Annotated in this window: 114 protein-coding genes, 1 tRNA gene and 1 riboswitch (1 of these 116 cut by a window edge); of the genes, 56 read left to right on the plus strand and 59 right to left on the minus strand. The window is 70.5% G+C overall.

Going from position 1 to position 110,945, the window contains the following annotated elements:
- Window positions 1-616, minus strand: partial view of an AAA family ATPase gene (locus ACIA5G_RS05675; protein WP_395921016.1) — the start only. 773 nt of this gene lie to the left of the window's left edge; the window shows 616 of its 1,389 coding nt (coding positions 1-616); the start codon lies at window positions 614-616; the stop codon falls past the left edge of the window.
- Between the two features lie 50 nt (window positions 617-666).
- On the opposite strand from ACIA5G_RS05675, the gene ACIA5G_RS05680 reads away from it, so the two are divergent.
- A complete protein-coding gene (locus ACIA5G_RS05680) occupies window positions 667-978 on the plus strand; it encodes an antibiotic biosynthesis monooxygenase family protein (RefSeq protein ID WP_395921017.1) in 312 nt (103 codons plus the stop codon).
- Window positions 971-1,783, plus strand: coding sequence for an SIR2 family NAD-dependent protein deacylase (locus ACIA5G_RS05685; RefSeq protein WP_395921018.1), 813 nt, complete (start codon window positions 971-973; stop codon window positions 1,781-1,783). The genes ACIA5G_RS05680 and ACIA5G_RS05685 overlap by 8 nt, the downstream gene beginning before the upstream one ends.
- A gap of 7 nt (window positions 1,784-1,790) precedes the next feature.
- Here ACIA5G_RS05685 and ACIA5G_RS05690 read toward each other — a convergent pair whose 3' ends face one another.
- Complete coding sequence (locus ACIA5G_RS05690) at window positions 1,791-2,750, minus strand: endonuclease/exonuclease/phosphatase family protein (protein ID WP_395921019.1); 960 nt, start codon at window positions 2,748-2,750, stop codon at window positions 1,791-1,793.
- A gap of 162 nt (window positions 2,751-2,912) precedes the next feature.
- Between ACIA5G_RS05690 and ACIA5G_RS05695 the strand changes: the two genes are divergently transcribed.
- Window positions 2,913-3,893: an ATP-binding cassette domain-containing protein gene (locus ACIA5G_RS05695; protein ID WP_395921020.1), complete on the plus strand. Its 981-nt coding sequence runs from the start codon at window positions 2,913-2,915 to the stop codon at window positions 3,891-3,893.
- Window positions 3,890-4,696: an ABC transporter permease gene (locus ACIA5G_RS05700; RefSeq protein WP_395921021.1), complete on the plus strand. Its 807-nt coding sequence runs from the start codon at window positions 3,890-3,892 to the stop codon at window positions 4,694-4,696. Before ACIA5G_RS05695 ends, ACIA5G_RS05700 begins: the two co-directional genes overlap by 4 nt.
- A 73-nt stretch (window positions 4,697-4,769) precedes the next feature.
- Here the strand turns inward: ACIA5G_RS05700 and ACIA5G_RS05705 are convergent, their stop codons facing one another.
- Window positions 4,770-7,946 carry a BTAD domain-containing putative transcriptional regulator gene (locus ACIA5G_RS05705; protein ID WP_395921022.1) on the minus strand — a complete coding sequence of 1,059 codons (3,177 nt, stop codon included), beginning with the start codon at window positions 7,944-7,946 and terminating at the stop codon, window positions 4,770-4,772.
- Window positions 7,947-8,111: 165 nt separating this feature from the next.
- Between ACIA5G_RS05705 and ACIA5G_RS05710 the strand changes: the two genes are divergently transcribed.
- Both ACIA5G_RS05710 and pcp read left to right on the plus strand, forming a co-directional pair.
- On the plus strand, window positions 8,112-9,551 hold the full coding sequence (locus ACIA5G_RS05710; RefSeq protein ID WP_395921023.1) for a M1 family metallopeptidase: 1,440 nt from the start codon (window positions 8,112-8,114) through the stop codon (window positions 9,549-9,551).
- 70 nt (window positions 9,552-9,621) lie between these two features.
- The gene (pcp, locus tag ACIA5G_RS05715) at window positions 9,622-10,263 is read left to right on the plus strand and encodes a pyroglutamyl-peptidase I (protein WP_395921024.1); all 642 of its coding nucleotides are present in this window, start codon (window positions 9,622-9,624) and stop codon (window positions 10,261-10,263) included.
- Here the strand turns inward: pcp and ACIA5G_RS05720 are convergent.
- Entirely contained in the window at window positions 10,260-10,916 is a 657-nt protein-coding gene (locus ACIA5G_RS05720) for a hypothetical protein (RefSeq protein WP_395921025.1), read from the minus strand. The two genes, pcp and ACIA5G_RS05720, sit on opposite strands and share 4 nt — an antisense overlap.
- A 163-nt stretch (window positions 10,917-11,079) precedes the next feature.
- Between ACIA5G_RS05720 and ACIA5G_RS05725 the strand changes: the two genes are divergently transcribed.
- Genes ACIA5G_RS05725 through ACIA5G_RS05735 form a run of 3 tightly spaced genes read left to right on the plus strand, consistent with a single transcriptional unit; the run spans window position 11,080 to window position 12,998 of the window.
- A complete protein-coding gene (locus ACIA5G_RS05725; RefSeq protein WP_395921026.1) occupies window positions 11,080-11,463 on the plus strand; it encodes a hypothetical protein in 384 nt (127 codons plus the stop codon).
- Between the two features lie 4 nt (window positions 11,464-11,467).
- Complete coding sequence (locus ACIA5G_RS05730; RefSeq protein ID WP_395921027.1) at window positions 11,468-12,529, plus strand: hypothetical protein; 1,062 nt, start codon at window positions 11,468-11,470, stop codon at window positions 12,527-12,529.
- Window positions 12,522-12,998: a YbaB/EbfC family nucleoid-associated protein gene (locus ACIA5G_RS05735; RefSeq protein WP_395921028.1), complete on the plus strand. Its 477-nt coding sequence runs from the start codon at window positions 12,522-12,524 to the stop codon at window positions 12,996-12,998. The genes ACIA5G_RS05730 and ACIA5G_RS05735 overlap by 8 nt, the downstream gene beginning before the upstream one ends.
- 4 nt (window positions 12,999-13,002) lie before the next feature.
- Here the strand turns inward: ACIA5G_RS05735 and ACIA5G_RS05740 are convergent, their stop codons facing one another.
- From ACIA5G_RS05740 to ACIA5G_RS05750, 3 genes are all read right to left on the minus strand, one after another.
- The gene (locus ACIA5G_RS05740; RefSeq protein WP_395921029.1) at window positions 13,003-14,757 is read right to left on the minus strand and encodes an Hsp70 family protein; all 1,755 of its coding nucleotides are present in this window, start codon (window positions 14,755-14,757) and stop codon (window positions 13,003-13,005) included.
- A 59-nt stretch (window positions 14,758-14,816) separates the two neighbouring features.
- Window positions 14,817-14,945, minus strand: a complete 129-nt coding sequence (locus ACIA5G_RS05745; RefSeq protein ID WP_395921030.1) for a hypothetical protein — start codon at window positions 14,943-14,945, stop codon at window positions 14,817-14,819.
- 284 nt (window positions 14,946-15,229) lie between these two features.
- Window positions 15,230-17,788 carry an ATP-dependent Clp protease ATP-binding subunit gene (locus ACIA5G_RS05750; RefSeq protein ID WP_395921031.1) on the minus strand — a complete coding sequence of 853 codons (2,559 nt, stop codon included), beginning with the start codon at window positions 17,786-17,788 and terminating at the stop codon, window positions 15,230-15,232.
- 353 nt (window positions 17,789-18,141) lie between these two features.
- On the opposite strand from ACIA5G_RS05750, the gene ACIA5G_RS05755 reads away from it, so the two are divergent.
- Window positions 18,142-18,882: a (2Fe-2S)-binding protein gene (locus ACIA5G_RS05755; protein ID WP_395921032.1), complete on the plus strand. Its 741-nt coding sequence runs from the start codon at window positions 18,142-18,144 to the stop codon at window positions 18,880-18,882.
- 32 nt (window positions 18,883-18,914) lie between these two features.
- On the opposite strand, the gene ACIA5G_RS05760 is transcribed toward ACIA5G_RS05755, so the two are convergent.
- Window positions 18,915-19,472, minus strand: coding sequence for a TIGR03086 family metal-binding protein (locus ACIA5G_RS05760; protein ID WP_395921033.1), 558 nt, complete (start codon window positions 19,470-19,472; stop codon window positions 18,915-18,917).
- Window positions 19,473-19,506: 34 nt separating this feature from the next.
- Here ACIA5G_RS05760 and ACIA5G_RS05765 point away from each other — a divergent pair, with 34 nt between their 5' ends.
- Window positions 19,507-20,367: a DUF6597 domain-containing transcriptional factor gene (locus ACIA5G_RS05765; protein WP_395921897.1), complete on the plus strand. Its 861-nt coding sequence runs from the start codon at window positions 19,507-19,509 to the stop codon at window positions 20,365-20,367.
- 138 nt (window positions 20,368-20,505) lie between these two features.
- Here ACIA5G_RS05765 and ACIA5G_RS05770 read toward each other — a convergent pair whose 3' ends face one another.
- Both ACIA5G_RS05770 and lysS read right to left on the minus strand, forming a co-directional pair.
- Complete coding sequence (locus ACIA5G_RS05770) at window positions 20,506-20,856, minus strand: Lsr2 family protein (protein ID WP_395921034.1); 351 nt, start codon at window positions 20,854-20,856, stop codon at window positions 20,506-20,508.
- A 147-nt stretch (window positions 20,857-21,003) separates the two neighbouring features.
- Entirely contained in the window at window positions 21,004-22,515 is a 1,512-nt protein-coding gene (lysS, locus tag ACIA5G_RS05775; protein WP_395921035.1) for a lysine--tRNA ligase, read from the minus strand.
- 77 nt (window positions 22,516-22,592) lie between these two features.
- On the opposite strand from lysS, the gene ACIA5G_RS05780 reads away from it, so the two are divergent.
- The 3 genes from ACIA5G_RS05780 (at window position 22,593) to ACIA5G_RS05790 (ending at window position 24,231) form a co-directional block, all read left to right on the plus strand.
- Window positions 22,593-23,354, plus strand: a complete 762-nt coding sequence (locus tag ACIA5G_RS05780; protein ID WP_395921036.1) for a class I SAM-dependent methyltransferase — start codon at window positions 22,593-22,595, stop codon at window positions 23,352-23,354.
- A gap of 34 nt (window positions 23,355-23,388) precedes the next feature.
- Window positions 23,389-23,449: riboswitch (guanidine-III (ykkC-III) riboswitch) on the plus strand.
- A gap of 29 nt (window positions 23,450-23,478) precedes the next feature.
- On the plus strand, window positions 23,479-23,793 hold the full coding sequence (locus ACIA5G_RS05785; protein ID WP_395921037.1) for a DMT family transporter: 315 nt from the start codon (window positions 23,479-23,481) through the stop codon (window positions 23,791-23,793).
- A 33-nt stretch (window positions 23,794-23,826) separates the two neighbouring features.
- Window positions 23,827-24,231 (plus strand): DUF6640 family protein, encoded by a 405-nt coding sequence (locus tag ACIA5G_RS05790; protein ID WP_395921038.1) that lies wholly within the window; start codon window positions 23,827-23,829, stop codon window positions 24,229-24,231.
- Here ACIA5G_RS05790 and ACIA5G_RS05795 read toward each other — a convergent pair.
- The 7 genes from ACIA5G_RS05795 to ACIA5G_RS05825 all read right to left on the minus strand — a co-directional run bounded on the left by ACIA5G_RS05795 (window position 24,228) and on the right by ACIA5G_RS05825 (window position 31,723).
- Window positions 24,228-25,004 (minus strand): type III pantothenate kinase, encoded by a 777-nt coding sequence (locus ACIA5G_RS05795; RefSeq protein WP_395921039.1) that lies wholly within the window; start codon window positions 25,002-25,004, stop codon window positions 24,228-24,230. The two genes, ACIA5G_RS05790 and ACIA5G_RS05795, sit on opposite strands and share 4 nt — an antisense overlap.
- A 5-nt stretch (window positions 25,005-25,009) precedes the next feature.
- Entirely contained in the window at window positions 25,010-25,507 is a 498-nt protein-coding gene (gene panD / locus ACIA5G_RS05800) for an aspartate 1-decarboxylase (protein WP_395921040.1), read from the minus strand.
- 9 nt (window positions 25,508-25,516) lie between these two features.
- On the minus strand, window positions 25,517-26,428 hold the full coding sequence (panC, locus tag ACIA5G_RS05805) for a pantoate--beta-alanine ligase (protein WP_395921041.1): 912 nt from the start codon (window positions 26,426-26,428) through the stop codon (window positions 25,517-25,519).
- Window positions 26,425-27,384 (minus strand): Rossmann-like and DUF2520 domain-containing protein, encoded by a 960-nt coding sequence (locus ACIA5G_RS05810; protein ID WP_395921898.1) that lies wholly within the window; start codon window positions 27,382-27,384, stop codon window positions 26,425-26,427. Before ACIA5G_RS05810 ends, panC begins: the two co-directional genes overlap by 4 nt.
- An 89-nt stretch (window positions 27,385-27,473) precedes the next feature.
- Window positions 27,474-28,577 carry a PrsW family intramembrane metalloprotease gene (locus ACIA5G_RS05815; protein ID WP_395921899.1) on the minus strand — a complete coding sequence of 368 codons (1,104 nt, stop codon included), beginning with the start codon at window positions 28,575-28,577 and terminating at the stop codon, window positions 27,474-27,476.
- Window positions 28,578-28,883: 306 nt separating this feature from the next.
- Window positions 28,884-31,193 carry a DUF6779 domain-containing protein gene (locus ACIA5G_RS05820; RefSeq protein ID WP_395921042.1) on the minus strand — a complete coding sequence of 770 codons (2,310 nt, stop codon included), beginning with the start codon at window positions 31,191-31,193 and terminating at the stop codon, window positions 28,884-28,886.
- A gap of 68 nt (window positions 31,194-31,261) precedes the next feature.
- Window positions 31,262-31,723, minus strand: coding sequence for a DUF3180 domain-containing protein (locus tag ACIA5G_RS05825; RefSeq protein ID WP_395921043.1), 462 nt, complete (start codon window positions 31,721-31,723; stop codon window positions 31,262-31,264).
- Between the two features lie 61 nt (window positions 31,724-31,784).
- Here ACIA5G_RS05825 and ACIA5G_RS05830 point away from each other — a divergent pair, with 61 nt between their 5' ends.
- Entirely contained in the window at window positions 31,785-32,720 is a 936-nt protein-coding gene (locus tag ACIA5G_RS05830; RefSeq protein ID WP_395921901.1) for a MerR family transcriptional regulator, read from the plus strand.
- 51 nt (window positions 32,721-32,771) lie between these two features.
- On the opposite strand, the gene folK is transcribed toward ACIA5G_RS05830, so the two are convergent.
- The 13 genes from folK to dacB form a co-directional block, all read right to left on the minus strand.
- Entirely contained in the window at window positions 32,772-33,263 is a 492-nt protein-coding gene (folK, locus tag ACIA5G_RS05835; RefSeq protein ID WP_395921044.1) for a 2-amino-4-hydroxy-6-hydroxymethyldihydropteridine diphosphokinase, read from the minus strand.
- Window positions 33,260-33,619 (minus strand): dihydroneopterin aldolase, encoded by a 360-nt coding sequence (gene folB / locus ACIA5G_RS05840; RefSeq protein ID WP_395921045.1) that lies wholly within the window; start codon window positions 33,617-33,619, stop codon window positions 33,260-33,262. The genes folK and folB overlap by 4 nt, the downstream gene beginning before the upstream one ends.
- Window positions 33,612-34,418, minus strand: a complete 807-nt coding sequence (gene folP / locus ACIA5G_RS05845) for a dihydropteroate synthase (protein ID WP_395921903.1) — start codon at window positions 34,416-34,418, stop codon at window positions 33,612-33,614. The genes folB and folP overlap by 8 nt, the downstream gene beginning before the upstream one ends.
- Before the next feature lie 35 nt (window positions 34,419-34,453).
- Window positions 34,454-35,074, minus strand: a complete 621-nt coding sequence (folE, locus tag ACIA5G_RS05850) for a GTP cyclohydrolase I FolE (protein ID WP_395921046.1) — start codon at window positions 35,072-35,074, stop codon at window positions 34,454-34,456.
- A complete protein-coding gene (gene ftsH, locus ACIA5G_RS05855; RefSeq protein WP_395921047.1) occupies window positions 35,043-37,445 on the minus strand; it encodes an ATP-dependent zinc metalloprotease FtsH in 2,403 nt (800 codons plus the stop codon). The genes folE and ftsH overlap by 32 nt, the downstream gene beginning before the upstream one ends.
- A gap of 202 nt (window positions 37,446-37,647) precedes the next feature.
- On the minus strand, window positions 37,648-38,463 hold the full coding sequence (locus tag ACIA5G_RS05860) for an ESX secretion-associated protein EspG (RefSeq protein ID WP_395921048.1): 816 nt from the start codon (window positions 38,461-38,463) through the stop codon (window positions 37,648-37,650).
- 393 nt (window positions 38,464-38,856) lie between these two features.
- Entirely contained in the window at window positions 38,857-39,642 is a 786-nt protein-coding gene (locus ACIA5G_RS05865) for an ESX secretion-associated protein EspG (protein ID WP_395921049.1), read from the minus strand.
- A 66-nt stretch (window positions 39,643-39,708) separates the two neighbouring features.
- Complete coding sequence (locus tag ACIA5G_RS05870) at window positions 39,709-41,109, minus strand: hypothetical protein (RefSeq protein ID WP_395921050.1); 1,401 nt, start codon at window positions 41,107-41,109, stop codon at window positions 39,709-39,711.
- A gap of 22 nt (window positions 41,110-41,131) precedes the next feature.
- Window positions 41,132-41,497: a hypothetical protein gene (locus tag ACIA5G_RS05875; protein ID WP_395921051.1), complete on the minus strand. Its 366-nt coding sequence runs from the start codon at window positions 41,495-41,497 to the stop codon at window positions 41,132-41,134.
- 157 nt (window positions 41,498-41,654) lie between these two features.
- A complete protein-coding gene (gene hpt / locus ACIA5G_RS05880) occupies window positions 41,655-42,206 on the minus strand; it encodes a hypoxanthine phosphoribosyltransferase (protein WP_286001318.1) in 552 nt (183 codons plus the stop codon).
- Window positions 42,207-42,209: 3 nt separating this feature from the next.
- A complete protein-coding gene (tilS, locus tag ACIA5G_RS05885) occupies window positions 42,210-43,169 on the minus strand; it encodes a tRNA lysidine(34) synthetase TilS (protein ID WP_395921052.1) in 960 nt (319 codons plus the stop codon).
- On the minus strand, window positions 43,166-44,176 hold the full coding sequence (locus tag ACIA5G_RS05890; RefSeq protein WP_395921905.1) for a zinc-dependent metalloprotease: 1,011 nt from the start codon (window positions 44,174-44,176) through the stop codon (window positions 43,166-43,168). Before ACIA5G_RS05890 ends, tilS begins: the two co-directional genes overlap by 4 nt.
- Window positions 44,177-44,278: 102 nt before the next feature.
- Window positions 44,279-46,603 carry a D-alanyl-D-alanine carboxypeptidase/D-alanyl-D-alanine-endopeptidase gene (gene dacB / locus ACIA5G_RS05895; protein WP_395921053.1) on the minus strand — a complete coding sequence of 775 codons (2,325 nt, stop codon included), beginning with the start codon at window positions 46,601-46,603 and terminating at the stop codon, window positions 44,279-44,281.
- A gap of 178 nt (window positions 46,604-46,781) precedes the next feature.
- Between dacB and ACIA5G_RS05900 the strand changes: the two genes are divergently transcribed.
- Window positions 46,782-47,300, plus strand: a complete 519-nt coding sequence (locus tag ACIA5G_RS05900; protein WP_395921907.1) for an inorganic diphosphatase — start codon at window positions 46,782-46,784, stop codon at window positions 47,298-47,300.
- A 56-nt stretch (window positions 47,301-47,356) separates the two neighbouring features.
- On the opposite strand, the gene ACIA5G_RS05905 is transcribed toward ACIA5G_RS05900, so the two are convergent.
- From ACIA5G_RS05905 to ACIA5G_RS05930, 6 genes are all read right to left on the minus strand, one after another.
- Window positions 47,357-49,012, minus strand: a complete 1,656-nt coding sequence (locus ACIA5G_RS05905) for an MDR family MFS transporter (protein ID WP_395921054.1) — start codon at window positions 49,010-49,012, stop codon at window positions 47,357-47,359.
- 179 nt (window positions 49,013-49,191) lie between these two features.
- On the minus strand, window positions 49,192-50,460 hold the full coding sequence (gene glyA, locus ACIA5G_RS05910) for a serine hydroxymethyltransferase (protein WP_395921055.1): 1,269 nt from the start codon (window positions 50,458-50,460) through the stop codon (window positions 49,192-49,194).
- A 132-nt stretch (window positions 50,461-50,592) separates the two neighbouring features.
- Window positions 50,593-51,015: a 50S ribosomal protein L11 gene (gene rplK / locus ACIA5G_RS05915; RefSeq protein WP_395921056.1), complete on the minus strand. Its 423-nt coding sequence runs from the start codon at window positions 51,013-51,015 to the stop codon at window positions 50,593-50,595.
- A gap of 39 nt (window positions 51,016-51,054) precedes the next feature.
- Window positions 51,055-51,579, minus strand: coding sequence for a gamma carbonic anhydrase family protein (locus ACIA5G_RS05920; protein ID WP_395921057.1), 525 nt, complete (start codon window positions 51,577-51,579; stop codon window positions 51,055-51,057).
- A gap of 28 nt (window positions 51,580-51,607) precedes the next feature.
- A complete protein-coding gene (locus ACIA5G_RS05925) occupies window positions 51,608-52,831 on the minus strand; it encodes a M14 family metallopeptidase (RefSeq protein ID WP_395921058.1) in 1,224 nt (407 codons plus the stop codon).
- Window positions 52,832-52,921: 90 nt separating this feature from the next.
- Window positions 52,922-53,509: a TetR/AcrR family transcriptional regulator gene (locus ACIA5G_RS05930; protein ID WP_395921059.1), complete on the minus strand. Its 588-nt coding sequence runs from the start codon at window positions 53,507-53,509 to the stop codon at window positions 52,922-52,924.
- 122 nt (window positions 53,510-53,631) lie between these two features.
- Between ACIA5G_RS05930 and ACIA5G_RS05935 the strand changes: the two genes are divergently transcribed.
- The 3 genes from ACIA5G_RS05935 to ACIA5G_RS05945 all read left to right on the plus strand — a co-directional run bounded on the left by ACIA5G_RS05935 (window position 53,632) and on the right by ACIA5G_RS05945 (window position 57,502).
- Complete coding sequence (locus tag ACIA5G_RS05935; protein ID WP_395921060.1) at window positions 53,632-54,087, plus strand: GreA/GreB family elongation factor; 456 nt, start codon at window positions 53,632-53,634, stop codon at window positions 54,085-54,087.
- A 383-nt stretch (window positions 54,088-54,470) separates the two neighbouring features.
- Entirely contained in the window at window positions 54,471-54,680 is a 210-nt protein-coding gene (locus tag ACIA5G_RS05940) for a hypothetical protein (RefSeq protein ID WP_395921061.1), read from the plus strand.
- A 1,442-nt stretch (window positions 54,681-56,122) separates the two neighbouring features.
- A complete protein-coding gene (locus tag ACIA5G_RS05945) occupies window positions 56,123-57,502 on the plus strand; it encodes a hypothetical protein (RefSeq protein ID WP_395921062.1) in 1,380 nt (459 codons plus the stop codon).
- Between the two features lie 10 nt (window positions 57,503-57,512).
- On the opposite strand, the gene ACIA5G_RS05950 is transcribed toward ACIA5G_RS05945, so the two are convergent.
- Window positions 57,513-58,514 (minus strand): hypothetical protein, encoded by a 1,002-nt coding sequence (locus ACIA5G_RS05950; RefSeq protein WP_395921063.1) that lies wholly within the window; start codon window positions 58,512-58,514, stop codon window positions 57,513-57,515.
- An 88-nt stretch (window positions 58,515-58,602) separates the two neighbouring features.
- On the opposite strand from ACIA5G_RS05950, the gene ACIA5G_RS05955 reads away from it, so the two are divergent.
- Together ACIA5G_RS05955 and ACIA5G_RS05960 are read left to right on the plus strand one after the other, a co-directional pair.
- Entirely contained in the window at window positions 58,603-59,235 is a 633-nt protein-coding gene (locus tag ACIA5G_RS05955; protein WP_395921064.1) for a GNAT family N-acetyltransferase, read from the plus strand.
- 92 nt (window positions 59,236-59,327) lie between these two features.
- The gene (locus ACIA5G_RS05960) at window positions 59,328-60,218 is read left to right on the plus strand and encodes a phosphotransferase family protein (RefSeq protein WP_395921065.1); all 891 of its coding nucleotides are present in this window, start codon (window positions 59,328-59,330) and stop codon (window positions 60,216-60,218) included.
- Here ACIA5G_RS05960 and ACIA5G_RS05965 read toward each other — a convergent pair.
- Window positions 60,178-61,593: an XRE family transcriptional regulator gene (locus ACIA5G_RS05965; RefSeq protein ID WP_395921066.1), complete on the minus strand. Its 1,416-nt coding sequence runs from the start codon at window positions 61,591-61,593 to the stop codon at window positions 60,178-60,180. The genes ACIA5G_RS05960 and ACIA5G_RS05965 overlap by 41 nt on opposite strands.
- A 138-nt stretch (window positions 61,594-61,731) precedes the next feature.
- Between ACIA5G_RS05965 and ACIA5G_RS05970 the strand changes: the two genes are divergently transcribed.
- Window positions 61,732-61,932: a hypothetical protein gene (locus tag ACIA5G_RS05970; RefSeq protein ID WP_395921067.1), complete on the plus strand. Its 201-nt coding sequence runs from the start codon at window positions 61,732-61,734 to the stop codon at window positions 61,930-61,932.
- Here ACIA5G_RS05970 and ACIA5G_RS05975 read toward each other — a convergent pair.
- A complete protein-coding gene (locus ACIA5G_RS05975; protein ID WP_395921068.1) occupies window positions 61,929-62,276 on the minus strand; it encodes a GntR family transcriptional regulator in 348 nt (115 codons plus the stop codon). The genes ACIA5G_RS05970 and ACIA5G_RS05975 overlap by 4 nt on opposite strands.
- Window positions 62,277-62,392: 116 nt before the next feature.
- On the opposite strand from ACIA5G_RS05975, the gene ACIA5G_RS05980 reads away from it, so the two are divergent.
- From ACIA5G_RS05980 to ACIA5G_RS06125, 30 genes are all read left to right on the plus strand, one after another.
- Window positions 62,393-62,647: a hypothetical protein gene (locus tag ACIA5G_RS05980; protein WP_395921069.1), complete on the plus strand. Its 255-nt coding sequence runs from the start codon at window positions 62,393-62,395 to the stop codon at window positions 62,645-62,647.
- Between the two features lies 1 nt (window position 62,648).
- Entirely contained in the window at window positions 62,649-62,885 is a 237-nt protein-coding gene (locus ACIA5G_RS05985; RefSeq protein ID WP_395921070.1) for a hypothetical protein, read from the plus strand.
- Window positions 62,886-63,003: 118 nt separating this feature from the next.
- Window positions 63,004-63,705, plus strand: a complete 702-nt coding sequence (locus tag ACIA5G_RS05990) for a hypothetical protein (RefSeq protein ID WP_395921071.1) — start codon at window positions 63,004-63,006, stop codon at window positions 63,703-63,705.
- A 37-nt stretch (window positions 63,706-63,742) separates the two neighbouring features.
- Window positions 63,743-64,279, plus strand: coding sequence for an NUDIX domain-containing protein (locus ACIA5G_RS05995; RefSeq protein ID WP_395921072.1), 537 nt, complete (start codon window positions 63,743-63,745; stop codon window positions 64,277-64,279).
- Entirely contained in the window at window positions 64,276-64,665 is a 390-nt protein-coding gene (locus tag ACIA5G_RS06000; protein ID WP_395921073.1) for an SsgA family sporulation/cell division regulator, read from the plus strand. The genes ACIA5G_RS05995 and ACIA5G_RS06000 overlap by 4 nt, the downstream gene beginning before the upstream one ends.
- A 51-nt stretch (window positions 64,666-64,716) precedes the next feature.
- Entirely contained in the window at window positions 64,717-65,334 is a 618-nt protein-coding gene (locus ACIA5G_RS06005) for a hypothetical protein (protein WP_395921074.1), read from the plus strand.
- Between the two features lie 4 nt (window positions 65,335-65,338).
- On the plus strand, window positions 65,339-66,301 hold the full coding sequence (locus tag ACIA5G_RS06010; protein WP_395921075.1) for a hypothetical protein: 963 nt from the start codon (window positions 65,339-65,341) through the stop codon (window positions 66,299-66,301).
- The gene (locus ACIA5G_RS06015; RefSeq protein WP_395921076.1) at window positions 66,298-66,534 is read left to right on the plus strand and encodes a hypothetical protein; all 237 of its coding nucleotides are present in this window, start codon (window positions 66,298-66,300) and stop codon (window positions 66,532-66,534) included. The genes ACIA5G_RS06010 and ACIA5G_RS06015 overlap by 4 nt, the downstream gene beginning before the upstream one ends.
- A gap of 121 nt (window positions 66,535-66,655) precedes the next feature.
- Window positions 66,656-66,889: a hypothetical protein gene (locus ACIA5G_RS06020; RefSeq protein ID WP_395921077.1), complete on the plus strand. Its 234-nt coding sequence runs from the start codon at window positions 66,656-66,658 to the stop codon at window positions 66,887-66,889.
- Complete coding sequence (locus ACIA5G_RS06025) at window positions 66,886-67,263, plus strand: hypothetical protein (protein ID WP_395921078.1); 378 nt, start codon at window positions 66,886-66,888, stop codon at window positions 67,261-67,263. Before ACIA5G_RS06020 ends, ACIA5G_RS06025 begins: the two co-directional genes overlap by 4 nt.
- Window positions 67,256-67,603, plus strand: coding sequence for a hypothetical protein (locus tag ACIA5G_RS06030; RefSeq protein WP_395921079.1), 348 nt, complete (start codon window positions 67,256-67,258; stop codon window positions 67,601-67,603). Before ACIA5G_RS06025 ends, ACIA5G_RS06030 begins: the two co-directional genes overlap by 8 nt.
- 2 nt (window positions 67,604-67,605) lie before the next feature.
- Window positions 67,606-67,914: a conjugal transfer protein TraH gene (locus ACIA5G_RS06035; protein WP_395921080.1), complete on the plus strand. Its 309-nt coding sequence runs from the start codon at window positions 67,606-67,608 to the stop codon at window positions 67,912-67,914.
- Window positions 67,911-69,083 carry a conjugal transfer protein TraI gene (locus ACIA5G_RS06040; protein ID WP_395921081.1) on the plus strand — a complete coding sequence of 391 codons (1,173 nt, stop codon included), beginning with the start codon at window positions 67,911-67,913 and terminating at the stop codon, window positions 69,081-69,083. The genes ACIA5G_RS06035 and ACIA5G_RS06040 overlap by 4 nt, the downstream gene beginning before the upstream one ends.
- A 98-nt stretch (window positions 69,084-69,181) precedes the next feature.
- Entirely contained in the window at window positions 69,182-71,437 is a 2,256-nt protein-coding gene (locus ACIA5G_RS06045) for a cell division protein FtsK (RefSeq protein ID WP_395921082.1), read from the plus strand.
- 243 nt (window positions 71,438-71,680) lie between these two features.
- Window positions 71,681-71,854 (plus strand): hypothetical protein, encoded by a 174-nt coding sequence (locus ACIA5G_RS06050; RefSeq protein WP_395921083.1) that lies wholly within the window; start codon window positions 71,681-71,683, stop codon window positions 71,852-71,854.
- Window positions 71,855-71,945: 91 nt separating this feature from the next.
- On the plus strand, window positions 71,946-72,320 hold the full coding sequence (locus tag ACIA5G_RS06055; protein WP_395921084.1) for a hypothetical protein: 375 nt from the start codon (window positions 71,946-71,948) through the stop codon (window positions 72,318-72,320).
- Window positions 72,317-72,442, plus strand: a complete 126-nt coding sequence (locus ACIA5G_RS06060; protein WP_395921085.1) for a hypothetical protein — start codon at window positions 72,317-72,319, stop codon at window positions 72,440-72,442. The genes ACIA5G_RS06055 and ACIA5G_RS06060 overlap by 4 nt, the downstream gene beginning before the upstream one ends.
- A complete protein-coding gene (locus ACIA5G_RS06065; protein ID WP_395921086.1) occupies window positions 72,442-73,098 on the plus strand; it encodes an HNH endonuclease family protein in 657 nt (218 codons plus the stop codon). Before ACIA5G_RS06060 ends, ACIA5G_RS06065 begins: the two co-directional genes overlap by 1 nt.
- A gap of 31 nt (window positions 73,099-73,129) precedes the next feature.
- On the plus strand, window positions 73,130-73,627 hold the full coding sequence (locus tag ACIA5G_RS06070) for an ATPase (protein WP_395921087.1): 498 nt from the start codon (window positions 73,130-73,132) through the stop codon (window positions 73,625-73,627).
- 36 nt (window positions 73,628-73,663) lie between these two features.
- A complete protein-coding gene (locus ACIA5G_RS06075; protein ID WP_395921088.1) occupies window positions 73,664-74,065 on the plus strand; it encodes a hypothetical protein in 402 nt (133 codons plus the stop codon).
- Window positions 74,066-74,087: 22 nt separating this feature from the next.
- On the plus strand, window positions 74,088-74,381 hold the full coding sequence (locus tag ACIA5G_RS06080) for a hypothetical protein (RefSeq protein ID WP_395921089.1): 294 nt from the start codon (window positions 74,088-74,090) through the stop codon (window positions 74,379-74,381).
- Window positions 74,378-75,316, plus strand: coding sequence for a bifunctional DNA primase/polymerase (locus tag ACIA5G_RS06085; RefSeq protein WP_395921090.1), 939 nt, complete (start codon window positions 74,378-74,380; stop codon window positions 75,314-75,316). Before ACIA5G_RS06080 ends, ACIA5G_RS06085 begins: the two co-directional genes overlap by 4 nt.
- A gap of 27 nt (window positions 75,317-75,343) precedes the next feature.
- Window positions 75,344-76,105 (plus strand): hypothetical protein, encoded by a 762-nt coding sequence (locus ACIA5G_RS06090; protein WP_395921091.1) that lies wholly within the window; start codon window positions 75,344-75,346, stop codon window positions 76,103-76,105.
- On the plus strand, window positions 76,102-76,635 hold the full coding sequence (locus ACIA5G_RS06095; protein WP_395921092.1) for an AAA family ATPase: 534 nt from the start codon (window positions 76,102-76,104) through the stop codon (window positions 76,633-76,635). The genes ACIA5G_RS06090 and ACIA5G_RS06095 overlap by 4 nt, the downstream gene beginning before the upstream one ends.
- Window positions 76,635-76,934 carry a hypothetical protein gene (locus ACIA5G_RS06100; RefSeq protein ID WP_395921093.1) on the plus strand — a complete coding sequence of 100 codons (300 nt, stop codon included), beginning with the start codon at window positions 76,635-76,637 and terminating at the stop codon, window positions 76,932-76,934. Before ACIA5G_RS06095 ends, ACIA5G_RS06100 begins: the two co-directional genes overlap by 1 nt.
- Window positions 76,935-77,024: 90 nt before the next feature.
- Window positions 77,025-77,393, plus strand: coding sequence for a hypothetical protein (locus tag ACIA5G_RS06105; protein ID WP_395921094.1), 369 nt, complete (start codon window positions 77,025-77,027; stop codon window positions 77,391-77,393).
- Complete coding sequence (locus ACIA5G_RS06110) at window positions 77,390-78,982, plus strand: DNA cytosine methyltransferase (protein WP_395921095.1); 1,593 nt, start codon at window positions 77,390-77,392, stop codon at window positions 78,980-78,982. Before ACIA5G_RS06105 ends, ACIA5G_RS06110 begins: the two co-directional genes overlap by 4 nt.
- A 37-nt stretch (window positions 78,983-79,019) precedes the next feature.
- On the plus strand, window positions 79,020-80,609 hold the full coding sequence (locus tag ACIA5G_RS06115; protein WP_395921096.1) for a hypothetical protein: 1,590 nt from the start codon (window positions 79,020-79,022) through the stop codon (window positions 80,607-80,609).
- A gap of 392 nt (window positions 80,610-81,001) precedes the next feature.
- On the plus strand, window positions 81,002-81,268 hold the full coding sequence (locus ACIA5G_RS06120) for a helix-turn-helix domain-containing protein (protein WP_395921097.1): 267 nt from the start codon (window positions 81,002-81,004) through the stop codon (window positions 81,266-81,268).
- Entirely contained in the window at window positions 81,252-82,460 is a 1,209-nt protein-coding gene (locus ACIA5G_RS06125; RefSeq protein WP_395921098.1) for a tyrosine-type recombinase/integrase, read from the plus strand. The genes ACIA5G_RS06120 and ACIA5G_RS06125 overlap by 17 nt, the downstream gene beginning before the upstream one ends.
- A 71-nt stretch (window positions 82,461-82,531) precedes the next feature.
- On the opposite strand, the gene ACIA5G_RS06130 is transcribed toward ACIA5G_RS06125, so the two are convergent.
- Window positions 82,532-82,605 (minus strand) — tRNA-Thr (locus ACIA5G_RS06130).
- Window positions 82,606-82,738: 133 nt separating this feature from the next.
- Here ACIA5G_RS06130 and ACIA5G_RS06135 point away from each other — a divergent pair.
- Window positions 82,739-84,403, plus strand: coding sequence for a hypothetical protein (locus tag ACIA5G_RS06135; protein WP_395921099.1), 1,665 nt, complete (start codon window positions 82,739-82,741; stop codon window positions 84,401-84,403).
- Between the two features lie 70 nt (window positions 84,404-84,473).
- Here the strand turns inward: ACIA5G_RS06135 and ACIA5G_RS06140 are convergent, their stop codons facing one another.
- The 8 genes from ACIA5G_RS06140 to topA all read right to left on the minus strand — a co-directional run bounded on the left by ACIA5G_RS06140 (window position 84,474) and on the right by topA (window position 94,892).
- The gene (locus ACIA5G_RS06140; RefSeq protein ID WP_395921100.1) at window positions 84,474-85,679 is read right to left on the minus strand and encodes a DNA polymerase III subunit delta'; all 1,206 of its coding nucleotides are present in this window, start codon (window positions 85,677-85,679) and stop codon (window positions 84,474-84,476) included.
- Window positions 85,676-87,799, minus strand: a complete 2,124-nt coding sequence (locus ACIA5G_RS06145; RefSeq protein WP_395921101.1) for a bifunctional MFS transporter/dTMP kinase — start codon at window positions 87,797-87,799, stop codon at window positions 85,676-85,678. Before ACIA5G_RS06145 ends, ACIA5G_RS06140 begins: the two co-directional genes overlap by 4 nt.
- Window positions 87,800-87,947: 148 nt before the next feature.
- Window positions 87,948-88,574, minus strand: coding sequence for a hypothetical protein (locus ACIA5G_RS06150; RefSeq protein WP_395921102.1), 627 nt, complete (start codon window positions 88,572-88,574; stop codon window positions 87,948-87,950).
- A gap of 644 nt (window positions 88,575-89,218) precedes the next feature.
- Window positions 89,219-90,160: a hypothetical protein gene (locus ACIA5G_RS06155; RefSeq protein WP_395921103.1), complete on the minus strand. Its 942-nt coding sequence runs from the start codon at window positions 90,158-90,160 to the stop codon at window positions 89,219-89,221.
- Window positions 90,153-90,371 (minus strand): hypothetical protein, encoded by a 219-nt coding sequence (locus ACIA5G_RS06160; protein WP_395921104.1) that lies wholly within the window; start codon window positions 90,369-90,371, stop codon window positions 90,153-90,155. Before ACIA5G_RS06160 ends, ACIA5G_RS06155 begins: the two co-directional genes overlap by 8 nt.
- Entirely contained in the window at window positions 90,364-91,167 is an 804-nt protein-coding gene (locus tag ACIA5G_RS06165; protein ID WP_395921105.1) for an ESX secretion-associated protein EspG, read from the minus strand. The genes ACIA5G_RS06160 and ACIA5G_RS06165 overlap by 8 nt, the downstream gene beginning before the upstream one ends.
- 86 nt (window positions 91,168-91,253) lie before the next feature.
- Complete coding sequence (locus tag ACIA5G_RS06170) at window positions 91,254-91,838, minus strand: hypothetical protein (RefSeq protein WP_395921106.1); 585 nt, start codon at window positions 91,836-91,838, stop codon at window positions 91,254-91,256.
- Between the two features lie 159 nt (window positions 91,839-91,997).
- Complete coding sequence (topA, locus tag ACIA5G_RS06175) at window positions 91,998-94,892, minus strand: type I DNA topoisomerase (RefSeq protein ID WP_395921909.1); 2,895 nt, start codon at window positions 94,890-94,892, stop codon at window positions 91,998-92,000.
- A 304-nt stretch (window positions 94,893-95,196) separates the two neighbouring features.
- Between topA and ACIA5G_RS06180 the strand changes: the two genes are divergently transcribed.
- Window positions 95,197-96,003 (plus strand): serine protease, encoded by an 807-nt coding sequence (locus ACIA5G_RS06180; protein ID WP_395921107.1) that lies wholly within the window; start codon window positions 95,197-95,199, stop codon window positions 96,001-96,003.
- Window positions 96,004-96,021: 18 nt separating this feature from the next.
- Here ACIA5G_RS06180 and ACIA5G_RS06185 read toward each other — a convergent pair whose 3' ends face one another.
- The 3 genes from ACIA5G_RS06185 to ACIA5G_RS06195 form a co-directional block, all read right to left on the minus strand.
- Window positions 96,022-96,672 carry a hypothetical protein gene (locus tag ACIA5G_RS06185; protein ID WP_395921108.1) on the minus strand — a complete coding sequence of 217 codons (651 nt, stop codon included), beginning with the start codon at window positions 96,670-96,672 and terminating at the stop codon, window positions 96,022-96,024.
- 52 nt (window positions 96,673-96,724) lie between these two features.
- Complete coding sequence (locus tag ACIA5G_RS06190) at window positions 96,725-97,315, minus strand: hypothetical protein (protein WP_395921109.1); 591 nt, start codon at window positions 97,313-97,315, stop codon at window positions 96,725-96,727.
- Between the two features lie 151 nt (window positions 97,316-97,466).
- A complete protein-coding gene (locus ACIA5G_RS06195) occupies window positions 97,467-99,761 on the minus strand; it encodes a sodium-translocating pyrophosphatase (RefSeq protein ID WP_395921110.1) in 2,295 nt (764 codons plus the stop codon).
- A 349-nt stretch (window positions 99,762-100,110) separates the two neighbouring features.
- Between ACIA5G_RS06195 and ACIA5G_RS06200 the strand changes: the two genes are divergently transcribed.
- Window positions 100,111-102,537: a DEAD/DEAH box helicase gene (locus tag ACIA5G_RS06200; RefSeq protein WP_395921910.1), complete on the plus strand. Its 2,427-nt coding sequence runs from the start codon at window positions 100,111-100,113 to the stop codon at window positions 102,535-102,537.
- A 100-nt stretch (window positions 102,538-102,637) separates the two neighbouring features.
- On the opposite strand, the gene ACIA5G_RS06205 is transcribed toward ACIA5G_RS06200, so the two are convergent.
- From ACIA5G_RS06205 to ssd, 8 genes are all read right to left on the minus strand, one after another.
- Window positions 102,638-103,255, minus strand: coding sequence for a bifunctional DNA primase/polymerase (locus tag ACIA5G_RS06205; protein WP_395921111.1), 618 nt, complete (start codon window positions 103,253-103,255; stop codon window positions 102,638-102,640).
- A gap of 662 nt (window positions 103,256-103,917) precedes the next feature.
- Window positions 103,918-104,343 carry an Rv3654c family TadE-like protein gene (locus tag ACIA5G_RS06210; RefSeq protein ID WP_395921112.1) on the minus strand — a complete coding sequence of 142 codons (426 nt, stop codon included), beginning with the start codon at window positions 104,341-104,343 and terminating at the stop codon, window positions 103,918-103,920.
- Window positions 104,285-104,620 carry a TadE family type IV pilus minor pilin gene (locus tag ACIA5G_RS06215; protein WP_395921911.1) on the minus strand — a complete coding sequence of 112 codons (336 nt, stop codon included), beginning with the start codon at window positions 104,618-104,620 and terminating at the stop codon, window positions 104,285-104,287. Before ACIA5G_RS06215 ends, ACIA5G_RS06210 begins: the two co-directional genes overlap by 59 nt.
- Window positions 104,621-104,640: 20 nt before the next feature.
- Window positions 104,641-104,817 carry a DUF4244 domain-containing protein gene (locus tag ACIA5G_RS06220; RefSeq protein WP_395921113.1) on the minus strand — a complete coding sequence of 59 codons (177 nt, stop codon included), beginning with the start codon at window positions 104,815-104,817 and terminating at the stop codon, window positions 104,641-104,643.
- 28 nt (window positions 104,818-104,845) lie between these two features.
- On the minus strand, window positions 104,846-105,571 hold the full coding sequence (locus ACIA5G_RS06225; RefSeq protein ID WP_395921114.1) for a type II secretion system F family protein: 726 nt from the start codon (window positions 105,569-105,571) through the stop codon (window positions 104,846-104,848).
- Window positions 105,568-106,326 carry a type II secretion system F family protein gene (locus ACIA5G_RS06230; protein ID WP_395921912.1) on the minus strand — a complete coding sequence of 253 codons (759 nt, stop codon included), beginning with the start codon at window positions 106,324-106,326 and terminating at the stop codon, window positions 105,568-105,570. The genes ACIA5G_RS06225 and ACIA5G_RS06230 overlap by 4 nt, the downstream gene beginning before the upstream one ends.
- 58 nt (window positions 106,327-106,384) lie before the next feature.
- Window positions 106,385-107,536, minus strand: coding sequence for a TadA family conjugal transfer-associated ATPase (locus ACIA5G_RS06235; protein WP_395921115.1), 1,152 nt, complete (start codon window positions 107,534-107,536; stop codon window positions 106,385-106,387).
- Between the two features lie 489 nt (window positions 107,537-108,025).
- Window positions 108,026-109,096, minus strand: a complete 1,071-nt coding sequence (gene ssd, locus ACIA5G_RS06240) for a septum site-determining protein Ssd (RefSeq protein ID WP_395921116.1) — start codon at window positions 109,094-109,096, stop codon at window positions 108,026-108,028.
- A gap of 564 nt (window positions 109,097-109,660) precedes the next feature.
- Between ssd and ACIA5G_RS06245 the strand changes: the two genes are divergently transcribed.
- Complete coding sequence (locus ACIA5G_RS06245; RefSeq protein ID WP_395921117.1) at window positions 109,661-110,491, plus strand: HAD family hydrolase; 831 nt, start codon at window positions 109,661-109,663, stop codon at window positions 110,489-110,491.
- Window positions 110,492-110,945 lie beyond the last annotated feature (454 nt).

Below are 110,945 nucleotides of genomic sequence, written 5' to 3' on the forward strand. Positions count from 1 at the left end.
GGAACGTGAGCAGCTCGTTGCCGCGGTGCTCGCTGGTCCCGAAGGCCAGCACCTGCCCGCGGAGGAGGTCGTGCTCGGCCATCAGGCGCTCGACGCGGTCGCGCACCTGGGTGGCGGTCACCCGCGACGTCGAGAGGACCTCCAGCCGGCACTGCTCGAGCCCCCACTGCGGCGTCGCGCCGCGGATGGCGACCAGCACCGGCTCGCCACCCGGCGCGCTCGTGCCGACCAGCCCCAGCTGGACGGCTTCGGTCGCGTCGTCCGGGCCGATCGCCGTGGTCGTGTAGTCGACCGAGCCGAGCTCGTACATCCCCTGCGTGCGCGCGATGGCGAGCATCCCGATCAGGTCCTCGTGCGTGCGCTGACCGCCGGCGATGCCGAACCAGTCCACGGCCTTGCCGTGTTCGGCGAGGTAGGCCTCGACCCCGCGCTGGATGTTCGCGTGCTCCCACATCGGCCAGTTGCGGGTGACGACCACGACCTCCGGCAGCGGCGCCCCGAGGTGCCCGGTCACCTTCTCGATGAGTTCACTGCCCCGGCCGGAACCGACTTCGTCAGCGGCTGCGTGAACGATCCGGGCGAGGTCGGCCGCGAGGTCGCGCTCTGTGCTCCCCATACTCACCACAGTGGCACGGATCACACCCGGCAGCCAACTACGCTGGGGTCATGAGTGTCGTGAAGATCAACGCGATCGAGGTCCCCGAAGGCGCCGGCCCCGAGCTGGAGAAGCGATTCGCGGCGCGGCTGCACGCCGTCGACCAGCAGCCGGGTTTCCTCGGGTTCGAGCTGCTGCGCCCGGTCTCCGGCGAGACGCGCTACTTCGTGTACACGAAGTGGGAAACCGAAGAGGCGTACCAGGCCTGGGCGACGGGCGGCCCGGCCGCGGCGGCGCACTCCGGCGAGCGGGCCAAGCCCGTGTCGACCGGGGCGAACCTCCTGGAGTTCGAGGTCGTCCTCGGCTCGCAGCCGGGTGAGTGAGCTCACCAGGGCCGCGGAGCTCCTGGCCGGCGCCAGCGCACTCCTGATCTGCGCCGGCGCCGGCATGGGTGTCGACTCGGGGCTGCCGGACTTCCGCGGCGGTGAAGGGTTCTGGCGCGCGTACCCGCCGTACGCCCGGCTCGGGCTGCAGTTCGAGGAGCTCGCCGACCCGCGCCACTTCGCCGACGACCCCGAGCTGGCGTGGGGTTTTTACGGCCACCGGCTCGACCTGTACCGGAAAACGGTGCCGCACGAGGGTTTCCGGATCCTGCTCTCCCTCGGTGCCCGCCTGCCCGGCGGCACCGGCGTGTTCACGTCCAATGTGGACGGTCAGTTCCAGGAGGCAGGCTTCGGGCTGGTCTCCGAGGTGCACGGCTCGATCCACCACCTGCAGTGCCTCGCCGGCTGCACCCGCAAAATCTGGCCGGCTTCCGGAGTCGACGTTCTGCTCGACCCCGAAACGATGCGCGCGGTGCCACCGCTGCCGTCGTGCCCCCGCTGCGGCGGCCTGGCCCGCCCCAACATCCTGATGTTCGGCGACGACGCGTGGGTCCCGGACCGCGGCCAGGCCCAGCTCCACGAGCTGACGGCCTGGCGACGCACGGCACGCGACCTCGTGGTGGTGGAACTGGGCGCGGGCCAGGCGATCCCGACGGTCCGGCGGTACGCGGAACTGGCCAGCGCGGCCACCGGCGCGCTGATCCGGATCAACCCGCGGGAGCCGGAGATCCGCCACAACCGAGGTGTGTCGATCGCGGCCGGCGCTCTGGAGACGCTCACTGCGCTGTCGTCGGCCGTGCGCTGAAACGGCGTCACGGCAGGCGGACTTCGGCGAACACCGCCCGGTGATCACTGCCCGCGACGTCGAACACCCGGTAGTCCAGCACCGCCGCCCGGCTGTCCACGACCACGTGGTCGATCGTCACCACCGGCGTCGAGGACGGCCACGTGGGCGCCAGCCCCGAGCCACGCTCCTCCGCCGCGTCGTTGTAACCGCGGGCCAGGACCGTCCTGAACGCCGCGTGGTCCAGCGTCGCGTTGAAGTCGCCGGCCAGGATGCGCAGGCCGTGCTCGCCCGCCGGGCGGGAGAGGTCCTTCATCTCGCGCTCCCACTGCGGGGTGTCGACGTCCGGGGAGATCGGGTGGACGGCGACGATCTCGGCCACCACGCCGTCGCCGAGGTCGGCCTCGGCGCCCGGCTGCTTGGCCGCCGAATCACCGGTCAGGTTGACCTCCTTGAGCGGGAAGCGCGACACGATCCCCGAGCCGAACGCGCCGGGCGCCGGGTGCAGGACCCGGTACGGCAGCGTCTCGAACAGCCCGGCCGCGGTCAGCCCGTCGACCACCCGCGGGGTCATCTCGACCAGGTTCAGCACGTCGATCCGCTGCGACCGCACCAGGTCGACCACGGCCTTCGGGTCCGCCTGGCCGTAGAGCAGGTTGGACGCGAGCACGCGCAGCGTCTTGCCGCCCACTTCGCGCTGCTCGCTCGCCGACACCCGCGGCACCACGAGGACGGCCAGCACGATCGCCAGCACCAGCGCGATCCCGCCGACCCACCAGCGCCGCAACGCCAGCGCCAGGCCGCCGAGCACCAGACCGGCGGCCGCCACGTACGGCGTCAGCGCCAGCGCCACGAGGGTGTGCCAGTCACCGTCGAAGCCGACCACACGCAGCGCCGCCAGGGCCGCCAACGGCACGAGCGGCACCACCAGCAGGGCTGTGACCAGCGGATTCTTCCGCCGGGACCGCGTCTCTTCCGCAACGACCATGGTGCCGAGTATGCCCAGACCGGCGCCGGACGGGGTGGCCGCCGACAGCACCTCCACAAGATCTCCACCAGTGGCTGCCAGCCGCTGCCAGCGCGCTGTGCGCGGCCTGTCAGGTCCGGAGCCCACAGTGGTCCCCAAGCGCGACAGTGAAGGAGGACGCCCATGTCGCACGCGATCCAGGCTGAAGGCCTGGTAAAGCACTTCGGAGACACCAAGGCGCTGGACGGGGTGGACCTCGAGGTCCCGTTCGGCCAGGTCGTCGGGGTACTCGGACCGAACGGCGCGGGTAAGACCACCGCCGTCCGGATCCTGGCCACCCTGATGAAACCGGACGCCGGGAGAGCCACCGTCGGCGGTTTCGACGTGGTCACCGACCCGGTCCGGGTCCGCAGCCTGATCGGCCTCACCGGCCAGTACGCGTCGGTCGACGAGGACCTCAACGGCATCGAGAACCTGATGCTCATCGGCCGGCTCTACGGCCTGCCCCGCGCCCAGGCCCGGTCGCGGGCCACCGAGCTGATCGACCGGTTCGAGCTGACGGCCGCGGCCAAACGCCCGATCCGGACGTACTCGGGCGGCATGCGGCGCCGGATCGACCTGGCCGCCAGCCTCGTCGGCGGCCCCGAGGTCCTCTACCTCGACGAGCCGACCACCGGGCTCGACCCGCACGCCCGCAACGAGGTCTGGGAGGTCGTCCGCGGCCTCGTCGCCGAGGGCGCGACGGTGCTGCTGACCACGCAGTACCTCGAAGAGGCCGACCAACTGGCCGACAAGATCACCGTGTTCGACCACGGCCGGGTCGTCGCCGACGGCCGGGCCGACGAGCTCAAGCGCCGGGTCGGCGGGCAGACGCTGCAGGTGCGGCCGACGCAGCTGTCCGACATGGACGCCGTCACCCGGATCCTCGGTGACCTCACCGGCGTCCGGCCCAGCCGGGACAACGCCACCGGCCTGCTCACCGCGCCGGTCAACGACCCGGTGCTGCTGTCCACCCTGGTCCGCAAGCTCGACGAGGCCGGGATCACCGCGGACGAGCTGGCGCTGCGGCTGCCCAGCCTCGACGAGGTGTTCCTCGCCCTGACCGGGCACGCCGCCGAAGAGTCCAAGAAGGACACCCGCGACCTCGAAGGGAGCCTGGCATGACAACGCTGGCCCTCGACCGCCCGGCCCCGCCGCGGCACATCAGCCCCGCCAAGGGTTTCCAGCACGCGCTTTCGCTGGCCTGGCGCGGCATCCTGAAGATCCGCAAGAACCCGGAGCAGCTGGCCGACGTCACGCTGATGCCGATCATCTTCCTGGTCATGTTCGTCTACCTGTTCGGCGGCGCGCTGTCCGGGTCGACCGACGCGTACCTGCAGATGGTCGTGCCGGGCATCATCGTGATGAACATCCTGCAGGCCTGCCTCACGGTCGGCACGAACCTCAACACCGACATCACCAAGGGGGTGTTCGACCGGTTCCGCAGCATGCCGATCGCCCGGTCGGCACCGCTGATCGGCGCGGTGCTCGCGGACATCGTGCGGTACGTGGTCTGCCTGGTCGTGCTGATGGTCGTCGCGACGATCATGGGCTACCGGATCGCGACCAGCCCCGGCGAGTTCGCCGTGGCGATCCTGCTGGCGCTGGCGTTCGGCCTGTGCTTCTGCTGGGGTTCGGTGTTCGTCGGCATGCTGATGAAGTCGCCGGGTTCGGCGCAGGCGCTGATGTTCGTCTTCATCATGCCGCTGACGTTCGGCAGCAACGTCTTCGTCAGCACGGCCACGATGCCGGGCTGGCTGCGGGCGTGGGCCGACATCAGCCCGGTCAGCCTGATGGCGAACGCGCTGCGCGGCCTGATGAACGGCGGCGCCGTCGCCGGTCCGCTGGCCGGGGCGCTGGCCTGGATGGCCGGTGCGGTGATCGTGTTCTTCCCGCTGGCCACCTGGGCCTACCGCCGGCGGGTCTGAGGGCGCGCGTGCACGGGGGTGACCGCGCCACGAGGCCGTGAGTGGTGGTCAGGGTTCCGGCCCTGACCACCACTCACGGCTTTTCCGCGTCCAGCTCGGCCAGCAGCCAAGCAAGCGTGTCCTTTTTGGACATCGCGCGGGCCAGTTCGTACCGCTCTTCGTAGTCCGGCAGCGCCTCGCTCAGTTCGGCGCGGAGGTCGCGGAGCTCGGGGCTGCCGAGGTCGAGCCGGCCGCGGACGACCGCGGACGCGGCGAGCACCCGGACCGCCACCTCGGGCCTGCCCTGCGCCGCGCGGATCAGCGCCAGCAGCTCGACCGCGCCGGCCAGGTCCGGCATGTCGCCGCGGCGGTAGGTCAACCGGATCGCCGTGGTGGCGAAGGGTTCCGCCTCGTCGGGACGGCCGGCGGCGAGGCTCAGCCGCGCCTCGGCCGCGCCCACCCACTCCTCGCCCATCCCGCCGGGGAGCGCCGCTTCCCGCGCCAGTGCCCGGACACGATCCAGCTGCACCCGCGCGGCGGCCAGGTCGCCCGTGCGCACCAGCAGCTCCAGCCGGCCGAACACCAGGAAGATCCGCTGCTGCGGGTTCGTGATGCTCGCGCCGTAGCGCTCGGCGGCCTCCTGGTCGCGCCAGGCACCCTCGATGTCCCCGGCGCGGGCCCGCTCCACGGCCAGCCGCCACCAGTGCTGCACGGAGTCCTCGTGCGACCGCAGCTCCATCGACATCGCCAGGCCCTGCTGGTAGGTCTCGATGGCCTTCGCGCTCTCGCCCGCCTGCGAAAACGCGTACGCCTTGAAGCTCAGCGTCATCGCGATGCCCCAGCGGTCGCCGACCTCCAGGAATCCGGCGTGCGCCAGGTCGCGCGCCCGGTCCGCGCCTTCGACGTCCCCCTCGTCGTCGAGCAGGAAGCTCTCCACCCAGTGCCCGCCGGCGCGGGTCCACGCGTCCGCGCTCGCCTCCGCCCGCCGCACCTCGCGGAGCGCGACGTCGCGGGCGCCGCCGAGGAACGCGAGCATCGGCAGGGCCACCGAGAGCCCGGCGTAGCGGTCCATCGCGCCGGTGCGGACACACGCGTCGACCACCGGCAGGATGTCCGAGTCCTCCATGCGCATCGGGACCATGTCCATCAGGTACAGGATCGCCTGGTAGGCCGCGGCGACCACGGGAGGCAGCCGGTCGCCGAACGCGAGCGTCTCGTGGAGCAGCCCGCCGACCCGGCCGCCCTGGCCGAGGATGGTGAGGTACCAGAACATCCCGTCGAGCAGGCCGATCGCGTTGTCCACATCGGACATTTCGAGGGCGCCGCGCAGCGCCGTGATCATGTTGGCGCTCTCGGCTTCGAACCGGTCGATCGCCGGCAGCTGCTCGCGGGTGCGCAACACCGGCTCCAGCCGGGCCGCCAGCTCGGCGTAGTACGCCGCCATCGCGCGGCGCGTCGAGTCGAGCTCGCCCGACTCCGCCAGGCGTTCGGTCGCGTAGGCCCGCAGCGTCTCCAGCATCCGGTAGCGCGGCTCGCCGGCCGCGGTGTCCACGACGTCCACGATGGACTTTTCGACCAGGCTGCCGAGCACGTACGGCACGTCGGCGGCGGGCAGCAGTTCGTCCGCGCAGACGGCTTCGACCGCTTCCGGTTCGGCTCCGCCGGTGAACACCGAGAGCCGCCGGGCGAGCACCAGCTCGGCCTCGCTCAGCAGGTCCCAGCTCCACTCGACGACCGCGCGCAGCGTCCGTTGCCGCGGCAACGCCGTGCGGCTGCCCGAAGTCAGCAGCCGGAACCGGTCGCCGAGCCGGCCGGCGATCTGGGCCACGGTCATCGACCGCAGGCGTGCCGCGGCCAGCTCCAGGGCCAGCGGCATCCCGTCGAGCCGGCGGCAGATCTCCCCCACGGCGTCCACAGTGGACTCGTCAAGCACGAAGTCGGGCCGGACCGCGGCCGCCCGGTCCAGGAACAGCCGGGTCGAGTCGAGCTCGGCGGCCTCCGCGGGGGCGGCGCGTTCCGCGGGCACCGGCAGCGGGCCGAGCGGGCAGAGCGCCTCACCGGTGATCGCCAGCGGCTCACGGCTCGTCGCCAGGATCCGCAGCCGCGGCGCCCGGTGCAGCAGCTCGTCGGCCAGCCGCGCGGCGGCGTCGACCACGTGCTCGCAGTTGTCCAGCACCAGCAGCGCTTCCGCGCCACCGAGCACCTCGAGGGCCTGCTCCAGAGGGTCCACCGGCCAGCGGCGGACCTCGGTGTCGGTGCTGCGGATGTCACGGACCTCCAGCGCGCCCAGCAGCGCGCCGGGGACGTCTTCGGGGTCGCGGATGCCGGCCAGCGCGGCGAACCAGACGCGGCCCTGCTGGTGCGCCGGGTGCCGCGACGCCGCTTCGGTGGACAGCCGGGTCTTGCCCGCGCCGCCCGGCCCGGTCAGTGTGACCAGCCGGGCCCCGCCGAGCAGCTCGGCCAGCAGCTTCAGCTCGTCGTCGCGGCCGACGAACGTGGTCAGCCGGGTCGGCAGCCGGTCGGCCACCGGGGACGGCGGCGCGAACTCGCCGCGCAGTGCGGCGACGTGGATCTCCTGCAGCTCGGCCGACGGGTCGACCCCGAGCTGGTCGGCCAGCGTGCGGCGGAGCCCGGCGTAGACGGCCAGCGCCTCCGACTGCCGCCCGGCCGCGCAGAGCGCGCGGATCCGCAGCCCGGCGAGCCGCTCGCGCAGCGGATCCGCGTCACCCGCCTCGGCCAGGTCGGCCAGGACCGCCGCGTGCTCACCCAGCCGGATCAGCGCGTCGAACCGGTCTTCGGCCGCCTCGGCCCGCAGGTCGGTGAGCCGGCGGGCGGGCGCCTGGGCGAACGGCGCGTCGAGGACGTCGGCGAGCGCGGCGCCCTGCCACAGCGAGAGGGCCTCGGAGAGCAGCTCGGCCGCGTGGGCGTCCCGGCCCGCGGCCAGCTCACGGCGACCGTCGGCGGCGAGCCGTTCGAACCGCTCGGCGTCGACGTCGGCGGGTGCCAGCGCGAGCCGGTAACCGCCCGGCCCGGATTCGACCGCCACCGGCAGCGCCTTGCGCAGCCGCGAGACCAGCGACTGCAGGGCGTTCGCGGCGTCGGCCGGCGGCCCGGCGCCCCAGAGCCCGTCGACGAGCGTTTCGGCCGGGACCGCGCGCCCGGCGTCCAGCGCGAGCCTGGCCAGGAGCATGCGGAGGCGGGCGCCGCCGATGTCGATCGGGGTGCCGTCGTCCTCCGCCGCACGCAGCGGGCCCAGCAGCGCAACGCGCATGCGCACCAGCTTTCCAGACTGTCTCTGAGAGCCGGGGCGGAACCGCCTCGCCGGGCCGACGGAAGTGGTGATTATCCGGACAAATACGACGTCACCCGGTGAATCATGCGGCGCTGGGGATACGTTGCGGGCGAGATCCACCACCGGATCGGACAGGGAGCGTTCATGAGGGGACAGAAACCGGTCGTCCTGGCGGCCGCCGTCGTCACCAGCCTCTGCCTCGGCGCCGGCGTGGCCGCGGCCGGCAACGACGGCTGGAGCGCGCCGAAGCCCGGCAGCGACGGGGCCGGCGACAGCTACTACCCGCAGGACGGCAACGGCGGTTACGACGTCGCCGACTACAACCTGAAGGTCGGCTACGACCCCGCGTCACACCAGCTGACCGGCGCGCAGGACATCACCGCACGCGCGACGCAGGCGCTCAGCTCGTTCAACCTGGACCTGCACGGCCTGACCGTCGACTCGGTGCAGGTCGACGGCCGCGGCGCGAAGTTCAGCCGCACCGGGGACCACGAGCTCGTGATCACGCCGTCGCGGCCGCTGCGGCGCGGCGAGCGCTTCGAGGCCAAGATCGCCTACCACGGTGTGCCCGCGGCCATCCAGGACCCGGCGCTGGGCGCCAACGGCTGGCAGTTCGCCCAGGCGGGCGGCGCGTTCGCCGCCGGTGAGCCGAAGTCGGCCACCACCTGGTACCCGGTCAACGACACCCCGCGTGACAAGGCCACGTTCCACCTCGCGATCACCGTGCCCGACGAGTGGGGCGTGATCGCCAACGGCCGCGAGAAGCCGTCCCACAAAGCGCCGGGCGGTGGCACCACGCACGTCTGGGCCGAGGAAACGCCGATCGTGCCCTACATGACGACGGTCGCGATCGACAAGTGGACCTTCGACCGCCAGAAGCGGGCCGACGGGACGCCGATCGTCAGCGCGTTCGCCCCCGGCGTGCCCGACTCGACGAAGCAGGCCGAGGCGCGGCTGCCGGAGGTCCTCGACTTCCTCGAGTCGAAGTTCGGCAAGTACCCGATCGACGCGGCGGGCGGCATCTTCCTCAACGAGGAGATCGGCTTCTCGCTCGAGACGATGAGCCGGCCGATCTACTCCGCGGGCTGGGCCGGCAACCTGCCGACGATCGTCCACGAGAACGCCCACCAGTGGTACGGCGACTCGGTGGCGGTCGACCACTGGCGCGACGTCTGCCTCAACGAGTGCTTCGCGTCCTACGCGACGTGGCTCTGGGACGAGGCGAAGGAAGGCGTCGACCTGAACAAGCAGTACGCGGACGACGTCAAGAAGGCGTCGACGGCGTTCTGGAACGGCAAGCTCTACGACATGGGCGCCGGCCGGGAGTTCACGTCCGTGTACTCGAAGGGCCCGATGATGCTGCACGCGCTGCGCAGCTACGTCGGGCAGGCCGCGTTCGACCGGGTGCTGAAGACCTGGCCGTCGCTGCACCGCGACGGCAACGCGAGCATGCAGGACTTCCAGCACTACACCGAGCTCGTCGCGCACAAGAACCTCAAGGGCTTCTTCGACGCGTGGGTGTACGGCGCCGGCAAGCCCGCCGACCAGTACCTGTTCCCGGGCGGTCTCAAGCCCGCCGCCTGAGTGGTCGCTCAAGTGCCGTCAAGGCCACCTGACGCCCGTAAGGTGGCCTTGACGGCATTCGGAGGTGGGGATGGCCAAGGTGCTGATGACGGGGTTCGCGCCGTTCGGCGGGGAGTCCGTGAATCCGTCGTGGCAGGCGGTTTCGCTGCTCGGCGCGCGGCGCGAAGACGTTGCCGCGGTCGAGCTGCCGTGCGAGTTTTCGGCGTCCCTGCCCGCTTTGCGGCGCGCGGTTGAAGAGCACGGGCCTTCGCTCGTCGTGTGTGTCGGGCAGGCGGGCGGCCGCCTGGACGTGACGCCCGAGCGTGTCGCGATCAACCTGGTCGACGCCCGCATCCCGGACAACGCGGGCGCGCAGCCGGTCGACGTCCCGGTGGTGGACGGCGGCCCGGCCGCGTACTTCACGACGTTGCCGGTGAAGGCGTGCGTGGCGGCGATCCGCGCGGCGGGCGTCCCGGCGTCCGTGTCCCACACCGCCGGAACATACGTGTGCAACCAGGTCTTCTACGGCCTGATGCACCTGCTGGCCACCGAGTTCCCGGACGTGCGCGGTGGTTTTGTGCACGTCCCGTTCAGCCCCGAGCAGGTCGCGGCGGCCGGCAAGGCAGCGCCTTCGCTGGGTGTCGACCGCATCGCCGACGCGCTGGAAGTCCTGGTGGACACGGCTTTGAAGACCACCGAGGACCTCGCCGTCAGCGCGGGCGCGGAGCACTAACCGCCGCGGCCGGTGAGCTCCACGAAGGCCGCCGGACCCGGGACGTTGTGGTGGACCGTCAGGTCCGCGACGCGGTCGCCGCTCCAGGTCGGCGTGAAGCTCACGACCAGCGTGCACCGGCGGCCCGGGACCACGTCGAGGCCGACACACGCGCTCGCGTCCACCACGAAGTCCGTGCTGTCCAGCTCGGTTCCGCCGACCCGCAGCGCACTCGCGCCGACACTGCGGACCGCCACCGTGCAGGTCGTCGTCGTGTGCACCGGTGTGGTGCCGCAGTCGACCGACGCCGGGACGAGCACCTCGGGGGTTTCGGCCGGGCCCCCCGGGAACGTCGACGGGCCGCCGCGCACGAGGTCGAGCACCGTCACGCCGGTCACCGTCAGCACCAGCGCGCCTGCGGCCAGCACCACGATCGCGATCGCCTTGACCCCGCGGGCCATGCCGTCCTTGGCGGTCAGCCCACCGGCCGCCAGCACCGTGGTCACCAGCGTCGAAATCAGCGTCGCGGTCGGGCCGGCGCCGATCGCGGCCGGGACGAGCGTGCCGAGCAGGGACGCGGCGACCGTGACGCCGAATCCCGTCCAGGAGAAGCGTTTCGCCTCGCGCAGCTGGCGGCGCACGGTCCGTGCGCGGGGCTTCGTGGTGGTGCTCATGCAGGTAAGAGCGCCGGCCCGGCCGGACAGGTACGACATTCCCCCGTTCGGCGGTACGGCAGCGCTCTCGTGATCTGGGGCACACCGCTCCTCAATTCACCCTGTCGGGCGATCGAACGGTGTTTACATGTCGGGAACGCGCAGCCCGACCAAGAGGTGAGTGATGATCGGATTCGAGACCGACCTGCAGGACCTGCGGGACTCGGCCGGAGCCCTCCAGGACGCCGCCGGCGCCGCGGAAACGGCGTCGAACGGCCTGCGTGGCACCGATGTCCCGGTCTCCGCCGACGGCGGCAGCGGGATCTTCGGCGGGCTCGGCAGCATGTTCCCGGTGGACAACGCGTTCGGCCGCTCGCTCGGCATGCCGGCCGTCGCGACGGCCTACAACGACCACCTGGCGAAGATCCAGAAGCTGGTCGCGCAGCTGCACGAGACGACCGCCGACACCAGTCACGCCCTGATGCGGGTCGCGGAGCTGTACGAAAAGGCCGACGCGGACTCGAAGCAGCACGTCAACCGCGCGGCCGCCGGCCTGGAAGGGAACTGACGACGTGGACGGCTACTTCGACTCCGGGCTCGACGCCCAGCCGATGTCGGGCGACGGCGACGACCGCCGCGGCGAGCTGCTCGAAGGCGTGTCCGCGGATCTGGTCGACGGCGCGAACGACGCGCTCGACGCCCTCCAGATCCTCAAGTACACCGACTGGGTGTTCGGCCTGGGCAGCGACGAAGACGGCTTCAAGAAGATGCAGGACGAGATCGCGGGCGTCTACCGCGAATTCTCCGACGCCGACATCGACCACGAGTCGACCGAGGGCCTGCAGAGCCTGATCATGAAGCACGACGCCGTCTGGAAGCAGCTGCAGCGCGAGTCGAAGCCGAAGCTGGACGACGCCCGGCAGTTCCTCGGCGTCTGGCGCGGTTCCGCGGCGAACGCCGTCAAGGCCTACCTGAACCAGCTGGCGGACGCCTTCACCGAGGTGGAAACCAAGATCACCGTGCTGGAGAGCGACCTGGTCGCCGCGCGTGAAGCCATCGCGTCGGCGCGGCAGGACCTGAGCAACCTCGGCACCACGTTCCTGGAGACCGCGAAGAAGTACCAGGAAGACCAGTCCCGCAAGCGTGAAGCGGCCATGTCGAAGGTGCTGGCGGCGACGTTCGCCGGCGCGGTCGCCGGGCTGCTCACCGTGGCCAGCGCCGGGGTCGCCGCCCCCGCGGGCGCCGCGATCTTCACCGCGGCCAACGGCGCGATGGTCGCCGGGAACGCCGCCGGCGGCGCGATCAGCGCGGTGGTGGCGAACCAGGCTGAGATCACCGGCGACAACGCTTTCGACCTGTACCAGAGCTTCCTCGACAGCGCGGGCAAGATCCGCGACGGCGCCGGCGAAGCCGCCACGACGCTGGCGAACCGCATCAACGACGAAGCCGTCGACCTGCCGAAGATCCCCGACTCGCCGGACGTCAGCCCCGGCTCGAGCTTCGACCCGGACAACTTCGAGACCGACCACACCTCCCGCGAAACCGAGAAGAACGTCCGCGACGCGAACGTGGACATCGGCCGCGACGGCGAGGTGTCGAGCGGCGCGACGCACCTGGGGACACTGAATGGCTGACCGCCCGGCAAAACCCGACCGCGAGGGCCTGCTGTCCGAGCTGTCCGCCCTGTCGGCGTCGGCGACGTCCGACGACGGCGCCGTCTCGCTGTCGGTCAACACCGACGGCGTGCTGACCCGGCTGCGGCTCACCGACGCCGTCTCGGGGATGTCGCCGGCTCAGATCGCCGACGCCGTGCTGCAGACCTACGTCAAAGCGCAGCGCGAGTCGGCGAAACGAACCGGAGAGCTGCTGGCGCCGTTGGGCAGTGGCGGTTACCTGATGGACCGGCTGCGCTGGCGGATGCAGTACTCGCCGGCCCCTGCTCCTTCGCCTTCCCCTTCGCCACCGCCGCCGCCGCGTCACGAGCGGGGCGGCGACGTGCTGAAGGACCGGTCGGAGGACGCGCCGGCCGCGGCGCCGCCGGCCGGGCCGGAGCCGGACGACGACTGGTACGGCAAGGGCCCGAAGTTCGACCCGGCCTGGTGAGCCGTCAGGCGGGTTTGAGCTCGCCGGTGAAGAACGTGACGAGGTCTTCGGTGCGGCGGTCGCGGTCTCGGAAGTCGACCGAAACGTAGAGCCCGGCCGCGGCGCGGTCGTCCGGTCCGAAGAGGACGATCCCGGCGAGGCTGCCGACCCCGGCGACGTACCGGCCGTGCAGCCCGCCGCCGTCCCAAGTTCCGCGCTGGACGGTGCCGTCACCCATCTGCAGCTTCGCGCCCGCCTCGATCGCGTCGACGGTCACGCCCTGGTAATAGGTGACGGCGCTGCTCTTGCCGAAACTGCCGTCGAACGCGCAGGTGACCGCCGACTGCGCGTTGACCAGCTTGGCCACCGACCCGGCGGCCTGGCACTTGGCGCGGTCCGGCACGGTGCCGGCCAGCGAGCGCAGGCAGGCGGTGAACCCGGCCTGGTCGGCCGGCGCCGTCGTCGTGCAGTCCACTGTGGATTGAGCCGAGGATTTGTCGCTGGTCGCGAGGACGATCACCGTCACGGCGATCGCGATGACCACGAGGACCGCGAGCGCGATCAGCAGCGGCTTGGTCTTCTTCTTGCTCGGCGGCGGTGGCGGTGGCTGCTGCGGCCGCGGCGCGTACGGCGGCGGCCGGACGGCCTGCTGCTGCCAGGGTTGCGGCCGCGGCGGCGTCACGGGCGGGCGCACCGGCGCGAAGGCGGGCACGGTGAGATCACTCGTGTCCAGCGGCACATGGTGCAGCCCGAACGCGACGGCCGTCTCGGGCTGGTCCTGCGTCGTCGGCGCCACCCCGAGCTGGCGGCCGAGCAACGAGGCCAGCAGCGGCATCCGGCTCGGCCCGCCGACGAGGTAGATGCCACCCAGCTGCCCGGGATTCAGCCCGGCCCGGCGGATCGTCGCGCCGAGCAGCTCGGCGCTGCGCAGCAGGTTGGGCCGCACGAGCGCTTCCAGCTCGTCACGGCTGACGAGGACGTCACCGAACGGCTCGGGCATCGGCACGTGGGTTTGCGTGTGGCGCGAGAGGCTTTCCTTGGCGTCACGGACGTCCTGCAGCAGCGCACGGCGGTTGCGCCGGTCGACAGTGGACTGCGGCCGCAGAAGACGTTGCCACTGCGCCGGATCGGCGTGCGACACCGAGCGGCCGATGTGGACGAGCAGCGCCTGGTCGATGTCGAGACTGCCGAGATCGGGCAGGCCGTCCTCGGCGAGCACGGCGAAGCCCTGCTGACTGATGCCGACAACAGCGCAGTCGAAGGTGCCCGCACCGAGGTCGTAAACCCCGATGGGACCGGCATTCCGGTTGCCCAGACTGGCGTAGTGCGCGGCCGCGGCGACCGGCTCGGGAACCAGCCGCACGTCGGCAAGCCCGGCCTTCGCGGCGGCCGTGCGAAGCACCTCCTGCCGGCTGGCGCCCCAACCGGCGGGGTGCGAGATCCGCGTCTGCACGGGCGGCCGGCCCAGCTGCCGTCCGGCCTCTTCGTTCATCCTGCGCAGAACGGCGGCGAAGGCATCGGTGATGGTGACGGCGGTGTCGCCGAGCTGCAGGGTGCCTTCGTCGATGCGCCGCTTGGGATTGGGTTCGAACCGCCCCGGATCCAGCCGCGCCCGCCGCTCGGCATCCTGCCCGACCACGAGCAGGCCGTCATCGTTGACGTAGACGGCGGAGGACATGGTGACGGAGCCGTCAACCTCGATGGCGCGGGGTCCCCGGCCGAAGGCGGAGAGGACGCCGACGGTGCTGGAAGTCCCGAAGTCGATCGACAGCACGTCCACGCGGTTTCCCCTCCCAAGGCCCGCGGGCATCGTCTCATGGGGCCCGGGTGGCACCTTGGTCAGGCGCAGACGTCACTGTCGTCCCGCTGCGCAGCCGAAACGGTGACATCGTGATCATCAAAGTCGGCAACAACCCGCATCCGGCCGCCGAGGGCCGTGATGTAGCGCCGAAGGGTGTCGAGCTCCATCTGCCCCGGGTCACCCTGCTCGAGCTGGCTTCCTCCCGGAGCTGAGCCAGCCGAAAGCCCAGCACGTACGCCTGAGTGGCTTCACGCGCGGCAGTCCGGGCGGCATCAACGTCCCGGCCGCTTTCCCGATCGACGGCCGCCTTGTCCGCCTTCACTTCCTTCCACGATCGGCTCATCCCTCAGCCCTCCTCTCCGGCGGCGGGCATCGTCTCATGCGCCCGGACACGAAGAAGGGCGGCTCCCCACTCAGGGGGAACCGCCCTTCCTACGTGCTACTCAGCCGATCACTCGCCTTCGGCTTCGCCGCCGTTCTCCTCGTGACCGGCGCCGATGCTGACCGGCGGGGCGTCCGGGACCGACGACGGCTTGCGCTCACCGCGGAAGGTGAACTTGGCCTGGTCGTCCTTGTCCTCGGGGTTGCCGCTCCAGCCTTCGACGTCGACCAGGATGATCTGGCCGGGCTCGACCTCGCCGAAGAGGATCTTCTCCGACAGCTGGTCCTCGATCTCGCGCTGGATCGTGCGGCGCAGCGGCCGGGCGCCCAGGACGGGGTCGAAGCCGCGCTTCGCGAGGAGGGCCTTGGCCTTCTCGGTCAGCTCCAGCTCCATGTCCTTGGCCTTGAGCTGCTTCTCCACGCGGCCGATCATCAGATCGACCATCATGATGATCTGTTCCTTGGTCAGCTGGTGGAACACGATGATGTCATCGATCCGGTTCAGGAACTCCGGGCGGAAATGCTTCTTCATTTCCTCGTTGACCTTTTGCTTCATCTTCTCGTACTTCGTGCCGGAGTCGTTGCCACCGGAGAAGCCGAGCGAGACGGACTTCGAGATGTCCGACGTGCCCAGGTTGGACGTGAAGATGAGCACCGTGTTCTTGAAGTCGACCGTGCGGCCCTGACCGTCGGTCAGGCGGCCGTCCTCCAGCACCTGCAGGAGCGTGTTGTAGATCTCCTGGTGCGCCTTCTCGATCTCGTCGAACAGGACCACCGAGAACGGCTTGCGCCGCACCTTCTCGGTCAGCTGGCCGCCCTCTTCGTAACCGACGTAGCCCGGAGGGGCACCGAAGAGCCGCGAAGCGGTGTAGCGGTCGTGGAACTCACCCATGTCGATCTGGATGAGCGCGTCGTCCTCGCCGAACAGGAACGAGGCCAGCGCCTTGGAGAGCTCGGTCTTACCGACACCGGACGGGCCGGCGAAGATGAACGAGCCCGACGGGCGCTTCGGGTCCTTCAGACCGGCACGCGTACGGCGGATCGCCTGCGAGACGGCCTTGACCGCGTCCTCCTGGCCGATGATGCGCTTGTGGAGCTCGTCCTCCATGCGCAGCAGCCGGGTGGTCTCCTCCTCGGTCAGCTTGAACACCGGGATGCCGGTCCAGTTGGCCAGCACCTCCGCGATCTGCTCGTCGTCGACCTCGGCGACGACGTCGAGGTCGCCGTCCTTCCACTGCTTCTCCCGCTCACCCTTCTGGCCGAGGAGGGTCTTCTCCTCGTCACGCAGGCGGGCGGCCCGCTCGAAGTCCTGCGCGTCGATCGCGGACTCCTTGTCGCGGCGGACGTTCGCGATCTTCTCGTCGAACTCGCGCAGGTCCGGCGGCGCGGTCATCCGGCGGATGCGCATCCGGGCGCCGGCCTCGTCGATCAGGTCGATCGCCTTGTCCGGGAGGAACCGGTCGTTGATGTACCGGTCCGCCAGGGTCGCGGCGGCGACCAGCGCCGAGTCGGTGATCGAGACGCGGTGGTGCGCCTCGTACCGGTCGCGCAGGCCCTTGAGGATCTCGATCGTGTGCTCCAGCGACGGCTCGCCGACCTGGATCGGCTGGAACCGGCGCTCGAGGGCGGCGTCCTTCTCGATGTACTTGCGGTACTCCTCGAGCGTGGTCGCGCCGATCGTCTGCAGCTCACCGCGGGCGAGCATCGGCTTCAGGATCGAAGCCGCGTCGATCGCACCCTCGGCGGCACCCGCCCCGACCAGCGTGTGCAGCTCGTCGATGAACAGGATGATGTCGCCGCGGGTCTTGATCTCCTTGAGCACCTTCTTCAGGCGCTCCTCGAAGTCACCGCGGTAGCGGGAGCCGGCGACCAGGGAGCCCAGGTCCAGCGTGTAGAGCTGCTTGTCCTTGAGCGTCTCGGGCACCTCGCCCTTGACGATGCTCTGGGCCAGGCCCTCGACGACGGCGGTCTTGCCGACGCCGGGCTCGCCGATGAGCACCGGGTTGTTCTTGGTCCGGCGGGACAGGACCTGCATGACCCGCTCGATCTCCTTGCCGCGCCCGATGACCGGGTCGAGCTTGCCCTCGCGGGCGAGCACGGTCATGTTGCGGCCGAACTGGTCGAGCACCAGCGACGACGACGGGGTGCCTTCACCACGGCCGCCGGAACCGGTTTCGGTGGACTCCTTGCCCTGGTAGCCCGAGAGCAGCTGCAGCACCTGCTGGCGGACCCGGTTGAGGTCCGCTCCCAGCTTGACCAGGACCTGCGCGGCGACGCCTTCGCCCTCGCGGATCAGGCCGAGCAGGATGTGCTCGGTGCCGATGTAGTTGTGGCCGAGCTGCAGCGCTTCGCGCAGCGACAGCTCCAGCACCTTCTTCGCCCGCGGCGTGAACGGGATGTGCCCGCTCGGCGCCTGCTGGCCCTGGCCGATGATCTCTTCGACCTGCTGGCGCACGCCCTCCAGGGCGATGCCCAGCGACTCCAGCGCCTTGGCGGCGACACCCTCACCCTCGTGGATCAGACCCAGGAGGATGTGCTCGGTGCCGATGTAGTTGTGGTTGAGCATCCTGGCTTCTTCTTGAGCCAGAACGACCACCCGCCTCGCGCGGTCGGTGAACCTCTCAAACATGTGCACTCCCTCGACTGCTGCGCCGGCGGCCCGTTATCCATCGTGCTTTCACCGCGATGGATTCAGCACCGTGAGACCACTCTAGTAGCCAACTGGTAGCGCTGGCGTACCACTACGGCTGTTCGCGGTCTTTACCGCACCCGGACGTGGGGTCTTCCGGGTACTCCCATCATCAGGTTTCCCTGCACCTTTACGTCAAGCCCAACGTGCGGGCGGCCACCCGGATTCCGCCATCCGCGCGGTGTCCGCTCACCGCGAACAGTCCGCAACCTGGGAGTGCCGGGAGTCACCACCACCCGATCGGCGCAGTCTGGGGCTCGCTGTTAGGTTAGGCACGCCTAAGGAGGACGCTGTTGACCCGAACCATCACGCCCACCCTCCAGCGGCTCGACCTGCGCCGGGACGTCCCTGCGGGCGGAATCCGCTGCTCGGAGGCGCTCGGCGGGCCCGACTTCCTCGAGGAGTGGCGCACCCGCCTGGCGGGCTGGCTGCTGCGCGAGTTCGGCGCGGCGCCGCCCCGGACCGCCGACGCCTACCTGGTCGCCTGGTACCTGCACGTACCGGCTTACGCGGGCGCGATGCTGCTGCACCACGAGCGGCGGGTGCCCTCGCTGCGGCCTGCGGAGCTGGCCTTCCGCCTCGGCGCCGGCCGGCCGTACCCGGAGGACCTGGCGGTGCTCGGCGACGAGTTCTGGTGCCTCCCGACCGACCCGGGCTCGGCCGCCCCGGGCGCAACGGTGGTCCACGACGAGCGGGCGCTGGCCGCGGTCCTGCGAGCCCGCTACACGGCGCACGCAGCCCGGTTCGTCGAGGCATACGCACCGATCAGCCGATTCGGCCGCCGGACACTCTGGGCCACGGCGACGGACGCGCTGGACAGCGCCCTGTGGGGAGCGGACCGGGCGGGCGGCACCCCCGAGGGCGTCGCCGACGCGACCCTGGTGCTCGACCAGCGCTATCCGCCACTGACGTCGGCGTCGACGGTGCGCCTGGCCGACCACGGGTGGACGCGGCGCCGCGAGAGCTGCTGCTTCTCGTACCTGCTCCCGGCGGAGTCCGAGTGCGACGGGTGCCCCCGCACCTGCTCGCGCTGACTCGCCCGGCACCGTCGCCGGCCCCGCACCCGTCAAGCCCTCCAGGCCGGATCACGCCCCGAAGCACCCAGCGCCCGCTCCAGCGGCGACGCATCCCGAGGCACAACCACCGCCGGCCCGTAAACCCCCATCGACCGCGCCTGCTCGCCCATCGCCACCGCGGACTCGAAAACCGCCGTCGCCGCCTCGGGCGCGCAATGGAGCTCCTCACCCTGAGCCCGGCCGAGGTCCCAGCCGTGCAGGACGAACTCGCCCAGCACCATCGCGCCGACCACCGCCGACGGGAGCTGCGTCGTCCCCAGCGCCGTCGTTCCCGTCCAGGCCGAAGGTGTCTCGAAGACGTCCACGAGCGTCTCCGTCTGCTTCTCCAGCGCCGCACGCCAGCCGTCGGTGACGAGAACAGCGTCCGTGGCCGGCGGCGGGTCCTCACGCCGGCCGGCCGCGATGAGCCACGGGCCCCAGTACAAGAGGTGGTTGAGCAAGCCGCGGACGTCGAAGCCGGCGCACGGTGTCGGGGCGGTCAGGTCGGGCACGCCGTGGGCGATGCGGAGGAATTCGGCCGCGGCGGGGCGCATGAGCTCGGCAGTCATGTCCGTGATCCAAACTCCCGGCCGGCGGGCCGTCTTGAAGGAACACGACAGCTACCGTGGCCCGGTGGCGCACCGGATTCCGCGCGGCATCGTGGCCGAGGCCACCGCGCGCACGATGTTCACGTTGACCAGGCACCCGCCCGCGGCCGAGCTGGCGGGCTTCGTCGACTACCACTGGATCCTGCGCTGGGACCTGCGCGGCAAACCGGCCCACGAGCAGCGGGTGCTGCCGAACCTCGCGGTGCACGTGACGTTCTTCCCCGGCGCTTCCGGCGTCCACGGCCCCGCCCGCGACGTCTTTTCCCATCACCTCGAAGGCCGCGTGCAGGGCCTCGGTGTGCGTTTCCGGCCCGGTTGCTTCCGCGCGTTCCTCGGCGGCCCGGTGCGTGACATCGCCGACCGGGCTGTCCCGCTCACGGACGTTTTCGGGCCGGCGGCGATCGAAGCCGTTGAATCGGTGCGCTCGGCGGACAGCGACGCGCAAATGGTCCGTGCCGTCGACAACTTGCTGATCGCAAATCCCCGGACGCTCACGCCGAGTGCCCGGCAGGCCTCGGCGGCGGTCGAATCAATCGCGCGAGATCCTGGAATTACCCGGGTGGCGCAACTGTGCGCGGATACTGGACTAACCACCCGATCGCTGCAGCGGCTGTTCGCCGAACACGTCGGCTGCCCGCCCAAGTGGGCGATCCGGATATACCGGCTCAACGACGCTGCGCAGCGGATCACCACGGACGGAGACGTGGATTACGCCGGACTGGCGGTTCGACTGGGCTATAGCGACCAGTCGCACTTCATCCGCGATTTCCGCACGGTGACCGGGCAGTCGCCGGGCGAGTACGCCCGAACGGCGCGTGCGGACACCGAACGGACACCGGACAGCGATCGGACATGAAGAAAGCCGCCGGGCGAATTCGCCCGGCGGCCCTCAGCTGGAAACCCCGCGTCGAGGAGTTTGCCCGGCCACGGTCCGTCACCGGTAACTGCTGGTCAGAGACCTGCGAATACCGCGCCGGACCGGCCTGAACAATCCTCAGTTCTTCTTGTGGTAGGCCTCGACGACCTCGGAGGGGATGCGGCCCCGGTCCGAAACCGCGTAACCGTTCTTGCGTGCCCACGCCCGAATGGCCTGGTTCTGCTCGCGGTCCACGGCGGCCGGCCGGGACGGCGTCTTACCCGCGACCGGGCGCACCGAAGCGCGCTTGCGGCCACCCGCACGACGGGCGTGCTCGACATACTGGGCCAGGGCGTCCCGCAGCTCCTCCGCGTTATCGGAGGAGAGGTCGATCTGGTAGCTGACTCCGTCCAAACCGAACTCGACGGTCTCTTCCGCCTCACTGCCGTCCAGGTCGTCTACCAGCGAGACGAGCACCTTCTGTGCCATCTGTTTCCTCCTGCGGGGCTTACTCAATGATCTGGTTACGGGGCGAGCCCCGGGACAGAAGTCTTTGTCTAGAACATTAGTACCCGCTTCGGGAGGACAGCGCAAATCTCATTGCGGTTAACAAGCACGCCGACTCACACGGCCGGGTTATTCGGGACGCACGAGCGGGAAGAGGATCGTCTCCCGGATACCGAGGCCGGTGAGCGCCATCAGCAGCCGGTCGACTCCCATTCCGACACCACCGCTGGGCGGCATTCCGTACTCCAGGGCCCGCAGGAAATCCTCGTCGAGCCGCATGGCTTCGCTATCGCCCTGCGCGGCCAGCCGAGACTGTTCGGTGAGCCGTTCCCGTTCGACGACCGGATCGACCAGCTCGGAGTATCCGGTGGCGAGTTCGAATCCGCGCACGTAGAGGTCCCACTTCTCGGCCACGCCGGCACGCGAGCGGTGCTGCCTCGTCAATGGCGACGTCTCCAGCGGAAAATCACGGACAAACGTCGGGGCGTGCAGGTGATCTCCGACGAGGTGTTCCCACAGTTCCTCGACGAGCTTCCCGTGGGTCAGCTTCGGATCCACTTCCAGGCCCCTGGCCTGCGCGAATCCGTGCAGTTTGGCGGCGGGCGTCTCCGGCGTCACCTCTTCACCGAGGGAATCGGACAACGACTCGTACATTCCGAGTGTGGTCCATTCGCCGGACAGGTCGTACTCCGAACCGTCGGGCAGCGTGACGACCTGCGTGTCCAGCACCGCCTGCGCGGCTTCCTGGATCAGCTCCCTGGTCATCACCGCATTCGTGTCGTACGTGGCGTAGGCCTCGTAGTACTCGAGCATCGCGAACTCCGGCGAGTGCGACGAGTCGCTGCCCTCGTTCCGGAAGTTGCGGTTGATCTCGAAGACCTTCTCGATCCCGCCGACGACGCAGCGCTTGAGGTAGAGCTCCGGTGCGATCCGCAGGAACAGCTCCATGTCGAACGCATTCGAATGCGTGACGAACGGGCGCGCCGCGGCGCCGCCGTGCAGCGTCTGCAGCATCGGCGTCTCGACCTCGGTGAACCCGCGGCGGTGGAACGACTCCCGCAGCGACCGGACCACGCCGGCGCGCGTGCGCACGACGTCCCGCGCGCGCGGGCGCAGGATGAGGTCGACGTAGCGCTGCCGGATCCGCGTCTCCTCGGCGAGCTCCTTGTGCGCCACCGGCAGCGGGCGCAGCGCCTTCGACGTGAGCCGCCAGCCGTCGGCCATCACGGAAAGCTCGCCGCGCTTGGAGGTGATGACCTCACCCTGCACGAAGACGTGGTCGCCGAGGTCGACGTCGGCCTTCCACGCCGCCAGCGCGTCTTCGCCGACCTTCGCCAGGCTGATCATCGCCTGCAGCTCCGTGCCGTCACCCTCACGAAGGCTGGCGAAGCACAGTTTGCCCGTATTGCGCAGGAACATGACCCGGCCCGTGACACCGACCGTCTCGCCGGTCGCGGTGTCCGCGGGCAGCCCGGAATGCGTCGCGCGCACCTCGGCGAGCGAGTGTGTGCGCGGCACCTCGACCGGGTAGGGATCGATGCCCTCGGCGAGGATCCGGTCGCGCTTCTCCCGGCGCACCCGCATCTGCTCGGGCAGTTCGTCTTCGGCGGGGTCGCTGGTGGAAGCGGGGTTTTCGGTCATGGCCCATAGGGTACGAACTCCGTCGCGCGCTACGCCAACCGGATTACCTTTCCTTTCCGTCCATTAACCTCGGCGGGGTGAGCGATCCCACTCCCGACCTTCGGGCCCGGCGGGCTTCTTCGTTCGGCAGCCGGGCCGCCGCGTACGCCGAGCACCGGCCCGATTACCCGCGGGAGGCCCTCGAGTGGGGCCTTTCCGGCGCGACCGGAACACCGCACCGGGTGCTCGACCTCGGCGCCGGAACCGGCAAGCTCAGCCTCGGCCTCGCGGGGCTCGGGCTCGACGTCACCGCGGTCGAACCCGACGCGGAAATGCGCGCTGAGCTCGAGCGGCGCGTCCCGTCGGCGACGTCGCTGGCGGGCCGGGCGGAACGGATCCCGTTGCCCGGCGCCCGGGTCGACGCGGTTTTCGTCGGCCAGGCGTTCCATTGGTTCGACGTGCCCGCGGCGATGACGGAGATCGCCCGCGTGCTGCGCCCGGGCGGCGTGCTGGTGCCGATGTGGAACTACGAAGACGATTCGGTGCCGTGGGTGGCGGAGTTCACCGAACTGGGCCGCGACGGCGCCCGCAAGCCGGCGGGCAACCACGATTTGCGCCAGGTGGAGCACCCGGGCTTCGAGCCGTTCGAAAGCGACCGGTTTCGCCATGTGCAACGCCGCACGGCGGAGAGCCTCCTCGAAACGATAGCGACGTATTCCCTCGTGATCGTGTCCGCGCCCGAGGAGTCTTCCGCGTTGCTGACGCGGCTCCGCGAGTTCCTCGCGTCGAATCCGGCGACGGCGAACGGCGAGTTCGACCTGCCATTGATCACGTGGGCACTGCGCGCGCGACGGCGTTGACATTTTTTGTCATGGCGGCGTGCTAGCTTCGGAAGTGGTATCCCCGGATGCTCCGGACGAGCGCGCCGTACCCGGTCAGGACAAGACGGCGCAGTGACTGACCACCACTGCGAAAGGCTCGCTCATGTCCTGGCTCGTGCTCGTCCTGTCCGGAATCCTCGAAACCGCCTGGGCGGCCGCCCTCGGCGCGTCGAAGGGCCTCTCCCGTGTCGTCCCCTCGCTGACCTTCGTGGTCACCTTGGTGCTGAGCATGAGCGGGCTGGCGTACGCGCTGCGAGACATCCCGCTCGGCACCGGTTACGCGATCTGGGTCGGCATCGGCACCATCGGCACGGCGGTGTACGGGATGATCGCCCTCGGCGACCCGGCGACGGCCGGCCGGATCACGTGCCTGACCCTGATCGTCGCGGGTGTCGTCGGGCTGAAACTCCTGCATTGACCTCCAGCAAACTGGAGGTTCGATACTGGGGTGATGCGTACGAAATCCTTGGGGCGAGCGATGATCTCGCTGGTGTCGTTGGTGACGGCGGCGGGCCCGTACCGCGCCGACTGGAACGAGACCCACGTCAAGAACCCGGCCTGGCCGCCGCACGCGAAGTTCCACAACGGCCAGACGATGAGCCTGGGGCTGGCGCTGGGGGTCACCAGCCTGTGGCAGCTCTGGCGGGCCCCGTCGGCGCGGGAGAGCCTCGACGCGGGAGCCGCGTTGGCGTCGCTCTACTGGCTGACGCAGGTTTCGGCGCTGGCTTACCCGGGGTCCAAGGCGGTGGATCCGCCGGGGACGGCGAAGTTCCCGCAGGCGGTGGTGGCGTTGCCGGCGCTGGCCCTGACGGCGGCGGGTTACATGCTCGAACGGCGCCGCCTGGCGCGCGGCTAGGGCCGGTTGTTGCGCTCGTAGACCAGCCGCAGCCCGAGCAGCGTCAGGTCCGGCACGTGGTCGGTGATGGTCTCCGACTCGCTGATCACCAGCGGCGCCAACCCGCCGGTGGCCAGCACCGCCACCGGTTCCGTCCCGCCCGGGGCCAGCTCGCGGACGATCCGCTTCACGAGCCCGTCCACCTGACCCGCGAACCCGTACAGGATCCCCGACTGCAGGCACTCCACGGTGTTCTTGCCGATCACCGACCGCGGCGGCACGAGTTCCACCTTCCGCAGCGCCGCCGCGCGCAATGCCAGCGCGTCCACGGAAATCTCGATGCCCGGGGCGAACGCCCCGCCGAGGAACTCGCCCCGGGCCGAGATCGCGTCCACGTTCGTCGACGTGCCGAAGTCGACCACCACGCACGCCGTGCTGTGGAGGTGGTGCGCGGCCAGCGTGTTCACCAGGCGGTCCGCGCCCACCTCCTTCGGGTTGTCCACGAGCAGCGGCACGCCCGTGCGCACCCCCGGCTCGACGACGATCTTCGGCAGCCGCGCGTAATAGCGGCCGAGCATCACCCGCAGCTCGCGCAGCACCGCCGGCACCGTCGACAGCGCGCTGATGCCCGTCACCGCGTCCGCGTGCGGGCCGAGCAGGCCGCGCACCGTCAGTGCCAGCTCGTCGGCCGTCATCCGGGCGTCCGTCCTCATGCGCCAGTCGCCCACGAGTTCCGGCCCGGAATACAGGCCCAGCACGATGTTCGTGTTGCCGACGTCGACCGTGAGCAGCAAGCGGGTCAGCTTTCCGCGTGCAGCAGCGCGTCGAGGCGGCGGGCGTCCGCCGTCTCCGCGACCGGGAACACCGCTGTCTCCTCCTCGGGCGGCAGGGTCACCGTGCCGGACAGCAGCCCCGACCCCTCGGGCGCGTAACCCGGGTCGGCGTGCCGGTGGACGATCCGGTTGTCCGCGTCGACGAACACCACGCGCGGCTCGTACGTCGCGGCCTCGGCGTTGTCCATCTGGCCGTACGAAATGAGGATGACCAGGTCACCCGGGTGCACCAGGTGCGCCGCGGCGCCGTTGATGCCGAGCACCCCGCTGCCGCGTTCGCCCTTGATGACGTAGGTCTCCAGCCGGGCGCCGTTGGTGACGTCCACAATGGACACCTGTTCGCCGGGCAGCAGGTCCGCGGCCTCCATCAGGTCCTCGTCGACGGTCACCGAGCCGACGTAGTGCAGGTCGGCCTGGGTGACGGTGACGCGGTGGATCTTCGACTTGAGCATGGTGCGGTACATGGTGGACTCCTATTCCCCTGCGTCCCGCTCCGGGAGCGCCGGGTGATCTACCGAAGCACCGAGCAACACCGGAACGTTGTCGATCAGCCGGGTACTCCCCACCCGGGCCGCGATCAACAGTCGTGCTTCACCATCGACGGGCGCGGGCCCGAGGTCGGTTCCCCTCAACTCCAGGTAATCCACCTCGACCGCGGGCCGCGCGGCGAGGGTCTTCCACGCGGTCTCGAGGACCGCGTCCGCGCCGTCCCGCCCGACGAACGCCCCCGCGGTGAGGGCGGCCGACAGGACGACGGCGTCTTCGCGCTGCTCAGGCGTCAGGTAGACATTGCGCGACGACAACGCCAGACCGTCCCGCTCGCGCACGGTCGGCACACCGATCACGTGGGTGTCGATGTTCAGGTCGCGCACCATCCGCTTGATCAGCACCAGCTGCTGGTAGTCCTTTTCGCCGAACAGCGCGTAGTCCGGACGGAGCAGGTTGAACAGCTTCGCCACAACGGTCAGCACGCCGGCGAAGTGGCCGGGCCGGACGGCGCCCTCGAGCTCGTCGCCGAGCGGGCCGGGGTGCACGGTGACCACGGCGCCTTCGGCGTAGAGCGCGTCGGCGGCCGGGGTGAACGCGATTTCGACGCCGTCCTCACCCAGCACGGCGAGGTCGGCTTCCAGGGGACGGGGGTAGGCCTCGAAGTCCTCACCCTCGCCGAACTGCAGCGGGTTGACGAAGATCGAGGTGGCCACGACGTTGTTCGGCAGCCGCTTCGCGCGGCGGATCAGCTCGCGGTGCCCGGCGTGCAGCGCGCCCATGGTCGGCACGAGCGCCAGCTTGCGGCCGACGCCGTGCAGGGCCCGGCTGACCTGGCTCATCTGCTCCGGCGCCGTGAACGTGTTCAGGGTGCCGCGACTGAATTTCGGAGTGGTCACTGGTCTGGGTGCCCTTCGGCGGGATCGTCGAGGAAGTCGTTGAGTTCTTTGGCGGCCGCGGTGTCCAGCAGCCCGGCAGCCGAGGAACGCGCCACCGTGCGCCTGGCCAGCGCGCGGTAGGCCGGCGCCACGTCCGGCGCCCGGTCCGCGAGCACCTCCAGGTGCTTGCGGACGGTGCCGACGTCGCCACGCGCGACCGGGCCGGTGAGCGCGCGGTCGCCGTGTCGGAGCACATTATCCAACGCCGCCGACAGCAGCGGCGCCACCAGGCGTTCGGACTGCCCGATTCCCGCTTCCCGCAAGACTTCCGCGCAATCGGCGACCAGGGTCATCAGGTGGTTCGCGCCGTGGGTCAACGCAGCGTGGTAGAGCGCTCGCGCGGAGTCGGGGATGCGCACCGGCTCGGCGCCCATCTCGACGGCCAGCGCTTCGCCGACGTTCCAGGCCGCTTCGTCGTCCGCCGTCGCCGTGACGCCGATGCTGCACGTCGCCAGCCGCTCGAGGTCCTCTTCGCGGCCGGTGAACGTCATCACCGGGTGCAGCGCCAGCGGGAGCGCCCCGGCCTCGGCCGCGGGCGCCAGGACGTTGATGCCCTGCGCGCCGGACGTGTGCACGACGATCTGCCCGGGCCGCAGCGACTCCGTCGCGACCAGACCGCGGACCATCCCGGCCAGCGCGTCGTCGGGGAGGGCGAGCAGCACCAGGTCCGCCCGGCGGACGGTCTCGTCGGGCGGCAGCAGGGGCACATCGGGCAGCAGGCGTTCGGCCCTGGCCAGCGAAGACGCGGACAAGCCGGACGCCGCGACCACCGTGTGTCCCGCCCGGGCCAGCGCGGCACCGAGCACACTGCCCACCCGGCCGGCGGACACCACACCGACCGCGAGGCGAGCAGGCCTCATCATGGCGTGCGCCTGTGGACGCTCATGGTTGGCAGACTCCCTCTGCTCTCGTTCCAGTCCCGCTCCGGGTACCGGACGACGGCGCGAGACTAACTCGATTAAGCGCGAAGCGTTGAGCCCGGGTGACAAGCTTCACCCGGACCGGGTCACCCGCGAGCGGCCTCGTCGGCGAGGCGCGTCGCCTCCGCCCGGGCGGACTTCAACGTGCGCAGCAGCTCCTGCTGGCGCTGCCGGTCGGTGTCGGTGGTGAGCTGGTGCCGGTCCAGGAACGCAAGCTCCGTGACGCTCGCCTGGTACACGGCGACGGCCTTCGCGGCCTGCTTACCGGACTGCCGCTTCGCCTGGCGCCGCCACGCGCGGCGGCCGGGCAGGCTGGCCAGCAGGTCGACCTCCGACGGCGCGATCCACCGCGCCGCGGCCATGTGCGGCAGGGCGGTGGCGATGATCCGCTGCTCCCGCCGTCGTTGCAGGACCACCAGGTAGACCACACCGAGGAACAGCGGCAGCATGATCAGGAAGTACACGGTCAGGAACTTCGACCCGCCGAGCAGCGCGGCGCTGTTCCACAGCGCGTGCAGGCAGACGGCGGCCAGGTAGCCGGCCAGCGGCGCCAGGACCTTCATGGCCTTCGTGGTCGTGCGCGCGGCGATGCCGATCCCGATGCCGGTGAGCACCGCGAACAGCGGGTGTGTGAACGGTGCGAGCACCCCCCGCAGGAAGAACGCCGTGATGACACCTTGGCTGTGCCCGTCACCGAAGCCGTAGTCGTTGAAGGCACGTCCGAAGTAGTAGATGTTCTCGGTGAACGCGAAGCCGGCGGCGCTGAACCCGGCGTAGACGACGCCGTCCACGACACCGTCGAACTCGTTGGACCGGCGCCACAGGATGAGCACCACGAACAGCGCCTTCGCGGCCTCCTCGAAAACCGGCGCGGACACCAGCGCGGCGAGTGTGTTGCCGTTGCCGGTGCCCAGCAGCTCGTCACCGACGGCTTCGGCGGTGGTGTTGATGAGCAGCGCGGTGACGGTGGCGATGCAGGCGCCCCAGGCGAACGCGAGCAGCAGGAACTTCGCCGGTTCGGGCTCCCAGCGGTCGACCCACAGGAAGCCGGCGACCACCGCGGCGACCGGCACCAGCGCGGCCAGCACCCCGATCGCGACGGCGAGCGGGCCGACCCGCGCCGTGACGAGCCCGAACAGGAACAGGCCGCACAAGGCCACCACGATCAGCCCGAGCACCGGCAGCAGCACGGTGATCCGGCGAGGCCGCCGTCCGCGATCCAGTCCCGTCGCGGGCGAGAGGGTTCCGCTCACAGCCGGTCACCCTACGCAGACCGGACACGAACCGGAACGCCACCTGGCACACAGCGCCCCAAGGTGGCCTTGGTTGCGTCACACGCACCGAAGGCCACCTTGGTTGCGTCAGACGCACCGAAGGCCGCCTTGGTTGCTCCATCCATGCCCCCGCCGCCACCCTCAACGGAGGCGCCTCGCGCCGCAGTGCTGATTTAACGCACCGAAGGCCGCCTTGGGGCGCTTGGTCCTGGACCGGCGATCTCAGTCCTCGGCGCGGCGCCTGCGCCGCGGCGTCGAGCCCGTGCCGCCGTTCGCGGCCAGCAGCTCGCTGACCGAGCGGCCCGCGGTGTGCGAGCCACTGCCGGGGGCGGGCTCGGCGGAGCGGTGGCCGTTGCGGGCGCCGTGGCCGTTGGTGGCGCCGTTGTGCCCGTTGGCGCCGTGACCGTTGCCGTTGTGGCCGTTCGGCTCGAGGTCCGCCGGGTCGACCGGGGCCATGTTGCGGCGCGACATCGACGCCCGTTCGGCGACCATGCCTTCCCACGCCGGCGGTTCGCCGTCCGGACGACGGCGGCGGCCGCCACCCGACGGCTCCGGCGCGGGCGGCGGCACGGCGGGCATCTGCTGCGACTCGTCCGGCTTGCGGCGGCGCCCGCCGGACCGGCCCTGGAAGTTGCGCACCGACTCCGGCAGCGTCGGGTTCACCGTCGGCGGCTCCGGCTGGGCGGCCGCGGCCGGGGCGCGGTGCGAACCGCTGTGCGCACCACCACCGTGCCGGGACGGCTGCTGCTCGTCGAGGATCGGCGACATGTCGGCCCGCGAGAACTGCTCCAGCCGCGACGGACGGCGGCCGTCGGCGGCCGGGACCGGCGTGGTCGGCGGCACCACCGGGGGCAGGTTGGTGCGCGACGGCTGCGACGGGCCGTTGCTCGGCACCGGCGTTGTCGGCGGGACGACCGGGAGGTCGCTGCGCGAAGCCGTGGCGTCCCGCGGCATCGGCGGCTTGGCCGGCTTCGGCTCGGGCGGCTTCGGCCGGTTCGGCCGCTGCCGCTCGGCGAAGTCGTCGCGGTTCTGGAAGGCCGCGCTCAGGTCGGTCACCGGACGCAGGTCGGACCGGGACATCTCGGACGGCCGCGCGGGCGGCACGCCCGGACGGCCCGGCGCCGGCCGCGGCGGCTCGGGAGCCTTGCGCGGCTCGGGGCGCACGCCGTTCGGCTGACCGCCGACGCGGGGCAGGTCCGGCCGGGACATCTCGACGCGCGGGATGTCGGGGCGCGACATCTCCACGCGCGGGATGTCCGAACGCGACTGCTCGACCCGGGGAATGTCCGAACGCGACTGCTCGACCCGCGGGATGTCCGTACGCGACCGTTCGTTCCGCGGAATTTCGGCGCGTGACATGTCCACCCGCGGAATATCCGGACGCGACATCTCCACCCGCGGGATGTCGGGCCGCGACATCTCCACGCGGGGAATGTCCGGCCGCGACATCTCGACGCGCGGGATGTCGGGGCGCGACATCTCGGCGGGCCGCATCGCCGGCCGCGACAGCTCCGCCCGGCGGGCGGGCGGCGGCTCGGGACGGCGGATCTCCGTCTTCGGCTCCGGGCGGCGGATCTCGGTCTTGGGCTCGGCGGGGCGCGGCACCTGACGCGTCGGCTCGGCGGCAGCGGCGTCGGGACGGCGCTCCGGCTGCTTCGCGACTTCTTCCGGCTTCGGCAGGCGCATCGGCTGCGACTCGGCCTGGCGACGGGCCGCCTCGGCCCGCAGCTCGGCGGCCTTCAGCTCACGCTGCGCGGCGTTCAGGGCCGGGTCGACCTCCGGCACCGGCGGACGGCGTTCGCTCAGCGGCTTCGGCCGGGCGATCTGCTGGGTGCTCTGCGCGTTGACGTTCGCGGGAGCCTTCGGGGCCGGCTTGCCGCCGAAACCCTTGCCCTTGCCGAGGCCCTTGCCGTTCGCGGGCTTGCCGTTCGACGCCTTCCGGCGGCGCTCGTCGAGCACGCGGTCGATCAGCTCGGTCGGCCGCTCGCCTGATTCGGCGGGCTTCTTCCCGGCCATCAGCTGAGCCGGCCGCTTCTTCGGCGCACCGTCGGGGATCATGCGGTTGTCGTCGGAGACCTTGCGCATGCGGGTCGCCTGCGCGGTCAGCGCGACGCGTTCGAGCAGCACCTCACCGCCGAACAGCGACTGGAGGCTGTCGCGCAGCGCGGACACCTCGGCGCGCAGCGCCTCCAGCTCCTCGCGGCCGCGGGAGTCGGCCACCGTGCGGTTCTCCGCCTCCACCTCCAGCTCGTATTCACGCCGGGCCGCGATCTCGCGTTCCAGCTCCAGCTCGTACACAGCCTGCGCCTCGGAAACCGCGTCCTCGCTCTGTGCCGCGTGCTTGCGGTACTTCACGGCGAGGAAAGCGCCGATCAGGGCAGCCCAGAGGGCGGCGACGATACCGAGCCGGAGATACCGGAGATCGTCGCTGAGCACCAGTGCGAGGGTGGCTCCGATGGCGAGGACGAATCCGACGACGAGCCACGGCCTGCCCAGTAGGCGGCCGCGCGAGTCGTCACCCACGCCGGTCATGACTGACACCGTACCTGCTCGTAATCCGAACGAGACCTAGTCGGCCCGCGAGCGGTGGGATTCGAGCGCTAACCGGTCGTCCCGCGGGTGCGCTCACGCTCTTGGTCGCGCGGCGTCCGGCAGCAGTGTTCGAGCCACAAACCCGCTGCTACCAGGGCCGCAGCCGAAACGACGCCGACCACCGCGGCCCGGGTGTCGAGCACTGCCGCGACGAGTTCGTCACGTCGGGGAAAAAGGTAGGCGAGCGCGGCCAGCCAGGCGCCGCCCATGAACGCTCCGGCGAGTGACGAAGCCTTGGCGAGCGCCACCGATCGGGCGATCCCGATAGCGGCAACCACCCGCCCGTTCTTGATCCGCGACCGGATGGAGAAGGCCAGCACGGCCTCGATCACGGCCAGCACGGCGAAGGTGACGCCGGCGAGCAGGGGCAGCTGCGGCAGCGAGCCGTAGGCCACCTGGAAGAGCAGGTACCCGAGGACCAGGCCGAGCAGCCCGGCCACCACCAGGTCGCGAGGCCGGGTGAAGTGCATGTCCCAACCGTACCGTGCAAAGGTTGACTCTCCACCTACGGGAGAGTTCATCATGCGTCTTGTGGGCACCACCGCGACCTTCACCATCGGCGAGCTGGCCCGGCGGACCGGCCTGCCGGTCAAGACCATCCGCTTCTATTCGGACGAGGGCCTGCTGCCCCCGACCGAGCGGACGGACGCGGGCTACCGGCTCTACGACGCGGCGGCGATGGCCCGCCTGGAACTGGTCCGCACGCTGCGGGAGCTGGGTCTGGGCCTCGCCGACGTCTCCGCCGCCTTGACGCAGTCGGCAACGGTCGGCGAGCTGGCGACCCGGCACGTCGAGGCGCTGGACGAGCAGATCCGGCGGCTGCGGCTGCGCCGGGCGGTGCTGCGCGCGGTGGCCAAACGTGATTCCGAGCTGGAGGAAGTGAAGCTGATGAACCGTCTCGCGTCGATGTCCGACGAGGAGCGCAAGCGGCTGGTCGACGAGTTCTGGGACGAGATGGTCGAGGGGCTCGAGATCGATCCGCAGTTCTACGAGCGGATGCGCGCCGGCAAGCCGGAACTGCCGGACGACCCGTCGCCCGAGCAGCTGGAGGCGTGGATCGAGTTCGCCGAGCTCGTCCAGGACCCGGACTTCCGGGCCCTGATCCGCGGCATGAGCGAAACGCAGGCGGCGCAGCTCAAGGCCGGCGACTTCCACCCGCCGGCGGAGGCCTGGCAGCAGAACTGGCCGAGCTGGGTCGCCCGCGCGGAAGCGGCCCTGGAAGTCGGTGATTCGCCCACGTCGGAGGCGGGGCAAGCGCTTGCGGCCGAGGTCGCGGCGGCGACGGCCCGGCCGGACCAGGACCCGTCGTCGGCGGAGTTCCGCACCGAGATGGCGGACCGCTTCGCCACCAGCGGCGACCCGCGGGCCGAGCGCTACTGGCAGCTGCTGGCGATCATCAACGGCTGGCCACCGGTGCCGACGGCGCAGCCCGCGGTGCGGTTCATGATCGAAGCGCTGCGCGGCTGACCGCTCCCGCGCCGCAGCTCGGCGATCCGTGGGCCGTCAGGGGTTGACGGCTCAGCCGAGTGCGAGATCCGTCCGGCGGACGGTCGCGACCTCGTCCGCCGGCCGGGCGGCGAGCAAGGCGGCGATCGGGCCGTGGCCCGGCAGCACCGCGGCCGGCTCGATCTCGGCCCACGGCACCAGCACGCTCGCGCGGTCCGGGGTTCCCGGGTGCGGGAGGAGCAGCTCCGGGTCGTCGGACGTCACGCCGTCGACCGTGACCACGTCGACGTCCAGGGTCCGCGGGCCCCAGCGCAGCTCGCGGACTCGGCCGGCCGCCTGCTCGGCGGCCTGCCCGGTGCGCAGCCACGCCCAGTGGTCGCGGGCCGGGTCGTCGACAACGCAGATCGCGTTCAGGAAATCCGGCTGGTCCTCGACGCCCCACGCCTTCGTCTCGTACACGCTCGACACCGCGACCAGCGCCGGCCGCACCGCGTCGAGCGCCAGCTTCAGGAAGCCGAGGCGGTCACCGAGGTTGGAGCCCAGCGAGAGAACCGCGCGGCTCATCGGTCACGCCGGACGGTGACCGCGACGTCGTCGAACGTCAGCGGGATCGGGGCCGACGGCTTGTGCACCGTCACCTCCACCGCGCCGAGCCGCTCGTCCCGCAGCACCTCGTCGGCGATCTTGCCCGCGACACTCTCGATGAGGTCGTACGGCTCACCCGCGACGATCCCCGCCGCCAGCTCGGCCAGCTCGCCGTAGTGCAGGGTCTTCGTCAGGTCGTCCGACGCGGCGGCCGGACCGAGGTCGAGCCACACCGTGATGTCGACGACGAACTCCTGGCCGTCCCGCTTCTCGTGCTCGAACACACCGTGGCGACCGAAAACCCGCAGGCCGGTCAACGTGAGCCGGTCAGACATCCGGCGAACCCTTCCACCACGCGGCGGCCACCGCGACCGCGTCCAGCGACGCCCCGACCTCGTGCACCCGCACCCCCCACGCGCCCGCGGCCGCGGCCAGCGCGGAGATCGCCGCGGTGGCGTCCTCACGACCGTCCGGGGGCCGCGGCGTGCCGTCCTTTTCGGACAGCAGACGCCCGAGGAACCGCTTGCGCGACGCCCCGACGAGCACCGGGAAACCGAGGGAAAGCAGCGAGTCCAGCCCGCGCAGCAACGCCCAGTCGTGCTCCGCGTTCTTCGCAAAACCGAGCCCGGGGTCCAGCACGATGGCGCTCTCGGCCACCCCGGCCGCGAGCGCGTCGTCCACCCGGGACAGGAGTTCCGACCGGACGTCGGCCACCACGTCTTCGTACTTCGCGAGGGCCTGCATGTCACTGCTGTGCCCGCGCCAGTGCATCAGCACCCACGGCACACCGGAGCCGGCCGCGACCCGGGCCATGTCCGGATCGGCCAGCCCGCCCGAGACGTCGTTGATGACCTGGGCCCCGGCGTCGAGCGCGGCCGACGCGACGGCCGCACGCGTGGTGTCGACCGACAGCGCAACGCCTTCGCCGGCGAGCGTCCGGATCACCGGCAGGATGCGCGCCAGCTCCGTCTCGGCGTCCACCCGGGACGCACCCGGCCGCGTCGACTCACCACCGACGTCGATCAGGTCGGCGCCGCGCGCCCACATCGCGCGGGCGTGCTCCAGCGCCTGGTCGAGCCCGAGGTACCGGCCACCGTCCGAAAAGGAATCCGGCGTCACGTTCAGCACGCCCATCACGACGCACCGCCCGGGAGCCGGCAGCCCTGCACTCACCGGCGCGCCCTGATCAGGTCGAGCGCCTCCGCCCGGGACGACGCGGAGTTCTTCAGCTGCCCCCGCACGGCGGAGGTGGTCGTGCGCGCACCCGGCTTCCGGATGCCGCGCATGGCCATGCAGAGGTGCTCGGCCTCGATCACGACGATCACCCCGCGCGGTTCGAGCTTCCGCACGATGGCGTCGGCCACCTGCGAGGTGAGCCGCTCCTGCACCTGGGGACGCTTGGCGTAGAGGTCGACCAGGCGGGCGAGCTTGGAGAGCCCGGTGACCTTCCCGGCGGCGTTCGGGATGTACCCGACGTGCGCGACGCCGTGGAAGGGGACGAGGTGGTGTTCACACTGGCTGAACATCGGGATGTCCGTGACCAGCACCAGCTCTTCGTGCGACTCGTCGAACGTGCGGTCCAGCACCGAGTCCGGCTCGGTGTAGAGCCCGGCGAACATCTCGTGGTAGGCGCGGGCCACCCGGGCGGGGGTCTCCTTGAGACCGTCCCGCTCCGGGTCTTCGCCGCAGGCCAGGAGAAGCTCGCGGATCGCCTTCTCCGCCCGGTCCTGGTCGAAGACCGGGCGGTCGCCGGCGTCGCTACTTGGGCTTCTCTGGTCCGTCCACGTCACGACGTTCCCCCTCGCTCTGCTGGTTGCCGGCTTGGTCGGCGAACCAGCCGTGCTCGCGAGGGCGTTCGTCACCACCGGGCCGCCACGACTGGCCCGGCTGACCGCCCGGCGAGGTCGCGGGCGTCCAGCCCGGAGGGGCACCGTAGTTCGGCGGGCCGCTCTGGCCCGACGGACCACCCGGCTGCTGGCCGCTGTAGTTCTGCGGCCAGTGCGCCGAGCCGTTGGGGCCACCGTTCTGGCCGCCGCCGTAAGGACGGCCGCCGTTCGGGTAGGCGCCCGGCTGCGGCGGGGCGTACGGGTTGGCGTTCGGGTCCGCCGGCGCCGGGTACGGCGGTCCGCCGGGCAGGTCGCCCGCACCCTGGGCGGTGCCGACCGGGGTCGGCTCCGGCTTCAGGACCGGCTTCTCCTTCTCCGGCGGGGGCCACGGCTCGCCGCGCTCCATCGCCAGCTCGCCCGGGGTCTTGATCGGCGGCTTGTCCGACGGCGTCCGCTCACCGAACTCGTTGAACACGGTGATGTGCGGGCGCTTCTCGACCGTCGCGAAGATCCGCTCCAGGTCCTTGCGGGTCAGCGTCTCCTTCTCGAGGAGCTCGATGACCAGCTCGTCGAGCACGTCGCGGTAGGTGTTGAGCACGTGCCACGCCTCGGTGTGCGCCGTCTCGATGAGCTTGCGCACCTCCTCGTCGATCTCGTGCGCCACCTCGAGCGAATAGTCCGCCTGCCGGCCGGCCGAGCGGCCGAGGAACGGGTCACCCTGCTCCTGGCCGTACTTGACCGCGCCGAGCCGGGCGCTCATGCCGTACTCGGTGACCATCGCGCGGGCGATCTTCGTCGCCTGCTCGATGTCCGAGGACGCGCCGGTGGTGGGCTCGTGGAAGACGAGCTCCTCCGCCGTGCGGCCACCCATCGCGAAGACCAGCCGCCCGATCATCTCGGAGCGGGTCATCAGGTCCTTGTCGTCCTCGGGGACGAGCAGGGCGTGCCCGCCCGTCCGGCCGCGCGGCAGGATCGTCAGCTTGTAGACCGGTTCGATGTCCGGCATCGCCCACGCGGCGAGCGCGTGCCCGCCCTCGTGGTAGGCCGTGATCTTCTTCTCCTTCTCGGAGATGATCCGGCTCTTGCGGGCGGGGCCGCCGACCACGCGGTCGACCGACTCCTCCAGCTCGACGTCGCTGATCACGTGCCCGTTCTTGCGGGCGGTGAGCAGCGCGGCCTCGTTCAGCACGTTCGCCAGGTCGGCGCCGGACATGCCGACGGTCCGCTTGGCCAGGCTGGTGAGGTCGGTGCCCTGGGCGATCGGCTTGCCCTTGGCGTGCACCTCGAGGATCGCCTTGCGCCCACGCAGGTCCGGCGCGGACACCGGGATCTGCCGGTCGAAGCGGCCCGGGCGCAGCAGCGCCGGGTCCAGGATGTCGGGCCGGTTAGTCGCCGCGATCAGGATGATGCCGCCGCGGGCGTCGAAGCCGTCCATCTCGACGAGCAGCTGGTTCAGCGTCTGCTCGCGCTCGTCGTGCCCGCCGCCGAGGCCGGCGCCGCGCTGGCGGCCGACCGCGTCGATCTCGTCGACGAAGATGATGCACGGCGCGTTCTGCTTGGCCTGTTCGAACAGGTCACGGACACGCGAGGCGCCGACACCGACGAACATCTCGACGAAGTCCGAGCCGGAGATCGTGTAGAACGGCACGCCCGCCTCACCGGCGACGGCTCGTGCGAGCAGCGTCTTACCGGTACCGGGCGGCCCGTAGAGCAGGACGCCCTTCGGGATCTTCGCGCCGAGCGCCTGATATCGCGCCGGGTTCTGCAGGAAGTCCTTGATCTCGTACAGCTCTTCGACGGCCTCGTCGGCACCCGCGACGTCCCCGAAGGTCGTCTTGGGCATGTCCTTGTTCAGCTGCTTGGCCTTGGACTTGCCGAAGTTGAGGACGCGGTTGCCGCCGCCCTGCGCGTTGTTCATCATCCACATCAGCAGGCCCAGCACGAGGGCGAGCGGGATGGCGAAGATGAGGATCTGCGTCAGCACGCCCTGCTGGGTGACCTTGGTGGTGAACTTGACCCCGGCGTCACCGCTCTTCGCGGCCAGCAGCTTGTCGTAGATCTCAAGCGACGCGTTGGCCGGGTACTGCGCGATGATCTGGGTGGTCTGCTGCCCGTCGACGTCGATCGGCTTCGAGAGGAGCAGCTTGACCTGCTGTTCCTTGTCCTCGAGGCTCGCTTCCTTGACGTTGTTCGTGGTGATCTGGGAGTTCGCCACCGAGATGGGTGCCTGGGTGTACCCACGATCACTGTCGAAGATCGTGTTGTACGCGAACAACGCCAGCAACCCCGCGACGATCCACAGCAGTGGGTTCCTGAGCACGCTCTTCCGGTTCATACGACTCGGCCCTGGTGGCCTCGACCCTCCCTGGTTGGGCGGCTCCTGTGATACCCGCCATCACGATCTTGACAACCCGTGGTGCCTGGACACCCGTCCCATCAGGGTACCGTCCGCTGCCGCGTTCATCCCCTGTGAGCCTCTCGCAGGTCAACGGGCGATACCGCGTCCGGGTTCCCGTTCGGCCTACACCCTCGTCACGCTATCGCGTGCCGTCCGACACACTGCTCACCATCTCGCCCAGCCTGGTCCGCAGTGTCTTCGGGTCCGCGGGCGCCACGGTGACCCACTCGCGACCGTCCGTACCAGCGCGGGAGAGGCTCAGGTAGCGCCCGGTGGCGGTGTCGAACCAGGCCAGGACCCTGGACCGTTGTTTGGCCCCGACCTGCGAACGGCTGTTCGCTGCCAGCTGACCGCCCCGCATCCGCGGCTGCCCGGCGATGCGGCCGTAAGCCTCGCGCGGGTCGACCGTGGCCCGTTCGCTCAGCGGCGTCCGGCGCGCCCGGCCTTTTTCTTCACCCGGGTTCGCCGGGAGGGACACGGGCACCCGGATCGGCGCGGTGCGCAGCGCGTCGTCCAGCGGGAGTGTGACCGACGCCTCGCTGCCGCGCGGGCCGGCGGGCAGCACCCCGACGACGGCGGAGACCAGGCCGTCCGGCGGGACGTCCCGCAGCCAGATGCCGTCGGCGTCCTGAACTGCGAAAACACCCTTGGTGTTGTCGGCCGCCGCGAGCACACCGATCGTCGGCGCCTCGAACTGCGGGATGTGCAGCGCGTCGATCGTCAGCGGCGCGAAGGCCAGCAGGTGCAGGGCGTCTTCGATCGGCGGCGCGAGCCGGCCGCGCGGGTCCCGGATGCCACGGGCCTTCAGCTCGGCGTCGGTGCGGTGGCGCAGCGAAACGCGCTCATCCTCGGTCGCGCCGTGCGACCGGACCAGCAGCGGGTACGGCAGCTCCCCGACCTGCGCCGACTCCCAGAGGAAGTCGAACACCAGTGGCGAGAAGAACTCTTGCATCACTACTCTCCCGGATCGGATTCTTGCTCAGCGTAGCCCGCACCACCGACAAAACGGGACGGTTCCCGGTCGCCGGTTCGGCACGTTCGAAGAAGCCGGAGCCCGATCTTGGCAGAGGTGGCGGGGGTGCGGGCGGGCGCGGGTCCGGAGCGCGGACGGGTGATGCCGTGAGGGGCACCTTCATGGACATAACGGCCGTGAAGGTGCCCCTCACGGCAGTCGCCCGGCTCGGGAAGCCGCGCCGGAGTTCGCTGCCGGCGAGACGGCCCGGCTTGCGCCGAGGGCGACTTTGTCGCACGTGATGCGAGGAAAGCGCCCTTCAGCTCGCGCCGACCGGTAACCGCGGCAGAAGCCGGGCGGGCCGCCGCCCGGCTCGGGAAGCCGCGGCGAAAGCGCTCAGACCGTGCTGGTCGTAGCCGCTCCCGCGAGCATCTCGCCAAGACGATGCCGCAATGTGGCCGCGTCCGCCGGGGCGATCGTGATCCAGTCGCGGCCGTCGCGGCCCTGGGTGGCCTGGGTGAAGTAGCGGCCCGACTCGGTGTCGAACCAGCTCAGCACCGGGGTGCGGGTGCGGGCGCCCATGCGGGAGCGGGCGTTCGCCGCGATCTGGCCGCCGCGCAGGCGGGGCTGGGCGTGCAGGCGGGCCAGTGCCTTGCGGTCGTCGTCCGCGCCGGCGCGCTCTTCGCCGTTGCTGCGGCGCTGCAGGAAGTCGACGCCGTGGGCGCCGACGAGCTGCTCCAGGGGCACCGTGATCGACTTCTCGCTGCCGCGCGGGGCGCCCGGCAACAGCGAGACGATCGCGCTCGCGAGGCCGTCCGCCGGGCACGGCTGCAGGTGCAGGCCGCGGGTGTCCTGCACGGCCAGCAGGCCCAGGCCGCCGAGCACGCCGGCCACCGCGAGCAGCGGCTCGGCGTCCGGGGCGATCAGCTGGACCGCGTCCAGGCTCAGCTCGGGGGTGGCCAGCACCCCGAAGTAGTCCTCGACGTGCGGTTCCGGGCGGCCGCGGCCGTCGGCGAGCCCGCGGGCGGCGAGCCCCTCCAACGTGCGCTGACGCAGCAGGGACCGCTCGTCGACGGTCTCGCCGTGCGACCGGACGCGCAGCGGGTACGGCAGCTCGCCCAGCCCGGCGGACTCCCACAGGAAATCCACCTCGACCGGGGTGAGCAGCTCGGCGTTCGGCACAGGGCCACCCCCCAGAAAGGACCCGGAAAAAGAGCCGGGCGCGCACCCTGCGCGCCCGGCTGTGGATCAGCGGTTTTCGTCGTCCTCGGACCACGCGCCGATGACCGGCGGCGGGGTCGCCTGGTTCGCGCCGAACGCCTCGTCCGGGTCCGCCTCGATGAGGAACGACGCGTGCGTGTGCTCCTCGTCCTGCTCGCCCTGGGCGCCGTGCGGGGCCATTCCGCCGCCCATGCCGGCCGGGTTCATCGGCGGCGGCGTCTGCCCGCCGATGGTGCCCGCCGACGAAACGAGACCCTGCTGCGGCGCCTGCGCCGAAGCAGCGCTCTGGCCCTGGCCTTCGGCCGACGCCAGGCTCGTCTCGTTCTCGGCCTTCGAGCCGGACCGGTTGCCCTTGCCCAGCGCGCGGGACGCCAGCGCGCCGAGACCGCCGGCGGCGCCGCCGATGCCGAGGCCCATGCCGATCTTGCTGAGCGGGTTGCTGCCGCCGCCCTGCCCGCCGCCCGGGGCGACGTGGCCCGCGCCGGTGGTGGTGCCCGCACCCGCGCCCGGGGCCGAGCCGCCGGGTGCGTCGCTGCCGAGCGTGGCCGCCGCGTCCTGGCCGAAGCCCGCGGCGCCGTGGCCCGAGTTCGCGCCGAAGCCGGCGTGCTGCGCGTCGAACGCGCCGCCGTGCCCGCCGAAGCCCGTGCCGCTGGAGGCGAAGACCGCGTTGCCCGGGCCGGACAGGCCCTGGACCGGGCCGGTGTTGCCGACGCTGCTGATGCCGTTGAACGAGATCGAGTTGTGCGATCCCGTCGGCTTCATGCCCAGCGACTCCGGGCCGAAGCTCGGGGTCGAGTTGTCGACCTCGGCCATCGACTTGGTGTAGGCGTTGAAGAACGCGACCTGCTGCGCCTTGACGTCGTTGGCCGCGTCCGCCTGCGCCTTCTGGTCGGCGATCAGCGCCGCCGGGCCACCGGCCAGCGCGGCCGCCATCGACTGCTTGGGGTCGTAGTCACGGGGGGCCGGCATCTTCTTGACCTCGGCGGCCGCCGCGGCCTGCCGGGCGAGCCGGTCGGACATCGTGTGCGCGGCTTCGGAGGCTTGCGAACCGGAGTTGGCGATCGCCACCAGCGCGCCCTGGGCGCCCGCGGCACCCCGGCCGACCCAGGCGTTGCCCAGCTCGGAGATCGCGTTGTACAGGTGGTCCGACGCCTGCTTCAGCTCGGTGCCGTGGTGCGACCAGGCCTGCCCGGTCGCCTCGGCCGTGCCGGGGTCGTTGTTGTTGACCGCGCCGTCGTACAGCTGCTGGCTCGCCTGCGCGTTCCAGTTCGGCGGGTTGGCGATCGCCCGGTCGCTGCCCATGTCGAAGCCGCCGGCGCTGCCGCGGGCGTTGTCGACGATGTTCTGCGACGCCGAGTTGTCGCCGAGCGGGACCAGCGAGCCCGGGTCAGTGGTGGTCGACGGCTGGTCGCTGTGGTTCGGAGCCATGATTTCGAGTCCCCCTCTGGGCTCAGGCGTTGCGGAACGGGTCGGCCGCGGCCTGGTCGATCTCGTGGTACCGGGACATCGCCGTGACGATGCCCTCCTCGGCGGCGGAGTACTGGTCGAGCAAGTTCTGCAGGGCGGCGGCGTAGGAGTCGCCCCCGCCGTCCGCGCGCTGGACGAACTTGGCCGCCATCGCGTTGCCGACCGGGTTGTCCCCGAGCTTCGGCGGCTGGGCGAGCGTGCCCGAGCCGCTGAGCAGGGCTTCCACGGCGTCCTTGCCGGTGCGGATCTTGTTCAGCACGGTCTGCGCGGCGTCAGGGTCGATCCCGACCTGACCCGCGGCGGCTGCGGCCTTGAAGGCGTTCGCGTCGGCAGCGCTGCTGTTCCCCATCTGAGCTCTCTCCCGTTCCCCCGACCCGGTCACCGCGGGCACGAATGGTCTTCGCATAGGTTAACGCACGTGATCAGAGCCTATGACGCAATCCGCGAAGCCGGGGTTCCGCGGATCCGGTAGTTGCGGTGAACGGTCGGTGAAATCCGCCGGTGCACTACGCGGTGTAGACCTTCGGGTCCAGTGTGCCGATGTAGGGCAGGTCCCGGTAGCGCTCGGCGTAGTCGAGGCCGTAACCGACGACGAACTCGTTGGGGATGTCGAAGCCGATGTACTTCACCGGGACGTCCACCTTCACCGCCTCCGGCTTGCGGAGCAGCGAAACGACCTCGAGCGACGCGGGGTTGCGGCTGGCGAGGTTCTTCAGCAGCCACGAAAGCGTCAGGCCGGAGTCGACGATGTCCTCGACGATCAGCACGTCCCGGCCGGCGATGTCGCGGTCGAGGTCCTTGAGGATCCGCACGACGCCGGACGACGACGTCGACGAGCCGTAGGAGGAGACGGCCATGAATTCCAGCTGCGTCGGCAGCGGCAGCGCACGGGCGAAGTCGGTCATGAACATGACCGCGCCCTTCAGGACACCCACCAGCAGGAGTTCACCCTGCCCGTTGGCCGGATAGTCGGCGGCGATCTGCGCCGACAGCTCCGTGATCTTGTCCTGGATCTGCTGCTCGGTGACGAGCACGGAGGCGATTTCGCCCTCGTACACGGGTCATTCCCCTCGGGTGGTGGGTTGGGAGATGACGCAGAGCCTGCCATGCGCCCGCCGCGCCTCCAAGTTGCCCGGCAACCAGACACCGCCCTGACCACGCCACCGGGCGACGAGGCCGTCGACCGCCCGCAGGTGCGCGTCGGTGAGCTCGCGCACACCCGATTGCAGCAGCCACCTGCGGATAACCCGCCGGCGGATCGTCGCGGGCTCGGCCGTGAGGACGCCGACATCCAGCCCTTCGGAGCCGCCCGCCCGGGTGAAGATCATGTCCGCCATTGTGTCCAGTGCCTCATTGTCCTCACGCAGTTGCGCGGCCGTGCGGGCCAGTGCGGCGGCGACCCCGCCGTTGAGGACGTCTTCCAGCAGCGGCAGGACCTCGGTGCGCAACCGGACGCGGGTGAAACGCGTTTCGGCGTTGTGCGGGTCCTCCCACGGTTCGACGCCGAGTTCCGCGCAGGCGGCCCGGGTGGTCGCGCGCGGCACCGCCAGCAGCGGACGGCCCCACGGCGGGTCGTGCGGGCGCATCCCGGCGAGGCTGCGCGGGCCGGACCCGCGGCCCAGCCCGAGCAGGACGGTTTCGGCCTGGTCGTCGAGGGTGTGGCCGAGCAGCACCAGGTCGTGCCCGGTCAAAGCGCCGTAGCGGGCCTTGCGGGCGGCGGCTTCCGGGCCGCCGGATCCGGTGACGTCGACCCGGCGCACCTCGGCTTCGTCGACCCCGAGGGACATCGCGGCGGCGGCCGCGTCACGCGCGATCTTCGCCGAGCCGTCCTGCAGGCCGTGGTCGACGACCAGCGCGCGGACGCGGTGGCCGCGATGGTGCCCGACATAAACGGTCGCCTCGGCCAGCGCGAGGGAGTCCGCGCCGCCGGAGACCGCGACGCACAGCTCGGCCGGCACTTCGACGGTGTCCAGGAAGCCACGGACGGCCCGGCGGACGGCCGCGACCGCCGGCCCGGTCATCCGTGCAGGCGCCGGACCCACGCGGCCGGGTCGGTGATCTCGGCGCGCGACGGCAGGGTGTTCGGCGACCGCCAGACGGCGTTGAAGCCGTCCATGCCGACGGCGTCCACAACGTGCTTTGTGAACTTCGCGCCTTCTTCGTACTGACGGATCTTCGCGTCGACGCCGAGCAACGCGCGCAGCAGCCGGTCGAAGACGCCGCCGCCCTTGCGCCGGGCGGTGAACCGCGAGCGGATCGTGTCGACACTCGGCACGACCTGCGGGCCGACGGCGTCCATCACGTAGTCGGCGTGCCCTTCCAGCAGCGTCGAGAGCGCGAGCAGGCGGTCGAACACCGCGCGTTCCTTCGGCGACTGGAGCAGCTCGGCGAGGTTCAGCTTCGGGCCTTGCTTGATCGCTTCGGGCAGCCGGCCGACCAGGTCGGACAGGCTGTCGCTGTTCCCGCCCGCGAGCCCGGAGACGAGCCGCTCGACCTCGTCGGCGAAGTAGTCGCGCAGCCAGGTGACCGCGGTGAACTGGAGCCGGTGGGTGCACTCGTGCAGGCAGACCCAGAGCCGGAAGTCGTGCCCCGGGACGTCCATCGCGCGTTCCGCCGCGACGACGTTCGGCGCGACCAGCAGCAGCTGGCCGGCCCGCTCGGGGCCGCCGAAGGGGTCGTACTGGCCGAGCACGCGGCTGGCGAGGAAGGCCAGCACCAGCCCGGTCTGCACGCCGGCGCCACCGGCCAGGATCGGCCCGAACGGCCCGCCCTGCTGCGGCAGCGCACGCCCGGTCAGCGCGTCCAGCCCGGCCGCGGCCGAGCGGACCCAGCCGGGCCGGTCGACGACTTCACCGGGCAGCAGGGGCAGGTCGAGCCCCAGGTTCGTCAGCTGCCGCACGTGGCCTTCGGCCTCCATGGTCAGCTCGCGCAGATCGGTGACGGCCGCCTCGGCCTCTTCGCGCGGGACCTGCGGGCCGCCGCGCACGAGCAGCGCGCCGGTCTGCGCGGCGAGCGACCAGTCGACCATGGGCCGGGTCTCGGTTTCCTGACTCACCCTTCCGACGCTACCTGCATCACAGGGGTTTCCGGCCACGACTTCCGCACGCTTCGCACACGAGGAGGTACGAGATCAGGCGCACCCGCATTTTCGGAGGCTGGTCGCGAGGGCGTCGACGGCGTCCCGGCCCGGCTCGGTGTCCGAGTCGTTGGACATGAACGCGAACACCAGCACCCGGCCGTCCTGGTCGAGGACCAGGCCGGCGAGGGTGTTGACGCCGGTGAGCGTGCCCGTCTTCGCGCGCACCCAGCCGCGGCCGTCCTTCGACGCCGGCGTGTCGAACCGCTTGTCGGCGAGGGTGCCGGAGCCGCCCGCGACCGGCAGGCCGGCCAGCACCGCCCGCAGCTTCGCGGTGTTCGGGTCCTTGCCCTCCGGCGCCGCCGCGGCGGCCAGGAGCTGGGTCAGCAGCTTCGCCGGGATCCGGTTCAGCCCGGAGATGCCGCTGCCGTCGGACAGCTGGACACCCGAGACGTCGAACCCGTGGTCCTTCAGCACCTTGATGGTCGCCGTGGCGCCACCGGCGTAGCTCGCCTCGGCGCCGTTCGCGAGCGCCACCTGCCGGGCGACCGCCTCGGCCAGGACGTCGTCGGACAGCTCCATCAGGTCGGACACCAGCTCGGTCAGCGGCGCCGACTTGACCTCGCCCAGCACCTTGGCGCCCTGGGGCGCGGTCGCCTGGCCGGCGGCCGAGGCGCCCAGCTTGGACGCGATCGACGACGCGAGCGCGCTGCCCGCGTTCGCCGTGCGCTGCGAGTTGTTGTCCTTGGGGCTGATCCGGCCGCCGTCGGCCATCACGGGCGCCATCTGCGTCGCGAACGTCGACGGCGCGTCACCCGCTTCCCAGCCGGGCGCGGTGGTCGGGCCCTTGAACAGGCTCAGGTCGACCTGCACCTTCTTGACCCCCGGCGCGGCCTTCTTGACCTGCGCGACGAGGTCGTCGACGTGCGCGGCGCCCGGGTACAGCGGCGACTCGGTGCCCAGCGGCAGATTGGTGATCGTCGTGTCGCCCCCGCCGACGAGGATCACCGTGCCCGGGTCCGCACCCTGCACGATCTTGGTCGACAGCCGCAGGTTGTGGTCCAGCGAAAGCAGCGCGGCGGCCGAGGTCAGCACCTTCGTCGTCGACGCCGGTGTGACCGGTGTCGACGAGCCGCGGTCCCACAGCACGGTGCCGCTCACCGGGTCGACCACGCTGCCGGTGAGCTGCCCCAGCGCGCCGTTCGCGGCCGCGGCGGCCAGCGCGGACTTGATGCCGTTTGCGGTCGGCGCCTGCCCGGCCGTTTGCGGCCCCTGCAGCTGACGGCTGGCGGCGACCGGTTCCGGGCTGTCGCCCTTCGGCGCGTTCGGCGCCCACGGCAGGCCCAGCCGGTTCGACACCTTCGGCATCGCGGCGGCGACCCCGCCGCCGGCCAGGACCAGCAGGACGACCACGACGAGCGCGATGATCTTGCCCTTGCGCCGCTTCTTCGGCGGCTCGGCGGCGGCCGGCTCGGGCGCGGGCGGCGGCTCTTGCCGCGGCGGCTCGGCGGGCGGCTCGTTCCGGGGCTGCGGCTGCTGCTGGAAGGCGCCGGGGAACTGGGTGGGCCGCTCGATCCCGACGGTCGCCTCGGCGTCGAACCGCTGCCCGTCCGGCTCGATCCGCTGCGGCCGCGCGAGCGAGCCCGCCGATGCCGACGGCACGATCCCGCGCGGCGGTTCCGGCGGCAGGCCGGGACGGCGTTCGCCCGGGTTCTCGCGCACGTCGATGCGCTGGGCCCACGGCGCGTCGGCGCGTTGCGGCTGAGGCTCCTCCAGCCGCTGCGGGGGTTCGTCACGGCGCTTCAGCTGTTCTTCGCGGCGCTGCTGCTCCTCGCGCCACACCTGCAGCTCTTCACGCCACTGCTGCGGCTCCTCGCGGCGTTCCTGCTGATCACCGGGCCAGACGTTGCGCTCGACCGGCACCACCGGCGCCGGCTTCTCCACCTCGATGAACTGGGTGCTCTCGCCGACCGGCTCCGGCTTCGGCTCGGGCTTCTCCACCTGGATGTACTGGGTGCCCGCTTCGGCGGGCTCCTCCGCCGGCGGTTCCTCCACCGGCGGTTCCTCCACCGGCGGTTCCTCCACCGGCGGCTTCGGCCGGCGGCTGCCGAGCCGGTCGGCGAGGTCCTGCTTCGCCGGGGTCGGCGGGGGCGGTGGCTCCTCGGCGGGCGCGTTGAGACCCGGGACGGGCTCGGGCGCGACGTTCGGCGCGAACCACGATCCCTTCGGCGCCTCACTGCTTGTGACCTTGGGCACGCTCGCCTGGTCCGGGTCGCCCTTCGGCGGGTCCGGCAGGGACATCGGAGTGGTCTTCCGCGCGCCCGACGACGAGCGGTCTTCGTCCGACGAAGGCCACATCGGCTGGTCGTTATCCGGCACCCACCACTCCTTCTCACCTGCCCCGGAAGGGGCCAAGCTCACATGCCGGGAGGCCGACATCGATGCGGCCCCGCAGCAGGCCGTAGTCCACACTAGGAGACGTCAAGACCGTCACCAAGGTTGCCGCCCGCGTCGCGCGGGCACGCCGAGATCTACAAAAGAAGCAGTGAGGGACGCCGTGGAGTTCGACGTCACGATCGAAATCCCCAAAGGGGAGCGCAACAAGTACGAGGTCGACCACAAGACCGGTCGCATCAAGCTGGACCGGACCCTGTTCACGGCCACGCAGTACCCGGCCGACTACGGCTTCATCGACGACACCCTCGGCCAGGACGGCGACCCCCTGGACGTGATGGTGCTCGTGCAGGAGCCCACTTTCCCGGGTTGCCTGATCCGCTGCCGCGCGATCGGCATGTTCCGGATGACCGACGAGAAGGGCCCGGACGACAAGGTCATCGCCGTTCCGTCGAACGACCCGCGCCTCGAGCACCTGCGCGACATCCACCACATGAACGAGTTCCACCGCCTGGAGATCCAGCACTTCTTCGAGGTCTACAAGGACCTGGAGCCCGGCAAGAGCGTCGAAGGCTCGTCCTGGGTCGGCCGCACCGAGGCCGAGGCCGAGATCGCCCGGTCGTACGAGCGGGAGACCGACCGCCTGGCCAAGGAGAAGGCCAACGGCGGCTCGGCGCACTGACGTCACGCGAAAGAGGCCCCTCGGACTTCCGAGGGGCCTCTTCGTCGTTCAGCGGGTCAGTGCGCCAGGGCCAGCGCCGGGGCGCCGTCCGCCTCGGCCTCCGCGCGCTGCTCCATCGCGGACTTGTCCGACAGCGGCTTCTCCTTGAGGAACCACACCAGCGCGAAGCCGACGGTCAGCACGATCCCGCCGACCAGGAACACCGTGCTCATCGACTCGGCGAAGCCCTGCAGGATCGGCCGGGCCAGCGTCGGGTCGAGGGTGGACAGGAACGACGTGTCGTTGACGTCCAGGCCGCTCTTCATCTGCTGCGCGAACTCCGGGTGCTGCGCCAGCGCCGACACGTAGGCCGGCGTGGTCATCGCCGAGCGGAGGGCGTTCGCGATCCGGTCGCCGACCGTGCCGAACAGGATCGACAGGAACACCGCGGTGCCCGCCGTGCCGCCGATCTGCCGGAAGAACGTCGCCGCCGAGGTGGCGACGCCGATATCCTGCGGGCGGACGTCGTTGGTCGCGGCCAGCACCAGCGTCTGCATCGAGGCGCCGAGGCCGAGGCCGATCACGAAGGCGATCACCATGACCAGGCTCAGCGACGTGTCGACGGTGATCGTCGACAGCGCGAACAGCGCCGCCGCCATCAGGCCGATCCCGGCCACCGCGAACATCTTGTAGCGCCCGGTCTTCGAGATCAGGCGGCCGCTGGTCAGGCTGGCGATCATGATGCCGAGCGTCAGCGGGAGCATCTGCAGGCCGGCCTGGGTCGGCGTCGCGCCCTTGACGATCTGCAGGTACAGCGGCAGCGACATCATCGCGCCGAACATCCCGGCGCCCTGCACGACGGTGACCAGCGTGGCCATCCGGAACACGGGCCGCTTGAACAGGCGCAGCGGCAGCAGGGCGGCGTCGCCCATGCGGCGTTCGATCCACACGAAGGCGGTCACGCCCAGCGCGCCGACGACGTACATCGCGATCGAAGCGGCCGAACCCCAGCCCCACTCACGGCCCTGCTCGGCGACGATCAGCAGCGGCACCAGGCCGGTGGCCAGCGCCACGGCACCCCAGTAGTCGACCTTCTGGTTCACGCGGGTGTGCGGGAGGTTGAGGACCTTGGTGACGACGACCAGCGCGGCCAGCGCGATCGGGACGTTGACCAGGAAGACCCAGCGCCAGCCGGTGATGCCGGCGAAGGAGTCGATGCCGGCGAAGAAGCCGCCGACAACCGGGCCCGCGACGCTCGAGATGCCGAACACCGCCATGAAGTAACCCTGGTACTTGCTGCGCTCACGCGGCGCGGTGATGTCGGTGATGATCGCCAGCGCGAGGGACATCAGGCCACCCGCGCCGAGGCCCTGGAACGCGCGGAACGCGGCCAGCTCGTACATCGACGTCGCCATGCCGCTGGCCAGCGAGCCGACCAGGAACAGCGAGATCGCCGTCAGGTACATGGGCTTGCGGCCGTAGAGGTCGGACAGCTTGCCGTACAGCGGCGTCGAAAGGGTGGCGGTGATCAGGTACGCCGTGGTGGCCCAGGCCTGCAGCGACAGGCCGTGGAGCTCGTCGGCGATGGTGCGCATCGACGACGAGACGATGGTCTGGTCGAGCGCGGCGAGGAACATGCCGAGCATCAGCCCGGACAGGATGGTCAGGATCTGGCGGTGGGACAGTTTGCCGTTCGTAGCGGCCGCTCCTTCCGCCGTGGTGGTGTCGCTCATGGTGGTCTCCCTCGGAAAGCCTTCGTCGTAGTTGCTTGTACCTCTCAACTACTTGTCTTGGTCAAGTATTCCGCGGAAGCTTGTATGATGCAATCAACTTTTCTGTGAGCCGCGTCTCCGCGCCCGGACGCGCCGAAGGCCACCTCCGAGCTGCGGAAGTGGCCTTCGGCGGACGAGGGTCAGGCGGAGTAACCCGGGATCGGGAACGGCGCCAGGAACTCGCGGATCTCCGCGGCGATCGTGTCCAGAGCGGACTCTTCGGCCGCCGCGGCCGCCGTCACCGTGCGGTCGATCCACTCCGCCACCTGCACCTGGTGCTCCGGCCGGAGGCCGCGGGTGGTGATCGCGGACGTGCCCAGCCGGATGCCGGACGGGTCGAACGGCTTGCGCGGGTCGAACGGCACCGTGTTGTAGTTCAGCTCGATGCCCGCGCGGTCCAGCGCCTGCGCGGCCGGCTTGCCCGCGACCGCCTTGTTCGTCAGGTCGATCAGCAGCAGGTGGTTGTCCGTGCCGCCGGAGACGAGGTCGTAACCGCGCGCGAGCAACGCGTCGGCCAGCGCGCGGGCGTTCGCGACGATCTGGTGCGCGTAGTCGCTGAAGTCCGGACGTTGCGCTTCACCCAGCGCGACCGCGATGGCCGCCGTCGTGTGGTTGTGCGGACCGCCCTGCAGACCCGGGAACACCGCCTTGTCGACGGCCTTCGCGTGGTCGGCGTCGGACAGGATCATCGCGCCGCGCGGGCCACGCAGGGTCTTGTGCGTGGTCGTCGTGATCACCTGCGCGTGCCCCACCGGCGACGGGTGCGCGCCGCCCGCGACCAGGCCGGCGATGTGCGCGATGTCGGCGACGAGCACCGCGTCCACCTCGCGGGCGATCTCGGCGAACGCCGGGAAGTCGATCGTGCGCGGGATGGCCGTGCCACCGGCGAAGATCAGCTTCGGCCGGTGCTGGCGGGCGAGGTCGCGCACCTGGTCGAGGTCGACCCGGCCGGTTTCCTTCGCGACGCCGTAGCGCACCGGGTTGAACCACTTGCCGGTCGCGGAGACGCTCCAGCCGTGCGTGAGGTGGCCCCCGTCCGGCAGCGCCATGCCGAGCACGGTGTCACCCGGCTGCGCAAAAGCCAGGTACACGGCCAGGTTCGCCGGGGACCCCGAGTACGGCTGGACGTTCGCGTGGTCCGCGCCGAACACGGCCTTCGCCCGCTCGATGGCGAGCAGCTCGACCTGGTCGATGAACTGCTGGCCCTCGTAGTAGCGCTTGCCCGCGTAGCCCTCGGAATACTTGTTGGTGAGCACGGTGCCGGTCGCTTCGAGCACGGCCTGCGAGACGTAGTTCTCCGACGCGATCAGGCGGATCTTGTCGTGCTGGCGCTTGGCTTCGTCCTCGACGAGCCCGGCGATCGCGGGGTCGGCGGCGGCGAGTGCGTTCAGTTTCGGCTGGTGTGTCATGGCGTACTCCGGCTCTGGAGTGGCCTTCACCCAGGCGCGCGGTGCCGGCCTCGTCGTCGCTTCCCGGTGGTGCTCCACCTCGATGGCGCCAGTCGCTGCTGCGGGTAAGAGCCTAGTCCGTGCTCGCGCACCTCAGTCCACGACCGCGACGCCCATGGACCGGGCGGTGCCCGCGATCGTGCGCATCGCCATCTCGACGTCGGAGGTGTTGAGGTCCGGCAGCTTCCGTTCGGCGATCTCCCGCAGCTGCTGCGTCGTGATCTTGCCCGCCACCTCGTGCCCCGGCCGCGAGGAACCCTTGTCCCCCAGTGCCTTCTTGATGAGGAACGACGTCGGCGGTGTCTTGAACCGCAGCGCGAAGGAGCGGTCCTCGAACACCGAGACGACCACCGGCACGACGTCGCCGCGCTGGGCCGCGGTCGCCGCGTCGTAGGCCTTCTTGATCTCGACGAGGTTGACCCCGGTCTGCCCCAGCATCTTGCCGAGGTCGACAACCGGGGCGTTGCCCGCGCTGAGTTCGAGGGTGACCTGGTGGGTGAGTTTCTTCGGAGCCATGCCCCGAAGCTAGGGTCTCCAGCTACTGGAGAGTCAACTTCAATCCAGGGCCTCGACGCCGGCCTTGTGCCGCTTCGCCAGGTCTTGGTACACGGGCGCGTTGTGCTCCACCCACAGCCGCGCGGAGTCGGTGAGCGGCACGAACTTCTTGGCCGGGCTGCCCATCGCGACGACCTCGGACGGCACCTCGGTGCCCGGCGTCACGGTCGCCCCGGCCGCGACCAGCGTCCGCTCGCCGATCTTCGCGTCGTCCAGGACCGTGGAGCCGTTCCCGATCAGGGCCTGCTCGCCGACCGTGCAGTCGTGCACCAGGCACTGGTGGCCGACGGTGGCGTTCTTGCCGATCTCGCACACCTTGCCCACGTTGACGTGCACGACCGAGTTGTCCTGGACGTTGGCGCCCTCCCGGACGATGATCTTGCCGAAGTCGGCGCGCAGCACGGCGCCGTACCAGATCGAGGCGTCCTTCTCGACGACGACGTCGCCGATGAGGGTGGCGGTGGGCGCGATCCAGGCGTCCGGGTGGACCTGCGGGCTGAGCCCTTCGAACGAGAACAGAGGCATGCCCGCACCCTAGACCGCGCCCGGTGCCTCAGCCGGTGATCGCCGCGTTGATCAGGATGTCGACGGCTTTGTCGTTGCGCGTCGTCTGCGGAACGATCTGGGTGTCGCGCGGGTAGAAGCCCGGGTTGCTGCCCTTCGGGTACATCTCGAAGGTGAAGCTCCAGATCTTGTGCGTCGCCCACATCCAGTCGTTGACACTGCCGTCGGTGATGTAGAGGTCGCTGGACTGCTGCGGGGTGTAGCCGTTGGTCGCCGCCATCTGCCGGCCGAGCGTCTGGAACTTCTGCGCCTCGGCCGCGGTCAGCCCCGGCGCGGTGTCGGCGTAGGTGTAGCCGAACGGCCAGAGCACCAGCTCGGAGTAGGTGTGGAAGTCGATGTGCGTCTTGATCTGCTGGACACCGCCGATCTTGCGCGAAGTGACCCAGTCGGCGACGGCCTTCGCCTCGGGCGCGGAGAACGGCGCTGTGCCGCGGTAGGTCTCACTGGACGTCGAGCCCGACGAACCACCGCAGCAACCCCACTGGTAACCCCAGTTCCGGTTGGTGTCGGTGCCGCTGCCCTGCCGGTTCTTGCGCCAGCTGTGGAACGTGCCGCCGGAGATGTCGTACTCCGAGCCGTCCGGGTTGACGCTCGGGACCACCCAGATCTCGGTGCTGTCGACCAGCCGCTTGATGGCGCTGTCGGTGGCGTAACCGCTGGTCAGCCGCTGCACGATGCGCAGGCACATCTCGGTGGTGAGGTGCTCGCGCGCGTGCTGGTTGCAGGTGAAGAGCACCTCGGGCTCGTTCTCGTCGGTGGCGGCGTTGTCGGAGATCTTGAGCAGCGACAGCGCGCGGCCCTGGTACGAGTTGCCCGCGCTGCCCAGCTTCGTCAGCGACGGGTAGTTCGCGACGGCCTTCTGCAGCTCGGTCTGCGTCTCCGCGTAGGTGTGGTAGCCGGTGTAGCCGGCCGGGAAGTCCTCGACGGTCTCGGCGCCCTGCGGCCGGTCGACCTTGCCGAGCGCCTTGACGTCGAAGCCGAGCGCACGCAGCTGCGCCGCTTCGGCCGGGCCGGCGATGACCGTCGTCGTCCCGCCCGTGCTGTCGAGGATGTCGGCGCCGGTCCGGGCGACTTCGGTGCGCTGCTGGGCCGAGCCGGTCCCGGCCACCTCGTAGACCTGGGGACCGTCCGGCTGGGCCGCGCCGGCCTGGCCGCCGGTCGTGAGCACCAAGAGGGCGGCCAGGGCCGCGGCCGTGCACGTTCGAGTGCGCATCACGTCTCCTGCTCTCGAGAGGATCCTTCGACCCTGGCCGGAGCCGGACATAACCCGCAATCCGTACGGGTACGGATCTAATGGGCGTTTCTAGCCGTAGTTCGCGAAGCAGAGCGCCTCGATGTCGGCACGCAGCGTCGTGAACGACCGTGGCCGCACCCGCTGCTGGACCACCGTGCCGAGCAGGTACGACAGCAGCGCCCGGGCCCGCGCCCGCGGGTCGTCGACGTCCAGCGGGGCGAGGAGCTCGGCGAGCAGCTCGGTGAGCGACGTCAGCATCACGTCGATGGCCTGCGGGTGCTGCGCCCGGCCGGCCGCGATCCAGTACTCGAACCAGAGGAACGCGGCGTTCGGGTTCGCGGCGAAGACGCGCAGGTACTCCTCGAGGACGGCGAAGAGCCGCTCGCGGGGTTCCGCGTGCTTCGCGGCGACCTCGCGCAGCCCCGCGGCGAAGGCGGTGATGTGCGCGGCCATCGCGCGGTCGATGAGGACGTCGATGTCGGCGAAGTAGTAGTGGATCGCGCTCTTGGTGAGCGGTCCGGCGTCGGCGATGGCCCGGACGGTGCAGCCCGCGAGCCCGTCGCGCGCGAGCACGACGCGGGCGGCTTCGACGATCTGTTCCTGCTTGGCCAGCTGGTTGGGAGAGAGCCGCTCGCTGCGACCCGGGACTGCGCTCACGGTGATTCTCGTTACCTTCTTCCTGGACGGCAGCCCCGAATCCTAGGGCAGACGTCCTGCGGGCGGCCTCCGGGTGAAAAACCGGATTGGCCACCCCGGTCCTTGCAGCGGACAATGCGCGCATGGTGATCTCAGGGGACAAGGGGCTCAGCCCGGCTGCGCGCAGCCAGCTGGAGAAGGAAATCGCGAACCTGCGCGCTCAACGCGAAGCTCTCGCGCCGCAACCCGGCGAGCAGGAGCGCACAGGCGACGCAGCGGACCAGGCGGACGTGATCGACCGCGCGGAGTCGGCGGCGCGACTGGACCGCCAGATCGCCGACCTGGCCGCAAAGATGGAGCACGGCGGCTACGGCAACGCCCAGCTCCCCGACGGCACAACGGTGACCCTCCGCTTCTCGGACGGCGACGAAGAGACGTTCCAGGTGGTGACGGTCCCCGGCGAAGACGCGGACGCGATCACTTCGGACAGCCCCCTGGGCCTGGCCCTGGTAGGCCGCAAGGCGGGCGACGAGATCACCTACCGAACCCCCCGAGGCGACGCCAAGGCCACGGTCCTGAAGGTAACGCCCCCGAAGTAAGCCCCCCAGCCCCAGCGAAGGCCGCCTCCACAAGAGGCGGCCTTCGCCGCGTTTTTGACCCATAAGGGTGGTTCCCCAAAACAAAATTCGGCAGCCAACACGGGAACGCAACCACGACGGGGGGCCGGGGGCGGAGCCCTCCGGACGGGGTGCGGGGCGGAGCCCCGCAAGATACGCGAAGCCAAAAACGGCCCCTGCCCTCGAGGGGCAGGGGCCAACCATTGGCTGAGCCGCCTAGGGGAATCGAACCCCTGACCTATTCATTACGAGCGGAATTCGTCGTCTGTTCGTGCAGGTCAGAGTTTGTTTTCGCGCTCGTCAAGGGGTGCGCGCACGTGCACGAACGTCCACAGACGTCCGGTGCCGTTGTCACGCAGTTAGTCATGCATCCGGCTCGCCGGTCACTCGGCAAACTGGGCGCTCCACAGGCACCGGAGAACGGCCGGCTGATCGACCTCCGAGCCGACTACGCGACCTCGCGCGAGCTGCTGACCGAAACCGGCGTGCGCGAGGCCCGCCCGCACGACGCTCGTCACACCGCGGCGACCCTGCTGCTGGCCCTTGGTGTGGACCCCGCGTCGTGGTGGAACTGATGGGCTGGTCGACCGAGGCGATGCGTCACCGCCACCAGCATATGACCGACATTATCCGGCAGGAGGTGACCGAACAGATCAAGACGTAGTTCTGGAAGGGGGCCGCGTGAGACCCGTTGAGACCCTCCCGCGGGGGCTCATGTCGGCGATCTGACGTCAGCGCAGCGTGACGCCAGATCGCCGACCTGGGGCCGGAGCTGAACGTGCTGGCCCCGGCTCATTCAGTGACCCCTGCGATGACTCCTTCCGTCGGAGGTCTCGCCGCTCCTACGCTTAGAGGCCGGTTGACGGTCCGACGTGTCGCAGCCGCTCGCATCCCGGTCCGCTGTCGTGTCGCAGGCGTTCGCGTCCCGGTCCGCCCTCGGCGGCGCAGCCGGGTGACGGCGCGAAGCCGCCCCGAGCTCCGAGCATCCACCACCAGGCTGCAGGGCGGGTTCCGACAGGGCGGGGCCGACGTGAAAGGAATCGGGGGTGACATCGATGCTGAGGCTGAACAGCCCAGCTCCCAGCACACCGATCACACCCGCCGTGGCCAGCCAGCGAGCCGTTCCGTCCGACTTACCGCCCGGCTGACCAGCGACCGGCGTCACTTCGTGCCGCTCGTCGATACGCCGAACGGAGCAATCGGAATAATCTGAGTACGTGGGGTTACCACGCAAGTACTGTGCGCTATTTTCCGCCACCCTATCGGAGCATCGGGTGTACGCCGCCTGCCGTCCGTCGTCCGACCGGTGCACGTCACCGTCGTGAGCTGGAACGTGACCACGATCAGGGCTTAGTGTCATCTTTGGTCCTTCCGCACATCGAGTAGGACCCGCCGCCGGACGGCATTGATCGATTGGCATCCGGCAGCGGGGAGATGACAAGCGAAGGACCGGGGCCGCGGGCCGTCGGGCGATGGCTCGCGGAGCGGGTTACTCGACGGATGCGAGCTGGAACTCGCAGCCGACCGAGTTGCCGGTGATAGGACGGCCCTCCGCGTGCGGAGGGCCGTCCGTCGGCATCTCGCCTGTTATCTCACGGAGAACAGTACTTGCCGAAAACTCCACTTGAGCAGGGTTTCCGCTGGCCAAAGCGATGAGGAGCCGCGAACCCACGGCAAGCGGTCCGCGGACTTCAGCCCGGGAGAACTCCGTCCGGGATCACCACATCGGCGCCGTCCTGTCCCCCTCGCTTCGTCAACAGCCTTCGGACGGCCCAAGCCCGCGAATCCGGGGGTTTCCACGCCTCTAACGGGTGAACCAACCAACACCGGCTAGGCCATTCAGCCCAGTCTTGTAACAAGCAACGCCCACCCTCCGTCGTACGTCGGGGACCGTTGGGCGAAAGCACCCCTTTGGGTCGGGTGTCGTACTGCCGCGAGGGCCTAGACGACGCGTAGTGATCGCTCAGACACGCTGAGCTTAACTGCTCTTCGGGAACAGTGAGGGATGGAAAACTTGATGCGGTCGATTTCCCGGGCGAGATTCGATGCACTTGCAGCACATACGCGACGGGCTGCGGTATTCGCCATGGCTCAAGAGATTGCCTGGTTCGATGCCGACGACGGCCGCGTTATAGCTACAATAATTGCTGACACCGACGGGGAGTTCTCTGGCGCGATCCTGGCACGCGACCTGCTGGAGCGATTTCGATGGATCGACCACACGTCTTATTATGACACGCCTGAAGAGGCAATTGCGGAGCTGCACCAGAAGCTACTGGAGATCGTTCCCAACATCGATGAACTTCGCATACAGGGAGATGAGACAGGCAAGCCCGCTGACTTCTTCACGCCTATCTCTTCAACGGAAAAGCTTCATCCAAGCTTTCGCACTCTAACTTCAGAGAAGGCATACACAGCGGCGCGACGAATGATTGATTCAATGATGCGCTGGCACGAAGACGTCGACGGCAACTTTGTTCAACAGTTCCAGACGGACGGTTTTGATGCTCGCCTGTGGGAGCTGTATCTCTTTGCAGTCCTAGCCGAGGCAAACTTGGACGTAATGCACCCCAAGCCAGCTCCAGACTTCCTAGCGCAGAGCCTTGGAGGCGAGTTCGCGATGGAAGCAACCACTATAGGACTAAGCGGCGGAAAGAACGCTGAGGCGACCACGCCACAGGCACCGAGGAACGAAGAAGAGTACTTGCAGTACATGCACCACTACCTGCCTATAAAATACGCTGGACCATTGACCAAGAAGCTTGGCAAGGGCTATTGGAAACGCGCGTCCGCCATCGACAAGCCCCTCGTGTTCGCAATCCAAGACTTTCATGCTCCCATGTCAATGACCTACAGTGGTCACGCACTTCCTGTTTACCTCTATGGGTATACGCATGAGGCAATTACGAAAGACGGAAAACTGAAGATTGTTCCAACCAAGATCACGGAGCATAAATGGGGTAAAAAGATAGTCCCTTCGGGGTTTTTTTCCTTGCCAGACGCCAAACATGTCAGCGCGGTCATATTTAACAGCAGTGGTACCATATCCAAATTCAATCGAATGGGCGTTGCCGCAGGGTTCGGTTCAGACGACGTGGTACTAGTTCACCGTGGGCAGCGTTGGAATCAAGACTCCAACGCGTCCACCCCGACATCTTTCCTGGCCGTCGTAACCGAAGGATATCCGGAGACGTGGATCGAAGGAATGGACGTGTTCCATAACCCAAACGCACTGCATCCGCTTGCCCCGGAGCTTCTACCCGGAGCTGCGCATCATAGACTCATGGCCGATGGTAATATCGAAACAATCGGCCCCGACTGGAAGCCGATACGGTCCACTACCTCAAATGTAACGTTCAGCGGGCCGCAACAAGAAGAGTCGCTACCGAACGCGTGATCGAAGAAACTCAGCTGCACTTCGTGAACCCGGTGGCTTGGTAGCCGCCGCCCCCGCCCGCGGCGAGTTCCAGCTGGAAGATCCCCAGCGACGTCGGCCCTGCGGTCGGCGGGTCGATCGAGAGCGCGCATGCGTCCACTCGGAGCCACTTGCCGCCCGGGCCGTACTCGGTGGCCGCACCGGGTAGCGGCAAGATCGCGGCGTTCTCGTACGCGACGCCGTTGGGCACCTTCCGCGACAGCACGTCCACGGCGTGCTCGCAGGTGTCGACCCCGTTCGCGACGGCGAAGTCCCGTCCGGCCGGCGAGGTGAGGATCGTGCACGCGATCTCGGGGCGGCGCTCCGCGACGGCCTTGATCATCGCTTGGACGAACGAGCCCGCGGAGTGCGGCATGATCCGGCTGAACGCTTCCTGGTGCGCCTGGTCCAGCTCGGCTTGATGGCGGTCGGCGAGTTCGGCGGCCGCCAGCTGCTGCCCGACGATCCCCGCCGCCAGCACCGCCACGCCGGCCACCCCGGCCACGATCGCGTGCCAGCGCCGAACCGGACGCCCGCGCCATCCGGGCAGACCCGGACGTGACGTGATCCGAGGAATCGGCGTGGTCTGCTCCGCCGGACCTGCGGCTGGCACGCGCATGAGGGGCTGACCGGGCCGAAGAGCGGGCAAGCGGTCCTGAGCGGCCCCGCGGGCCGGACGGCCGCGGTACAGCGTCCACGCCCACCATGCGGCCACGGCGAGCAGCGCCACGCCGACGACCAGGCACCAGCCCCACCAGGGCACCGACAGCAGCCACCACACGTCTGCCGCCGCCAAGCCGACGGCCAGCGTGCCTGGCCGTCGCACGCCGATCAGCGCGGACAGCAGCACAACGCCGAGCGCGAGCAGCCACGGCCACGCGCTGTCCAGTAGTTGCCACAGCAGCAGCGCGAGCGCGCCGGCAGCGATGACGGCCGGCCATTCCAGCCGTGTGTCGGCGGCTTGCGCGGCGGCGCGCCTCTCTTTGATCACCATCGCGTGTCCCCCGTGCTGAAGATCGTTCCTCCACCCATGGGGCCAGGATGCCTGGTGAGCTGCGACAACGCGAACTAGTGTCGAACACATGAGCGAGCATCGGGTGTCGCCTGGGGTGTCTCCGGCGCTGGTCGAGCGGGACGACTTGCCGGTCCGGTCCGCGCGGGACCACGTCTGGTGCCTGGATCGCAAACACCGGCGCGTGCTCGCGGGCGTCAACTGCGGCACCCATCGCACGTTGGGGTTGTTCACGGAGACCTGCAACCGTTGCTGGATCCGCCGACGCCCGCGGCATACCTGGCTCGTGATCGATCACCGCGTCCCGATGCCGGTCGATCAGGCCGACCAGCCGGACGATCGCCGGGACGGGATTGTGGTGGTCGCTCGTCGGCCGGTCGAACGGGCCGGGGTTGGCCGACTGGAGATCCGGTTGCGCGGTGAGATCGTCGCTGCCGCGGACCTTCAGCTGTGCGGAATTGACCACCGTGGCGTTGTCCGTCACGTCCAGGTCGAGCCTGCGCACCGCCAGCGTGGGTTCGGCACCCTGTTGCTCGACGCCGCACTTGCCCGCGGTCCCGGCTACCACTGGTCAACGACCGGGATCGGGCGGACTGAGGAAGCGCGGGACTTCTGGGCCTACCAGGACCCCGCTGAACCGCTGCACCTGGAGCAGCCGCACTACTGCACGCACATGCGACAAGCCAACGGCGAATTGGGGTAACCCTCGGCCGAGTGGCGGCGACTCAACCGAACGACTACCGCAGGCCCGTCGCTAGGGTTGCGACGGAGTCGAACCGCAAAAGGAGGCGACACGTGAGTCAGGCCGAGAGTTTGACCGAGGCGTCGGCGCGCGAGCTGGCCGAGACTGCCTGCAAGAAGGCTGGCGTTGACGAAGGCAGCGCCGAGCTGATCAGGATTGGCTCGAACGCGGTATTTCGACTCGCTGGTCGCGTCATACTTCGCATTGGGCGAGAGCGGCATGGATTCGACGAAGCTCGTCGCCAGGTTGACGTGGCACGTTGGCTTGAATCGGAAGACTTCCCTGCTAACCGTGCGCTCGATATTACGCAACCGGTCGACGCATCGGGTCACCCCGCGACCTTCTGGGTGTCCGTATCGGAAAAAGAAGAGTACGCAGCTATTGGGCAGGTTGCTGAGATTATCCGCGATCTTCATCGACTGCGTGCGCCGGAGAGTCTCGGGTTAACGGAGAAGCGCCCTTTTGAAGAGATCGAAGGGCGTCTGGAGGAGTCGCGAAATCTGACCCGAGAGGACGAGGAGTTTCTGCGCGGGCGAATTGCTCAACTTAAGGACAGTTATGAGCGCCTGGACTTTTCGCTACCGCAAGGCGTTATTCATGGTGACGCGAACATTGGAAACGTCATTCTTTCGCGCGATGGTGAACCTTGCCTTATCGACCTGGATAGCTTCTGCATTGGGCCGAGAGAGTGGGACTTGGTGCAAACGGCTTTGTTCTATGAACGCTTCGGGTGGCATTCCGCTGAAGAATATCAAACCTTCGTGGATGTATACGGATTTGACATCATGAAATGGCGCGGCTACGAGACGCTAGCTGGCTATCGCGAGATTTCCATGACTCTTTGGCTTGCAGGGAAGGCGTCCGAGAAGGCGGCCGAGGAGGTGCGTAAGCGCGTCTTGGCAATCAGGACAGGAGGAGACCGGCGCGACTGGGCACCCTTTTAGCGTCCTGCGGAGTCCAGAGCTGTGCCGTGGCAACTCTGGCCAGAAACTCCTTGGACTCTGCACTCTTGCCGACCCTGGTGAGGCGCGCGCGAAACTCGTCAACGTACGCGCCGCATCGGGCGGACTTCAGTGACTCGCCAATGTTGATCGCCTTAAGTGCGACGTCGCACGCTTGGCTCACGTCGCCATTGTCGAGATGGGAGTCAGCTAGAACCATCGTGACAAAGAAGTCGCTCCGCACATAGCCGCTCGCCGTCGGGCCGAGAGACTGCGTTGCGTACGTCACCCCATCGCTGGGGCGGCCGAGGTCTCGGTTGCAGTGTCCAAGTTCGGCGGCTAATTCTGCTTCATTGAAGTAGGAGAACCAGTCGGCTGGGTCATTCGCGGGATCGCGCCTTTCAAACTCTTTGACGGCGGCCGCCATTGCCTTGTCACACCCGGCCGAGTCGCCTAGTCGGGCAAGGGCTCGCGCTTCCATGGCGTAAAAATGGGCGGCAGCGCTCGCTGAGCCCGAAAGGGTTGTTCCCATTCGGGCCGTCCTTGCAAGGTTAGCGGCCTCTTTATAGCGGCCCAGGAACGTTGCCTGATGGCTCATTGCATCGAGGATGCTTGCGCCCAAAAGACGATCGTCCACGCTTTCCGAGATTCGCAGTGCCTGAATAAAGTATCTTTGCGCTAGTCCGTGCAGTCCCGCGTCATATGACATCCAGGCCCCCAGTAGGGTTGCCTGGGTTGCTGACTTAAACAGCTCAGTTCGAACCGATTCGTTTGACGTGTGGCCCGCAAGAAGGCCGACCAGATCTGTCCGGAGAAACTCAATCAGAGCACTTCTTGCGTGGCCGCCTCCATGCTCGCCATCGAGCGCATCGAACATCTCGGTAGTCTTTTTGATTCCCCTGATATCCGCCTCGCCCACTTTACGCTTACCTGTGTCGCTAAGGACGTCATCGCGTGTTGTGACTAGCCATGACAATGCAGCTTCATTCCAGGCGGACGCGTTTGCGGGAGCGTCAAGTAATGTCGACATGCCGTCAATATCGGCCTGCCACAGTCGCGCGACAGAGTTGACGCTGTCCGTAAGTCGGTCTGGATACTCAAGACCGAGGTCGGCTCGGAGCTTCTGCGTCTTGCCGAAGCCGATTTCGGCCAGGCTAATCCGCCGGCCAAGCCGTTCGCTAAGCGCGCCTGCTATCGCGGTCCGTGTCTTGGCGTCGCGGGGCATCATTCCGTCGAGCCAACGGCGCACGTACGTGTGGCTGAACGTCTTGCCAGTCTGCCCCCCGACGGCGCGTGCGAAGACCTTCAAGCCCACGGTGCCGTCCTCGCGGAGGTAGCCCGCCTCCAGCATCAAGGCTTCAAGTTGATCGTTGCCCACTCGCTCGCCACCCTCCTGCGACTGTGCCCCCACTGTACGAGTGTGCCCCCAAGTGTGCCCTGTTCGCGCAGCTCAGGGGCCTGTTCTATGGAGTCATCAACATCAACCGGCCGCACCGGCCCGGCGAAAGGAGAAGAGATGTCCAAGAACCCGTTCAACATCAAGACCGGCGGTAGCGTCGTGAAGAAGCTGATCATCCTGGTCGCGGTGTTCGCCCTGCTGGCTCTGGTGATCAAGCATCCGCACGATGCCGCGGACATGGTCAATGGAGCCGTAGACAGCGGTGGCGGGATCATCGACGGTGTGGCGACGTTCCTTCGCGATTGGGGCAATCGCTAGGCCCGGTCGCTGCGGAGTTGCTCCACGGAGTCCCGTAGCGACTTGACCTCGGCTTGCAGATCGATGAGCTGGGATGACAGCTGTTCCAGGGTGGCCGGCTCGCGGCCGGGTGTGGCAGCGACAACCCGTCCAACGCCAGGTCGAGACATGATCCAGCCCTCTTCTTGTAAGAACCCCAGCGCACGCTGGGCAGTGGCCACTGCGACCTCGAACCGCGCTGCCACGTCGCGCTGATTCGGCAGTTGAGCCCCAGGTGCCAGCTTTCCTGACTTGATGTCTTCTCGAAGCTGCTGCGCGATCCACTCGAATGTGGCCTGACCTGCGCGTTCCGCGTGGCTGTCCATGCTTTGAACCCTACCGAACGAGAACGCTCCGAACTAGTTCACTCGATCGGCCGATTCCGAAACCAAACTAGTCCAGACTAGTTTAGAGACATCGCCACGACGAAAGGATCAACCCGATGAGCACCACCCGCCCGAACCGCCGCCAGATCGAGATGGCCGCGGTTGAGCTGGACTTCGACTACTTCGCCGACACCACCGGCCTGGCCGGTGACGGGGTCCCGGCGGACGCCTTCGACGGCGTGGCCGACCTGGTCGACCTGTACGAGGAGATCGCGGAGATCGAGGCGGTCCTGGCCGAGCTCGACGCACCGGTGGCCCCGGTGATCCCGCTGCCGTTCACCACGCCGCGAGCGTTGGGGGAGGTGGCCTGACATGGCGGACCGTCTGTTCGTCCCGGCCCCGTTCGTCGGGCTGCTGGCCACGATGCCCGCCGCGACCGCGACGCCGTGGGACCGCGAGCACTGGCTTGACAACGCCTACTACACGATGCAGAGCGCGTTCTCCGGCCCGCACGGGCTGTCCGCGATGCGCCTGGCCCGCGTCTTCCGGGACGCGTTGAACGCCACCCGCGACGAGATCGAGAACGGCCCCACGGGCCTCGCGGCCTAATCCCAGCTCCACCGCCCTTTCCGGCGCATTTTCTGCGCCACATTCCACAGTTCCGCATTCGTCCCGGGGCACCGCTATGCCTGCACCCGGGGTGCGGCCCGCACGAAAGGACCCGCTCATGACCAGCACCCCGACCACCGCGATCGCGGGACGGTTCCGCGCCCTGGCCGACACCCTGACCCACAACGCCACCCTCCTGACCACGGCCGGGCTGCCCGAAATCGTGGTGTCGACCCGGGCGACGGTCTACCGCGACGTCGCCGCGCAGCTGGCGCTGCTGGCCACCGACGAGCAGGACCGGGCCGCGGGCAACCCGCTGGTCGTGGCGCTGCCCGAGCACGAGGCCGGGGTGGCGGTGGCACGCCGGTTCGAGGGGCTGGCCGGCCTGCTGGCCGCCAACGCCCGGACCCTGACCGCCCGCACGAGCGACGCGGTGATGCACCGCCGGGCCCAGGTCTACCGGGACGTCGCGGCGCAGCTGCGGTTGCTGGCAGAAACCGAACGCGAAGCCGCCGAGGCTCGCCGGCCGCGCGTCAGCCGGGTGCCGCTGTCGAACACCGCGCCGGTGTCCTCGGTCGTCTCGCAGGTCGCCGTCCGGGTACCGCGGGTCCGCGCGGAGTTCCTCGAGTCGCTGGTGGCCGCGATCGCGAAGCGGCGCGGGCAGGGCTGGTCGGTGGCGCGGCTGACGCTGTGGCTGCGCACCACGCTGCGGGACCCGCAGACCGACGCGGTCCACCCGTGCGCCGAGCGGTCGTTCGTCTCCTACGTCACCACGCTGCTGACCAGTCCGCTGGCCACCCGCGGCCCCGCCGCCGCCTGACCACACCCTCTCTTTCCCTTTGATGAAAGGACTTCTGATGTCGCTGATCGGTTCGATGGCCGCGAAGCTCGCCGCCCGCTTCAATGACCGAGCCCCGGTGTTCTACGCCGCCGACATGGTCGCCTTCTCCCTGCGAGGCGGGGCGTGGCACGTGCTGGTGATCCAGCGGGGCGGGAACCCGCACAAGGGCAAGCTCGCCCTGCCCGGCGGGCACGTCGACCACGACGAGACGTCGCAGGAGGCGGCCGTGCGGGAGCTGGCCGAGGAAACCGGCATCACCGTGCCGCAGCCGGTGTTCGTGCACCAGCTCGGGGTGTTCGACGCTCCCGACCGCGACGCCCGGGGCCGCTACGTGACGGTGGCCTACGGCGTGATCCTGCCCGACGAGGCACCGGCCCCGGTCGCGGCCGACGACGCGATGGCGGCGGAGTGGCTCCCGCTGCGGGTCGCGGTGAAGGTGGCCCGCGTCGGCGGGTTCGCGTTCGACCACAACCGCATCCTCGCCACCGCGATCGCCCGGTTCGACCTGCACCACACGCTCGGCACCGACCTGAACCTGTGGGAGGAGTCGTGACGCAGCTGCGGTATCCGTTCGCCGTCCGGTTTCCCGGCCGCTCGATCGAGTGCTACTGGGAATACACCACCGCTGACCCCTGGGCCGTTGTGCTGCAGCTGAACGGGGTCCGGTGGCTGTTCGCCCGGGACCTGCTGCGGGCCGGGCTGACCGAACCCGCCGGGGACGGGGACGTGGAGGTCATGCCGGACACCGGCGGCAACCCGGGCCTGCTGAACGTGCGGCTCAGCTCGCCGTCCGGGTCGGTGCGGCTGCCGGTGGCCCGCGGCACCGTCACCAGCCTGCTGGAGGCCGCCTACGCCCTGGTCCCGGCCGGGTGCGAGGCCGCCGCGGTCGACTGGCCGGCCGAATGGGCACGCCTGGCCACCCCACCCGCCGCCGCCTGAGGCCCCCGCCCCTACGCCGTTCGCTCTCGTGTCCTGTTTGGAGGCTCCGCCATGTCCCTTGCCACCATCCCCGCGACAGTCCCGGCCATCGCGCCGGAGGCCGCCGACGACGATGAGCCGTTCTACCCGCCGTCCGCGGCCACCATGACGGTGCAGCTGGCCAAGCAGATGGCCGGCACCGCCTACCAGCAGGCCGAGCAGCGGGTGGCGCGGCTGGCGCGGCAACTGCTGCCCCAGGCTGCCTGCCCGGATGACCGGATGCGGCTGCTGTTCCTCTACGCGGCCGAGGAAACCTACCTGGCCAGCGTGTTCCCCGCCGTCCACCCCGAGTACCCCGAGCGGTGGCAGACCGGCGTCACCGACCACCAGATGGCCGGCGAGCTGGCCGGGATGATCGCCCACGCCGAAGAGGCCATCGCCACCGGCCAGCCCTACCGGACCGGCGGGTTCGAGACCGACACCGGCCGCTACGCCGCGCAGGCGATGGCTTACTACGTCACCGACCCCAACCCGGTCAGCCGGGCCGGAGTCCTCGACACCCTGGCACAGCACCTGCGCACCCGCGGTTTCCCGCCGCGGGCGGTCGCGCTGGTGACCGACGTCGCGGCGGCCTTGCGGGTGACCGCCATCAGCGGTGACCGTCCGCCGGTCATGCCCACCGCCGCCTGAGCCGATGGTCGCCACGACCGCGGTGGATCTGCGCGGCGACTTCGACGGGTTCTGCGACCTGACCCTGCCCGAGCCGACCCCGGAAGGGCGCTGCTTCTTCACCCTGATCTCCGAGGTGATCGACACCGACACGGAGTCGTTCTTCGGCCGGGGATTCTGTCACTGGCTGGCCGGTGCGGTGCACTCGATCACCGGCTGGGACCTGCTGACGGTCGACGTTCGCTGGACCGGTGAGGACACCTGGCACCCCGCGCACAGCGGGGCGCTGACTCCCGCCGGGACAGTCCTGGACATCTTCGGCGACCACGACCCCGAAGACGTGCGCCGCCGCTACCTGACCGACGACGTCGCCGAAACCCGCACCCGCGTCGTGCACAGCCCCGACATGCCCGGGGACGTGATCACTGACATCGACGACCGGCGCGGAGACCCGTTGTGGTGGACGGACACATTCGACACCCCCGACATGCAAAACGTGGTGCTGCACTTCGCCCGCCTCATCCTCACCCGCCACGGCCACGGCGATCACATCGATCCCGCCGCGCGACCGGGCTCCGCGCATCTGCCTGTACCGCAACCGAAATCCGGCACACCCACATCTGCACCCGATCCGAAAGGGACCGTCATGTCCTCCATTCCCGAAGAAGTCGCCCGCCTCAACGTGGTGCTGCAAGCCATCCCCACGGCCACGCTGCAGGCGCTGAGCGAAACCGAGCTGCCCGCCGAAGTCAGGGGCTGCCGCGACGTGATGAGCGGCCTGGGCAGCGAAGTGCTGGGCATCCTGGGCAACACCGCGAGTGCCTCGCAGGCCGCACAGTCACTCGGCCACGCCATCGCGATGCTGGAACGAGCCAACGAGACCCAGCAGATCCTCAAGATGCACTACGGCAAAGCGCTCCGGTCCGCCGTGCGGGCCCACACCCTCATTCAGGCCGCGATCATCCACCACGGGCAGGGCGCGCGGTGACCGACACCGCCCGCCGCTACCCGATCCCGGCCCGCACCGACGACGTGCGGTTCACCTTCGGCCTGATCCTCGACGTCGCCGACGTCCTGGCCCGCCACGGCTACCGGCCGCTGACCGCCGGAGATGACTTCGCAGCGCTGCACCAAGCGCTGTTCCGGTTCCTCTACGCCACCACGCCGACAACGTCGGCGACCGATCCGGCCGGGCTCGACCCGGCCACCGAGGAGTGCTGATCATGCCGACGACACCGGAGCCCGACCCGAACGCATACAAGTGCGTCCTGTGCACCCAGCGGCCGTGTAACTGCCCGCCCGTGTCCGAGCAGCTGGAGAAGTTCCGGCGGGGTGAGCAGCGATGACCGGCCCCGAGCACTATGCCGCAGCAGAACCGGTCGCCACCGACACCGCCGCCGTCGGGCCGATGGCGGACATCGCGGGAGTCGACCGCGCGGCCCGCGCGCTGGCGGTCAACGACGGCAAGAACTGGGGCAACGCCGAGGTCCGCAACCACTACCGGGGTCTGGCCCTGGCCGCGGTGGCCGCCTACCTGGGCACCCCGGCCGCAGTTGTGGAGGTGAGCCCGGCATGAGGCACACAACGGAGATCCCGAGCCACCCGCCGGTCGACGATGCGGCGGCCACGGTGCTGCTGCTGCGCAGGTTGGTGGAGCGCAACGGCACGTGGGTGCTGTGCAAGGTCTTCGCCGCGGTGGCGGTGTGGCTGGGGCTGCACCTGACCCGCGCGGTGCTGGTGCTGATCGTGCGACTGCTGACCGCGGCGATGGCCCGCGCCGACCGCTACACCACCGCCACGGTGCTCACCCCGCCCGCACGGCGGGTGAACCACTACTTCGACGCCCACAACGCCCACGACTACAACCCGCACCACTTCGAGCACACCACCAGCGCGCCCGGCCACGGCCCGCCGGGACCGCGGATGCATTGGGAGGCAACACATGCGTGAACTCAACGACGACATCGACGACCTGAAGACCCGCGCAGGTCTCGCCCGACGCGTGGTCGGGCCGGGCAAGATGTCCGCGCTCATCACCGAGTCCGCGGAACTGCTGCCCGGGATGCTGCTCGGGTGCGTCACCTTCGCCGTGGTCGCGGTCCTCGGCACCGTCGCCTGGCTCACCGTCGGGTCGGTCGTGCTGGCCAGCGTGCTGGGGCTGCGGGCCCTGTGGCACGTGGTGTTCCTCATCCGCGCCGGTCTGGAGCTGCGGGACCGGCTGGCCGCCGACGCCACGGAGCTGGCCCGGTGGGCGCGCGAGCACGGCATCGACCACGAAGAGGGGTGGTGAGCATGGCACGAGACACCCGGTCCCGGACCCGCCAGGAGACGGCGGTGGCGTGGTGCGGCGGCCACGCGGCCGAGCTGGCCGGCGTCTGTGTCCCGCTGATCGGCGGCGCGCTGTTCACGCCCTGGCTGGACCTGATTTCCGTTGCCTGGGCCGCACTGTGGGCCGCAAACGAGATCCGGCTGCACCGCACCACCCGCACCGCCCGCCAGGCCGCGGTGGCCACCCGCCCGGCCCGGGCCGCACTCACCAGCAGCACCGCGCCCACCGGGCGCGGGACCGCGGACACCGACCGGAAGGAGGCCAAGGCATGAGCACCGCGACCACCACGACCGACGACGGGCACCCGGATCTGGCCCGGACCCTGACCGAGATCGAACGCCAGCTGGCCGCCAACGACCTCCCCGCGCCGCCGGAACCGGCCGAGCCGGAGCCGACCCCGGAACCGCCCGGCGAGGACGAGCCCGCGCCGGACCCGCGCGGAACACGGCGCACCGGGATCACCCGCCGGGTGCGGCGGCGGGCGGCCGAGCACGCCGAAGCCCACCAGCTGCTGGCGCTGGAGGCCGACACCGCGCCGTACGCGGTCACAACCGAGAAGGTCCGATCCCGGCGCAAGGCGGTCGAGCAGGCCGCCGCGCTGTGGCAGCTCGACCGCGACCCGCGGGTGCTGGCCTACCGGGACGCCCGGGTGCGGCGGGGAGTGCTCGCCGTGGCGCTGGTGTCGCTGACGCTGGCGCTGGCATGGTCGACGGCCGGGGTGCAGGCGTTCGCCGCCGAGGGTGCCCCGGCCGGGAGCCCGCGGTGGTGGTTCGCGTGGCTGGCCGAGCCGTTCTGCTCGCTGGCGCTGCTGATGGTGGTGGCCGGCCGGGCCTACCTGACCACCCGCGGGCAGCCGCTGCACGACAAGGCGGTCGACCGCACCGAGTGGGTGTTCCTCGGCCTGACGCTCGGCATGAACGCCTGGCCGCATCTGCCCGGCGTTGCCACCGACTTCACCGTCTCGGGTCTGGTGTTGCACCTGCTCGGCCCGGTCGTGGCCGTCGCGGTCGTGCGGTGCCTGCCGAGGCTGCTGGCCGCGTTCGCCGGGCTCGCGCTGCCGGTCGACGACCCGGATGCGGTAGCGGCCCCGACCAACGAGGGGGAGGGGCTGGACGGGGCCGCCACGCTCGACCCTACGCACCCGCCCCTGGCCCAGCCGATCGCTGAGCAGGGTGACACCCGCACGGACCAGCCCGGCCAGGCCCCGCCTGCCCGTGCGGTTGCGGCGCGCCGGAAGCCGTCCGCGCGGCGCTCGACCCGACTCCCGGAGCCGAAGCGGCGCACGCTCGATCAGCTTCGCGAGGAGTTCAAGACGGCTCTCGCGGCCCGGCCGGCCGGGTTCGACCCGGACAACGGCGAGTCGATCCGCCGCACCTTGCGGTGCGGCAAGAAGTTCTCGGTGCAGCTGCGCGACGAACACCGCGACGGCCGCATCGGCTGATCCCTACCCGCAGCCGCCGGGCAGGGCCACCACACCTCGCCCGGGACGTGTGGTTCGGCCCTGCCCGGCCTGCACCCGACACGCAGGAGGCACCAGCCATGAACCCGACCGACCAGGACGACGAGAACACCACCACCGACACCACCGGCCCCGCACCCGCGGCCGGGTCGGCCGGGGAGCTGGCCACCGTCCACCACCTGCCTGAGCGCGACACCGCCAAGCGCGGGTCGGTCGTCAAAGGCGAGATCGTCACCCCGGAGGAATGGGCGCTGCTGACCGACCAGAAGGCCCAGCAGGCATGGCGGTACGCGCAGTACCGCAAGCAAGGTGCCGCGGTGGTCAAGTACACCCGCACCGCGGTCACCCACGACAAGACCGTGGCGTCGGCGAAGTTCGCCGGCCGCCACGCCGCCTACGTCTTCGGCGGCGCGGGCATCGTCGCCAAGCGAGCGTGGGAGGCCAAAACCAACTCCCGCTACGAGCGGCTGATCCGCGCCGCGGAGGCCAGCGGCAACGCCGAGGACCTCAAGCACTGGGAGGAACGGGCCGAGCTGGCCAAGGAGAAGCGGCACCGCCGCGCGATGGACTGGCTGGACGCCCCGATCAAGGTCGGCAAGGCACTGCTGCTCGGGGTGCTGGTGTCGATCGTGGTGCTGTTCGGGATCGGGTGCCTGCTGGCCATCTCCTTCTCCGACTTCTCCATGATCGGTGCCCCGTTCGGCGTGGTCGCCGACGTGACCCGGTGGGTCGCCATTGCAGTGTCGGTGGCGTGGGGCCCGTTCCTGCTCGCCGCCCCGTGGATCGGGGTGGCCGCGCTGCACCACATCGGCCGCCGCGCCGAGGCCACCCCCGGCTGGCTGACCCGCACCGGCGCCGGGACCGACGCGTCCACGCTGGTCACCGCGGACGGGATCGTGGCCGCGCTGCGCCACCTCGGCATCCCCGCGATGAACAAAGCGCTCAAGGACGGATGGCTGCCGCGGTTCGAGCTGAACCCGACCCGGGAGGGGTCGGGGGCGTTCAAGGGCTACCGGGCGATCGTGGACCTGCCGATGGGTGTCACCCCGACCATGGTCGCCGACCGCGGGGATGTGCTGGCGAAGAACCTCAACCGCAACGCGGTCGAGGTGTGGGCCACCGACCATGGACGCGAACGGGGCGGCAAGGCCGGGTACCTCAACCTCTACGTCGCCGACTCCGGGGTGATGGACAAGCCGACTCCGGACTACCCGCTGCTGCACGAAGGATCCACCGACGTCTTCGCCGGAGTCCCGATCGGGATCACCCAGCGCGGCGACGTCGTGTCCATCCCGATCAACGGGTCCAACGCGGTGTTCGGCGGCCAGCCTGGCCAGGGAAAGTCCAACGCGGTCCGGGTCATGGTCCTGGGCGTGAGTCTGGACCCGCTGGCCGAAATCCGGGTCCACGTGTTCGCCATGAACGGCGACTTCGACGCCTACGAACCCCGCCTGGCCAACTACGAGAAGGGAGCCACCACCGAGCACGTCGAGTCCGCGCTCGCGCACCTGGAAGACCTCTACGCCGAAGTCGGACGCCGGGAGGGCCGCCTGGCTGAACTCGGGGCCAAGAAGCTGACCCGGGCGATCTCCGAGGCCCACGAGGACATGCGCCCGCTGTTCGTCGGGTTCTCCGAGTGCCACGAGCTGTTCGGCCACGCCGAGCACGGCAAGCGCGCCGCGGACCTGGCGGTCAACATCGTCAAGCGCGGCCGCAAGACCGGCATCTCCACCGTCTATGACACCCAGTCCTCGCGCGCGGACGCGATCCCGTCGCAGCTGGTGGAGAACGTCGGCGCGAACGGGTGCTTCGCGGTCAAGACGTGGCGCTCCAACGACGGGTTCCTCGGAGACGGGTCGTTCGCGGCCGGGATCCGCGCGACGGAGCTGCGGTTCAACGTCGACCGCGGAACCATGGTCGCCACCGGCATGTCGGATGAGCTGTTCGAGATCGTGCGGACGTTCTTCGTTGAGGTCGACGACGACCGCGGCTGGGACGCCGCCGCCGACGTCATCGCCCGCGCCATGGCCCAGCTCAAGCCGGGCACCCCGGTGGCCGGCACCCGGCCCGTGCGGGAGCTGGAAACCGGCCGTGACCTGCTGGAAGACGTCGCCGAAGTCCTCGCCGACGAGGACAAGGCCAAGGCCACCGACGTCGTGGCCCGGCTGCGCCAGCTCGCTCCGACCCATCCGGCCTACCGGGCGGAGAAGCTCAACGCGGACAAGCTGGCCGCCCAGCTCGGCGAGCTGGGCGTCAAGGTCACCAAGGTCGGAGTCCTCATGGTGTACACGGAGCGTGTTCGAAAGGCGCTCGCCGAGCGGCCCGCCGACGCCTAGGGAGGGAATCCGCCCGCACTCCCCGCACCCCGCCCTCAGCGGGTGCCGGGCGGGCGGATTCCCTCCGCTCCCTCGTTCCCTTCGACGCCATAGCCGCTGATCAGCACTAGGGAACGCCCGATCAGGGCCGGGAAGGGAATTTTCCCTACCCGACCCCGGATTCCCTAACCCATTCCCTAGCGAACCCGCGTCCCCTCGCGCCTCGCTTCGTCACTCAACGTCACATTTTGGGGAGGTTTCGTCATGCCCGAAAGAGCTCTGGTGCACCGCGGCACGAAGTCGTGGTGGAACGGCACGGTCACGACGCTGTGCGGGCTGGTGTTCGAGCCCGGCAACGCGCGCTCGCCGTGGTTCACCGGCCCGGCGTGCCCGGCGTGCGAGGCGGTCCACCAGGCCCGCAAGAACGGCCGTAAGTAGCCCCGCCCCTGATCTCGCCGGAGCGGTGGCCGGCCGCCGCGCCCCGCCGCTCCGGCGACACCACATCCCGTACCCACGAAGGAGCTTCGCCGTGTTCCTCAGTCCGCCCGACCTGTCCGCCACCGACGCTTATGCCTGCCTGGGGGTGCGCGCACCGGCCGTGCTCACCGCCCCGGACGGCGCGGTGTTCGCCGTCGGCATCACCCGCCCCGCCGTCGCGCTCGACATGATCCGCGCCGCCACTCCCGACGGGCTGGCCCCGACCCGCGACGACGCGGCGGCATTCCGGCTGCGGTGGTTCGCCTACACCCACCCGAATTCCCCCGGCGACCCGGTGACCCGCCCAGCCGCACCGGGCGAGGACGGCGCGTTCCCGGTCGTGATCTGGCGCGCCGTCGACCAGGCCACCGCCCGTGCCACCCGCGGCACCGTTGCGGCGCTCGCGCCGATGGCGGTGGCGGCATGAGCAAGAACGACAACCGGCCCGACCTGTCCCAGCCCGGCGGCATGCACGACGCAGTCCAGCGCGAAAACGAGCGCATCGCGGCCGCACTCGCCGAGCAGCGCCGACAGGAGAGGAACCGCTGATGATCACTCGATCACTCGCCGTCCTCACGATGGCCGCCGCCCTCGCCACGGCGGGCCCGGCCGGATGCCAGGGCTCGCGGACCGGTCCGGCACCGGTCGCTGCCGACGTCGGCGGCGGCCCGGCCGCCGCACGGGTCGACGTCGACGCGGTGCGGCGCGAGCTGGCCGGCCTGCGCGTGGCGGCCGAGGACACCGGCAACCACTACCGCCGCGCCGACTGGCCGCACTGGGACACCGGGGCGGGCGGCTGCGACGCGCGGGAGAACGCGCTGCGCACCCAAGGCCGCGCCGTCACCACCGGCCCAGGCTGCCGGATCACCGGCGGCACCTGGGTTTCCCCCTATGACGGGGTCACCGTCACCGCGCCGGGTGAGCTGGACATCGACCACGTGGTGCCGCTGGCCGAAGCGGCCCGCTCCGGCACCCGCGGCTGGTCGGCCGCCGAGCGGGAGCGCTACGCCAACGACCCCGTCGTGCTCGTGGCGGTCACGGCGAAGTCCAACCGCAGCAAGGGCGATCAGGACCCTGCGCGCTGGCTGCCCGCCCTCGACCGGTGCGGCTACGTCGCCCGCTGGACCGCGGTCAAGCACGCCTACCGCATGACCGTCGACACCCGCGAGCGCGCCGCTATCACGAACGTGCTCAACCGCTGCTGACCCCTGCCAGCGTCCGGAAAGGACACGCCTGATGGAACCGCCGTTCGACACCTTCACCTGGCCGGCCGCCCGCACGTTCGGCGACCACGGCCTGATCGTCGACCCCGACCCGGCCGCCGGGCCGCTGCGGGTGATGCTCAAAAGCTTCGGCCACCTCCACGAGCCGATCTACACCGGCCGGACCGCGGCGGCCGATCACCGGCACCTGGTGCTCGACGTGCGCGCGCTGTTCGCCGACCCGTACCTCAAGCCGGAGATGCGGGAGATGACCGGACGCGACGACGCCGTGCGCGCCAACGTCCTGGCCCAGCCGGGCGCGGTGGCGTACGTGATCGCCCACGCCGAAGCGATCGCCGCCACGGTGGCACCGGCGAAGCCGGGCCTGGTCGACGCCTCCGTCGGCTGCGCCGGGGGACGGCACCGGTCGGTGGTGATCGCCGAAGCGCTCTCCCTGGTGCTGGCCCACGGCTACGGCATCGCCGCGGAGATCCACCACCGCGACATCCACCGGCCCGTCGTCCGCCGCTAGCCACGCCAGCCCGTCACCGAGACAGGAGGTTCCACCATGGCGACCGCACACGAGAACCTGACCGCCATCGCCGACATGCTGACCACGGCCGGGTTCGGCCCGATCGAGGTCTACGCCACCCCGGCCACCGGCTTCCCCGACGGCGTCGTGACGGCCGAGATGCCGTGCGGGCCCGACGTCGCGACGCGACTGCTGCACCTGCTGGGCTCCGTCGACGTCGTCGACGCGGTCGCGGGGAAGTACCACGAGTCCGACACAGTCGTCCGGCTCACCGTCCGCGGCCTGACCCCCAGCGGCGCGCTGATGCTGATCGTCGGCGGCTTCGACGGTGCCACCGACCCCGACGCCGTCGCGCTGATCCTCGACCAGATCGAGCGTCAGGATCTGCCGGGGCTGCTGGGCATGCTGGCCGGCCGCGAGACCAGCCGCACCGGCTGAACCGCCGGGACAGTGACCGGCAATGGCGGACAAGTACCGCGCGGCCGAGGTGACCGCGTGGCTGCGCGAACACGAACAAGCCGACGCCGCACCGGCCCGCCGAGCCGGGCGCGCGGTCGCCGGGGCGTGGAACCGCCAGGAGTTCTACGCCTCAGCCACCTTCCCCGCGCTGGTGACGCTGCTGCGCGCGGGCGGGCAACCGACGTCCGATGTGGACCGGCTGACCGGGCGGCTGGCGCGGGCGTTCGGAGTGCACCTGCGCGACGTTCCGGCCTGGGATCCCCGGCCGGACTGGCGAAAGGAGATCGGCGCATGAGCAGTGACGCTCACCGTGCGGCCCTTGAGCGGGTCGCGCTGGACATGGCTGGCAGAGGGTGGGCGGTGTTCCCGATCCAGCCCGGGCGCAAGTTCCCGCCCGCCTGGCACCGCAAAGCCACCTGCCCCGGCCGCGGCCCGTGCGCCGCCGGGCACGTCTTCCCCGAACACCTGGCCACCACCGACCCCGAAGTCATCGCCCGGGTGTGGGCCCGCGCGCCGTACAACGTCGCCGTGTACGCGGGCAAGTCCGGGCTGCACGTCGTCGACTGCGACGTCCGCAAGCCCGACGAGCCCGCCGGGCCGGACGGGTGGGCGCAGCTGCAGGCGCTGGCCGGCGAGCGTGGCGGGCCACTGCCGGACACCTGGACGACCACCACCCCCAGCGACGGACGTCAGCTGTGGTTCACCGTCCCGCCCGGGTGTCGGCTGGCGTGCACGGTCAAAACAATCGCGCCACACGTGGACACCCGCGGCTGGGGCGGCTACGCCCTCGCGCCGGGCTCCGTCCGCGCCGACGGCGCGTACGGGCTGTTCGACGACACCGACCCGGTGCCGCTGCCGGGGTGGCTGGTCCAAGCCAACGTCGAACGCGGCTCCGCGGCCACCTCGGGGCGAACCGTGACGGCCGTGGCCGTGCCGGGGGCTTTCGCAGCGAAGGCCGTGTCCGAGGAGTGCGCCCGGATCGCCGCGACCCCGTACAAGCAGGGCCGCAACAAGGTTCTCTCGACCGCGGCCTACGCCCTCGGCCAGCTGGTCGGCGCGCGGGTGCTCGACGAGGGCTACGCCCGGGCGCAGCTGCGGGCCGCGGTCGCCACCTGGAACGCCCCCGAATCGGCCGTCAAGGACGACGGCGTGATCGAGACATCGCTGGCGGCCGGGATGGACAACCCGCGCCGGATCACCCCGCGCCGCCGCACCCGCCGCGCCGCCTGAACACCCCACCGCGAAAGGACCAACCCCATGACCATGCTCCACGTCGGCGCGGCGACCGCCATCGGCGGCCGCCCGGCCAACGCCGACGCCGTCAGCGTCGTCACCAACCCGCTTGGCACCGCCGCCGCGGTCGTCGACGGCATCGGGTCCGAACAGGACACCTGCGATGCCTCCACGCTGGCCGCCGGGACCGCTGCGGTCGTCGCCTCGCACCGCGGTGCGCAAGCCGGGCTGATGGCGGCGGCCGACACGATGCCCGACTACTCCGGCGCGCCCAACGCGGTCGCCGCCGTCGCGTCGGTCGTCGACGGGCGCATCGAAGTCGCCCACGTCGGCGACGCCGCCGTCTGGACCTACTCGGCCACCGCCGGTCTCCGCCGCTGGACGGTCGACCAGACCGCCGGCGAGCACATCCGGCACATGCTCGACAACCCCGGCCTCACCGGCGCCGGCCGTGACGCATTGACGCAGCTCGGGACCGCTGCCGAGGTCCTGTCCGACTACGTGCTCAACGGGCTGGCGTTCGCGACGGTGTCGACGATGTCGTGGACACCGCTGCGCGGCGAGGACGCGAACGTCGACCTGATCATCGTGGCCAGCGACGGCGTCCACAAGCAGCTCACCGCGGCGCAGATCGAAGGCATGGCCGGTGTGTTCACCGCCGACCCGCAGGGCCTGGCCGAGATCCTGGTGGACCTCGCCGTCCGGGACGACTCCTGCACGCAAGACCCGGATTCCGACAACGCGACCGCGGCTGTGATCGCCGTGGCCGGCCGGGGGGCCGCGTGAGGCCCACCCTGATCGCCACCATCGGCCCGGCCGGAGCCGGGAAAACCACCCGACGCTACCGGCACGTCCCACCCATGGCCACGGTGATCTCGCTCGACGAACGCCGCGCCGCGCTCTCGCCGTGCGGGTGCTCGACCGACCAGTCGGTCAACGCCGCCGCCGTCGAGACCGCCACCGCCGACACCCGCGCGGTTCTCGCCTCGCACGGGACGGTCGTGTGGGACGTCACCAGCTACCTGCCGCGGTTCCGCGCTCACCTGCTCGACGTGGCTGCGGAGTTCGACGCCCGCACGGTCGGGCTGGTGGTGCTGCCGCCGCTGCTGACCGTGCTGGCCCAAAACAGCCGCCGCGACGGGCGGGTGTGCGCGGTGTGCGGCACGGCTCGCCGGGTCCCCGAACCGACGGTCTGGGCCATGCACGCCGCGATCACCGACGCGCTGCCCCGGCTGCACACCGAGGGCTGGCACACCCTGCACTTCCTGGCCCTGCCGCCATACCTGCGCCACCGACACCACGGGAGGAACACCTGATGGCCGCCATCGTCCACCGCTGTACCTGCAGGCACCTGGACAAGTTCCATACCGACGTCCCCACCAACGACGGCATCCGGCCGTGCCTGGTGCCCGGCTGCGCCTGCACCGACGCAGACCCTCAGGCACCGGAGGTGATCCCGACCTGGTCCGCGGTCAGCCCGACGGCGCAGGCCGAGCTCGACCCGGTCGTGATCGAGCCCGGCACCGTCGACGGCCCGGGGCTGGGGCAGCTGTGCGACTGCGAGGACTGCCAAGCCCTTTACGACACCTACGACGCCGCCGGACAGGTCGCCTGACCCGACCGACCACATCGGACACGAGAAGGGCCGGGCACCACGTGTGCCCGGCCCTTCTCGCGCCCGCCCTCCCGAAAGCGAGCCCACGCCATGACTACCACCCAGCCGCTCATCTCGCCCGCCACCGCGGCGATCCTGGCCAGGATCGCCGCCGAACGCGCCCGCCAGGACGCGCTGTGGGGCGAGCAGAACCACCCCGACGGCACCGGCCCCGACGTGGAGGTCGCCGGCCTGGCCCGCCGCGCCGCCGACGCCGCCCACACCGCCCGGTTCACCACCGAGATGGCCCGCGCCGAGGGCCGCCTTACCTGGCTGCACATCCTGCGCGAAGAGGCCTACGAGGGCTTCGCCGAAGCCGACGTCGCCGACCTGGCCGACGAGCTGATCCAGGTCGCGGCCGTCGCGGCGTGCTGGGCCGAAGCCATCGAACGGCGCGGCGGGAAGGCGGCCGGCCGATGACCTACACCACCTACCACGAGTTCGCCGGGTTCGGCGGCGACACCACCGGCGTCATGGCCGTGCCCGGCACCAGAGGCATCCTCGGTGCGAACCACAACCGGGATGCGGTCGCCACCCATGCCCTGAACTTCCCCGGCATGGACCACTACGAAGGCGACATCGCGAAAGCCGACATCGGGAAGTTCCCGCGCGCGGACTTCTTCTGGGCCAGCCCGTCGTGTCCGCCGTGGACCGACGCCCGCGGCGAGAAACGCGACTTCGACCAGAGCACGCAAGGGGTGTTGTTCGACCCGGTGACCGGGCCGCGGGCACTCAACCCGGAGACCGCCCGGGCGCGGGCGCTGATGGAGGAGGTCCCGCGCTACCTGCAGGCGATGAACCGGCGCGGCACCCCGGTGCTCGGCGGTGTGACGGAGAACGTCGTCCAGGTCGTGAAGTGGGACCAGTTCACGCGGTGGCGGCGCGAGATCGAGACCGAGGGCTACCGCACCCGCGTCATCGCGCTCAACGCCATGCACGTCACCGGCCCGACGCTCGGACGGGTCGCGCAGTCCCGCAACCGGTTCTTCCTCGGCTACTGGCACGAGAGCCTGGGCCGGGACCCGGACTGGGACAAGTGGCTGCGCCCCAAGGCGTACTGCCCGGCCTGCGATCAGGTCGTGGCCGCGGTGCAGGTCTTCAAGAACCCGCGGGTGAACATGGGCGTCTACGGGATCCGCCACGGCCAGTACGTCTACCGGTGCCCGCACCGGGCGTGCCGCCACCAGATCGTCGAACCCGCGGTGCTCCCGGCGTCCACGATCATCGACTGGTCGCTCGACCCCGGGCAGCGGATCGGGGAACGGGTCGACGACCACGGCCGGCCGGACCCGCTGAGCGAGAACACCATGGACCGGATCAAGGCGGGGCTGGCGCGCCACCTCGGGGCGCTGCTGACCCCGGCCGGGGGCACGTGGCGTCAGCACGCGACGTCGGTCGGCGAGCCGCTGCCGACGCGCACCACCCGGGAAACCGACGGGCTGGTGTGCCCGCCGCTGCTCGTCTCCTGCGCCGCCCGCGCCGGGGTCGACACCGCCACCACCGTGCTCGAGCCCATGCGAACGCAGACCTGCCGCCACGAGACCGCGGTGGTGGTGCCGCCGTTCATCTCCATCCAGCGCAACGGCGGCTCCGCTACCGCCGCCTACCCCGTCGACGGGCCGATCCCGACCGTGTCGGCCGGGGGCAACCACCACGGCCTCGTCGGCCCGCCCGCCGGGGACGAGCTGGCGTTGCTGATGTCCTACTACGGCAACGGCAGCACCCACCGCACCGACGCCCCGATCGGAACGCTCACCACCCGCGACCGGTACGCCCTACTCGGCGGCACACCGCCGGTCGACTCGTGCACATTCCGGATGCTCGAACCGCACGAGATCGCCGCCGGGATGGGATTCCCGGCCGACTACAAGGTCCCGAAGTCGGTGGCGAAGTCCAAGCGCAAATGCGTCCGCGGCTGGGGCAACGCCGTTCCCCCGGCGATGGCCGAGGTGATCGCCAGCGCGCTGATCGAAACGTTCTCCGGCGAACAGCTGGAACCCGCCGCGTAAGCGCGGCATGCACCACCCGCACGACGGAGGGAAAAGCATGGCCAGTACGAATTCGCAACGGCTGTGGTCGGTCGGGCCCGGTGGCCGGCCACGGCTGCGCACCGGGGCCGCGCCGGAAACCATCCGGGTCCTGACCGCCGCACTGGACGGCCGGATCATCCCCGACACCTACGTCGCCGACGGCGCACCCGTGGTCGTCGAACAGGTTTCCGGCGCGGCCGACCCGACCGCCGGGGACGACGATGTCGCGCTGCCGGTCGCGGCGTCGGTGCTCAAGCCCGCGCTTCTGGCGAATCTGCTGGCCACCCACACCGACGTGATCCAGAGCAAGGTCAACGAGAAAGGCGACACCTACGACGTGGAGGTCTCACCACCCACCAACGTCCTGAACGCGGTGCTGGCCGGCAGTTCCTGGCCCGGCCTGCCGGTGCTGCGCCGGATCATCTCCACCCCGGTGCTGCGCCCGGACGGGACGCTGCTGCAAACGCCGGGCTACGACCCGGCCACCGGCTTCTACCTGACCGACAACGGCCACCTCGACCCGATCCCGGACAAACCCACCGCCGAACAGGTCGCCGACGCCCGGGAGTTCCTGCTGGAACGGTTCCTGCACGACTTCCCGTGGCGGTCGGCGGCCGACCGCGCGAACTACCTGGCGCTGCTGGTGACGCCGCTCATCCGGCCGTTCACCAACGCGCTGTCGCCGTTCGGGATGATCGAGGCGTCCATGCCCGGCTCCGGCAAGACGATCCTCGCCGGGTGCGTCGGATTGCTGGTCGGGCAGCGGGTTCTCACCTGGACCGACTCGGATGAGGAACTGCGGAAATCGATCACGACGGTGCTGTCGGATTCGGTCGGGGTGGTGGTGTTCGACAACCTCACCGAAGGCGAGACGGTCAACTCGGCGGTGCTGGCGCGGTTGGTCACGGAACGGACCTGGTCGGATCGGCGGCTGGGGACGAACGTGTCGAGCAACTTCGCCAACGATCGGTTGTGGCTGGCCACCGGCAACAATCTGCGCACGGGCGGGGACATGGCTTCCCGAACGGTGTGGGTGCGGCTCGACCCGAACTGCCCACGCCCCGAGGCCCGCACCGGGTTCACGATCCCGAACCTCGACTCGTGGATCCTCGACCCGGTCAACCGGGCCGTGGTGCTGCGGCACGTGCTGACCCTGGTGCTGGACTGGACGGCCAACGGCGCGCCGATCGCCACGAACGTCCCGCAGATGCGGCAGTTCACCCGCTGGGCCCAGTACCTCGGCGGGTTCCTCGCCCACCACGGCGTGGCCGGTTTCCTCGGCAACGCCGATGCCGGCCGCGGGCTGGATGAGGACCACGCGGAGTGGTACGCGTTCCTGGCCACGTGGCGTGACATCTACGGCGGCGAGCCCATGACGGCGCAGCAGCTGCGCACCGACGCTGAGCCTGAGTACGGCGCGCCCGACCGGTGGAAGGGGACGTTCCCCACCACTGCCGCGGGTAAGCCCCTGACCCCGAAGTCGCTGGGAAAGAGGCTGGCAGGGCAAAAAGACCGGTGGCGTGGAGATCTGGTGTTACGCAGCGAAGTCGATCCGCATACCAAGATGAAGCTCTACATGGTCGAGCGCGGCACCGATTCGAGCTGACCTCCCAAACAAACACCGCAAACACCGCAAACACCGCAGCCCCACTCCGAAAGTGGTCCTGAGCTGCGGAAACAGTGATCCGTAGTCTGCGGTGTTTGACCTCGACCCGGCAGGCTTCAAACACCGCAAACACCGCAAGTTGCGGTGTTTGCGGTGTTTAGCCGTCCGGTCGTCAACCCCAAACACCGCAGACAGATCCGCAGGTCAGGCGCGGTTTTGCGGTGTTTGCGGTATTGCGGTGTTTGGTTCCGGCCTCCCCCGCCTAAGCCCTCCCCCGCTCTGCCAGCCTGCCCAACCCGGCATGCACGCAACGTAACCGAACTGTGCCCGCTCGGCCTGTGCCCGGCGGCACTTCACTGTGCCCGCTCGACGGGCGTTCTGGAGGTGTACTCATGGCGCAGCAGCGCACCGTGCCGGACTCCCGGCAGCTTGCTCCCACCGCCGAACGGCAGCTCTACAAGATCACTGAAGCCGCAGTGATCCTTGGGTTGTCCCGCTCCGTGCTCTACGAGCAGATGCGAATGACCCGACCAGATGGCCGCCCGCGTTTGCGCTCGGTCAAGCAGGGACGCACGCGCCTCATCCCTGCGGCCGCAATTCGCGAGTACGTCGCCCTGCTGGAACACGAGGCGGAGGTGGCCGATGACCGTGCGGCGTAGCCGGGGAGACGGCGGGCTCCACTGGAATGAGAAGCGTCAACGCTGGATTGCGTCGGTGACCGTTGGGTTCCATGCCAACGGAAAGCGGAAGGTGAAGAGTGCGAGCCGACGCACCAAGACTGAGGCTAAGGAGGCTTTGAAGGAGCTGATTCGCCAGCAGGACGAAGGCACCGCGGCAAACGCCTCGAATTCGTACACGGTTGAGCACGCGGTCAACGACTGGCTGAAGCGTTACGCGAAGGGCAAGCGGGACCCGAGCACAGTGAAAACCGTCCGGTCACTGGTCAACAACCACATCGTGCCGTCACTGGGTTCGCGCCCGCTGGTGAAGCTCGACGTTGACGATGTGGAGGACTGGCTCGCCAAAGAGGCCGAAGTCCTGGTGACGTCGACCGTCCGGAACCTTCGCTCCATTCTCCGGCGGGCGATCAACCGCGCGCAGGTCGGTAAACGGGTCTCGCACAACGTGGTGCTGCTGTGCGACGAGTTGCCAGTCGGGAAGGGAGCCGGCCGTCCGTCGAAGGCGCTCACGCTGGAGCAAGCCGAAGCGGTGCTCGCTGCGGCGGAGTCGTCGCCGATGCGCGCCTACATCGTGGTATCCCTGCTGACCGGTGCGCGAACCGAGGAGATGCGCCCACTGACGTGGGATCACGTCGACCTCGTCGGCAAGCCGACGGCGACGCCAGCGATCCCACCGACCATCAAGGTATGGCGTTCGGTCCGCGCCAAGGGCGAGACGAAGACGCGGAAGTCCCGGCGCACGCTGGCGCTGCCCGAGCGGGCCGTGAGGGCACTGGAGGACCACCGGGTGGCCCAGAAGGCCGTCAAGGCCGTCGCGGGCGACGACTGGCGCGAACAGGGCTTGGTCTTCGCGACCAACGTCGGCACCGAGCGAGACGTCAACAACATCCGACGGGACTTCCGCCGGGTGATCAAGGCAGCCGGGCTCAACCCGAAGCACTGGACGCCACGTGAGCTGCGACACAGCTTCGTCTCGATCCTCTCGGACGGCGGGATGCCGATCGAGGAGATCTCGCGGCTGGTCGGGCACAGCAGCACGGCCGTGACGGAGCTGGTCTACCGGAAGCAGATCAGGCCGGTGGTCGAGTCAGGCGCAACGGCGATGGACCGCATCTTCCCCGTGACGGGTGAACCTGTGGAACTTTCTCCGCCCGACGACCAGACGTCGTAGTCAAGCAGTTAGTCAAGCACCGAACGAGTCAGGCCCCATCCGAGGTGTCTCGGATGGGGCCTGACCTGCGGAGCCGCCTAGGGGAATCGAACCCCTGACCTATTCATTACGAGTGAATCGCTCTGGCCGACTGAGCTAAGGCGGCATGTCTCCGGCTCGCGCTGGCGACGGGGTCAAGTGTAGCGGAGGCTGTGGGCGTCACTTTCCGGGGGGACTGTCGTTAGGGCCCTATGACGTCGGTCTCATCCCCCGATCGACCTATCTGGAGGCTCTGGCACATGCGGCGAAGACTGCCCCGTTCGGTGGCCCTGCCGGCGGCCGCGGCGTTGCTCCTGCTCAGCGCGGCGCCGGCGAATGCCGATCCGACCTATCCGACGACGCCGATCCCGCAGCCGGCGAACCCGGGGCAGGCGCCCATTTCGGCGCCGATCGGGCCGCAGCCGCTGGGGCAGGCCGTCGGGGATGCGGGGACCGCGCTCGGCATCATCCGGTTGCTGCCCAACGCCGTGCCGACGAGCACGATCCTGCCCGGGTTCGGGGCGACGTTGCCGAAGCAGTCGGCGCTCGAGGCCGGGATGGGCCTGTCGAGCGCGTCGGCGAACTCGGACGCCTTCCTGAGCTACGAGAAGGCGGTCGCGCAGGCGTCGCCGTTCGGGTTGTCGGTGGGCGGGAACGCGCCGCAGACGCCGGGCAGCGTGGTGCAGACGGCGTTGCCGGACAACCCGCAGCCGATCAGCGGTGGGCTCAACGCGCCGTCGAACCCGCTGCTCAACGTGGGTCTGCTGAACGGCAGCGCGCACGCGCGGTGGAGCCCGACGCTCGGCCCGTGTGTCGACACGATCGCCGACGCGAGCACGTCGTTGGCGAGCCTGTCGCTGCTGAACGTCATCCCGTCGATGCCGAACCTCGGGCTGGACGCGCTCAAGCCGAAGCTCGACCCGGGCTCGCTGGCGAAGGGTTTCGACCTGACCAAGGGCCTGCAAAGCCTCGGTGGCCTGCTTCAGGGCGGCGGCCAGACCGCGGCCAACGGCGCCGGCTCGCTGCTGAGCCTGCCGAACACGCTGTCGTCGCGGTCGCAGGTGAAACTGGTCGACATGCCGGGCTCGAAGAACAAGGCCGTGCAGTCGACGTCGACGCTGCAGGCGGCCAGCATCGAGATCCTCAAGGGCACGCCGCTGGCGCTGAGTATCAAGGTCGCCAGCCAGCCGACGCTGAAGGTGACCTCCACCGGCGACGCGAAGACGTCCAAAGTGGAGTACTCCGCGCCGGTGCTGACCATCGAGGCGGCCGGGAAGACGCTGTACACGCTGGATGCCGCGCACCCGACCAAGGACATCCCGATCGGACTGCCGCTGGCCGGGCTGAGCGACCAGTTCGGGCAGCTCAACGACATCCCGGTGGTCGGCGGGCTGGTCTCGACGCTCACCAAGGGCGTCCAACAGGTCAGTAACACCGCGGGGACCGTGCTCGACCTGGGTGTGCTGCGGCTGAGCATCGCCGGGCTCGACCAGAAGTCCGCGGCGATGACCACGCCGTTCAAGGGCTTCCAGCTGGGTGCTTCGGCGCGGCTGTTCGACCTGCAGCTGCTGCCGACGACGAAGCTCAAGAGCCTGCTGCCGGACGACCAGGCGAAGAACCTGCCGTCCTCGCTGGCCCAGCTTTCGCTCGGCGAGCAGGTCGCGCGGGCCTACGCGCCGACCGACGGCGTGGTCTGCGGGACCGCGTCGACGCCGCCGGCCGGCGGTCAGGCACCGAAGGGACCGGTCAAGAACCTCGCTTACACCGGTGGCGCGTACGAAACCGTGCCGCTGTTCTGGACGGGCACCGCGATGCTGCTGATGGGCGTCGTGATGGTGGCCGCGATGCCGGGCGGGCGCCGGCGTCCGCTGGCCGTGCCGGTCGAGGAGAAGCCGTTCAAGCCGTCACCGCGTCCGCGCGAGTGACTCCGAGCCGGCCCCGGGGGCAGTGAAGGGACCCGCCAGGAGCTCCGGCTCCTGGCGGGTTTCTTTGCGTTCAGCCCTGGCGGAGCGTCGTGACCATCGCCTCGACGGCGATGCGCGGCTTCACGTTCAGGTCGATCGCCTCGCGGCACTCCAGCACGGCTTCGAGGCGGCGCAGCGTCGACTCCGGCGTCCAGGACGAAGCCGCTTCGGCGATCTGGTCACCGTGGTCGGGGTGGTTGAGCGTGGCGCCCGAGCGGGTCGTCGTCACGAGGACGTCGCGGTAGAACGCGGCGAGGTCGATCAGCGCCAGGTCGAGCGTGTCGCGCTGGGTGCGGGTGGCGCGGGACTTCTGCTTCTTCTCCAGCTGCTTGACCGCGGCTTCGGCGGCGCGCTTGGCCCCGGCGACACCCTTGCCGATGCCGTCGCCGCCCATCGCGGTGCGCAGCTCGTTGCGCTCGTCCTCGTCCCGGCCCTTGCTCGCCTCGCCCGCGTCCGCCTCCGCCGCGCTGATCAGCTGGTCGGCGCAGGTGAAGACGTCGCCGGGGCGGCGCAGGCCGAGCGGGATCCGCAGCACGGTGGCCCGGCGCTGGCGCGCGGCCTCGTCGGTGGCCAGCCGGCGCGCGCGGCCGACGTGGCCGCCGCACACGGAAGCGGCCCACTGCGCGCGTTCCGGGTCGACGTGGTCACGGCGCACGAGCACGTCGGCGATCGCCTCCGGCGGCGGCGTGCGCAGCGTAACCAGGCGGCAGCGCGAGCGGATCGTCACCGAGACGTCGTCGGGGTGGTCCGACGGCGCGCAGAGCAGGAACACCGTGCGGTCCGGCGGCTCCTCGACGGCCTTGAGCAGGGCGTTCGACGCGCCTTCGGTGAGCCTGTCGGCGTCCTCGATGATCACGACCTGCCACTTGCCGGTGGTCGGGCGGCGCGCGGCCGCCTGGACCAGCGCGCGCATCTCGGCGACCGAGATCGACAGGCCTTCCGGCACCACGAGCCGGACGTCGGCGTGGGTGCCCGCCATCGTCGTGTGGCAGCCGGGGCAGGCGTCACACCCGGTGCCGGTGCTGCATTGCAGGCCCGCGGCGAAGGTCCGCGCGGCCACCGAGCGGCCGGACCCGGGCGGGCCGGTGAGCAGCCACGCGTGCGTCATCGCGCCGGGTGGCGCGGGCTCGCCGGCGACGATCTTCGCAGCGGCGGCAGCGGCCGCGCTCAGCGTTTCGACCGCGGGCTCCTGGCCGACCAGCTGGTTCCAGACACCGATGCGCTCGGTCGTCGTCACTTCGCCTCCACGCGAGGCTCTTCCGAGGTCTCGACCGGCAGCGCGTCTTCGACGTCCAGCATCAGCGTCTCCGGCTTCTCGGTCGTCGGAGCCAGGGCGGACAGCCGGCCGACGAACACGGCGCGCAGCGCGGTGCGGATGCGCTCGGCGACCTCGACGTCGGAGCCGTCGGCGTCGATCACGACGTAGCGGTCCGGGTCGGCCGCGGCCATCTCGGTGAGCAGGTGCTGGACCCGCCACTGGTCGTTCATCGTGGTCGACTTGTCGCGCGGCGCCCCGGGCGGCGCGGCGTCGAGCAGGACGGTCAGGTCCGGGCGCAGCCGCCCGGTCGCCCAGTCCGCGAGGCCTTCGAGCTCGTCGCTGTCCAGCCCGGCGACGGCGGACAGGTGCGCCAGCGGCGAGTCGACGAACCGCTCCATGACAACCACCGAACCGGCGTCGAGCGCCGGCTGGACGTGCCGCTCGACGATGTCGGCCCGCACCGCGGCGGCGGCGAGCGCCTGGGCCCGCGCGCCGGTCAGCGAGGCGCCGGAAACCAGCGCCGTCAGCCGTTTGTCGTCGAGCGCCGGGTCGGCGGCGACCACGACCGGCCGGGTGCCGCCGCGCATCCAGTCGGCGAGGTTGACGGCCTGGATCGCGGTGTTGATCGCGGTGGTGCCCTCGACGGCGATGAGGAAACCGTTGACCCGCCGAGGACTGCGGCGCAGCGCGTTGCGCAGGTCGGACAGGATCGGCTCGGTGCGCTTGTCGTCCATCTGCCGGTAGGCGAAGAGCCCGGCGACCAGTGCGATCACGGCGCCGGCGAACATGATCGGCCGGGTGCCGTCGACCGAGACCTTGCCGCCCCAGACGTTGAAGGTGCGTGTCCCCACGACACCGACCAGCACCGGGACGGTGACCGTGGTGCCGAACAGCACGAGCTTCATCATCAGCTGGTAGATCGCGTTGATCCGGCCGCGGATGGCGTCTTCGACGCGCGAGCCGATGATCGTGACACCGGTGAGGAACGCCGTCCCGGCCCAGAAGCCGACCAGCACCACGGTGATCAGCGAGACCGACAAGTGTGGTGACAACGCGACCAGCGCGAGCGAAAGCCCGGCCGCGATGATGGAGACGCCGAACAGCCGGTCGTGCGGGAGCCGCCGGGCGACCTTGGGCGCGAACGCCATGCCGGAGGCGAGGCCGACGAAGACGGCCAGCACCAGGAGGCTGAACGCCGAGTCGCCGGCCAGCAGGCTCGAGGAGTACGGCTTGGCCGAACCGATCACCGCGCCGCCGGCGGCGAACGCGCCGAACGCGCCCACCAGCAGCCCGCGCACGAGCGGCGTGCTGCGGACGAAGCGGAAGCCGTCGGCGATCATCGTGCCGATGCCGAGCTTCTCCTCGTCGGCCTGCTTGACCTTCTGTTCCGGCAGCGCGTGGACGTTGCGGAGCGACAGCTCGGGGATGCGCGTGGCGATGAGGATCGCGCTGGCCAGGTAGAGCAGGCCGGTGATGACGACGACCAGCTTCGCGATGCTGAGGCTGGTGTCTTCGCCGGGAACGTGGAGGAAGTTCGTGTTGATGCCGGTGAGGATCGCGTTCGCGCCGGCCGCCGTGACGACGGCGAGGCCGTAGGTCATCACCATGCCGAGCTGGTTGGCCGTCTCGACCTGGTCGGGCCGGCGGAGCAGGTTCGGGACCGCCGCCTCTTTCGAGGGGATCCACATGCTCGCCGCGCTGCCGACGAGGAAGTTGCCGGCGAGCAGCCACCACGGCGCGCTGACGAAGGCGATGGACAGCAGGAAACCGCAGCGCAGCAGGTCGGAGACGACCATGACCTTGCGGCGGTCGAACCGGTCCGCGAGCAACCCGCCCACGGGCGCGAACAGCAGCCCCGGCGCGAGGCCGGTGAGCACCACGCCGACAAACGCGAAGTTCTGGGCGAAGTAGTTGTCCGTCAGCTTCGTGGCCAGGCCGGTCAGCGCGAGGATGTTCAGCCAGTCGGCCACGCTGCACAGGTACGTGACGCCCCAGAGCCGCCGGAACGGTTTGATCGCCAGCACCCGGCGGACCCGGCTGATCGTGGACGCCTCGGCGCCCGACGACCCGCCCGGGCCGGCCCCGGGTGCCGATCGCAAGCCCTCGCTGATACGCCCACCCCACTAGTCACCGCGGTGCCGGACGCCCTCGTGAGGTAGCCCGACCGTGAAGTCAGGGTAGCCCGATCGGCCCCTGGGGCGCGGACGACCCCGAGGTCCCGGTGGGGTGGGGAACAGCGGAGGAACGCTAGTCGAACAGTCCGGTCACACTGCTGACCAGGCTGGAGACCATCTCGATGGCGACAAAACCGAACACGATCAGCAGCGCCACGGCGAGCATCACGCCCGCCGCACTCGACGACGGCCGGTTGAAGGCCGGCATCGACACCGAAGGCATCTTCGGCAGCTTCCGCCGCTTGACGGCCACGACCTCGAGGTCTTCGTCGACGTCGTCGTCGGGCAACGGGTCCTGCCTCGCGGGCCGCTGCAGCAGCGGCGGCCGGGTCGGCCAGGTGCGCTGCCGGTTGCGTTGCCGCGGCAGAACCCCGAGCGGCGGTGCGACGGCTTCGCCGACCGTGCTCGTGGTGCCCGCCGGCGGGATCGCCTCCGGAGCCCTCGCTTCGTCCTCGCGGAGGGCCTCCTCGACCATCCGGCGCACGGCCTCCTCGTCGTGCTGCACCGGCCCGGCGACCGGGACGGCGGCGAACTCGTGACCGTTCGCAGCCGCGGCGCGTGCCTCCGGTGCCGCGGTGACCAGTCCGGAGACCGGGTCCGCGAACGTCTCGCCTGGTGCTTCGGACAGCGTGCCGTCGCGCTGAGTGAGCTCGGGGGCATTGAAGAAGGGAGCCTCACCGTTCGCGCTCATGGTGACCACCTCACTACGGAATGTCCTCGCCTTTCCAGGGTAGCGACGATGGCGGATAACGCATCCGCCCAAATGGCTCGGTCTGCATTGGCGGGTCGGTCACAGAGCGCAAGCCTGTGCCCGAACCCCCAGCAGTGTCCAGCCCGCCGGTGACTCGGTCGACCGCCAATGGTGACAGATTGTAGTGAGTCCGGTCACATGGGCGGCGAGCGGGACTGGCCGGCGGAATGGCCAAGTGGCCAGTTTGACGGTCGGTGATCGGGGTGTTCATGGAGGCTGGTTGGGGCCGGTTCGAGTGGCCGGCAGCGATGGTCACGCGAGGTCTTGATGCCCGCGCGGGCCTTCGTGAGCCTTTCGGCCGCGAGACGGCTCCGCGACATACGCCGGACCGTGCACGTGCCGAGACCGGCACGGGTCGGCGCACCCGCCAAGGCAGGCGGCCGCCGCGCAGCCGACATGGCCGCCGAAGCGCGCGGTCGATCGTCGGCGCGGTCAGGCTCGTGCTCGCCTGGTCGCAGCCGTGCCCACCCGGCGCGGCCGTGCTCGCCTGGTCGCCTGGTCGCAGCCATGCCCACCTGGCGCAGCCGTGCCCACCCGGTCGCAGCCATGCCCACCCGGTGCGGCCGTGGCCGCCCGGTCGCGGCCGTGCCCGGCTAGTCGCAGCCGCCTGCCTGCGCCAGGTAGCCGGCCAGCCGCCGAGGTGAATCGCCGCTCGGCAGCCGGCGACCCGGTGCCGGGTCGCCGGCGTCAGGCAGAGCGAGCCCGAGGGCCGGCGTTTCGCCGTTTCGGCGAGACCCGTTCCACTCAGGCACCTCCTCCTGTCCGAGGTCGATCATCTTCCGGCACCAGTCGCGGAGCATGCCGCGGCTGAAGGGGCTCAGGACCAGCTGGCGCCAGCCGTCGCCGCGGTCCAGGGCCGCCAGTGCGAAGCGGCCGAGGTCCGTGTCGATCAGGACGAAGCCGTGGTCGGGGAACTCCGCGCACAGGCCGCCGAACGCGAGCATGTCCAGGACCGCCGTGCCGGAGCGGGGGCGGGCCAGCAGTTCGCGCATTGCGCCGATGTCGTCGTCCTGGCCGTCGTGGACCAGGCCGTCGTGGTCCACCGACAGCCAGATCGGCCGCGCGGAGCTGCCGAACGGGGCTTCCGGCAGCTCCGCCACCAGCATCTCCGGCAGCTCCTCGAAGTCGGCGAGGTGGATCGCCGTACGGCCGGGGAGCGAGCCCATCATGAACGCGCGCTCGCCGTCGGCGTAGCACCGGATGTCCGCGGTCTCCGGCCCTTCGTCGAACACGCCGCACAGCGCCGCCCGGACCGAGCCGCGCAGCATCAGCGACACCACCTCGAACCCGACCTCGTTGAGCTCGCCCTCCTCGCCGAACGGGGTGCCGTCGATCCAGGCCGCCCACGCCATGTGCCGCTCGACCTCGTCGACCAGGTCGGCCGGGTCGTCCGAGACCGGGCCGTGGATCCGGATGTCGTGGTCGCTGACCTCCGGGTTGTACAGCCGGTCCACCGGCTCACGGTCCGGCATCGCCGCCAGCACCGGCCCGGCAGCCAGTTCCAGCAGCTCCCGGGCCGCCGTGCGCTCAGCCATCGCGCCCCTCCCTGCCGGCCGCCGCGCCGGACTGCCGGTGGCCGGGACCGTCATCCGGAACCGGCTCGGCCGCCGGTGACTTCTCGGCCGCCGGGCTCCGCGCTATCGGCACGTCACTGTTCAGCTCGGTCGCGGCGAGGATCGCGTCGCGCACCGTGAGACCCAGCAAGGCCGGCTCGGCCGCCGGTTGAGTCGCCTCCTGCTCAGGCATGGCTCTGCACCGCCTCGACGATCCACTGCTCCGCCGTGCGCCGCGACGCCGGACCCCACGTCACCGTCCAGCGGCCGTTCCGGCCCACCGCCGCGCTGAACTGGTAACGGCCGAGATCGTTGTCGACCAGGCCGAACGCGCCGTGCGGGTACTCGGCCAGGATCGCGTCGCGGACCGCGAGGTCGACCAGTACCGTTCCCAGCCGGGGGCGCGCCGCACACTCGCGGATCTGCTCGACCGCCCGCTCGCAGCCTCGCGGGATCAAGCCGCGCTCGTCGGTCTCGATGCGCACCAGCCCGCCGGGACCCGGGGGCCGGTCGGGCAAGCCGTCGAACACCCAGCCCGGCAGCTCGCTGAGGAAGCCCGACCGCAGCCGCGCGCGGTTGCCCAGCTTGTGGAGCACCGTGGTGTAGTCCTCGTCGCCGAAGAACCGGACCTCCCACGGCTCGTCACGGGCCGGGAAGACCCCGGTGACCACGCCGCGGATGAAGCCGCCGCGCAGCGCCCGGTACAGCCCGACGGCTTCGGGCGTGACCTCGCCACCCGGCGCGAGGCCGATCGCGGCCATCCCGGCGACGAACCGCGTGTACTGCTCCACCTCGTCGGCGAGACTGCGCGGCTGCTCGGCCGGCGGCGAAGGACGCCGCCCCGGCAGCGGCTCGGTGTCGGCCAGCACCGGCGGGATCTCGAACTGCGGGTCGTAGAACTCCATCACCGAGGGCCGCTCCGGCACCTCGGCCGACAGCGGCGCGATGACCTCGTCGATGACATCGAAGACGGCGACTGAGTTGTTCACCCCTAGATTGAACACCCTGGCACCGACAATTTCTCGCACATATGTTCGATAGGGTGAGGTCGTTCGGCAAGCGGTCGACGAGCGGTTCACGCATGCTCCGGCACCTGCCCCTCGACGAACTCCGCGAGCCGGGCCACGCTGCCGGGCAGCCACCAGAACCGGCGGTGGCCGCCCTGGCGTCTGCCCAGCGCCGCCAGGTGCCGGCCGCGGTCGTCGTCGACGAACGCCAGCACCTCCCACGGCCGGAGAAGACCGCCGGCGCCGTCGCGGACGATGTCGATCTGGACCGTGCCGCGGCGGGGCCGCCGCAGCTCGTCCATCAGGTCGAGGATCAGGCACTCCTGCTCGGGCTCGAAGACGCCGCGCTCGTCGGCGTCGAGCCACAGCCCCTCACCGGGGGCCGGCGAGCAGGGAGGCAGCCGCGTGAACGCGAGGGTGAGGAGTTCAGCGACCGAGCCGGACGGCCCGGACAGGCGCATCCCCTCGCCGCAGACGCCGAACTGCGTCCGGTCATCGAAGAACGCCGACGTCCACGGCTCGTCCGACATCGCGACGGCGACGCCGCAGACGCCGCCACTGCCCTCGAAGCCGGGCAACGCGTCGAACAGGTCCGCGGCCGACGACGCCGACGCGGCTGCCGCCCGGACGGGCTTGAGAATCTTGCTGGTCACCGTGTGCACGGTGCGTGGTGTTGTGGTCACGCGTTCATGAAACCCGGGACCACCGACAATTTCCCGAACATCCGTTCGAGACGTCACCCGAAGGTGTGATCAGACGCCGTGAAGGCCCCCTTACCGGCCATAAGCGCCGGTAAGGGGGCCTTCACGGACTTACTTCGACTTGGTCGCGGTCGAGCTCGAGCGCTTCGTGGCCGTCTTCGTCCCGGTGGACTTCGCGGCCGCGGCCTTGGCGGTCTTGCTCGTCCCCGCCTTGACCGTCTTCGCCGTTGTCGACGCCGGCTTGCGTGCCGGCGCCTTCCGCTTCGGCGCCGGGCCCTTCGCCCGCTTCTCGGCCAGCAGCTCGGACGCCCGCTCCGCGGTGAGCTCGTCGATGTCGTCGCCCTTGCGCAGCGTCGCGTTGTACTCGCCGTCGGTCACGTACGGGCCGAACCGGCCGTCCTTGACCACCATCGGCTTCTTCGACACCGGGTCCTCGCCGAGCTCCTTGAGCGGCGGCTTCGCCGTCGCGGACCGGCCGCGCTGCTTCGGCTCCGCGTAGATCTTCAGCGCTTCCTCGACCGTGATCGAGAACAGCTGGTCCTCGGTCGAGAGCGAGCGCGAGTCCGTGCCCTTCTTCAGGTACGGCCCGTAGCGCCCGTTCTGCGCCGTGATCTCGTCACCGGACTCCGGGTCCTTGCCGACCACTCGCGGCAGCGAGAGCAGCTTCAGCGCGTCTTCGAGCGTGATCGTCTCGATGTCCATCGACTTGAACAGCGATCCCGTGCGCGGCTTCGGCGCCTTGGCCTTCGCGGCCTTCTTCTGCGCGGGCGTGGCGTCCTCGGGGATCTCGATCTCCGGCAGGACTTCGGTGACGTACGGCCCGAAGCGGCCTTCCTTCGCGACGATCTCGTGCCCGCTCACCGGGTCGGCGCCCAGCGAACGGCCCTCCTGCGGGGTCGCGAACAGCTTCTCCGCGATCTCCAGGGAAAGCTCGTCCGGCGGCAGGTCCTCGGGCAGGTTCGCGCGCTGCGAGTTCCCGTCGACCTCGCGCTCCAGGTACGGCCCGTAGCGGCCGACCCGGACCACGACGGTGTGCCCGTCGGAGTCGCTGAACAGCGGGATCGAGTTGATCTCCCGCGCGTCGATGTCCTCGACACTGCCTTCGACGAGCTTCTTCAACCCACCAAGGCGGCCGATCGAGCCGTCGACACCCATGTCGCCGCCGAAGTAGAACTTCGACAGCCACTGGCCGCGCTGCTCGTCGCCGTTGGCGATGCGGTCGAGCTCGTCCTCCATGCCGGCGGTGAAGTCGTAGTCGACCAGCCGCTCGAAGTGCCGTTCCATCAGGCCGATCACAGCGAACGCGACCCACGACGGAACGAGCGCGGAGCCCTTCTTCCAGACGTAACCGCGGTCCTGGATGGTCTTGATGATCGACGCGTACGTCGACGGGCGGCCGATGCCCAGCTCTTCCAGCTTGCTGACCAGGCTCGGCTCCGAGTAGCGGGCCGGCGGCGACGTCGTGTGCCCGTCCGGGCTCAGCTCGGTCGCCGTCAGGTCCTGGTCCTTCTCGAGCACCGGCAGGCGGCTCTGCTTGTCGTCCGCTTCGCCACCGGTCTCGGTGTCGACGGCCTCGACGTACGCCTTCAGGAAGCCCGCGAAGGTGATCGTGCGACCCGAAGCGGCGAAGGTGCACTCCTCGCCCGAAGTCGCGTTGCCGACGATGCGCACGGACATCGTGGTGCCCTTGGCGTCCGCCATCTGCGACGCGATCGTGCGCTGCCAGATCATCTCGTAGAGGCGGTACTCGTCGGTGTCCAGCTCGCTCGCGACCTGGCCCGGCGTGCGGAAGACCTCGCCCGAGGGACGGATCGCCTCGTGCGCCTCCTGCGCGTTCTTGACCTTGCGCGTGTACTGGCGCGGCGACGGCGAGACGTATTCCTTGCCGTACAGCTGCGTGGCCTGGCTGCGCGCGGCCGAGATCGCCGACTCCGACAGGGTCGTCGAGTCGGTACGCATATAAGTGATGTAACCGTTCTCGTACAGCTTCTGCGCGATCCGCATGGTGCGCTCCGAGGTGAACCGCATCTTGCGGCCCGCCTCCTGCTGCAGCGTCGAGGTCATGAACGGCGCGTACGGCTTCCGCGTGTACGGCTTCTCTTCGACGCTCGAGACCTTGAAGTCACGCTGCTTCAGCGCGTCGGCCAGGCGCCGCGCGTCGGCCTCGGCCAGCACGCGGATCTCGTTGTTCGACGCCTTGAGCTGCCCGTCCGAGCCGAAGTCGCGGCCGGTGGCCAGGCGCGCGCCGTCCACGGCGACCAGCCGGGCCGGGAAGCTGCGCGGCGAGGCTTCTTCGCCGGCGTCCATCGTCGCGGAGATGTCCCAGTACGACGCCGACGTGAAGCGCATCCGCTCACGCTCGCGCTCGACCACGATCCGCGTCGCCACCGACTGCACACGGCCCGCCGAAAGCTTCGGCATGACCTTCTTCCACAGCACCGGCGAGACCTCGTAGCCGTAGAGGCGGTCGAGGATGCGGCGGGTCTCCTGCGCGTCGACGAGGTCGGCGTCCAGCTCACGGGTCGAGTCGGCGGCCGCGAGGATCGCCTGCTCGGTGACCTCGTGGAAGACCATCCGGCGGACCGGGACCTTCGGCTTCAGCGTCTCGAGCAGGTGCCACGCGATGGCTTCGCCCTCGCGGTCGGGGTCCGTCGCGAGGTAGAGCTCGTCGACGTCCTTCAGCAGCCCCTTGAGCTCGGTGACCTTGGACTTCTTGTCCGGGGTGACCACGTAGAGGGCCTTGAAGTCGTTGTCGACGTCGACACCGAGCCGGGCCCACGACTCACCCTTGTACTGGGCGGGGACGTCGGCGGCACCGCGCGGCAGGTCGCGGATGTGCCCGACGGAGGACTCGACGACGTAACCGCCGCCGAGGTAGGGGGCGATCTTGCGGGCCTTGGTCGGTGACTCGACGATCACGAGCCGCCGGTGCCCGGCGCCGTTGCCCGCCCCGGCTCCGTTCTTCTTCGTCCCTGCTCCTGCCACGCTGTCCTGCTCTCCGCTCATCTCGTCCCGCCGCCGCGGGACTGCCACGTCTCGTCCCCTGGGGGTCCGGGCCCGCGTCTCGACCTGCCAGTGTGCACGCTCTTCCGGCCCGGACGGCGCGGAGGTGGTCCAACACGCCGCTGAGCCTGTGTCCAGCGCATCGCCGCTGACCTCGGCGATGTTTCCCCAACGTACCGGCTACGTGATTTCGGACACGTCCCGCGCAGCCTAGCGCGTGACCATCCGGATACCCTCCGTTCGACGGTGGTGGGCGCGGGGATGTCACCGCTTCACTGGATTCCCCGTCCAGCCGAAAGGATCCGCCATGACCCGACGCCTCCTCGGCGCCCTGTTCACCGCCGCGACCGCCACAGTATTACTGGGGGTCACCCCGGCGAACGCGGCCGCGGCGAACTTCGCCGGCACCGTGGCGCTGTCCAACTGCTCGGGTTCGGTGGTCAAGCCGGCCGCGACGCCGGACACCGCACCCGCCCTCGTCATGTCCAACGGCCACTGCCTCGAGACCGGCTTCCCGGCGCCCGGGCAGGTGATCACCAACCGGACCTCCAGCCGGACGTTCACGCTGCTCAACGCCAGTGGCGGCAACGCGGGCACGCTGCGGGCGAAGAAGATCGTCTACGGCACGATGACCGACACCGACGTGTCGCTCTACCAGCTCACCACCACCTACGCGCAGATCAAGTCGAGCTACGGGATTTCGCCGCTCGAGCTGTCGAACGCGCACCCGACTGCCGGCGCGGCGATCGACGTCGTCTCCGGTTACTGGAAGCGCATCTACTCCTGCAACGTGGACGGCTTCGTCTACCGGCTGAAGGAGGGCAGCTGGACCTGGAAGGACTCGATCCGCTACACCTCCGCCTGCAAGACCATCGGCGGCACCTCGGGCTCGCCGATCGTCTCCGGCGGCAAGGTCGTCGGCGTGAACAACACCGGCAACGAGGACGGCGCACGCTGCACGGACAACAACCCGTGCGAGGTCGACCAGGCCGGCAACGTCACCGTGCACCAGGGCACCAACTACGGCCAGGAGACCTACGGCATCCCGGCCTGCCTCACCGCGGCCAACGAAATCGCGCTCACTCAGGCCGGCTGCACCCTGCCCCGGCCCTGACGCGGTACTCGCACCCGGTCAGGCCGTACTCGTCACGGCCTCCGGGTGCGAGACCGGCTGCGGCGCCGCGCCCGGCCACGCCGCTTCGGCGCCCCGCGGCGGCTCCCCGATGAGCTCCAGCAGTGCCTCCAACCTGCGTTTCCCGGTCACCTTCACGGCCGGGACCTCGGCCTTCGGGCCGGTCAGCTTCGCCATGACGCCCAGCGGCGTCAGCGCGTCGACCAGCCGCTCGTGCATGTCTGGCGCCAGCGGGTCGACGCCCAGCAGGTACCCCTGTGTGCCGGGCCGGCCGCCGGCCAGCGCCCACATCCGCAGCATCGCGCCGCTCAGCCGGAAGTCCGCCGGCACCGCCTTGCCCGAGTCGTCCTCCACCGGGCCCGCGCAGCCCGCACGCAGCCATCTCAGCGCGAGCGGGAGCAGATCGACCCGGAACGACGTCCGGACCTGCGGGCTGCCGCAGTCGGCCTTCGAGACCTGGGCGTCGGCACCGCGCTGGCGGAGCTCACGGGCGAGGATGTGCGCCCGCCACGGCTCGGCGACGACCACCGACAGCCGCGCGGCGGTGCGCCCGAAGCCGGTGATCTGGCCGTGGCAGCACAACAGCCCGGCCAGGTCACCCAGACCCGGCCCGCTGGCCTCGGCGGAGAAGAGCGAGATCGTCCGATCCACCGCGCCATACTAGAACACAAGTTCGATTCAACGCGAGAGTCGCGCCCGATCTTCACCGAGGTGGCTGGTCGAGCTGGTGGCAGCTCGGCGCGCGCTGTTCGGCCGCTGAGAGGGCCGGGACGTCCTTGAGGCCCTTGAGGTAGTCGAGCGCGTCGATGCGGTCGAGCGTGGCCCTGGCCTCGCCGAGGGCCTCCTTGGTCGCCGTCGCGTCACCACGGACGGCGTCGATGCGCTGACGCGCGTTCTCGGCCTGCTCGCGGATCTCGGCGAACTGCCCGATCACGTCCTTGCGCCCGCCGTCCGCCGCCGGCACCGGCGGCGCGCCGAGCGCGTTCAGCCCGGCGAGGCTCTGGTCGAGCCCGCCGACCACCGACGAAAGCAGGTCACTGGACGTCCGGGACGCCCGCTGCGGCGTGCTCGGGTCGACGGTCGGCAGCGCCGCCAGCGCGCGGACCAGGTGCGTCACCGCGCCGCAGTAGGCGTCCGCCCATCTCGCCGCCGGATCGGCCTGCGGCACCACGGTCGTCACCGACAGACCCTGGTCCCGCGGCGGCGCCTGCGTGGCGGCTTGCTGCCCGCAGCCGGCGAGGCCGATCGTGATCGTCGTGGTTAGGGCGGCGAAGACGGTTGACCGCGGCCGCACCTGAACACCTCCTGCTCGACGACGTCCCGGAGTGCCCGACGGTACCGACTCGGTGCCGCTTCGCAAGTCGCCAGGCCAGTGTGGGATGACCCGACACGCCCCGGGCCCGGCACGCGACGCTGCGTGCCGGGCCCGGGAACGGGGTACTGCGTCAGGCCTTGATCTCCGTCGGGGTGTCGGTCAGGACCGTCCCCCGGCGCTTCGAGACCACGATCGCCGCCACGATGATGGCGACCGCGACCAGCGAGATGATGATGCGCACGGCGGCGTTCTCGTCCGGGCCGATCGAGAACTGCACGACGGCGGGCGCGATCAGCACGGAGACCAGGTTCATCACCTTGATCAGCGGGTTGATCGCCGGGCCGGCGGTGTCCTTGAACGGGTCACCCACGGTGTCACCGATGATGGTGGCCTCGTGTGCGGACGAACCCTTGCCACCGTGGTTGCCGTCCTCGACCAGCTTCTTCGCGTTGTCCCACGCGCCACCGGAGTTGGCGAGGAAGATCGCCATCAGGGTGCCGCAGGCGATCGCGCCGGCCAGGTAGCCGGCGAGCGCGCCGGTGCCCAGGCCGAAACCGACCGCGATCGGGGCGAAGACCGCCAGCAGACCCGGCGTCGTCAGCTCACGCAGCGAGTCGCGCGTGACGATGTCGACGACCCGGCCGTACTCGGGACGGGTGGTGCCCTCCATGATCCCCGGGATCTCGCGGAACTGGCGGCGCACTTCGTAAACCACCGCACCGGCCGCGCGGGAGACCGCGTTGACGGCGAGACCGGAGAACATGAAGACCACAGCCGCCCCGATGATCACGCCGACCAGCGTGTTCGGGCTGACGATCGTGTTGACGAACGAGTTCGCCGCGTCGAGGCCGGTCGCGACCCCGCTGCCCATGCCCGCCAGCGTCTTCTCGATCGCGTCGGAGTAGGAGCCGAACAGCGCCGTCGCCGCGAGCACCGCCGTGGCGATCGCGATGCCCTTGGTGATGGCCTTGGTGGTGTTGCCGACCGCGTCCAGCTCGGTGAGGATCTGCGCGGCCTTCTCGTCGACGTCGCCCGACATCTCGGCGATGCCCTGCGCGTTGTCCGAAACCGGGCCGAACGTGTCCATCGCGACGATGACGCCGACGGTGGTCAGCAGGCCGGTGCCGGCCAGCGCCACGGCGAACAGCGCGACGCCGCCGCCCAGCAGGTAGGCGCCGAACACAGCCGCGCCGATCACCAGCGCGGTGTACACAGCGGACTCGAAGCCGACCGAGATGCCGGAGAGGATGACGGTCGCGCCGCCGGTCTCCGAAGTCTGCGCAACGTCCTTGACCGGCTTGTACTCGGTGCCGGTGTAGTAACCGGTCAGCTTCAGGATGATCGCCGCGAGCACGATGCCGATGATCACCGCGACGGTCGCGATGACCGCCGGGTTGCCCGCGTTTTCGAAGCCCGCACCGAAGTCGGAGAAGCTGCTCGGCAGGTACACGAACGCCGCGATCGCCGACAGCACCGCGGAAATGACCGCGGAGATGTAGAAGGAGCGGTTGATCGTGACGAGGCCACCCTCGCCGGCGCGTGCCTTGGTGATGTAGACACCGATGACCGCGGTGATGACACCGATGGCCGGCACGATCAGCGGGAAGATCAGGCCGTGCACGCCGAAGGCGGTGCTGCCCAGGATCAGCGCGGCGACGAGCATGACGGCGTAGGACTCGAACAGGTCCGCGGCCATGCCGGCGCAGTCGCCGACGTTGTCACCGACGTTGTCCGCGATGGTCGCGGCGTTGCGGGGGTCGTCCTCCGGGATGCCCTGCTCGACCTTGCCGACCAGGTCCGCGCCGACGTCCGCGGCCTTGGTGAAGATGCCGCCGCCGACACGCATGAACATGGCGATCAGCGCGGCGCCGAAACCGAAGCCTTCGAGCACCTTCGGCGCCTGGCCGGTGTAGACCAGCACGACGACCGCGGCACCGAAGAGGCCGAGGCCGACGGTGATCATGCCGACCACACCACCGGTGCGGAACGCCACGCGCATCGCGACCTCACGGCCGCCTTCCTCGCGCGACGCGGCGGCCACGCGCAGGTTCGCCTGCGTGGCCAGCCACATGCCGAGGTAGCCGATCGCGAACGAGAACGCCGCGCCGACCAGGAAGAAGATCGACCGGCCGATCTTCTCGTTCCAGTCGTCCGCGGGGAGTGCGAAGAGCAAGAGGAACACGATCGCGCCGAAGATGGCGAGAGTGTTCCGCTGGCGCTTGAGGTATGCAGCCGCGCCTTCCTGCACCGCCTTGGCGATGTCCTGCATCTTGGCGGTGCCCTGGCCTGCGGCCAGCACCTCCTTGAGCAGGACGTAGCCGATGACGAGTGCGGCAAGCGCGACCACGGCGACTACACCGACAATCGTGTAGCCACCTCCGGAGAGCGTGATGGACCCGCCCTCCGCGAGGAACTGCCGTGACATTCGTCCTCCAGGAGACGTCGCCGAGCGCCAGCGTCGACGGCAAGCCGAGGGTTCGACACGGCCGGCGCTGGCATGGACCCTGTACCGAGCGACACGCTAGCCGGGCAGCAATGCACGTCTCACATGACGCTCACCACAGAGAGTGTGGATTGCGGGAGTGTATTGGTACTGCAACCAGCACCTTCACGCCGTCCCGGTGACGGTACATTCCGTTACCTTGTGAGGCTCCTCACTTGATCGATCACTCTTTCGCCGATCCGTTGGCGCAGTTGAGGATGCGGGAACTGTCGGACCCCTGTGCCAAGCTCGGCTGGTGGAGGACTCACGTGGGCGGCGGCTGCTGGGGCGGGTGACCGCCGGCATCCCGGCGCGCGAGAACCCGGTCACGCACGTGGCGGACCTGCCGGACCGGAACGCGCGCTACGCAGAGTGGCCGTCGTGGGCCGATCCGGCCGTGGTGACTGCGCTGCGTGACTGCGGCGTCTCGGCTCCTTGGGCGCACCAAGCCGAAGCCGCGTCGCACGCGTACGAGGGCCGGCACGTCGTGATTTCGACCGGAACGGCGTCGGGGAAGTCGCTGGCGTACCAGCTGCCGGTGCTGTCCCGGCTCGCCGCCGGCGAGAAGGCGAACGCGCTGTACCTGTCGCCGACGAAGGCGCTGGGCGCGGACCAGCTGCGGTCGGTGTCCTCTTTGGACGTCTCGGGGGTGCGGGCGGCGTCGTTCGACGGGGACACGCCGATGGTCGAGCGCGACTGGGTGCGCTCGCACGCGAACTGGGTGTTCACGAACCCGGACATGCTGCACCGCGGGATCCTCTCGCAGCACGGGCGGTGGGCGTCGTTCTTCCGGCGGCTCAGCTGCGTGGTCGTCGACGAGTGCCATACCTATCGCGGCGTTTTCGGGTCGCACGTCGCGCTGCTGCTTCGCCGGCTTCGGCGGGTAGCAGAGCACTACGGCGCTTCGCCGGTGTTCGTGCTCGCTTCGGCGACGACGGCGTCGCCGGCTTCGTTCGCTTCGCGGCTCACCGGCGTCTCGTGTGCCGCCGTGACGGATGACGCGTCGCCGCGCGGCGCCCGGACGGTGGTGCTGTGGGAGCCGCCGTTGCTGGAGGAGCTCACCGGCGAAAACGGCGCGCCGGTCCGGCGCTCGGCCGGCGCGGAGACGTCGCGGATCCTCGCCGACCTCGTGGTCGAAGGTGCGCGCTCACTGGCGTTCATCCGGTCGCGCCGGGGCGCCGAACTGGCCGCGCTGGGAGCGCGCCGCATTCTGTCCGAAGTGGACCCACGGTTGTGCGAAACCGTTGCGGCGTATAGGTCTGGCTATCTTCCCGAAGAGCGGCGTGCACTCGAGGCGGCACTGTTGTCGGGACGGCTGCTGGGCGTCGCGACGACCAACGCGCTGGAGCTCGGCGTCGACATCGCGGGGCTCGACGCGGTGGTGCTCGCCGGCTACCCCGGCACACTCGCGTCGTTCTGGCAGCAGGCGGGGCGGGCGGGCCGCTCCGGCGACTCGGCGCTGGTGGTGTTCGTCGCGCGGGACGACCCGCTCGACACCTACCTGGTGCACCACCCGGCGGCGCTGCTCGACCGGCCGGTGGAGACGGCGGTGCTCGACCCGGCGAACCCGTACGTCTTGGCGCCGCAGCTCGCGTGCGCCGTCGCCGAGCTGCCGTTGACGCTCCCGGAGCTGGAGATGTTCGGCGGCTCTGCGGCCCAGGAGGTGCTGACCGAACTGGCCGAGCAGAAGCTGCTCCGGCGCCGGTCGAGCGGGTGGTACTGGACGTCGCGGGACCGGCCGCACGCCGAAGTCGGCATCCGCGGGACCGGCGGTGAGCAGATCGCGGTGGTCGAGTCGGACTCCGGGCGGATGCTGGGGACGGTCGATCCGGGATCGGCGTGCTTCGCCGTGCATCCGGGAGCCGTCTACCTGCACCAGGGGTCGTCGTACGTCGTCGACGAGCTGGACCTGGAGACCGGGCTGGCAATGGTGCACTCGGAGAACCCCGACTGGACGACGACCCCGCGCGAAATCGTGGACATCTCGGTGCTGAGCACGCAGGAGAAGCAGGACTTCGGTGGCGTGAGCGTCTGCCTCGGCGAGGTGGCCGTGACGTCGCAGGTGATCGGCTACCTGCGGCGGCGGCCGTCCGGGGAGGTGCTGGACCACACGCCGCTGGACCTGCCGGAGCAGAGCCTGCGCACGCGGGCCGTCTGGTACACGGTCTCGGCGGAGCTGCTCGAGACCGTCTCCGATTCTTCGTCCGATGGCGAGGCGGGGACCGGGGGCCATCGGGTGGGGACCGAATCTGCGGGGCCGGTGGGGACCGGAGAGGAAACCCTGGCGAGCGGTCGGGGGCCCGCTCGCGAGGGTGGCGGGGCACCGGGTCCCCGTGCCGGATTGGTTCCGGCACGGGTCCCCGGTGCCCTGCATGCCGCCGAGCACGCGGCGATCGGCCTGCTACCGCTGTTCGCTACGTGCGACCGGTGGGACATCGGCGGGGTGAGTACCGCGCGGCACGAAGACACCGGGGAGGCAACGGTGTTCGTGCATGACGGCCATCCCGGGGGTGCGGGATTTGCCGAACGCGGTTATGCCGCGATTGTCCCGTGGCTGGCCGCAACGCGGGAGGCGATCATCTCCTGCGAGTGCCCGACGGGTTGCCCGTCCTGCGTTCAGTCGCCGAAGTGCGGGAACGGCAACGAACCGCTGGACAAGGCGGGTGCGGTGGCAGTTCTGGACACCGTGCTCGGGGCGTTGCGTCTACACGGTGCCTAGAACGGCCACTTGGTGGTCCATGGAGTTGTGTCCTACTCCGCCTCGGCCGGGCTGGGACCGGCCGACGGCGGTGGTTCGGGGTGCTGTGGTGCCGACCGACTCAGGCCGCGGTCGTCTGGACCAGCAGCGCGGCGTCGGCGCCGGCCAGGGCGCGGACGAGCACGTCGTGCACCTCGGCGGCGTCCGGCAGGTGCCAGCCGCAGACCTCGGGCTTGACGCGCCAGTGCACAACACCGTGCTGGAACGGCGACGGGGGCAGCGGGATCCAGCTGTCCTTGCCGTGCCACCGGACCGCGGCGCGGGAGGCGAGCTCGGCCGGGATCTGGTCGGCGACGGTGGTGAGGAAGAGCCAGCGGCCGTTCGGCAGCGCGATGATCGGCGCCGGGTGGCCGAGGGCGCGCAGCAGGCGGCAGGCGCGCTTGCCGAGTTCGTCGTCGACCTCGATGGCGTCGAGGACGGTGCCGGTGGCGACGAGGAGGCTGTGGGTGCGGTCGGAGAACCAGGTGGCGACCTCGTGGGCGTGGGTGCCGATCTGCTCGCGCCAGTTGTCACTGGCCGGGACCGGACGGCGCCAGGTGAGGTCGTCGCCGTCGGTGAGCGGAGCGGGGTTGACGCCCGGGAGCACCGGCCAGCCACGCCAGGCGAGACCGATCGCCTCCGCGCGCAGTTCGATGCGGAAGGCACCGCGCCAGCTGTCCGGCCAATTCGCGTCCAACATTGTCTTTCCTGCCTTAGGTTCCGGTTCGCCGCGACCCCGGCTAAACGCTCTCGTGGTGTCGCACATCTCACTAAACGGCAAGTTGCACATCGCCCGGAACCCCCGCGCGACAACCGGTGGTTACGGGGCGATGAACGCCCAGTAGCCCGACCGCCGGACCGAACCCGGCGGCGCGGTTCAACGGTGAGCGGTGACCGCACAAGGACCGTTCGTCGTGGGAAACCCCAGGACCGGAAGGGCGCCGGCGGGCCGGCCGGCGGCTGGAGCGCCTTGTATCGGCGCAGGTGGGCAGCGGTTTTGACCGCTCGCCGTGCACTGACGACCGCTGCCCGTGACCATCGGCCGCTCGTCGTCGGGTCGCGCGGATCAGCCGGTCGTCGTGGCATACCGACCGGTCGGCGTCCGCTGGCCGGGGAGAGGCTGGGGCTGTCCCGGTGAGTGGGGCGTGGGGTGTTCCGCTGGGGAGTCGGTAGCCAGTTGGTGAGGTGTGCCACTGGTCGCGGAGTGGCCGGTGGCGGGTGGCCGGCCATCACGGGACAGGTGAGGGGACGGCCAGCCGGCGGGCGGCCAGTCCGGGCCGACGTCAGCGGGCGGTTGGGTACGTGCGCTGTTTCGGATGGCCGGCCGTCGCGTGTGGTCTCGGGAGTTGGCGGGTCGCTCGGTCACGGCGGCTGGCCGGCGGGTCCGGCGCGGGCGCGGGCCGACGGGGCGGACAGTCCGGCGAAACTGGGCGCTTGGACTTCGACCAGGGCGTCGAGCCGCTGCCATCGGCAGGTCAGCAGTGCGACTCCCATCCGATCTGCCACCCACCTGGCGCGCTCGCATGCTCGGATGGGTCCTTCCGCGGCGTGCGAGGCTGCGGCGAGGGCGCCGAGGTCGGCTGCGGTCTCTGCGCGATGCCGTGCGACGACCGCCGCTCCGAGCCAGCAGCCGAGGACCGCTACGCCGGCCAGAGCGGCTATCGCCATTGCTGTCCAGATCGTGGCCACTCCGCTGTCGGGACCGTCTGCGGGTCGGCCGGCTCGCGGGTCAGCCCTCGGCATCGGCGGCCTCCGTGCCGGGCTCGGCCACCGCGTAGGCGGTTGCATCCAGGTGGACCGCTGGGAGCAGGCCGCCGGCCGGCTGGGCTGTCACCTTTACCGTTATTGCGTCGCCGGCCTGCTGGATGTTCAGGTTCGCGCCGGGTGGGGCGATCGTGTGGACCGCTGCTGCCGCCTCGTGTGGCTGGCCTCTCGCCAGGAGTCTGGCTGCTTCGCGGGCTGCGTCCGTGCAGCGCAGCTGGCCCGTCAGGACCGTCAGGCCGGCGAGCAGCAGGACCGTCACCACCGTCAGGCTCGCCAGGCCGAGCGCCGCCTCGACCGTCACCGAGCCGTCGTCGCGGCGGCTCACGATGGCACCGTCAGGGCCTTCATGACCAGGCTCGTCAGCCACGACACCACCGTGTCACCGGTGAGCAGGGTGTAGAGGACAGCGGCGAAGGCCGCGACGGCGACCGTGACGATCGCGTACTCGACCGTCGTGGAGCCGTCGTCGGACGTGGGCCGTCGGTGGAACGCGCGCATGGGATTCCCTTTCCTTGAATGTCCGTGGTCAGAAGAGTGGGCCGAGCCGTCCGGCCAGGCCGAGGACGACCGGCAGCACGCCCAGGCAGAAGAAGGCGGGCAGAAAACACAGGCCGACCGGGAGTGCGAGCGCCACGCCTGCCCGCTCGGCTCGTTCCTCCGCTCCGGTTGCCAGCTCGTCGCGGAAGCGGGTGGCGAGGTCGGCGGCCGCGGTGGCGAATGCGGCGCCCGAGCGGGACGTCCGGATCGCCGCCACCGCCAGCTCCGCGAGGCCCGGGACGGCCTGCACCGGCGCCCAGGCCTCGCTGGGGCGGGAGCCGAGGGCGAGCAACCCGGCGGTCGAGCGCAGCGCCGCGTCGGCCTCGGCGGGCGCCGTGCCGGACACGGCGTCGAGTGCCGAGGAGACGGGCAAGCCGGCACGTAGGCAAGCCGCGAGGAGGTCGAGCGTCCCTGCCAGCCGGAGCCTTGCCGCGATGTCGATCGTGGGTGCGCGTGGCCGCCGCGTCCGGCGGATCGCCCACCAGCCGGTGGCGGTCACGACGGCGCCCACGACGACTCCGGTCACTCCGCCGATCAGCACCGCTGTCGAGACGCCGCCCAAGGTCGTCGCGATGTGCGGTATCGCCGGGTGCCACTCGCGGGTGGGCGCCGGCTTCCCATGTTCGGCCAGCCAGCTGTAGCGCCGCGCCACGGCGGCGTCGCCCGGCCAGACGAGGAGCGCGCCGGCGAAGACAAGGAGAGCCGCCGCGGTCATCGGATCCGGACCCGTCCGGTCAGGGCGCGGCACCAGGCCGTCCCGGCCCAGAGCAGCAAACTACCGACCACCAGCAGCAGCTGGCCTGGCGTGCTGTCGGCCAGGACCGACAACGGCTCGGCGCCCATGACCTGCCCGAGCAACACGCACAGGGCCGGAAGGCCGGTGAGCACCGCGGCGCTCGCGCGGGGGCCGGCGAGTTTTGCGCGCATCCGGCGGGCAAAGGCCAGACCGGCTTCGGCGTCGCGGCGGGCCGCGTCGAGGACCTCGGCCATCGGCAGGCCGTAGCGCTTGCCGAGGGTCCAGGCCGCGGCGAGTTCCGGGAGTGCCGGTGCGTGCAACTCGCCGTCTAGCCGGGCAGCCACCGCCAGGGAATGGAGGTCATCCGCTACCGCCGGGACGGCTTCGGCAGCCGCTTCCGCTGCCGTCACCGGGTGGGCGCCGGAGCGGAGCTCGGCCACCATCGTCCGCAACGCCGTCGCGGCGTGCGTGGCCATCGCGAGTTCCTCGGCGCCGCGGCGATGGGCCCGCCATTCCTGGCGCCACGCGAGCGTGAGCACGCCTGCCGCGAGCGCGCCGCCGGCCCCGGCGAGCAGGCCGGCGAGTGCGGCGGGGAGCAGCCATCGGACCACGCCCCAGACGTCGGGGATTCGGAGCGTCGCGGGTTTCTCGACCAGGGCTTGGAGCCGGCTCGGCGCTGCGGGCCAGCACGCCAGGGCTGCGCCGACGCACAGCGGGAACCACGCGGTGATCATCGTCGCCGCCTTCGCCGGCACGAAAAGATGTTGACCAGCAAGGAGGTTCGGATGAGCGTCAGCATGCGATCGCCCCCGTCGTGACGAACAGGTGGCGGTCGACGGTCCAGCGGCCGGCTCGCCACACCGGGACCACACGGGCCCGGCCGTGCTCGGAGCGGAGTACGCCGACTTCGGCGAGGCGACGTCGGCCGCTCGGCTCGCGTCGCATGTGGAGGACCACGCGGATCGCGGCGACGAGCTGGCTGTGGACCGCTTCGCGGCCGAGGCCGCCGAGTGCGGCCAGCGCCTCGATGCGGGCGGGCACCTCGGCCGGGGAGTTGGCGTGGACGGTGCAGGCGCCGCCGTCGTGACCGGTGTTCAGCGCGGTGAGCAGGGCGCCGACCTCGGCGCCGCGGACCTCGCCGACAACGAGCCGGTCGGGGCGCATGCGCAGCGCTTGGCGCACGAGCTCGGGCAGGCCGACGACGCCCGCTCCCTCCACATTGGCCGGTCGGGCGACGAGGCTGACGAACTGCGGGTGGGCGGGCTGCAGCTCGCCGGCGTCCTCGACGCAGACGATCCGCTCGGCCGGGTCGACCGCGCCGAGCAGCGCGGCCAGGAGTGTGGTTTTGCCCGCGCCCGTGCCGCCGGTGACGAGGAAGGCCATCCGCCGCGTGACGACGGTCTGCAAGAGCTTCGCGCCGCTCGCGTCGAAGGCGCCGAGTTCTTGGAGAGTCGTGAGGTCGTGCGTCGCCGGGCGGAGGACGCGGAGGGACAGGCAGGTGCCGTTCGTCGCGATCGGTGGGAGGACCGCGTGCACGCGGATCCGGCCGTGGGGGCCGGAGCCGGGCAGCCAGCCGTCCACATAGGGCTGTGCGTCGTCGAGCCGTCGGCCCGCCGCGAGGGCGAGGCGCTGGGCCAGGCGGCGGACGGATTCCTCGTCGGTGAAGCGGATGCCGGTGCGGATGAGGCCTTCGGGGCCGTCGGTCCAGACCTCGTCCGGGCCGGTGACGAGCACGTCGGTGGTCGACGGGTCGTCGAGGAGCGGGGCGAGGGGGCCGGCGCCGACGAACTCGTCGCGGGCCTGGCGGGCCGCGTCGAGCACGGCGTCGTGGCCGAGGGCGCCGCCCGCTTCGGCCCGGACCGCGGTCGCGACGGCGACGGGGTCGGCTTGGCGGCGGTCGCCGGCGAGGCGGTTGCGGACGCGGTCGACGAAGTCGGTGGTCATGGGGTCACCGCCTGGGGTAGTTCGGGAACAACGAGGGCTTGGAAGCGGAAGGGCCAGGAGTCAGCCGCCGGTAGCAGTGGGGTGCGGGCGCGATCGACGAACTCCGTGATCACGGGGTCACCGCCTGGGTTGGTGGTCGGGAGCAACGAGGCTCGGAAGCGGAAAGGCGCGGGTCGGGGTTGGCCGCCGATGGCGACGAGGTGCAGGCGCGGTCCACTAACTCGATCGTCGCAGGCTGGCCGCCTGGGGTCGCTCCGAGGTTGGCTGTCACGCGGGTGCCCGACGACGGACTCGAGTGGTGCGGGCCTTGGGCGAGCAGGGCCGTCGCCTGAGTTGCTGACCGTCGCTGCGGGTTGGGTGGGGATGCCAGCAAGGTCAGGAAGTTCTTCGCGCTCACCGGACCACGGCCGGCGAGGGTCAGGAGTGTGGGGAGCAGGAGGTCGCCCACTCGGGTTGGGGGTGCGGGGCTGCGGAGGTCCGGTTGGGTGCTCATCGGCTTGCCGCCCGGGCTTCGCGGTGGGCTACGGACAGGACCCGGGCTGCTGCCGATGCCAAGGGGCCCGTCGGCTTGGCCGGGAACTCGGCGCGCTCCAGGGCCATCGCCAGGCCGCGCTCTGCGGGCATGTCGGCCAGCAGGGGCGGGCCCAGGAGGGCCGCCGTGCGGGTTGGGGAGACTCCGTTGCGGGACCGTCCACACGCGACGACGCCGACTCGGGCCGTCAGGTCCGACAGGCCGCGCAGCACCTGCTTCGCCGCCACGATCGCGCGGAACTCCATCGGGGCGACCAGCACCACCAGGTCGGCCACCGTGACCGCTTCCGCCGCCGCCTCGGTGAGGGTGCGCGGGAGGTCGCACACCACCGTGCGGCCCGAGCGGCGGCCGGCCGAGAGAACCGCCGACAGTGATTCGGCCGCTGGGCCTTCGCCCTCGCGGCACGCCAGCACCGGGAGGCTGCCGCCGCGGTGGCGTCGTTGCGGGAGGGCCGCCGCCAGGGAGGAGACCGAGATGCGGCCGCTCAGCCTGACCTCCGGCCAGCGTGGCCCGGGCGTCTTTTCCAAACCCAGCAACAGGTCCAGGCCGCCGCCGAGGGGGTCGCAGTCGACCAGCAGGGCGCCGCCCGGGTCGTGGTCGGCCGCCAGGGCCAGGGCCGAGGCGAAGACGGATGCTCCCGCGCCGCCTCGGCCGCCGATTACCGCGAGGACCAGGCCGGCCTCTTCCGCCGGGGTTTCGACGACGTCGGCGAACGCGCCCGCGAGCTCGGTCTCCTCGTCGGGCAACGCGATCACGCGCTCGACGCCGACGCGGAACGCGTGCTCCCACGTGCTCGGCCCCGGGCTGCCCTTGCAGACCAGGACGATGCCGCGGCGCCGGGGCAGGGCGGGTGGCAGCCGCGCGGTTTCTTCGTCGAGGACCACCAGCGGCGCGCGGGCCCAGTGGCCGCGGGCCGCCGTCAGGTCCGGTGCGCGGTCGAGTTCGCAGCCCGCGACCGCGGCCACTCGCAGGATTTCGTCGAGCACGGTTTCGTCCGCGGCGACCACCAGCGGTCGTTCCCCCGTCATGCGTTCCTCCCCCGTCGTCGGTGCGGGCCGTGGGTGGCCCGGCTTCCACCGTCGCGGTCGGCGGTGTGACGGCACAACGGGCCGGGGGCTCGGCTGTGGACAACCGGGGTGTTGTGGACAACTGCGGCCCGGGGAACGGTTCGCGGACCGGTTCGGTCGGGGTGTTGTGGCAAGATCACGCCCGCCCGCGACGCACCTGCGGCGGAAGCGAGCGCGGAAGACCCGCATTCGATGGTTTCGAGGCCGCCCGGAACCCGCAATTCCACCGGTACAAGAAAAACGGCGAAGGTAAGCGGAAGGTAAGAGGGCGGCCCCCGCCAGGGGGGAGGGACGGGGGCCGCCGTGGGTTCAGCCCCGGGGGGTCGGACTGAACCGGCCCGGTTGGACACCGGACTCCCTCACTGTAACTCCGCCGGACGCCGGTTCGCGCGCCGGACGACGCGCACAGTTCGATAACGGCACAGCGCGCCGGAAGTCCCTTCCTGTCATGGATTTTCCGCCCGCCGCGGCGCGCCTGTGGTGGATCAACGGGACGCGCCGCGATCAAGCTCCTATCCTGGGCGGGTGGCCGAACCGAGCAGCGCGCCGTCGCGCATCCGGAAGCCGGGCCCGGAGCACGCGGTGGCCGCGTTCTTCGACCTGGACAAGACGATCATCGCCTCGTCGAGCGCGCTGGCGTTCAGCAAACCATTGCTCAGAGAGGGATTGATCAACCGTCGCGCCGCGTTGCGCAGCGCCTACGCGCAGCTGGTGTTCTCCCTCGCCGGCGCCGACGAAAACAAGACCGAGCGGTTGCGCGCCGAGGTTTCGGCACTGTGCGCCGGCTGGGACGTCGCGCAGGTTTCGGCGATCGTCCGCGAAACCCTGCACGACGTCGTCGACCCGCTCGTGTACGTGGAGGCGGCGGAGCTGATCGCCCGGCACCGCGAGGACGGGCACGACGTCATCGTGCTGTCGGCGACCGGTGAGGAGGTCGTCGCGCCGGTGGCGGAAATGCTCGGCGCGACCCGGAGCGTCGCCACGCGGATGCAGATCGTCGACGGCCGCTATTCCGGCGAGGTCGACTTCTACTGTTACGGCGCCAACAAAGCCGTCGCCGCGAAGCAGCTCGCCGCGACCCACGGCTACGACCTCGCCGAGTGCTTCGCCTACACCGACTCCAGCACCGACATCCCGCTCCTCGAGGTGGTCGGGCACCCGCACGCGGTCAACCCGGACAAGCTCCTGCGGCGTGAAGCCCTCGACCGCGGCTGGCCGATCCTGGCCTTCGAGCGGCCCATGTCGCTGCGCAGCCGGATCCCGACGCGGTCGGCGGGGATGGTCGCCCTCGGTGTGGGCGCGGTGGCCGCCGGCGCGACCTGGTACGGCCTCAACCGCCGCCGCCGGTCCCGTTAGCCGCACCCGCGCCACCCACACGGCCGTACGGCCCCCGCTTTCGCCCGCCCAGCCCCGAATTGTCCGTCGCGCAGGGTGCCCGTGTCACCCGATCCAGCCTCTGTACCGGTGCACCCATCCGCGCACTTGAAGTGACCGGGCTCACGGCGTAGAAAGTAGGTGCGGACGTTTGGTCGGCCAGGGAACAGGTAGAAGAGAAGCCTGTTCCACCCCGGCAAACCTCCGTGCGCGGACTCCGGGTACCCACGCGCAGCGCGCCGCGGGAGGCTCGTCGTCTAGGGACTGCGTAGTGGGACGCCACACGCCGAGTCCATGTAGGTACGACCAGAGTTGCACGCTTGGTCGCCCGAGAAGTTCGCGCTTGCAGGCGGCGCCCGTGGCCCTAGGCCACGGGCGCCGCCTCGTCTCTGCGTAAAGGCGGGGCGGGCACCACGTACGGACCAAAGACCGCGCT

Source organism: Amycolatopsis sp. NPDC051758 (assembly GCF_044453095.1).
In the GTDB taxonomy this organism is placed as follows: Bacteria; Actinomycetota; Actinomycetes; order Mycobacteriales; family Pseudonocardiaceae; genus Amycolatopsis.

Excerpts from the sequence above, each read along its gene's own strand:
- ACIA5G_RS06090 (WP_395921091.1), top strand. The coding sequence starts at position 75,344 with ATGACCATGCTCCACGTCGGCGCGGCGACCGCCATCGGCGGCCGCCCG.
- ACIA5G_RS06010 (WP_395921075.1), top strand. The coding sequence starts at position 65,339 with ATGGTCGCCACGACCGCGGTGGATCTGCGCGGCGACTTCGACGGGTTC.
- ACIA5G_RS05770 (WP_395921034.1), bottom strand. The coding sequence starts at position 20,856 with ATGGCACAGAAGGTGCTCGTCTCGCTGGTAGACGACCTGGACGGCAGT.
- ACIA5G_RS05950 (WP_395921063.1), bottom strand. The coding sequence starts at position 58,514 with ATGGTGATCAAAGAGAGGCGCGCCGCCGCGCAAGCCGCCGACACACGG.
- ACIA5G_RS05790 (WP_395921038.1), top strand. The coding sequence starts at position 23,827 with ATGCGTACGAAATCCTTGGGGCGAGCGATGATCTCGCTGGTGTCGTTG.
- ACIA5G_RS06085 (WP_395921090.1), top strand. The coding sequence starts at position 74,378 with ATGAGCAGTGACGCTCACCGTGCGGCCCTTGAGCGGGTCGCGCTGGAC.
- ACIA5G_RS05700 (WP_395921021.1), top strand. The coding sequence starts at position 3,890 with ATGACAACGCTGGCCCTCGACCGCCCGGCCCCGCCGCGGCACATCAGC.
- ACIA5G_RS05940 (WP_395921061.1), top strand. The coding sequence starts at position 54,471 with ATGCATCCGGCTCGCCGGTCACTCGGCAAACTGGGCGCTCCACAGGCA.
- ACIA5G_RS05820 (WP_395921042.1), bottom strand. The coding sequence starts at position 31,193 with ATGACCGGCGTGGGTGACGACTCGCGCGGCCGCCTACTGGGCAGGCCG.
- ACIA5G_RS06110 (WP_395921095.1), top strand. The coding sequence starts at position 77,390 with ATGACCTACACCACCTACCACGAGTTCGCCGGGTTCGGCGGCGACACC.
- ACIA5G_RS06075 (WP_395921088.1), top strand. The coding sequence starts at position 73,664 with ATGGCGACCGCACACGAGAACCTGACCGCCATCGCCGACATGCTGACC.
- ACIA5G_RS05680 (WP_395921017.1), top strand. The coding sequence starts at position 667 with ATGAGTGTCGTGAAGATCAACGCGATCGAGGTCCCCGAAGGCGCCGGC.
- ACIA5G_RS05870 (WP_395921050.1), bottom strand. The coding sequence starts at position 41,109 with ATGGCTCCGAACCACAGCGACCAGCCGTCGACCACCACTGACCCGGGC.
- ACIA5G_RS05980 (WP_395921069.1), top strand. The coding sequence starts at position 62,393 with ATGAGCACCACCCGCCCGAACCGCCGCCAGATCGAGATGGCCGCGGTT.
- ACIA5G_RS05825 (WP_395921043.1), bottom strand. The coding sequence starts at position 31,723 with ATGCACTTCACCCGGCCTCGCGACCTGGTGGTGGCCGGGCTGCTCGGC.
- ACIA5G_RS05710 (WP_395921023.1), top strand. The coding sequence starts at position 8,112 with ATGAGGGGACAGAAACCGGTCGTCCTGGCGGCCGCCGTCGTCACCAGC.
- ACIA5G_RS05995 (WP_395921072.1), top strand. The coding sequence starts at position 63,743 with ATGTCGCTGATCGGTTCGATGGCCGCGAAGCTCGCCGCCCGCTTCAAT.
- ACIA5G_RS05985 (WP_395921070.1), top strand. The coding sequence starts at position 62,649 with ATGGCGGACCGTCTGTTCGTCCCGGCCCCGTTCGTCGGGCTGCTGGCC.
- ACIA5G_RS05955 (WP_395921064.1), top strand. The coding sequence starts at position 58,603 with ATGAGCGAGCATCGGGTGTCGCCTGGGGTGTCTCCGGCGCTGGTCGAG.
- ACIA5G_RS06210 (WP_395921112.1), bottom strand. The coding sequence starts at position 104,343 with ATGCAACCGCCTACGCGGTGGCCGAGCCCGGCACGGAGGCCGCCGATG.
- ACIA5G_RS06160 (WP_395921104.1), bottom strand. The coding sequence starts at position 90,371 with ATGCCTGAGCAGGAGGCGACTCAACCGGCGGCCGAGCCGGCCTTGCTG.
- ACIA5G_RS06100 (WP_395921093.1), top strand. The coding sequence starts at position 76,635 with ATGGCCGCCATCGTCCACCGCTGTACCTGCAGGCACCTGGACAAGTTC.
- ACIA5G_RS05920 (WP_395921057.1), bottom strand. The coding sequence starts at position 51,579 with ATGCCTCTGTTCTCGTTCGAAGGGCTCAGCCCGCAGGTCCACCCGGAC.
- ACIA5G_RS05925 (WP_395921058.1), bottom strand. The coding sequence starts at position 52,831 with ATGCGCACTCGAACGTGCACGGCCGCGGCCCTGGCCGCCCTCTTGGTG.
- ACIA5G_RS06060 (WP_395921085.1), top strand. The coding sequence starts at position 72,317 with ATGAGCAAGAACGACAACCGGCCCGACCTGTCCCAGCCCGGCGGCATG.
- ACIA5G_RS06125 (WP_395921098.1), top strand. The coding sequence starts at position 81,252 with ATGACCGTGCGGCGTAGCCGGGGAGACGGCGGGCTCCACTGGAATGAG.
- ACIA5G_RS06180 (WP_395921107.1), top strand. The coding sequence starts at position 95,197 with ATGACCCGACGCCTCCTCGGCGCCCTGTTCACCGCCGCGACCGCCACA.
- rplK (WP_395921056.1), bottom strand. The coding sequence starts at position 51,015 with ATGGCTCCGAAGAAACTCACCCACCAGGTCACCCTCGAACTCAGCGCG.
- pcp (WP_395921024.1), top strand. The coding sequence starts at position 9,622 with ATGGCCAAGGTGCTGATGACGGGGTTCGCGCCGTTCGGCGGGGAGTCC.
- ACIA5G_RS06115 (WP_395921096.1), top strand. The coding sequence starts at position 79,020 with ATGGCCAGTACGAATTCGCAACGGCTGTGGTCGGTCGGGCCCGGTGGC.
- ACIA5G_RS05875 (WP_395921051.1), bottom strand. The coding sequence starts at position 41,497 with ATGGGGAACAGCAGCGCTGCCGACGCGAACGCCTTCAAGGCCGCAGCC.
- ACIA5G_RS05750 (WP_395921031.1), bottom strand. The coding sequence starts at position 17,788 with ATGTTTGAGAGGTTCACCGACCGCGCGAGGCGGGTGGTCGTTCTGGCT.
- ACIA5G_RS05720 (WP_395921025.1), bottom strand. The coding sequence starts at position 10,916 with ATGAGCACCACCACGAAGCCCCGCGCACGGACCGTGCGCCGCCAGCTG.
- ACIA5G_RS05890 (WP_395921905.1), bottom strand. The coding sequence starts at position 44,176 with ATGGTCGACTGGTCGCTCGCCGCGCAGACCGGCGCGCTGCTCGTGCGC.
- ftsH (WP_395921047.1), bottom strand. The coding sequence starts at position 37,445 with ATGAACCGGAAGAGCGTGCTCAGGAACCCACTGCTGTGGATCGTCGCG.
- ACIA5G_RS06065 (WP_395921086.1), top strand. The coding sequence starts at position 72,442 with ATGATCACTCGATCACTCGCCGTCCTCACGATGGCCGCCGCCCTCGCC.
- ACIA5G_RS05705 (WP_395921022.1), bottom strand. The coding sequence starts at position 7,946 with ATGCGCGTTGCGCTGCTGGGCCCGCTGCGTGCGGCGGAGGACGACGGC.
- folB (WP_395921045.1), bottom strand. The coding sequence starts at position 33,619 with ATGTCTGACCGGCTCACGTTGACCGGCCTGCGGGTTTTCGGTCGCCAC.
- ACIA5G_RS06035 (WP_395921080.1), top strand. The coding sequence starts at position 67,606 with ATGGCACGAGACACCCGGTCCCGGACCCGCCAGGAGACGGCGGTGGCG.
- ACIA5G_RS05725 (WP_395921026.1), top strand. The coding sequence starts at position 11,080 with ATGATCGGATTCGAGACCGACCTGCAGGACCTGCGGGACTCGGCCGGA.
- ACIA5G_RS06155 (WP_395921103.1), bottom strand. The coding sequence starts at position 90,160 with ATGGCTGAGCGCACGGCGGCCCGGGAGCTGCTGGAACTGGCTGCCGGG.
- ACIA5G_RS06205 (WP_395921111.1), bottom strand. The coding sequence starts at position 103,255 with ATGTTGGACGCGAATTGGCCGGACAGCTGGCGCGGTGCCTTCCGCATC.
- folP (WP_395921903.1), bottom strand. The coding sequence starts at position 34,418 with ATGGGCGTGCTGAACGTGACGCCGGATTCCTTTTCGGACGGTGGCCGG.
- ACIA5G_RS06020 (WP_395921077.1), top strand. The coding sequence starts at position 66,656 with ATGACCGGCCCCGAGCACTATGCCGCAGCAGAACCGGTCGCCACCGAC.
- ACIA5G_RS05785 (WP_395921037.1), top strand. The coding sequence starts at position 23,479 with ATGTCCTGGCTCGTGCTCGTCCTGTCCGGAATCCTCGAAACCGCCTGG.
- ACIA5G_RS05935 (WP_395921060.1), top strand. The coding sequence starts at position 53,632 with ATGGTGATCTCAGGGGACAAGGGGCTCAGCCCGGCTGCGCGCAGCCAG.
- ACIA5G_RS06080 (WP_395921089.1), top strand. The coding sequence starts at position 74,088 with ATGGCGGACAAGTACCGCGCGGCCGAGGTGACCGCGTGGCTGCGCGAA.
- tilS (WP_395921052.1), bottom strand. The coding sequence starts at position 43,169 with ATGACCGGGCCGGCGGTCGCGGCCGTCCGCCGGGCCGTCCGTGGCTTC.
- ACIA5G_RS06195 (WP_395921110.1), bottom strand. The coding sequence starts at position 99,761 with ATGTCACGGCAGTTCCTCGCGGAGGGCGGGTCCATCACGCTCTCCGGA.
- panD (WP_395921040.1), bottom strand. The coding sequence starts at position 25,507 with ATGTACCGCACCATGCTCAAGTCGAAGATCCACCGCGTCACCGTCACC.
- ACIA5G_RS05690 (WP_395921019.1), bottom strand. The coding sequence starts at position 2,750 with ATGGTCGTTGCGGAAGAGACGCGGTCCCGGCGGAAGAATCCGCTGGTC.
- ACIA5G_RS05695 (WP_395921020.1), top strand. The coding sequence starts at position 2,913 with ATGTCGCACGCGATCCAGGCTGAAGGCCTGGTAAAGCACTTCGGAGAC.
- ACIA5G_RS06005 (WP_395921074.1), top strand. The coding sequence starts at position 64,717 with ATGTCCCTTGCCACCATCCCCGCGACAGTCCCGGCCATCGCGCCGGAG.
- ACIA5G_RS05945 (WP_395921062.1), top strand. The coding sequence starts at position 56,123 with ATGCGGTCGATTTCCCGGGCGAGATTCGATGCACTTGCAGCACATACG.
- glyA (WP_395921055.1), bottom strand. The coding sequence starts at position 50,460 with ATGACACACCAGCCGAAACTGAACGCACTCGCCGCCGCCGACCCCGCG.
- ACIA5G_RS05970 (WP_395921067.1), top strand. The coding sequence starts at position 61,732 with ATGTCCAAGAACCCGTTCAACATCAAGACCGGCGGTAGCGTCGTGAAG.
- ACIA5G_RS05975 (WP_395921068.1), bottom strand. The coding sequence starts at position 62,276 with ATGGACAGCCACGCGGAACGCGCAGGTCAGGCCACATTCGAGTGGATC.
- ACIA5G_RS05745 (WP_395921030.1), bottom strand. The coding sequence starts at position 14,945 with ATGGAGCTCGACACCCTTCGGCGCTACATCACGGCCCTCGGCGGCCGG.
- ACIA5G_RS06230 (WP_395921912.1), bottom strand. The coding sequence starts at position 106,326 with ATGATCACCGCGTGGTTCCCGCTGTGCGTCGGCGCAGCCCTGGCGTGC.
- ACIA5G_RS06120 (WP_395921097.1), top strand. The coding sequence starts at position 81,002 with ATGGCGCAGCAGCGCACCGTGCCGGACTCCCGGCAGCTTGCTCCCACC.
- ACIA5G_RS06220 (WP_395921113.1), bottom strand. The coding sequence starts at position 104,817 with ATGCGCGCGTTCCACCGACGGCCCACGTCCGACGACGGCTCCACGACG.
- ACIA5G_RS06050 (WP_395921083.1), top strand. The coding sequence starts at position 71,681 with ATGCCCGAAAGAGCTCTGGTGCACCGCGGCACGAAGTCGTGGTGGAAC.
- ACIA5G_RS06045 (WP_395921082.1), top strand. The coding sequence starts at position 69,182 with ATGAACCCGACCGACCAGGACGACGAGAACACCACCACCGACACCACC.
- ACIA5G_RS06225 (WP_395921114.1), bottom strand. The coding sequence starts at position 105,571 with ATGACCGCGGCGGCTCTCCTTGTCTTCGCCGGCGCGCTCCTCGTCTGG.
- ssd (WP_395921116.1), bottom strand. The coding sequence starts at position 109,096 with ATGACGGGGGAACGACCGCTGGTGGTCGCCGCGGACGAAACCGTGCTC.
- ACIA5G_RS06030 (WP_395921079.1), top strand. The coding sequence starts at position 67,256 with ATGCGTGAACTCAACGACGACATCGACGACCTGAAGACCCGCGCAGGT.
- ACIA5G_RS05905 (WP_395921054.1), bottom strand. The coding sequence starts at position 49,012 with ATGAGCGACACCACCACGGCGGAAGGAGCGGCCGCTACGAACGGCAAA.
- ACIA5G_RS05760 (WP_395921033.1), bottom strand. The coding sequence starts at position 19,472 with ATGACTGCCGAGCTCATGCGCCCCGCCGCGGCCGAATTCCTCCGCATC.
- folK (WP_395921044.1), bottom strand. The coding sequence starts at position 33,263 with ATGAGCCGCGCGGTTCTCTCGCTGGGCTCCAACCTCGGTGACCGCCTC.
- ACIA5G_RS06040 (WP_395921081.1), top strand. The coding sequence starts at position 67,911 with ATGAGCACCGCGACCACCACGACCGACGACGGGCACCCGGATCTGGCC.
- ACIA5G_RS06070 (WP_395921087.1), top strand. The coding sequence starts at position 73,130 with ATGGAACCGCCGTTCGACACCTTCACCTGGCCGGCCGCCCGCACGTTC.
- ACIA5G_RS06135 (WP_395921099.1), top strand. The coding sequence starts at position 82,739 with ATGCGGCGAAGACTGCCCCGTTCGGTGGCCCTGCCGGCGGCCGCGGCG.
- ACIA5G_RS05735 (WP_395921028.1), top strand. The coding sequence starts at position 12,522 with ATGGCTGACCGCCCGGCAAAACCCGACCGCGAGGGCCTGCTGTCCGAG.
- topA (WP_395921909.1), bottom strand. The coding sequence starts at position 94,892 with ATGAGCGGAGAGCAGGACAGCGTGGCAGGAGCAGGGACGAAGAAGAAC.
- ACIA5G_RS06105 (WP_395921094.1), top strand. The coding sequence starts at position 77,025 with ATGACTACCACCCAGCCGCTCATCTCGCCCGCCACCGCGGCGATCCTG.
- ACIA5G_RS05990 (WP_395921071.1), top strand. The coding sequence starts at position 63,004 with ATGACCAGCACCCCGACCACCGCGATCGCGGGACGGTTCCGCGCCCTG.
- lysS (WP_395921035.1), bottom strand. The coding sequence starts at position 22,515 with ATGACCGAAAACCCCGCTTCCACCAGCGACCCCGCCGAAGACGAACTG.
- ACIA5G_RS06235 (WP_395921115.1), bottom strand. The coding sequence starts at position 107,536 with ATGACCACCGACTTCGTCGACCGCGTCCGCAACCGCCTCGCCGGCGAC.
- ACIA5G_RS06025 (WP_395921078.1), top strand. The coding sequence starts at position 66,886 with ATGAGGCACACAACGGAGATCCCGAGCCACCCGCCGGTCGACGATGCG.